The organism is Azospirillum brasilense (genome assembly GCF_007827815.1).
Taxonomy (GTDB): Bacteria; Pseudomonadota; Alphaproteobacteria; order Azospirillales; family Azospirillaceae; genus Azospirillum; species Azospirillum brasilense_C.
Genome location: NZ_VITH01000014.1, coordinates 56635 through 170275 on the forward strand (window position 1 = coordinate 56635; position 113641 = coordinate 170275).

General features: G+C 70.0%; 98 protein-coding genes and 1 tRNA gene (2 of these 99 running past the window's edge). 39 read left to right on the top strand and 60 right to left on the bottom strand.

Annotated features, from left to right (window positions below):
• Together fliI and FBZ83_RS24540 are read left to right on the top strand one after the other, a co-directional pair.
• Positions 1-91, top strand: the 3' end of a protein-coding gene (gene fliI, locus FBZ83_RS24535) for a flagellar protein export ATPase FliI (protein WP_145689332.1). It extends 1250 nt beyond the left edge of the window; 91 of the gene's 1341 nt are visible here — the last part of the coding sequence; its start codon lies off the left edge, out of view; it ends in the stop codon at positions 89-91.
• Positions 88-699, top strand: coding sequence for a hypothetical protein (locus FBZ83_RS24540; RefSeq protein ID WP_145689333.1), 612 nt, complete (start codon positions 88-90; stop codon positions 697-699). The genes fliI and FBZ83_RS24540 overlap by 4 nt, the downstream gene beginning before the upstream one ends.
• Before the next feature lie 6 nt (positions 700-705).
• Here FBZ83_RS24540 and FBZ83_RS24545 read toward each other — a convergent pair whose 3' ends face one another.
• Positions 706-1578 carry a LysR family transcriptional regulator gene (locus FBZ83_RS24545; RefSeq protein WP_145689334.1) on the bottom strand — a complete coding sequence of 291 codons (873 nt, stop codon included), beginning with the start codon at positions 1576-1578 and terminating at the stop codon, positions 706-708.
• Between the two features lie 149 nt (positions 1579-1727).
• Here FBZ83_RS24545 and FBZ83_RS24550 point away from each other — a divergent pair, with 149 nt between their 5' ends.
• Positions 1728-2924: an MFS transporter gene (locus FBZ83_RS24550; protein ID WP_211101694.1), complete on the top strand. Its 1197-nt coding sequence runs from the start codon at positions 1728-1730 to the stop codon at positions 2922-2924.
• 131 nt (positions 2925-3055) lie between these two features.
• Here the strand turns inward: FBZ83_RS24550 and FBZ83_RS24555 are convergent, their stop codons facing one another.
• Positions 3056-4687 carry an AraC family transcriptional regulator gene (locus FBZ83_RS24555; protein WP_211101695.1) on the bottom strand — a complete coding sequence of 544 codons (1632 nt, stop codon included), beginning with the start codon at positions 4685-4687 and terminating at the stop codon, positions 3056-3058.
• A 293-nt stretch (positions 4688-4980) separates the two neighbouring features.
• Entirely contained in the window at positions 4981-7641 is a 2661-nt protein-coding gene (gene adhE, locus FBZ83_RS24560) for a bifunctional acetaldehyde-CoA/alcohol dehydrogenase (protein WP_145689335.1), read from the bottom strand.
• Between the two features lie 340 nt (positions 7642-7981).
• Between adhE and FBZ83_RS24565 the strand changes: the two genes are divergently transcribed.
• The 3 genes from FBZ83_RS24565 (at position 7982) to FBZ83_RS31550 (ending at position 10135) form a co-directional block, all read left to right on the top strand.
• Positions 7982-8057: transfer RNA gene (locus tag FBZ83_RS24565), tRNA-Phe, on the top strand.
• Between the two features lie 286 nt (positions 8058-8343).
• Positions 8344-9852, top strand: coding sequence for an FAD-binding oxidoreductase (locus tag FBZ83_RS24570; RefSeq protein ID WP_145689336.1), 1509 nt, complete (start codon positions 8344-8346; stop codon positions 9850-9852).
• A 118-nt stretch (positions 9853-9970) separates the two neighbouring features.
• Complete coding sequence (locus FBZ83_RS31550) at positions 9971-10135, top strand: hypothetical protein (protein ID WP_014199676.1); 165 nt, start codon at positions 9971-9973, stop codon at positions 10133-10135.
• Here the strand turns inward: FBZ83_RS31550 and FBZ83_RS24575 are convergent.
• From FBZ83_RS24575 to FBZ83_RS24595, 5 genes are all read right to left on the bottom strand, one after another.
• Positions 10119-10673 carry a histidine phosphatase family protein gene (locus tag FBZ83_RS24575; RefSeq protein ID WP_145689337.1) on the bottom strand — a complete coding sequence of 185 codons (555 nt, stop codon included), beginning with the start codon at positions 10671-10673 and terminating at the stop codon, positions 10119-10121. The two genes, FBZ83_RS31550 and FBZ83_RS24575, sit on opposite strands and share 17 nt — an antisense overlap.
• The gene (gph, locus tag FBZ83_RS24580; RefSeq protein ID WP_145689338.1) at positions 10667-11362 is read right to left on the bottom strand and encodes a phosphoglycolate phosphatase; all 696 of its coding nucleotides are present in this window, start codon (positions 11360-11362) and stop codon (positions 10667-10669) included. The genes FBZ83_RS24575 and gph overlap by 7 nt, the downstream gene beginning before the upstream one ends.
• 13 nt (positions 11363-11375) lie before the next feature.
• Positions 11376-12506 carry an ABC transporter ATP-binding protein gene (locus tag FBZ83_RS24585; RefSeq protein ID WP_247888458.1) on the bottom strand — a complete coding sequence of 377 codons (1131 nt, stop codon included), beginning with the start codon at positions 12504-12506 and terminating at the stop codon, positions 11376-11378.
• Between the two features lie 14 nt (positions 12507-12520).
• Entirely contained in the window at positions 12521-14233 is a 1713-nt protein-coding gene (locus tag FBZ83_RS24590; RefSeq protein WP_137118134.1) for an ABC transporter permease, read from the bottom strand.
• 75 nt (positions 14234-14308) lie between these two features.
• Entirely contained in the window at positions 14309-15655 is a 1347-nt protein-coding gene (locus FBZ83_RS24595; RefSeq protein WP_145689340.1) for an ABC transporter substrate-binding protein, read from the bottom strand.
• Positions 15656-16205: 550 nt separating this feature from the next.
• Between FBZ83_RS24595 and aspT the strand changes: the two genes are divergently transcribed.
• Together aspT and FBZ83_RS24605 are read left to right on the top strand one after the other, a co-directional pair.
• The gene (gene aspT, locus FBZ83_RS24600) at positions 16206-17894 is read left to right on the top strand and encodes an aspartate-alanine antiporter (RefSeq protein WP_145689341.1); all 1689 of its coding nucleotides are present in this window, start codon (positions 16206-16208) and stop codon (positions 17892-17894) included.
• Between the two features lie 21 nt (positions 17895-17915).
• Positions 17916-19547: a bifunctional aspartate transaminase/aspartate 4-decarboxylase gene (locus tag FBZ83_RS24605; protein ID WP_145689342.1), complete on the top strand. Its 1632-nt coding sequence runs from the start codon at positions 17916-17918 to the stop codon at positions 19545-19547.
• A 12-nt stretch (positions 19548-19559) separates the two neighbouring features.
• On the opposite strand, the gene FBZ83_RS24610 is transcribed toward FBZ83_RS24605, so the two are convergent.
• From FBZ83_RS24610 to FBZ83_RS24630, 5 genes are all read right to left on the bottom strand, one after another.
• Positions 19560-20906: a sigma-54-dependent transcriptional regulator gene (locus tag FBZ83_RS24610; protein WP_145689343.1), complete on the bottom strand. Its 1347-nt coding sequence runs from the start codon at positions 20904-20906 to the stop codon at positions 19560-19562.
• 10 nt (positions 20907-20916) lie between these two features.
• Positions 20917-23331 carry an ATP-binding protein gene (locus FBZ83_RS24615; protein WP_145689344.1) on the bottom strand — a complete coding sequence of 805 codons (2415 nt, stop codon included), beginning with the start codon at positions 23329-23331 and terminating at the stop codon, positions 20917-20919.
• A complete protein-coding gene (locus tag FBZ83_RS24620) occupies positions 23328-24719 on the bottom strand; it encodes an ABC transporter substrate-binding protein (RefSeq protein WP_145689345.1) in 1392 nt (463 codons plus the stop codon). Before FBZ83_RS24620 ends, FBZ83_RS24615 begins: the two co-directional genes overlap by 4 nt.
• Positions 24720-24835: 116 nt before the next feature.
• Positions 24836-27220 (bottom strand): bifunctional diguanylate cyclase/phosphodiesterase, encoded by a 2385-nt coding sequence (locus FBZ83_RS24625; RefSeq protein WP_145689346.1) that lies wholly within the window; start codon positions 27218-27220, stop codon positions 24836-24838.
• Between the two features lie 128 nt (positions 27221-27348).
• The gene (locus FBZ83_RS24630) at positions 27349-28242 is read right to left on the bottom strand and encodes a LysR family transcriptional regulator (protein WP_145689347.1); all 894 of its coding nucleotides are present in this window, start codon (positions 28240-28242) and stop codon (positions 27349-27351) included.
• Positions 28243-28520: 278 nt separating this feature from the next.
• Here FBZ83_RS24630 and FBZ83_RS24635 point away from each other — a divergent pair, with 278 nt between their 5' ends.
• Together FBZ83_RS24635 and FBZ83_RS24640 are read left to right on the top strand one after the other, a co-directional pair.
• Positions 28521-28979, top strand: a complete 459-nt coding sequence (locus FBZ83_RS24635) for a (2Fe-2S)-binding protein (protein WP_145678988.1) — start codon at positions 28521-28523, stop codon at positions 28977-28979.
• A 3-nt stretch (positions 28980-28982) separates the two neighbouring features.
• Positions 28983-31184: a xanthine dehydrogenase family protein molybdopterin-binding subunit gene (locus tag FBZ83_RS24640; protein WP_145689348.1), complete on the top strand. Its 2202-nt coding sequence runs from the start codon at positions 28983-28985 to the stop codon at positions 31182-31184.
• 119 nt (positions 31185-31303) lie between these two features.
• Here FBZ83_RS24640 and FBZ83_RS24645 read toward each other — a convergent pair whose 3' ends face one another.
• Both FBZ83_RS24645 and FBZ83_RS24650 read right to left on the bottom strand, forming a co-directional pair.
• On the bottom strand, positions 31304-31687 hold the full coding sequence (locus FBZ83_RS24645) for a bleomycin resistance protein (protein WP_145689349.1): 384 nt from the start codon (positions 31685-31687) through the stop codon (positions 31304-31306).
• 169 nt (positions 31688-31856) lie between these two features.
• Positions 31857-32285 (bottom strand): Lrp/AsnC family transcriptional regulator, encoded by a 429-nt coding sequence (locus tag FBZ83_RS24650; RefSeq protein WP_145689350.1) that lies wholly within the window; start codon positions 32283-32285, stop codon positions 31857-31859.
• A 146-nt stretch (positions 32286-32431) separates the two neighbouring features.
• Between FBZ83_RS24650 and FBZ83_RS24655 the strand changes: the two genes are divergently transcribed.
• Positions 32432-33571 carry a saccharopine dehydrogenase family protein gene (locus FBZ83_RS24655; protein WP_145689351.1) on the top strand — a complete coding sequence of 380 codons (1140 nt, stop codon included), beginning with the start codon at positions 32432-32434 and terminating at the stop codon, positions 33569-33571.
• 30 nt (positions 33572-33601) lie between these two features.
• Here FBZ83_RS24655 and FBZ83_RS24660 read toward each other — a convergent pair whose 3' ends face one another.
• Positions 33602-35356 (bottom strand): thiamine pyrophosphate-dependent enzyme, encoded by a 1755-nt coding sequence (locus tag FBZ83_RS24660; RefSeq protein WP_145689352.1) that lies wholly within the window; start codon positions 35354-35356, stop codon positions 33602-33604.
• A gap of 291 nt (positions 35357-35647) precedes the next feature.
• Between FBZ83_RS24660 and FBZ83_RS24665 the strand changes: the two genes are divergently transcribed.
• The 4 genes from FBZ83_RS24665 to FBZ83_RS24680 all read left to right on the top strand — a co-directional run bounded on the left by FBZ83_RS24665 (position 35648) and on the right by FBZ83_RS24680 (position 37774).
• A complete protein-coding gene (locus tag FBZ83_RS24665) occupies positions 35648-36574 on the top strand; it encodes a PDR/VanB family oxidoreductase (protein WP_145689353.1) in 927 nt (308 codons plus the stop codon).
• A gap of 28 nt (positions 36575-36602) precedes the next feature.
• Positions 36603-37028, top strand: coding sequence for a PAS domain-containing protein (locus FBZ83_RS24670; protein WP_145689354.1), 426 nt, complete (start codon positions 36603-36605; stop codon positions 37026-37028).
• 99 nt (positions 37029-37127) lie between these two features.
• Entirely contained in the window at positions 37128-37454 is a 327-nt protein-coding gene (locus FBZ83_RS24675) for a hypothetical protein (protein WP_145689355.1), read from the top strand.
• Positions 37455-37600: 146 nt separating this feature from the next.
• Complete coding sequence (locus tag FBZ83_RS24680; RefSeq protein ID WP_014199667.1) at positions 37601-37774, top strand: DUF1328 domain-containing protein; 174 nt, start codon at positions 37601-37603, stop codon at positions 37772-37774.
• A 4-nt stretch (positions 37775-37778) separates the two neighbouring features.
• On the opposite strand, the gene FBZ83_RS24685 is transcribed toward FBZ83_RS24680, so the two are convergent.
• Entirely contained in the window at positions 37779-39020 is a 1242-nt protein-coding gene (locus tag FBZ83_RS24685; RefSeq protein WP_145689356.1) for a S41 family peptidase, read from the bottom strand.
• Positions 39021-39106: 86 nt separating this feature from the next.
• Positions 39107-40039, bottom strand: coding sequence for a LysR family transcriptional regulator (locus tag FBZ83_RS24690; protein ID WP_145689357.1), 933 nt, complete (start codon positions 40037-40039; stop codon positions 39107-39109).
• Between the two features lie 103 nt (positions 40040-40142).
• Here FBZ83_RS24690 and FBZ83_RS24695 point away from each other — a divergent pair, with 103 nt between their 5' ends.
• The gene (locus FBZ83_RS24695) at positions 40143-40907 is read left to right on the top strand and encodes an SDR family NAD(P)-dependent oxidoreductase (protein WP_145689358.1); all 765 of its coding nucleotides are present in this window, start codon (positions 40143-40145) and stop codon (positions 40905-40907) included.
• Between the two features lie 68 nt (positions 40908-40975).
• Here FBZ83_RS24695 and FBZ83_RS24700 read toward each other — a convergent pair whose 3' ends face one another.
• A complete protein-coding gene (locus tag FBZ83_RS24700) occupies positions 40976-41623 on the bottom strand; it encodes a DUF47 domain-containing protein (RefSeq protein WP_145689359.1) in 648 nt (215 codons plus the stop codon).
• 165 nt (positions 41624-41788) lie between these two features.
• Positions 41789-42697, bottom strand: coding sequence for a transcriptional regulator GcvA (gene gcvA, locus FBZ83_RS24705; RefSeq protein ID WP_145689360.1), 909 nt, complete (start codon positions 42695-42697; stop codon positions 41789-41791).
• Positions 42698-42806: 109 nt separating this feature from the next.
• Here gcvA and FBZ83_RS24710 point away from each other — a divergent pair, with 109 nt between their 5' ends.
• Together FBZ83_RS24710 and amaB are read left to right on the top strand one after the other, a co-directional pair.
• A complete protein-coding gene (locus FBZ83_RS24710; protein ID WP_145689361.1) occupies positions 42807-44477 on the top strand; it encodes a thiamine pyrophosphate-binding protein in 1671 nt (556 codons plus the stop codon).
• Positions 44478-44658: 181 nt separating this feature from the next.
• Positions 44659-46161, top strand: a complete 1503-nt coding sequence (gene amaB, locus FBZ83_RS24715) for an L-piperidine-6-carboxylate dehydrogenase (protein ID WP_145689362.1) — start codon at positions 44659-44661, stop codon at positions 46159-46161.
• Positions 46162-46224: 63 nt separating this feature from the next.
• Here the strand turns inward: amaB and FBZ83_RS24720 are convergent, their stop codons facing one another.
• The 9 genes from FBZ83_RS24720 to FBZ83_RS24765 all read right to left on the bottom strand — a co-directional run bounded on the left by FBZ83_RS24720 (position 46225) and on the right by FBZ83_RS24765 (position 57404).
• Positions 46225-46422, bottom strand: a complete 198-nt coding sequence (locus FBZ83_RS24720; RefSeq protein ID WP_145689363.1) for a hypothetical protein — start codon at positions 46420-46422, stop codon at positions 46225-46227.
• Between the two features lie 169 nt (positions 46423-46591).
• Positions 46592-47521 (bottom strand): DMT family transporter, encoded by a 930-nt coding sequence (locus tag FBZ83_RS24725; protein WP_145689364.1) that lies wholly within the window; start codon positions 47519-47521, stop codon positions 46592-46594.
• Positions 47522-47702: 181 nt separating this feature from the next.
• Positions 47703-48647 carry a copper chaperone PCu(A)C gene (locus FBZ83_RS32500; protein ID WP_348982519.1) on the bottom strand — a complete coding sequence of 315 codons (945 nt, stop codon included), beginning with the start codon at positions 48645-48647 and terminating at the stop codon, positions 47703-47705.
• A gap of 196 nt (positions 48648-48843) precedes the next feature.
• Positions 48844-50511: an ATP-binding protein gene (locus FBZ83_RS24740; RefSeq protein ID WP_145689365.1), complete on the bottom strand. Its 1668-nt coding sequence runs from the start codon at positions 50509-50511 to the stop codon at positions 48844-48846.
• Between the two features lie 9 nt (positions 50512-50520).
• Positions 50521-52014 carry an ATPase domain-containing protein gene (locus FBZ83_RS24745; protein WP_145689366.1) on the bottom strand — a complete coding sequence of 498 codons (1494 nt, stop codon included), beginning with the start codon at positions 52012-52014 and terminating at the stop codon, positions 50521-50523.
• A gap of 282 nt (positions 52015-52296) precedes the next feature.
• Positions 52297-52893: a hypothetical protein gene (locus FBZ83_RS24750; protein ID WP_145689367.1), complete on the bottom strand. Its 597-nt coding sequence runs from the start codon at positions 52891-52893 to the stop codon at positions 52297-52299.
• Positions 52894-53023: 130 nt separating this feature from the next.
• Positions 53024-55666, bottom strand: coding sequence for a hybrid sensor histidine kinase/response regulator (locus FBZ83_RS24755; protein WP_145689368.1), 2643 nt, complete (start codon positions 55664-55666; stop codon positions 53024-53026).
• Positions 55667-55768: 102 nt separating this feature from the next.
• Complete coding sequence (locus FBZ83_RS32075) at positions 55769-56668, bottom strand: hypothetical protein (protein WP_247888461.1); 900 nt, start codon at positions 56666-56668, stop codon at positions 55769-55771.
• Complete coding sequence (locus FBZ83_RS24765; protein WP_145689370.1) at positions 56562-57404, bottom strand: hypothetical protein; 843 nt, start codon at positions 57402-57404, stop codon at positions 56562-56564. The genes FBZ83_RS32075 and FBZ83_RS24765 overlap by 107 nt, the downstream gene beginning before the upstream one ends.
• A gap of 1049 nt (positions 57405-58453) precedes the next feature.
• On the opposite strand from FBZ83_RS24765, the gene FBZ83_RS24775 reads away from it, so the two are divergent.
• Entirely contained in the window at positions 58454-59416 is a 963-nt protein-coding gene (locus tag FBZ83_RS24775) for a replication initiator protein A (protein WP_145679009.1), read from the top strand.
• A 14-nt stretch (positions 59417-59430) separates the two neighbouring features.
• Here FBZ83_RS24775 and FBZ83_RS24780 read toward each other — a convergent pair whose 3' ends face one another.
• Positions 59431-60357 carry a LysR family transcriptional regulator gene (locus FBZ83_RS24780; RefSeq protein WP_348982520.1) on the bottom strand — a complete coding sequence of 309 codons (927 nt, stop codon included), beginning with the start codon at positions 60355-60357 and terminating at the stop codon, positions 59431-59433.
• A gap of 68 nt (positions 60358-60425) precedes the next feature.
• Between FBZ83_RS24780 and FBZ83_RS24785 the strand changes: the two genes are divergently transcribed.
• Positions 60426-61475 (top strand): YeiH family protein, encoded by a 1050-nt coding sequence (locus FBZ83_RS24785; RefSeq protein WP_145689372.1) that lies wholly within the window; start codon positions 60426-60428, stop codon positions 61473-61475.
• Here the strand turns inward: FBZ83_RS24785 and FBZ83_RS24790 are convergent.
• Together FBZ83_RS24790 and FBZ83_RS24795 are read right to left on the bottom strand one after the other, a co-directional pair.
• A complete protein-coding gene (locus tag FBZ83_RS24790; RefSeq protein WP_200479957.1) occupies positions 61468-61698 on the bottom strand; it encodes an Ada metal-binding domain-containing protein in 231 nt (76 codons plus the stop codon). The genes FBZ83_RS24785 and FBZ83_RS24790 overlap by 8 nt on opposite strands.
• A gap of 161 nt (positions 61699-61859) precedes the next feature.
• Complete coding sequence (locus tag FBZ83_RS24795) at positions 61860-62399, bottom strand: hypothetical protein (RefSeq protein ID WP_145689373.1); 540 nt, start codon at positions 62397-62399, stop codon at positions 61860-61862.
• A 279-nt stretch (positions 62400-62678) separates the two neighbouring features.
• Here FBZ83_RS24795 and FBZ83_RS24800 point away from each other — a divergent pair, with 279 nt between their 5' ends.
• Complete coding sequence (locus FBZ83_RS24800; RefSeq protein ID WP_145689374.1) at positions 62679-63332, top strand: HAD family hydrolase; 654 nt, start codon at positions 62679-62681, stop codon at positions 63330-63332.
• A gap of 110 nt (positions 63333-63442) precedes the next feature.
• Entirely contained in the window at positions 63443-63640 is a 198-nt protein-coding gene (locus tag FBZ83_RS24805) for a hypothetical protein (protein ID WP_014200232.1), read from the top strand.
• 71 nt (positions 63641-63711) lie between these two features.
• On the opposite strand, the gene FBZ83_RS24810 is transcribed toward FBZ83_RS24805, so the two are convergent.
• Entirely contained in the window at positions 63712-64812 is a 1101-nt protein-coding gene (locus FBZ83_RS24810) for a lipid II:glycine glycyltransferase FemX (protein WP_247888459.1), read from the bottom strand.
• Between the two features lie 444 nt (positions 64813-65256).
• The gene (locus FBZ83_RS24815; RefSeq protein WP_014200230.1) at positions 65257-65481 is read right to left on the bottom strand and encodes a hypothetical protein; all 225 of its coding nucleotides are present in this window, start codon (positions 65479-65481) and stop codon (positions 65257-65259) included.
• A gap of 179 nt (positions 65482-65660) precedes the next feature.
• Between FBZ83_RS24815 and FBZ83_RS24820 the strand changes: the two genes are divergently transcribed.
• Both FBZ83_RS24820 and FBZ83_RS24825 read left to right on the top strand, forming a co-directional pair.
• Positions 65661-66683, top strand: a complete 1023-nt coding sequence (locus tag FBZ83_RS24820; RefSeq protein ID WP_145689376.1) for an AAA family ATPase — start codon at positions 65661-65663, stop codon at positions 66681-66683.
• Positions 66673-67530 carry a ParB/RepB/Spo0J family partition protein gene (locus tag FBZ83_RS24825; RefSeq protein WP_114861549.1) on the top strand — a complete coding sequence of 286 codons (858 nt, stop codon included), beginning with the start codon at positions 66673-66675 and terminating at the stop codon, positions 67528-67530. The genes FBZ83_RS24820 and FBZ83_RS24825 overlap by 11 nt, the downstream gene beginning before the upstream one ends.
• 320 nt (positions 67531-67850) lie before the next feature.
• On the opposite strand, the gene xsc is transcribed toward FBZ83_RS24825, so the two are convergent.
• From xsc to FBZ83_RS24900, 15 genes are all read right to left on the bottom strand, one after another.
• Positions 67851-69626 (bottom strand): sulfoacetaldehyde acetyltransferase, encoded by a 1776-nt coding sequence (xsc, locus tag FBZ83_RS24830; RefSeq protein ID WP_145689377.1) that lies wholly within the window; start codon positions 69624-69626, stop codon positions 67851-67853.
• Positions 69627-69675: 49 nt separating this feature from the next.
• Entirely contained in the window at positions 69676-70044 is a 369-nt protein-coding gene (locus tag FBZ83_RS24835) for a hypothetical protein (RefSeq protein WP_145689378.1), read from the bottom strand.
• Positions 70045-70084: 40 nt separating this feature from the next.
• The gene (locus FBZ83_RS24840; RefSeq protein WP_145689379.1) at positions 70085-71050 is read right to left on the bottom strand and encodes a dimethyl sulfoxide reductase anchor subunit family protein; all 966 of its coding nucleotides are present in this window, start codon (positions 71048-71050) and stop codon (positions 70085-70087) included.
• A 12-nt stretch (positions 71051-71062) separates the two neighbouring features.
• Positions 71063-71818 carry a 4Fe-4S dicluster domain-containing protein gene (locus FBZ83_RS24845; RefSeq protein WP_145689380.1) on the bottom strand — a complete coding sequence of 252 codons (756 nt, stop codon included), beginning with the start codon at positions 71816-71818 and terminating at the stop codon, positions 71063-71065.
• Positions 71815-74811 carry a molybdopterin oxidoreductase family protein gene (locus tag FBZ83_RS24850; protein WP_145689381.1) on the bottom strand — a complete coding sequence of 999 codons (2997 nt, stop codon included), beginning with the start codon at positions 74809-74811 and terminating at the stop codon, positions 71815-71817. Before FBZ83_RS24850 ends, FBZ83_RS24845 begins: the two co-directional genes overlap by 4 nt.
• Before the next feature lie 103 nt (positions 74812-74914).
• A complete protein-coding gene (locus FBZ83_RS24855) occupies positions 74915-75823 on the bottom strand; it encodes a succinate--CoA ligase subunit alpha (protein ID WP_145689382.1) in 909 nt (302 codons plus the stop codon).
• Complete coding sequence (gene sucC / locus FBZ83_RS24860; RefSeq protein ID WP_145689383.1) at positions 75820-76944, bottom strand: ADP-forming succinate--CoA ligase subunit beta; 1125 nt, start codon at positions 76942-76944, stop codon at positions 75820-75822. The genes FBZ83_RS24855 and sucC overlap by 4 nt, the downstream gene beginning before the upstream one ends.
• A gap of 11 nt (positions 76945-76955) precedes the next feature.
• Entirely contained in the window at positions 76956-78383 is a 1428-nt protein-coding gene (sauS, locus tag FBZ83_RS24865) for an acylating sulfoacetaldehyde dehydrogenase (protein ID WP_145689384.1), read from the bottom strand.
• Between the two features lie 44 nt (positions 78384-78427).
• Complete coding sequence (locus FBZ83_RS24870; RefSeq protein WP_145689385.1) at positions 78428-79981, bottom strand: tripartite tricarboxylate transporter permease; 1554 nt, start codon at positions 79979-79981, stop codon at positions 78428-78430.
• A gap of 24 nt (positions 79982-80005) precedes the next feature.
• Positions 80006-80542: a tripartite tricarboxylate transporter TctB family protein gene (locus FBZ83_RS24875; protein ID WP_145689386.1), complete on the bottom strand. Its 537-nt coding sequence runs from the start codon at positions 80540-80542 to the stop codon at positions 80006-80008.
• 52 nt (positions 80543-80594) lie between these two features.
• Positions 80595-81584 carry a Bug family tripartite tricarboxylate transporter substrate binding protein gene (locus FBZ83_RS24880; protein ID WP_145689387.1) on the bottom strand — a complete coding sequence of 330 codons (990 nt, stop codon included), beginning with the start codon at positions 81582-81584 and terminating at the stop codon, positions 80595-80597.
• A 54-nt stretch (positions 81585-81638) separates the two neighbouring features.
• Positions 81639-82637, bottom strand: coding sequence for a bifunctional enoyl-CoA hydratase/phosphate acetyltransferase (locus FBZ83_RS24885; protein WP_145689388.1), 999 nt, complete (start codon positions 82635-82637; stop codon positions 81639-81641).
• Between the two features lie 14 nt (positions 82638-82651).
• A complete protein-coding gene (locus FBZ83_RS24890; RefSeq protein ID WP_145689389.1) occupies positions 82652-83539 on the bottom strand; it encodes an IclR family transcriptional regulator in 888 nt (295 codons plus the stop codon).
• 209 nt (positions 83540-83748) lie between these two features.
• Positions 83749-84558, bottom strand: coding sequence for an IclR family transcriptional regulator (locus FBZ83_RS24895; protein ID WP_145689390.1), 810 nt, complete (start codon positions 84556-84558; stop codon positions 83749-83751).
• 457 nt (positions 84559-85015) lie between these two features.
• Complete coding sequence (locus FBZ83_RS24900) at positions 85016-85495, bottom strand: Lrp/AsnC family transcriptional regulator (protein WP_103040629.1); 480 nt, start codon at positions 85493-85495, stop codon at positions 85016-85018.
• 192 nt (positions 85496-85687) lie between these two features.
• Here FBZ83_RS24900 and FBZ83_RS24905 point away from each other — a divergent pair, with 192 nt between their 5' ends.
• The 11 genes from FBZ83_RS24905 to FBZ83_RS24955 all read left to right on the top strand — a co-directional run bounded on the left by FBZ83_RS24905 (position 85688) and on the right by FBZ83_RS24955 (position 95638).
• A complete protein-coding gene (locus FBZ83_RS24905; protein WP_014200209.1) occupies positions 85688-86068 on the top strand; it encodes a Rid family detoxifying hydrolase in 381 nt (126 codons plus the stop codon).
• A 7-nt stretch (positions 86069-86075) separates the two neighbouring features.
• Positions 86076-87227, top strand: coding sequence for a PLP-dependent cysteine synthase family protein (locus FBZ83_RS24910; protein WP_145689391.1), 1152 nt, complete (start codon positions 86076-86078; stop codon positions 87225-87227).
• Positions 87228-87305: 78 nt separating this feature from the next.
• Positions 87306-87803, top strand: a complete 498-nt coding sequence (locus FBZ83_RS24915) for an L-2-amino-thiazoline-4-carboxylic acid hydrolase (protein ID WP_114861325.1) — start codon at positions 87306-87308, stop codon at positions 87801-87803.
• A 32-nt stretch (positions 87804-87835) separates the two neighbouring features.
• The gene (locus FBZ83_RS24920) at positions 87836-88981 is read left to right on the top strand and encodes an ABC transporter substrate-binding protein (protein ID WP_145689392.1); all 1146 of its coding nucleotides are present in this window, start codon (positions 87836-87838) and stop codon (positions 88979-88981) included.
• Between the two features lie 129 nt (positions 88982-89110).
• A complete protein-coding gene (locus tag FBZ83_RS24925; RefSeq protein WP_059399728.1) occupies positions 89111-90028 on the top strand; it encodes a branched-chain amino acid ABC transporter permease in 918 nt (305 codons plus the stop codon).
• On the top strand, positions 90009-91076 hold the full coding sequence (locus FBZ83_RS24930; RefSeq protein ID WP_145689393.1) for a branched-chain amino acid ABC transporter permease: 1068 nt from the start codon (positions 90009-90011) through the stop codon (positions 91074-91076). The genes FBZ83_RS24925 and FBZ83_RS24930 overlap by 20 nt, the downstream gene beginning before the upstream one ends.
• An 8-nt stretch (positions 91077-91084) precedes the next feature.
• Positions 91085-91852, top strand: a complete 768-nt coding sequence (locus FBZ83_RS24935) for an ABC transporter ATP-binding protein (protein ID WP_145689394.1) — start codon at positions 91085-91087, stop codon at positions 91850-91852.
• Complete coding sequence (locus tag FBZ83_RS24940) at positions 91842-92591, top strand: ABC transporter ATP-binding protein (protein ID WP_145689395.1); 750 nt, start codon at positions 91842-91844, stop codon at positions 92589-92591. Before FBZ83_RS24935 ends, FBZ83_RS24940 begins: the two co-directional genes overlap by 11 nt.
• 19 nt (positions 92592-92610) lie before the next feature.
• Positions 92611-93141, top strand: a complete 531-nt coding sequence (locus FBZ83_RS24945) for an L-2-amino-thiazoline-4-carboxylic acid hydrolase (protein ID WP_051658725.1) — start codon at positions 92611-92613, stop codon at positions 93139-93141.
• Complete coding sequence (locus FBZ83_RS24950; RefSeq protein WP_145689396.1) at positions 93138-94337, top strand: M20 aminoacylase family protein; 1200 nt, start codon at positions 93138-93140, stop codon at positions 94335-94337. The genes FBZ83_RS24945 and FBZ83_RS24950 overlap by 4 nt, the downstream gene beginning before the upstream one ends.
• Positions 94334-95638 carry an NAD(P)/FAD-dependent oxidoreductase gene (locus FBZ83_RS24955; RefSeq protein WP_145689397.1) on the top strand — a complete coding sequence of 435 codons (1305 nt, stop codon included), beginning with the start codon at positions 94334-94336 and terminating at the stop codon, positions 95636-95638. The genes FBZ83_RS24950 and FBZ83_RS24955 overlap by 4 nt, the downstream gene beginning before the upstream one ends.
• A gap of 16 nt (positions 95639-95654) precedes the next feature.
• On the opposite strand, the gene FBZ83_RS24960 is transcribed toward FBZ83_RS24955, so the two are convergent.
• Together FBZ83_RS24960 and FBZ83_RS24965 are read right to left on the bottom strand one after the other, a co-directional pair.
• A complete protein-coding gene (locus FBZ83_RS24960) occupies positions 95655-96857 on the bottom strand; it encodes an MFS transporter (protein WP_145689398.1) in 1203 nt (400 codons plus the stop codon).
• Positions 96854-98047, bottom strand: coding sequence for a serine hydrolase domain-containing protein (locus FBZ83_RS24965; RefSeq protein ID WP_145689399.1), 1194 nt, complete (start codon positions 98045-98047; stop codon positions 96854-96856). Before FBZ83_RS24965 ends, FBZ83_RS24960 begins: the two co-directional genes overlap by 4 nt.
• Positions 98048-98163: 116 nt before the next feature.
• Here FBZ83_RS24965 and FBZ83_RS24970 point away from each other — a divergent pair, with 116 nt between their 5' ends.
• Both FBZ83_RS24970 and FBZ83_RS24975 read left to right on the top strand, forming a co-directional pair.
• A complete protein-coding gene (locus FBZ83_RS24970; protein ID WP_145689400.1) occupies positions 98164-99072 on the top strand; it encodes a LysR family transcriptional regulator in 909 nt (302 codons plus the stop codon).
• A gap of 82 nt (positions 99073-99154) precedes the next feature.
• Entirely contained in the window at positions 99155-101275 is a 2121-nt protein-coding gene (locus FBZ83_RS24975; RefSeq protein WP_145689401.1) for a tetratricopeptide repeat protein, read from the top strand.
• Positions 101276-101281: 6 nt separating this feature from the next.
• Here FBZ83_RS24975 and FBZ83_RS24980 read toward each other — a convergent pair whose 3' ends face one another.
• The 4 genes from FBZ83_RS24980 to FBZ83_RS24995 form a co-directional block, all read right to left on the bottom strand.
• Entirely contained in the window at positions 101282-102319 is a 1038-nt protein-coding gene (locus tag FBZ83_RS24980) for an FkbM family methyltransferase (protein ID WP_247888460.1), read from the bottom strand.
• Between the two features lie 210 nt (positions 102320-102529).
• The gene (locus FBZ83_RS24985; RefSeq protein WP_040137885.1) at positions 102530-102772 is read right to left on the bottom strand and encodes a hypothetical protein; all 243 of its coding nucleotides are present in this window, start codon (positions 102770-102772) and stop codon (positions 102530-102532) included.
• A 109-nt stretch (positions 102773-102881) separates the two neighbouring features.
• A complete protein-coding gene (locus tag FBZ83_RS24990) occupies positions 102882-103310 on the bottom strand; it encodes a VanZ family protein (RefSeq protein ID WP_145689403.1) in 429 nt (142 codons plus the stop codon).
• A gap of 100 nt (positions 103311-103410) precedes the next feature.
• Positions 103411-103611, bottom strand: coding sequence for a hypothetical protein (locus FBZ83_RS24995; RefSeq protein ID WP_145679878.1), 201 nt, complete (start codon positions 103609-103611; stop codon positions 103411-103413).
• A 305-nt stretch (positions 103612-103916) separates the two neighbouring features.
• Here FBZ83_RS24995 and FBZ83_RS25000 point away from each other — a divergent pair, with 305 nt between their 5' ends.
• Positions 103917-104597 carry a LuxR C-terminal-related transcriptional regulator gene (locus tag FBZ83_RS25000; RefSeq protein WP_014200193.1) on the top strand — a complete coding sequence of 227 codons (681 nt, stop codon included), beginning with the start codon at positions 103917-103919 and terminating at the stop codon, positions 104595-104597.
• 61 nt (positions 104598-104658) lie between these two features.
• Here the strand turns inward: FBZ83_RS25000 and FBZ83_RS25005 are convergent, their stop codons facing one another.
• From FBZ83_RS25005 to ptsP, 5 genes are all read right to left on the bottom strand, one after another.
• Positions 104659-106260, bottom strand: a complete 1602-nt coding sequence (locus FBZ83_RS25005; protein WP_145689404.1) for a sensor histidine kinase — start codon at positions 106258-106260, stop codon at positions 104659-104661.
• 143 nt (positions 106261-106403) lie between these two features.
• The gene (locus FBZ83_RS25010) at positions 106404-106991 is read right to left on the bottom strand and encodes a DUF6655 family protein (protein ID WP_145689405.1); all 588 of its coding nucleotides are present in this window, start codon (positions 106989-106991) and stop codon (positions 106404-106406) included.
• Positions 106992-107258: 267 nt separating this feature from the next.
• Positions 107259-108992, bottom strand: a complete 1734-nt coding sequence (locus tag FBZ83_RS25015) for a fructose-specific PTS transporter subunit EIIC (protein WP_145689406.1) — start codon at positions 108990-108992, stop codon at positions 107259-107261.
• Positions 108993-109027: 35 nt separating this feature from the next.
• Positions 109028-109990, bottom strand: coding sequence for a 1-phosphofructokinase (pfkB, locus tag FBZ83_RS25020; RefSeq protein ID WP_145689407.1), 963 nt, complete (start codon positions 109988-109990; stop codon positions 109028-109030).
• The gene (gene ptsP, locus FBZ83_RS25025) at positions 109987-112527 is read right to left on the bottom strand and encodes a phosphoenolpyruvate--protein phosphotransferase (protein WP_145689408.1); all 2541 of its coding nucleotides are present in this window, start codon (positions 112525-112527) and stop codon (positions 109987-109989) included. The genes pfkB and ptsP overlap by 4 nt, the downstream gene beginning before the upstream one ends.
• 221 nt (positions 112528-112748) lie before the next feature.
• On the opposite strand from ptsP, the gene FBZ83_RS25030 reads away from it, so the two are divergent.
• Positions 112749-113641: the 5' portion of a LacI family DNA-binding transcriptional regulator gene (locus FBZ83_RS25030; protein ID WP_145689409.1), read on the top strand. Its footprint extends 136 nt past the window's final position; the window shows 893 of its 1029 coding nt (coding positions 1-893); its start codon is at positions 112749-112751; its stop codon lies beyond the right edge, outside the window.

The following is a 113641-nucleotide window of genomic DNA, read 5'->3' on the forward strand; positions in this document are numbered from 1 at the left end:
GCGCCAGGGCAAGGACGACGCCACGCCGTCCCCCGACTCTTTCCACATCCTCGACCGCATCCTCGCCGTTCCCGCCGGAGCCACGCCATGACCAACGCCACCGCGCTCGCCGCCCGCGCGCTTGCCCCGACCACCGCCGCACGGGACGCCGTGAAGGCCCCGACCAAACAGGAGACGGCGGATCACGGTCTGGATTTCGGGGACCTGCTGGACGCGGTGAATCCGCTGCAGCACCTGCCGGGGGTGTCGCAGGTCTACCGCCACGCCACCGGCGACGAGATCGGCCTGCCGGCGCGGCTGGCCGGCGGCTTCCTGTTCGGCGGCCCCATCGGCCTGCTGGGCAGCGCCGCCATGGCCGCCTTCGAAGCGGTGACCGGCGACGACCCGCTGGGCCACCTCGTCGCGCTGGCGGAGGGCGGCTCGGACGAGACGAAGGCTCCGGCGAAGGACGCGCCGTCCAGCGCCCCGCCCCTGCCCTTCCTCGCCGGTCCGGCGCAAGAGCCGCAAACGGAGCCAACGCCGGACCATCGCCCATCCCCCGCCGTGCTGGCGGAAGCGCTCGCCCGCAAGACGCCGGGCAGCGACGCCACGGCGGACACGCCGGCGCCCAAGGCGGAGCAGCCCGCCCCGCAAATCCTGGCGAAGCTCTACGAACTGCATGCCACCCAGCCGGCGGACCGCCCGGCCGTCCGGCTCTGACCCGGCTCAGCGCAGCGCCTTCGCCAGCGCGTCCATGAACAGCCGCACCTTCGGCGGCACGAAGCGCGCCGAGGGGTGGACGCCCCACACTGCCAGCGGCTCCAACGCCCCGTCGGACAGGGTGAGCGCCACCAGCGCGCCGCGCGCCACCTCGTCGCGCACGTCCCACTCCGACAGGACGGCGATGCCGAGCCCGGCGAGGCAGATGTCGCGCAGCCCCTCGATGGAGTTGGCGGTGAAGCGCCCGCGCACCCGGATGCGCCGCTCCCGCCCGTCCCCCGCGAAGCTCCAATGGGTCGTGCCGGACAGGCACAGGCACTCGTGCTCCGCCAGATCGGCGACGGCGGCGGGCGTACCGCGGGCCGCCAGATAGCCGGGCGTGGCGTAGAGCCCCCGCGGGTTGTCGGCCAGCCGCCGCGCGATCAGCGCGCTGTCTTTCAGACGCGCGATGCGGATGGCAAGGTCGATGCCCTGCCCGACGATGTCCACCACCGTGTCGGTCAGCAGCAGATCGACCGAGACCTGCGGGTTGTCCGTCAGGAACTCCGCGACCACCGGCACCACCACCTTGCGCCCGAAGGCGGCGGAGGCGGTCAGCCGCAGCAGCCCCGACGCCCCGGCGGAGGACGGTCGGACGCTGGCCCGCGCCGCCGCCTCGTTCTCCAGCATCGCCTGGGCGAAGGGCAGCATCGCCTCCCCTTCCGGCGTCAGGGCAAGGGAGCGGGTGGTCCGCTGCATCAGCCGCGCGCCCATGGCCTCCTCCAGCGCGGCCAGCCGCCGCGTCGCCATCAGCGGCGAGATGCCCAGGCGCCTTGCCGCCCCGGCCAGGCTGCCGGCCTGGGCGGCTTCCACCAGAACGGCGAGTCCGGCAAGGTCCATTGCTTCACTTTTTGATGCACAGGCCGTTCATTCTGCATGACTGATGCGGTTTGTGAAAGTGCGATAGGGTCTGTTTCAGAGATCATCGCCTTGGGCTCAGTAGCCCTCTCCCCTCTGGGGAGAGGGGATGTTGCAAAAGGACCCCTGTCATGAGCATCACCGACACAATGCCCCACACATCAACCCACACGCCCGACCACACCCGGCTCGGGCGCGGGCTGACCTTCGCCATGGCGACCGCCGCGGGGCTGGCCGTCGCGAACATCTACTACAACCAGCCCATGCTGGGCCTGATCGAGGGCGACCTGCCCGGCCCGCTGACCGGCATGATCCCGACCGCCACGCAGTTGGGCTACGCCGCCGGCCTGCTCCTGCTGGTGCCGCTGGGCGATCTGGTGGAGCGGCGGCAGCTGATCGTCGGACAGTTCCTCCTGCTCGCCGCGGCGCTGGTCGCGACGGCGCTGGCGCAAGGCCCCGCCCTGATGGTCGCCGCCTCGCTGCTGCTCGGCGTCTCGGCGACGGTGGCGCAGCAGATCGTCCCCTTCGCCGCGCATCTCGCCTCGCCGCAGCGGCGCGGGGCGGCGGTGGGGACAGTCATGTCGGGGGTGCTGACCGGCATCCTGCTCAGCCGCACGCTGGCCGGCTTCGTCGGCACGCACGAGGGCTGGCGCGCCATGTTCTGGCTGGCCGTGCCGCTGGCGCTGGGTGCCGCCGCGCTGATGGCCGTCATGCTGCCGCGCAGCCACCCGAACGCAACCATGCGCTACCCGGCGCTGATGCGCTCGCTGGTCCATCTGTGGCGGGAGTTCCCGGCCCTGCGGCTGGCCGCGGTCACCCAGGGGCTGCTGTTCGCCGCCTTCACCACCTTCTGGACCATCCTGGCGCTGCGTCTGGCCGAGCCGCGCTTCGGCCTGGGCGCCGACGCGGCGGGGCTGTTCGGCATCGTCGGCGCCGTCGGCATCCTGGCCGCCCCGCTGGCCGGGCGGATCGCCGACCGCAGCGGGCCGCACCGGGTGATCCTGCTGGGCACGCTGCTGACGCTGGCGTCCTGGCTGCTGTTCGGGCTGTGGACGTCGCTCGCCGGTCTGGTCGCCGGGGTGATCCTGCTCGACTTCGCGGTCCAGGCGGCGCTGGTGTCGAACCAGCACCTCGTCTACGCCCTGCGCCCCGAGGCCCGCGCCCGGCTGAACACCATCTTCATGGGCGGCATGTTCCTGGGCGGCGCCGTGGGGTCGAGCGCGGCGACGCTGGCCTGGAACGCCGGCGGCTGGACCGCCGTGACCGGGCTGGGCATCGCCGTCGCCGCCCTGGCCACCGCGCTCCAGCTCGCCGCGCGGCGCGGCTAGGCAAGGTCCGACGGACAGGGTCCGCGAGGCGGCTGGCGCGAGCGCAAAAGTGCTCGCGCCAGCCGCCAGCCGTTCTGGAGGGCGCCTATGGTTCATGGACACCAGCGCCCGGCACCCATCGGCCGATTGGCTCACCCGCGGACGGCGGTCAGGTTGCGCCGATACTCGCGCGGGCTTTCCCCGACGAGGCGGCGGAAGCTCTTCTCGAAATGGCTGAGGTCGCCGTAGCCGACGCTCATCGCCACCTCGGTGATCGGCAGCCGGCGCTCGGCGGCCAGCAATTCGCGCGCCTTGTGGATGCGGATGCGGCCGAGCAGACCCTTGAAGGAGGTCTGAAGCTCCGTCCGGAACAGATAGCTGAGGTGGGACGGGCTGACATGCGCCTGCCGGGACAGCTCATCCAGCGTGATCGGGTCGGCGAAGCGCTCGCCCAGGAACAGCAGCGCCTTGCGCAGACCGCCGTGCAGCCGGGCCAGGGCGTCCTGGTCGCGGGTCAGCGCGCAGCGCACCCAGCGGTCGGCGGGTGGCGGAGCCGGAGGAGCCGTCGGCACGGCCTCCGGATGGTCCTCCGGATGAGGGCCGGAGTCCGGCGCCGCCGGCATGGCGCCGCCGACCATCCAGGGGGCGTGGCGGCGCACGTCGCCATGGCGGATCGGCCGGCCACCGGTCATCACCGCCAGCCGGGCGATCACCCGCTCCAGCTCGAACAGGTTCTCCGGCCAGGAATGGGCCTTGCACAGGGCGATCAGCTCGTCGGTCCGCGTCTCGTCGGCACGCCCGCCGTGGCGCTCCAGGGCAGCGAGGACCAGCGGCTCGATGTCCGCCGGGCGGTCGCGTAGCGGCGGCACGGTGGCGCACAGGAAATCCAGCTCGGCGAGCAGCGGGCGGGAGAAGCGCCCCTCCTCCGCCAGCCGCCGCAGATCGGCGGTGGTCGAGGCGATGACCCGCGGGTTCCCCATCCCACTGGCCATACCGGCGGCCGCTCCGCCGGCGGACAGCGTCCAGCCGCCCGGCGCGTCGAGCCATTGGCCGAGTTGGGACGGCATGTGCTGGACGATCTGCCCTTGAAGGGACGGCGTCATCTCGTCGACTCCGCTGAGGAACAGGGTCCCCCCGGCGGCCCGCGCGAACCAGTCGGCGGGCGTTCCCACCGGGTCCGCCCCATTGACCTGGACGAAGGGGCCGTCGCGCCGCGGCCCGCAACCGTGGATCGCCGCGGCGAGCTGCGCCTTCTCCGTTCCGAACTCGCCGGTCAGCAGGACGGGCAGCGCGCTGTGGGCGGCCTGCTCCAGGAAGGCGTCCAGTTCGCGCAGCGCCGGGCTCATGCCGACCATCATCAGGGGACGGCCGAACCGCCGCTCCGCCCAGCGCCGCACCTCGTAGCGCTTGGCGAGATAACCGCACTGGCGGGCAACGTCCTGCAGGATGGGGGCCTCGGGCGCGGCGCCGTCCGGCGCGCGGTCGAGGACCAGCCGCATCTCGCCGACCGGCGCGTCGGCGTAGGTGATAGGCACCACCACCGCCTCCGGGTCGGCCGCGGCCTCGTTGGGATCGCCGTCCGCCGTCCAGCAGAGACGACCGCCCGCCCGGTCCTGGGCGAGCACCAGCGTGCCCATGTCCTGGAGCCACAACGCCCCGCCGCGCAGCGGCGCGCGGTCGACCAGCCGGTCCATCAGCCCGCCGATCAGGTCCGGCAGGCTGCGGAAATCGGCCGAGCCCGGGTGCAGAATCTCGTCCAGCGCGCCACCGACCGACACAGTCATCGCGTCGCCTCCGTGGAAAAACCGTGCCGCGTCTTCCGCGCGCGCCGGACCCTGAAGACGAATGCATGCATCGCGGATCCGCGATGACGGTAATCGGATTGATAGGAGCGAATCATGACCGGAATCTCCTGCCGCCGTTTCAGACAATAGGCTCACAGCCAATCGACGCTTCATGGCGTCAGGGCGTGAAGTCTTCGGCGGACCGGCTTTTTTTCCGGACAAAAGAAAGGGCCGCCCGGCGTCCGGTTCCCCGGAGACGGGCGGCCCGTCAGGCCTCAATCACATTGGGAGACTCAGCGCGACCGGACCAGCGCCACCGGCTTGCGCTCAGCCGCGGGTTCCGGCGCACGCTCCGCCCCCTCGGCGTAGGCGCGGCCGTAGTAGCTGTCGAGCAGGAGCTGCCGGATCTCCGCAACCAGCGGGAAGCGCGGGTTGGCGCCGGTGCACTGGTCATCGAAGGCGGCCTCGGCGATGGCGTCGAGCCGGGCCAGGAACTCCGCCTCCGGCACCCCGGCGGCCTGTATCGAGGCCGGGATGTCCAGCGTCCGCTTCAGCTCCTCCACCCAGGCCACCAGCGTCTCCACCCGCTCATGGTCGCGGCTGCCGCCGAGGCCGAGGTGGCGGGCGATCTCGGCGTAGCGGGCGACGCCCTTGGGCCGGTCGTACTGGCTGAAGGCGGTCTGCTTGGTCGGGATGTCGGCGGCGTTGTAGCGGATGACGTTGGCGATCAGCAGGGCGTTGGCGACGCCGTGCGGCAGGTGGAACTCCGCCCCCAGCTTGTGCGCCATCGAATGGCAGACGCCGAGGAAGGCGTTGGCGAAGGCGATGCCGGCCAGCGTGGCAGCGCTGTGCACCTGCTCGCGCGCCTTGGGGTCCTTGGCGCCGTTGACGTAGGCGGAGGGCAGATGCTCCTTCAGCAGCTTCAGCGCCTGGAGCGCCTGACCGTCGGTGTATTCGTTGGCCAGGACGGAGACGTAGGCCTCCAGCGCGTGGGTCACCGCGTCGATGCCCCCGGCAGCGGTCAGGCCCTTCGGCATGTCCATCACCAGATTGGCGTCGATGATCGCCATGTTGGGCGTCAGTTCATAGTCGGCGATCGGGTACTTGATGCCGGTGCGCTCGTCGGTCACCACGGCGAAGGGCGTGACCTCCGAGCCGGTGCCGGACGTGGTCGGGACGGCGACGAACTGCGCCTTCACGCCCAGCTTGGGGAAGGTGTAGATGCGCTTTCGGATGTCCATGAAGCGCAGGGCCAGATCCTCGAAGGCGACGTCCGGGGCCTCGTACATCACCCACATGATCTTGGCCGCGTCCATCGGCGAGCCGCCGCCCAGCGCCAGGATGACGTCCGGCTGGAAGGCGTTGGCGAGCGCCAGCCCGCGCCGCACCACCGCCAGGGTGGGGTCGGCGGCGACCTCGAAGAAGGTCTCCACCGCAAGGCCCAGACCCTTGAGGATGCGCACGGTCTCGTCGACGTGGCCGTTCTCGAACAGGAAGCGGTCGGTGACGATCAGGCAGCGCTTCTTGCCGCGCATTTCCTCCAGGGCGAAGGGCAGGCAGCCGCGGCGGAAGTAGATCGATTTCGGCAGCTTGTGCCACAGCATGTTCTCGGCCCTCTTCGCCACGGTCTTGCGGTTGATGAGGTGCTGCGGCCCGACATTCTCGGAGATTGAGTTGCCGCCCCAGGAGCCGCAGCCGAGCGTCAGCGACGGCGCCAGACGGAAATTGTAGAGGTCGCCGATGCCGCCCTGCGACGACGGCGTGTTGATCAGGATGCGCGCCGTCTTCATCGCCTGCCCGAAATGGCGGATGCGCTCCGGCTGCTGGTCCTGGTCGGTGTAGAGAGCGGAGGTGTGGCCGATGCCGCCCAGCGCGACCAGCGCCGCCGCCTTGTCGCAGGCGTCCATGAAGTCGCGGGCTCGGTAGAGCGCCAGGGTCGGCGACAGCTTCTCGTGGGCGAAGGGCTCGTCCTCGGTCACCGCCTCGACCTCGGCGATCAGCACCTTGGTGTGATTGGGAACGCTCACCCCGGCCATGGCGGCGATGGCGCCGGCCGACTGGCCGACGATGTCGGCGTTGAGCGCGCCGTTCTTCAGCAGCACCTTGCGCACCGCGTCGGCGTCCGCCGCCGACAGGATGTGGCCGCCATGGTGGGCGAAGCGGTCGCGCACCGCCTCATAGACGGCGTCCACGACGATGGCCGACTGCTCCGACGCGCAGACCACGCCGTTGTCGAAGGTCTTGGACATCAGGATGGAGGCGACGGCCCGCTTGATGTCGGCGAACTCGTCGATCACCGCCGGAGTGTTGCCGGCGCCGACGCCGATCGCCGGCTTGCCCGAGGAATAGGCCGCCTTGACCATGCCCGGCCCGCCGGTCGCCAGGATCAGGTTGATGTCGGGGTGGTGCATCACCGCGTTCGACAGCTCCACCGAGGGCTCGTCGATCCAGCCGATGATGTCCGGCGGTGCGCCGGCCTCCACCGCCGCCTGCAGCACGATCCGCGCGGCCTCGCAGGTCGCCTTGCGGGCGCGGGGGTGCGGCGAGAAGACGATGCCGTTGCGCGTCTTCAGGCTGATCAGCGCCTTGAAGATGGCCGTGGAGGTCGGGTTGGTCGTCGGCACGATGGCGCAGATCAGCCCCACCGGCTCGGCGATCGTCATGATGCCGTATTCCGGATCCTCCTCGAGGATGCCGCAGGTCTTCTCGTCCTTGTACTTGTTGTAGATGTATTCGGAGGCGAAGTGGTTCTTGACGACCTTGTCCTCCATCACGCCCATGCGCGTCTCGGCGACCGCCAGCTTCGCCAGCGGGATGCGCGCGTTGGCCGCGGCCAGGGCGGCGCTGCGGAAGATGCGGTCCACGGTTTCCTGCGGGAAGCCGGCGTAGAGTTTCTGCGCCTCCCGGACGCGGAGGACGAGGTCGTTGAGGTCTGCAAGCGTGGTGACGGGCATATCGTGTCGCCTCTGCGGTTGGCGCGCCGCCGGCCCCTTGAGGCCGGTCCTGGACGACGGGTGCGGGCGGACGGTCACCCTTCAAACACCGGCATCCAGGGCACGCACGGAAAATCGGTCATGCCGGGCGGCTCTCTGGTCCTGTCCGCGCGGCAGGAAAACTATCCCCCAGCCATGGACGAGGGGCCATGACCCAGGTCAAAACTGGTATGACCACTTTCGGGGTAGCGCCACCCCCAACCCGCCCGGCCGGCCCGAAAAAATCTCTTCCCAATGGGTGTCGGATTGCGCTGGACAAGCGCTCCGGTTCTTCATATAAGACGCCCCCGCAAGCAGCGGCGCCCAGGTAGCTCAGTTGGTAGAGCAGGGGACTGAAAATCCCCGTGTCGGCGGTTCGACTCCGTCCCTGGGCACCATTTTCCTCACGATCCTGTTCGAGGAGATGGTGTTCCGGCCATAGTCGCCGCCTCCATACGCTGCGCTCCATTCTCCCATATCTTTGATTCGACCCGGCGCCCTGATGGCGCGCCGCAACCGTCTTTTGCGCAGGCGAAACGCCGGCTCTTCACACCGGCATGCCCAACGGACCACAGCCAGGACGGCGGTCCTTTCGGTCTTGATCGCCGCATGGGAGCGCGCACCTTCCCGGAACTCTCAAAAAGTTGTACATACTCCCATAAGAATCCGTGGGAGGGGTATCCGATGTTCAGCGCCGTTCAGCCGAGTCGCCGCACGTTCCTGGTCGGGGCGGGCCGTTTCGCCGCCGCGTCGGCGCTCACCAGCGTCGCCCCCTTCCCCGCCATCGCAGAGCCGCGCCCCCACCGGATCGCGGCCTCGGCGCTCAAAGACCTGGCCGGGGCCGTCCAGGGCGGCGTCGTGCTGCCCGATGATCCGTTCTTTGGCGACTACGCTCGGCCGAACAACCTGCGTTTCCAGACGCTTCCGACGGCCATCGCGCGCTGTGCGAGCGAAGCGGACGTGCAGGCCTGCGTCGCCTGGGTGAGGAAGCACGGCGCCCGCTTCGCCGTGCGCAGCGGCGGGCACAATTACGCGGGCTTCTCCACCACCCCCGGGCTGCTCATCGACATGACGCCCCTCAGCGCGATCACCGCCCTGCCCGGCGGGGACGGGCTGGTCAAGGTGGAGGGCGGTGCCCTGAACGGGATGGTCTATCAGGCGCTCGAACGGCTGAACCGCACCGTCACCCACGGGCGCTGCACGACCGTGGGGGCGGCGGGGTTCCTGCTGGGCGGCGGCATCGGCTTCAACATGCGCATGTTCGGCATGGGGTCGGATCTGCTGCAGGCCACAAGCATCGTCACGGCGGACGGCGCGCTGCACGCCGACATCCAGAACAGCGGCGAGGGCAGCGACCTGTTCTGGGCCTGCCGCGGCGGTGCCGGCGGGAATTTCGGGATCAACACGTCCTTCACCCTGCGCACCTTCCCGGTGGAGACGGTCACCTTCTTCGACATCACCTGGACCACGGATGTGGGCGAGGTCCTTTACACCCTGCTGACGCGTCTGGCGGACGCGCCGCCGGAGTTCGGCAGCAAGATCAACGTCACCAAACCGGCGCGCGGCAGCGGCGATCCGCGGCTCACCGTCTCCATCCTCGGCCAGTTGCACAAATGCGGCACGACGGTCGAGGCGATCCTCGGCCCGGTCCTTGAAAAAGCGTCGAAGACGCGGATCGACCGCGACATCGCCTACTGGCCGGCGCAGGACCTGCTGAGCGAATTCACCTACCCCTACTTCTATCAGGAGAAGTCCTCCTACATGAGGGCGGTGGACATCACGCCCGAGGCCGTCGCCGCCATGATCCGGCTCGCCGAGCGCATGCCGGGCACCAGCATGGCCAACGCCTTCAAATTCTTCCAGGTCGGGGGCACGATCAACGCCATGGCGGCGGACGCCACCGCCTACGTCCACCGCGGCTACGACTGGCTGTTCTCCTCCGAAGTGAACTGGTGGAACCGGAAGGACCCGAAGTCCCTGGTGGACGAAAATCTGGCGTGGCAGGAGCGGTTCTACGCTACGGCCAACGCGACCACCAGGGCGGTGGGCGCCTTCCAGAACTTCCCCGACCCGTCCCTGAAGGACTGGTCATCGGCCTATTACGGCGGCAATTACGCCCGGCTGCGGCGGGTGAAGAGCGCCTACGACAAGGCCGATCTCTTCACCTACCAGCAGGGCATCAAGCCGTTGTGACGGCGCCGCCGATCGCTCTTTGGCGCCGCCATCCGCCCTTCGGCGGATAATCCGGGCGCCAAAGCCCCCGCTCGCCTGTTATCGTAGCGGGAAGCCTCTCGCGCCACGGGGTCCGGGCATGGAAGAAAAGCTGATCGCCTACATCGGCCGGCTGAAGGAGCAGATCGCCACCCTGCGCTCCGCCGACTTCACCACCCCGGAGGAACGGGTGTCCTGCGAGGCGGTGGCCGACAGCCTGGAGCTGGTCGTGCGCGAGTTGACGGACCTCATCGAGATTCGCTGACCGGCGTCCCGACGCTTTCAAAAAAACCGGCGCGCTCCAGCGTGACGGGCATCGCGTTGGGCGGCCACAGCGTGTCCGGGGCGAGGCCAAGCCAGCGGCACAGGGCATGCCACGTGCCGGCGTGCGCCACCACCAGCGGCGGCCGCCCGTCCGCCGGAACCGGCACGCCGTCCAGCGCGGCGGCGACGCGGGCCTGGAAGGCGGTGAGGCTTTCACCGCCCGGCACCTCCTCGCGCAGGAGATCGCCCGGCACGGCGCCGCCTTCCAGATCGCCCCAGCGCCGCTCCTCCAGACCGGGAACGACGGTTACTGGAAGACCCAGCGCCGCGCCGATGACGCCGGCGGTCTCCAGCGCGCGCCGCTGCGGGCTGGAGTGAATGGCGGCGACCGGAGCCCCCTGGGCGGCCAGCGCCGCGGCGGCGGCGTGGGCCTGCGCCCACCCGCGCTCGGTCAGCGACACGTCCCGCGATCCGGCCAGCCAGCCGCCGACGTTGCTCTCCGTCTCGCCATGACGGCAGAAGACGAGACGGTTCAGCATGGCGAGGCCACCGACAGCGCGCCCGTCAGGTCGCCGAAGCGCTCCAGGATGCCGTCGTGGGGAAGGCTGTCGAGCGGCACCCGCGCGTAGCCGTAGCGCAGCACCAGCACCCGCGCCACCCCGGCGGCGCGGGCGGCGGCCACGTCATGCTCGTTGTCGCCGACGAAGACGGTCTCCTCCGGCCGGACATCCATCAGGGCGAGCAGGCCGAGCACCGGCTCCGGCGAGGGCTTGCGGGTGGGGAAGCTGTCCCCGCCGACCACCGCCGTGAAGCGGTCGGCGATGCCGAGGTCGGCGAGCAGCCGCCGGGTCGCCGCCATCGGCTTGTTGGTGCACACCCCGAGTTTCAGCCCGGCCGCCGACAGCGCCGTCAGCGTCGCCGCGACGCCGGGATAGAGCGCGCTGTGGGCGCTTGGATCGGCCTCGTAGATGGCCAGGAAGCGGCGGGTGTGGGCTGCCGTTTCCTCCGCTCCGGGCAGGCCGCCGGTGGCGATCAGGACCCGCTCCACCAGCTTGGCCACGCCGTCGCCGATGAAGGAGCGCACCGCCGGCAGATCGACCGGCGGGCGGCCCAACTCGGCGAGCAGGGCGTTGGAGGCGTGCATCAGGTCGGCGGCGCTGTCCACCAGCGTGCCGTCGAGATCGAAGGCGACGGCACGCAAGGGGGTGCGGTTGGGAAGGCTGGTCACCGGGGTGCGACTCCTATCGGCGCAGGAAGCGGGCCTTGTCGGCCGCGAGGTCGAGGGTGATCGGGGTGTCGGTCGGCAGCAGCGCGTCGCCGGCCTGGTGCGGGGCGTCAACCTGCACCTGCTGCCCCCCGATGTCCACCGCGTAGCGGATCGAGGCGCCGAGGAACTCGCGGTGCCGCACCACGCCCACCAGCCGGACATGGCCCGCGCGCGGCGCCTCGCCGTCCTGGCGCCCATCCTCTTGGTGGATGAACAGGTTCTGCGGCCGGAACATCAGCTTGCCCTCGGCCCCCGGCTCCACGCCGCGCGGCAGCGGGATCGCCACGCCACCGCCCGTGACGAAGACCGTCCCGCCGTCCACGGCGCGCACCTGCCCTTCCAGCACGTTGGCGGTGCCGAGGAAGCCGGCGACGAACAGGTTGGCCGGGTGGTCGTACAGCTCCTGCGGGGTGCCGACCTGCTGGACGATGCCGTCCTCCATCACCGCGATGCGGTCGCAGATGGTGTTGGCCTCCTCCTGGTCGTGGGTGACGAAGATGGTGGTCAGTCCCAGCTTGCGCTGCAGGCTCAGCAGCTCCTGGCGCATCTGCACGCGCAGCTTGGCGTCGAGGTTCGACAGCGGCTCGTCCAGCAGCAGCACCTTCGGCTCGATCACGATGGTGCGGGCGAGCGCGACGCGTTGCTGCTGGCCACCGGACAGCTGCGACGGCCGGCGGTCGGCCAGATGCTTCAACCCGACGAGGTCGAGCGCCGCGTCCACCCGCCGCTCGATCTCGGCGCGCGGCACGCGCCGCTCCTCCAGCCCGAAGGCGACGTTGCGGCGCACCGTCATGTGCGGCCACAGCGCGTAGCTCTGGAACACCATGCCGACGTCGCGCTTGTGCGCCGGCAGGCCCGAGATGTCGCGCCCGCCGATCGTCACCGCCCCGCGCTGCGCCGTGTTGAAGCCGGCGATCAGCCGCAGCAGCGTGGTCTTGCCGCAGCCCGACGGGCCGAGGAAGGCGAAGAACTCGCCCGGCTTGATGTCGAGATGGATGTCCTTCAGCACGCGGTGGCTGCCGTAGGACAGGTCCACGCCGTCGATGCGGACGCCGACGCTCTCCATCCCGGCGGCCAGGGAGGTGGGGGAGAATTGATGGTTCATGGTGGCGGTTCCCCTCAATGGTCCTGGCCGCGCTCGCGCCGGCCCCGCTCGATGATGACGTGCGACAGGTAGGTGCCCAGCCCGACGATGACGACGGCGAAGACGCCCAGCGCCGCCCCGGGACCGCGCCCGGCCGCCGACTGCATGTAGACGTAGAGGCCATAGGCCAGCGGCGCGTCGCTCTGCGAATGGACCAGCATGATGGTCGCCGACAGCTCGACCGCCGCGGTGGCGAAGCTGGTGACGAAGCCGGCCAGGATGCCGCCGGACATCAGCGGCACGACCACCCGGCTGATGGTGCGCAGCTTGGTGGCGCCCAGATTTTCGGCCGCCTCCTCCAGCGAGTTGCTGACCTGCTGCAGGGCCGCGGTGCAGGCGCGCAGCGCGTAGGGCAGGCGGCGGATCGCCAGCGCGAAGACCAGGATCAGCCAGAAGCCGGATAGCGGCTGCCCGGTGAAGGGCATGGGCACGTCGTAGAAGCTGCGCAGATAGCCGATGCCCAGCACCACGCCCGGCACCGCCAGCGCCGCCATGGCGATGTAGTCCAGCCATTGCCGGCCCGGCAGCTTGCTGCGCAGCACCAGATAGGCGATGGCCGTGCCGATCACCACGTCGAGCAGTGCGGCCAGCGAGGCGTAGAGCAGCGTGTTGGTGATGTACTGGCCGCTCTCCAGGAAGACCGTCCCGTAATGCTTCATGGTGAAGGCGTCGGGGAACGGGCTGAAGGACCAGATCGTCGCGAAGGACAGCAGCGTCAGGCCGATGTGCGGCGCCAGCACCAGCACCAGGATCAGCAGCACGACGGCGTAGGCCGCCACCAGCTCCAGCGGCTTCATGCGCCGTCGCGCCAGACCGCCGCCGCCGCGCTGGACGGTCGCGTAGTCCTTGCCCTTCATCGCCAGCGCCGACACCCAGAGGGCGAGCAGAGAGCAGACGATCAGCACCACCGAGATCACGTAGCCCATCGGGTCGGCGATGCCGATGGAGGAGATGCGCAGGTAGGCCTGCGGCGCCAGCATGTCGTTGACGTTGAGCAGCAGCGGCGTGCCGAGGTCGTCGAACACCTTGATGAAGACCAGCGACGCGCCGGCGACGTAGCCCGGCATGGCCAGCGGGAAGACGATGCGGCGGAACAGCCGGAAGCCGTGGCAACCGAGGTTCTGCGCCGATTCCTCCATCGCCCGGTCGATGTTCTTCAGGCTGGCCGACAGGTTGATGAGGATGAACGGGAAATAGTGGATGCTCTGCACGAAGATGACGCCGTTCAGCCCCTCCATGAACGGGATGGAGATGCCGAAATGGTCGCGCAGCAGCAGGTTGACCGTGCCGTTGCGCCCGAACAGGAGCTGCATCGCCACGGCGCCGATGAAGGGCGGCATGATCAGCGGGATGATGCCCAGGCTCTGGATCAGCACCGCTCCGCGGAACTCGAACCGCGTCGTCAGATAGGCCAGCGGCAGGGCCAGCGCGCTCGCCACCACCACCGACATGGCGGAGACGTAGAAGGAGTTCCAGAAGGACCGCATGAACAGGTCGTTCTGGAAGAAGTCGGCGAAGTTGATCAGGGTGAAGGACCCGGTCGTCTTGTCCTGGAAGGCGACGAAGATGACCTGGACGACCGGCACGACGAGGAACAGCAGCAGGAACAGCGCGATCAGCACAGCCGCCACCGCCGGCCCCGGCCGCACGCGCGCGATGCTTTCGCGCGTGAGCGCAAGAGACGTCATGGTTCAGCCCAATGGTATCGGGGGAGAAGGCGGGGAGGGACGCCCGCGCGGGGCGCCCCTCCCGTCACGCTCGGGTCAGCGGGCCAGCGCCAGGGCCTCTTCGGCCTTCTTGCGGGCGGCGGCGTAGTTGTCCTTGGCGAAGGCGGCCCACTTCTGCTCGACCTGGGCCTGACGCTCCGGCACGGCGTCGGTGGCGCTCTTGCGCTCCACCGTGAAGGCGCCGGCGAGCTGCGGGTCGGCGGCCTCCTGGGCGGTCACCGGCATGGCGGCGACGAGGTCGCGCGCCTCGGCCAGCAGCGCCTTGGCCTTGTCGTTGGGCTTCTTGGCCATCGCGGCGTCGGCCTGATGGATGGCGCGGGTCGCCGCCTTCAGCCCGTCGAGCTGGAAGGTGATGAGCTGGTCGAACAGCGCGTCCACCACGTTGTAGCGGGCCTGCGACACCTCGACGTCGAAGTTCACCTGCGAGCCCAGCGAGGTGTCCTTGAACGGGTTCGGGTAGTCGGCCGGGGCCTTGGCGTAGGTGGCCGGGTTGACCGGCAGGCGGCGGATGGCCGGCTGCAGCAGCACCTCCTGGCCCTGCGGCGACAGGATGAAGTCGACGAAGGTCTCGGCGGCGGCCTTGTTGGGGGCGTTCTTCACGATGCCGATGTTGGCCGGCACGATGGTGGTGACCGTCGGATAGACGAACTCCACCGGGAAACCCGAGGCCTGGGACGACAGCGCGAAGAAGTCGATCACGATGCCGATGCCGAAGCTGCCGGAGTTCACGCCGTCCGGCACGCCGAAGCTGCGCTCGGTGATGGTGCGGTAGTTGCCGGCGATCTCCTTGTTGGTCCGCCAGCCCTTCTCCCAGCCCTCGCCCTGGAGGATGGTCTCGATGGTCAGGTGCGTGGTGCCGGAGCGCGACGGGGCGGAGATGGCGACGTGGTCGTAATAGACCGGCTTGGCGAGGTCCGACCACTCCTTGGGGGCCGGCAGCTCGTTGGCCTTCATGTAGCGGCTGTTCCACATGATGCCGTAGCCCGAGGCGGCGAAGCCGGCGTACATGCCCTCCGGATCGTTGATCGGGTAGGCGCCGACCTTCTCCGGAATGCCCTCGACCTTCGGCTTGTAGGCTTGCAGCAGCTTGGCGCCCTTCAGGACCTCGAAGGCGTCAGGGGCGGAAGCCCAGAACAGGTCGGTGCCGTTGTTCGACGCCGTTTCCTGGAGATACTTCACGCCCGCGTTGGTGTTGCGGTTCAGAACCTCCAGCGTGACCTTCGGGTAAGCCTTCTGGAAGGCCTGCTGGAAGGCGCTGGTCAGGTCCTTCGGGAAGGAGGTGACGACGACCAGCTTGCCCGACGGGTCCTGGGCGAAGGCGGCGGTGCTGGAAGCGAGCAGGACGGCCAGGGCGGCCGCGACGCCGTGCAGCGTGCGAGACATAGGTATGGTTCCTCCCAGTGTTTTTCTGCGCGCTCTTTCAGCAATCCGCGTGCCAGACCGTTCGCAGGCGAATTCACTGGGGTCGCGCCGGAAAGATGGGTAAAGCCGGTAACATCGGGTGCGTGCGATGGGTAACGGCGGGAACAGGGCGGTCCAATTCCAGGGCGTCCCCGGACTCCATCCCGGATCGGAGGTCCTTCCCGCCCGCAAGCGAAGCCTGACGACGAGTCCCAGCGACGAAGAAGGCGACTCTCCGGCCAAAAGCGTTACCGCTTCTCAAAGTACCCAACCTCTCCTTGAATGGGTTGGTCCGGCGCATCGGTAACTGAGAAAAGTATTTAAAACAAAAAAAGCTTGCGAAAACCCCGCAAGCCGCTGATTGAAAACAAAACAACTCGCCAACGCATTTAAAACACGATCGTATTCCTTAAAATATTGTCCCTTATGGAGCAAATTTGAACACCTTGACCACTGATCATGATTGCTATTTCACTTGACGACCTCCCTATCAATCGATGCGCGCACAGAATGAACTTTTGAAGGAATCGCCATGTCATGGCTCCATTCGATCGTCAACCAATCCCCGGAAATCGCGTTATTTCTCTCCCTGGCCGGCGGCTATTGGATCGGCAAATTTCAATTCGGTAAATTTCAGCTTGGCGGCGTCGCCGGATCATTGCTGGTCGCCGTGGTGATCAGCCAGATTGGCGTCTCGGTCGACAACGGCGTCAAAGCGGTTCTGTTTGCTTTGTTCATTTACGCGGTCGGCTTTGAAAGCGGACCGAAGTTCTTTCAATCGCTGGGGCGACAGTCGATCCGCGAAATCGTCCTGGCGGCGGTGCTGGCGGTCAGCGGTCTGGTCACCGTCGTGATCATGGCCCGCCTGACCGGCCTCGACAAAGGTCTGGCGGCGGGCATCGCGTCCGGCGGGCTGACCCAGTCGGCCATCATCGGCACGGCCAGCTCGGCCATCGGCAAACTCGGGCTGCCGGCGGAGGAGGTGCAGCGCCTCCAGGGCAACGTCGCGGTCGGCTACGCCGTCACCTACATCTTCGGGTCGTTCGGTGCCATCCTGGTCTGCGTCAACCTGCTGCCCTGGATCATGAAGCGCGGCATCCGCGACGACGCCATCAAGGCGGAAACCGCGATGCTGGCCGGCGCCCATTTTCTGGCGCGGGGCGAGGAATACGCCATGCCGCCCCTGGTCGGGCGCCTCTACCGCATCGAGCGGGCGGCGGGACGGACGGTGGCGCAGATCGAGGCGGACTCCGCCGACGGTCCGGTCAGCGTGGAGCGGGTGAAGCGCAACAACGCGCTGATCGGGATGCAGCCGGACCTGCGGCTGGAGGCCGGGGACGTCGTGCTGCTGGTCGGGAGGCGGTCCGGGGTCGTCGGTCTTGCCGACACGCTCGGCCCGGAGCTTCAGTCCTCGCAGGGCATGGACCTCATCATGCTGGTGCGCGATGTCGCCATCACCAACCCCGCCTTCGTGCACCGCACCGTCGCCGAAATCCGCAAGCTGTCCTCGGCCAACCTGTACCACGGCGTCTATGTGACCGGCCTCAAGCGGAGCGACCGGCCGCTGCCGCTCGCCCCCGACACGGTGATCGAGGCCGGCGACGTCGTCACGCTCTACGGCACCGCCGAGGACGTGCAGCGCGTCGCCACGTCGGTGGGGACGGAGGTCATCGCGAGCGACAAGACCGACTTCATCTACCACGGGCTGGGCCTGGCGCTGGGCCTGCTCGTCGGCCTCGCCGTCATCCGCATCGGCGACATCCCGCTGACGCTGGGCAGCGGCGGCGGCGCCCTGCTGGCCGGGCTGCTGTTCGGCTGGTACCGCACCCGCAACCTCGCCATCGGCAACATGCCGACACCGGCCTCCACGCTGCTGCGCGACCTGGGTCTGGCCGGCTTCGTCGCCGTGGTCGGCCTGCAATCGGGCCGGCAGGCGGTCAGCACCGTGATCGAGAGCGGGCTGAGCATCTTCCTGGTCGGCGTGGTCGTGACGCTGGTGCCGATGATCATCACCCTGTTCGTCGGCCGCTATCTGCTGCGCTACGACAACGCGGCCATCTTCGCCGGCGCGCTCGCCGGATCGCGGAGCGCCAACCCCGCCTTCGGTGAGGTGCTCGACAAGGCGGGCAACTCGATCCCGACCGTACCCTTCGCCATCACCTACGCGCTGGCGAACGTCTTCCTCACCCTGCTGGGGCCGCTGGTGGTGGCCTTCGTGTAATCCAGACGAGGAGTTCCCCTGATGGACTCGATCGATTACAGCCGATACGCGAAGCTCAGTCCCTTCGAACTGAAGGACGAACTGATCAAGCTCGCCTCCGGCCGCGAGAACCGGCTGATGCTGAACGCGGGGCGCGGCAACCCGAACTTCCTGGCGACCCTGCCGCGCCGCGCCTTCTTCCGGCTGGGCCTGTTCGCCGTCGCCGAGGCCGAGCTGTCCTTCTCCTACATGCCGAACGGCGTCGGCGGCCTGCCGCGGATCGAGGGCATCGAGGGCCGGTTCGAACGCTACGTCTCGGAGCATCGCGACCAGGAGGGGGTCGTCTTTCTCGGCCGCGCGCTGAGCTACGTGCGCGACCAGCTCGGCCTGTCGGGCTCCGGCTTCCTGCACGAGATGGTGGAGGGGGTGCTGGGGGCGAACTACCCGGTGCCGCCGCGCATGCTGGCGATCAGCGAGGACGTGGTCCGGCACTATCTGGTGAAGGAGATGGTCGGCGGCTTCCTGCCGCCCGGCAGCGTCGATCTGTTCGCGGTCGAGGGCGGCACCGCGGCGATGACCTACATCTTCAACACGATGAAGCAGAACGGGCTGGTCGAGCGGGGCGACAAGGTGGCCATCGGCCTGCCCGTCTTCACCCCCTACATCGAGATCCCGGAACTCGACGAGTACGGGCTGACCGAGGTCGCCATCAACGCCGACCCGGCCAGCCATTGGCAGTACCCGGACGCCGAGCTGGACAAGCTGAAGGACCCGGCGGTCAAGGTGTTTTTCTGCGTCAACCCCAGCAACCCGCCCTCGGTCAAGATGGACGACCGCAGCCTCGACCGCATCGCCGCCATCGTGAAGAACGAGCGGAAGGACCTGATCATCCTGACCGACGATGTCTACGGCACCTTCGCCGACGATTTCCGGTCGCTGTTCGCCGTCTGCCCCGAGAACACCATGCTGGTCTATTCCTTCTCGAAGTATTTCGGGGCGACGGGATGGCGGCTGGGTGTCATCGCCACCCACAAGACGAACGTCTGCGACCAGCGGATCGCCGGCCTGCCGGAGGAGCGCAAGGCGGCGCTGGACCGCCGTTACGGCTCGCTGGTCCCGGACGTGCGCGCCCTGCGCTTCATCGACCGGCTGGTCGCCGACAGCCGCACCGTGGCGCTGAACCACACCGCCGGGCTGTCCACGCCGCAGCAGGTGCAGATGGTGCTGTTCTCGCTGTTCGCCCTGATGGACGAGCAGGACGGCTACAAGGCCGAGCTGAAGAAGGTCATCCGCCGGCGCGAGGCCGCCCTGTACCGCGAGCTGGGCCTGCCGACGCTGTCCGACCCGAACGCGGTGGACTACTACACACTCCTCGACCTGGAGGACATCGCGCTGAAGCTCTACGGCCCGGACTACGCGGCCTGGGTGAAGGCGAACTTCGTTCCGAACGATCTGCTGTTCCGCATCGCCGCGGAGACCGGCATCGTCCTGCTGCCCGGCAAAGGCTTCGGCACCCTGCAACCGGCCGCCCGCGTCTCGCTGGCCAATCTGAACGAGTACGAGTACGCGGCGATCGGGCGCTCGCTGCGCGGAATGGCCGACCAGTCCCACGAGGAGTTCAAGAGGCAGCGGCAGGGCGGGAACGCGCCGGACGGCGGGACAAAGCCCAACTGACGCTCTCCGCTCTCATTCCTCGGTGAAGTCGCCGCGCTGAAGGCCGTGGTGGCGCATCTTCAGGTACAGGGTCTTGCGGGTGATGCCCAGCTTGTCCGCCGTCTCGCCGACCCGCCCACCGCAGCGGGCCAGCGCATCCTCGACGAGTTGCTTTTCGATGCGGTCCATCTGCTCGGCCAGGGGCTCGATCCCGCCGCCCCCTGCCCCGGTCACCGGTCCACCCGCCAGACCGTCACCCAGGCCCAGGGCTATGCGCTCGGCGACGTTGCGCAGCTCGCGGACGTTGCCCGGCCAGCCGTGGGCGGCCAGACGGGCCAGCGCCGCCGCATCCACCGGCGGCGCCGGACGGCGGGCACGGGCCGCGGCAGCGTCGAGGAAATGGCGCAGCAGCAGCGGCACGTCCTCGCGCCGCTCGCGCAGGGGTGGCAGCGGCACGGTCACCACGTTCAGGCGGTAGTAGAGATCCTCGCGGAACTTGCCCTCCCCGGCCAGCCGCAGCAGGTCGACCTTGGTGGCGGCAACCACGCGCAGATCGAGCGGGATCGGCCGGTTGCCGCCGACCCGCTCGATCACCCGCTCCTGCAGCACGCGCAGCAGCTTGACTTGGAGATGCATCGGCATGCTCTCGATCTCGTCGAGGAACAACGTGCCGCCGTCGGCGTGCTCCAGCTTGCCGATGCGCCGGCCCTGCGCGCCGGTGAAGGCGCCGGGCTCGTGGCCGAACAGCTCGCTCTCGATGATGGTGTCGGGCAGAGCGCCGCAGTTCAGGGCGACGAAGTTTCCGGCCCGCCGCCGCCCGGCGTCGTGCAGGCTGCGGGCGATCAGCTCCTTGCCGGTTCCGGTCTCGCCGAACAGCAGGACGTCCACCTCGGCGTCGGCCAGCCCGGCCACGGCGGCGCGCAGCCGCTCGATGGCGGCGGACCGGCCGATGATGCGCGCCTCCAGCGAGCCGCCGCCGCCGGCGAGCTGCGCCCGCAGGCTGCGGTTCTCCAGCACCAGCCGCCGGTGCTCCAGCGCGCGGCGCACCACCTCCACGAGGTGGCCGGGCTCGGCCGGCTTCTCAATGAAGTCGTAGGCGCCGCCGCGCACCGCGCGCATCGCCATGGCGATGTCGCCGTGCCCGGTCACCAGCACCACCGGCACCTCCGGGTCGGCGGCGCGCACCCGCTCCAGCAGGGCGAAGCCGTCCATCCCAGGCATGCGCACGTCGGTCACCACCACGCCCGGCCAGGACGGCCCGAGCCGGTCCAGGGCGTCTTCGGGCCGGGTCGTCGCCTCCACCGCGAAGCCTTCCAGCTCCAGCGTCTGGCGGCTGGCGTCCAGCACCTCGTGGTCGTCGTCGATCAGCAGAACGGTCATGCGGTGTCGCTCAGGCACGGGTCAAGGTCAGCAGGAAGGCGGTTCCGCCGGGGCCGCTCTCGGCCACCGACAGGGCACCGCCGAAGTCCCGCACGATGTTGTAGGAGATCGAGAGGCCGAGGCCCAGCCCGGCGCCCACCGGCTTGGTCGTGAAGAAGGGGTCGAACACCTGCCCGGCCACCGCGTCGGGGATCCCGGCGCCGCTGTCGCGCACCGTGATGCGGACGGTGTCGCCCGCCGTCTCCGCGGCGATGGCGATGCGGCGCCGGGGCGCGCCGGCCACGGCGTCCAGCGCGTTGCTCAGCAGGTTGACCAGCACCTGCTCCAGCCGAACCTCCTCGGCGCGCACACGCAGCGGCACACCGTCTTCCGGCAGCTCCACCACCAGCTCCACGGACTCCTCGCGCAGCCGGTCGCCGAACAGGGAAAGCGCGCCCTGCACCACCGGCGCCAGCTCCACCGCGCCCAGCCGGGTGTCGGGACGGCGGGCAAAGCGCTTCAGATGGTTGGTGATGTTGGCCATGCGGGCGGTCAGGTCGGCGATCTTGCCGAGGTTGCCCTCCGCCTCCGCGACCCGTCCGAGCGCGATCAGCTTGCGCCCGTTGTGGGCGTAGGAGCGGATGGCCGACAGCGGCTGGTTCAGCTCGTGCCCCACCCCGGCGGCGAGCTGGCCTAACGCCGCCAGCTTGCCGGCCTGCACCAGCTCCGCCTGGGTGTCGCGCAGGTCGCGCTCGGCGCGCTGGTGCTCGGCGATGGACCGCTCCAGCCGCGCGTTGGTGGTCCGCAGGTCGGCGGTGCGCTCCGCCACCGTGCGTTCCAAAAGCTGCTGCGCCTCCACCCGCTCGGTCATGTCGGTCAGGGTGACGATGAAGCGCTGCTGCTGGCGCCGCCGGAAGGGGCGGATGCCCACCTGGACCGGCACCGGACGGCCGGACGGCCGCCGCCCGGCGGTCAGAATGGACAGGGACGGCGCCGCATCGTCCGGCGCCGCGCGGGCCTCGCGGAAAAAATCTTCCACGCGCCGCGCGCCGGCGGGCTCCAGCCGGTCGGCCAGACGTCCATCCGCCCCGCCCTCCGGCGCGGCGATCAGGGCGGCGGCCAGCGGGTTGACGAATTCGATCACCCCGTCGGCGTCGGTGGTCGCCAGCCCGGCCTGGGCGTTGTCGATGATGGCCTGGGCGTTGGCCTCCTCCACCGCGATGGCGGTGTCGCGGAAGACCAGCAGGGCCGCGGCCATCTGCGACAGCTCGTCGTTGCCGCCCAGCGGAATGTCCGCCTTCAGGTTGCCGGCGGCGATCTCGTGCGCCGCGCTGCCCAGCCGTGTCAGGCGCGAGATGATGCTGCGGTTGACGTACAGCCAGGCCACCAGCACCGCCACCAGCAGGCTGACCAGCGCGCTCGCCAGCAGGGCCGACCGTCCCTCGGCGATGGCCTGGGCCGACCGCGCCGCGGCGGCGCGCGAGGTGGTTTCCACCGACTGCACCTGCTGGGCGATCAGCCCGTTCAGCCGGGCCACCAGCGTCCGGTTCTCGGCCAGCAGGCCCTGCCCCTGGTCGGCCGCGGCCAGCTCTGCGCGGCGCAGCTCCGGGACGCTGCCGTCACCGCGGGCCAGCTCCAGCAGGCGGGCGACCAGCTGCGCCAGCGACACGCCGTCCGCCCAGTCGTCCAGGGTCGCCAGATCGCGTTGCAGCCGGTCGGCCGTCTCCTCCAGGAAGCCCGCGTTGTCGTCCAGCGCCTCGGTGGTGGCGAGAGTCGCGGCCCGCGCGATCAGCCCGACCGCGAGGTTGCCGTTCGCCCCGATCTGCAGCACCGCCTCGCTGCGCCGGCTTTCCGCGCGCAGGGTGCGGACGGCCTCGGCGGAGCGGGTGCCGGCCTCGACGAGGTCGAGCGCGCTCTGGATGTTGAAGCGGGCGTCGGTGACCAGCGGCTCGATCTCGTCGAGAAAGTCGGCGTGCAGCCAGCGCAGCCGCTCGATGCCCTCCTGGTTGCGGCGGGCCAGGGCCAGCCGGTGCCGCACGGTGGCGTCGAGGTCGGTCAGGTTGCGGCCGAGCGCGTCCACCAGCGGCCGCAGCCCAGGGACGCCGCGCTCCCCTTCCGCCGCCAGCGCGCGCAGCGCGGCGAGCCGGCGGCCCAGCGCGTCGCGGATGGCCCCCAGCTCCGGTTCCGTCTGGGCGTTGGCGAGGATCGGTGCGGTGGCGATGATGCTGCCGCCCTCCTCCGCCAGGCGCGCGGCGAGGCCCAGGGCGGGGAGATGGCTCTCGGCGAACTCGTCCAGCGTGCCGCCCAGCCGGTCGTAGGACAGCCAGCCCAGCCCGCAGGCGACCACCGACAACAACGCCACCGCGACGAAGGCCAGCAGCAGCCGTGCCCGGATGCCGAACCGCACGGGACCGGGACCCCGCCCGGCGACGGCCTCCGCGCTCACGGCCAGACCCCTTCGCCGCTGGCCACGCGCAGGATGATCAGCGCGCGCTCGGCCAGGGCCAGCGCCTCGTCCAGCCGCTGCCGGGAGAAGGCCCGCCACGCCGCCTCCAGCTCCGCCTGCCGGCTGGACACGGGAAGCCCGCGCGCCGGGCGGCGCAGCGCCATGGAGAAGGCCGGGTCGGCGGCCTCCACGGCGGAGACCGGGACGGCGGTGGCCGCCGCCCGCGCGGCGCGCAGCAGGTCGGCCGCCACCGGCTCGTGGGCGGCGGCGCCATAGAGGGCGGCCAAGCGCGCCTCCCCCTCGTGGATCAGCTGCCAGACCCGGTTCAGCGTCTTGACCCGGAAGGTCACCAGCTCGTCGAACAGCAGGTTCACCAGCTCGTAGCGGGCGCCGGACAGGGCGCGGTCGAACAGGAACAGGTCGTCCCCGGTCTCCGTCCGGTAGGGGTCGGGATAGCCGGCGGGGGCCGCCGCGTAGGCGTCGGGCCGCACCGGCAGCCGCTGGATGTCCGGGCGCACCAGCAGCGCCTGACCGGCCGGCGACAGCAGGAAGTCGATGAAGGCCCCGGCCCCCTCCGGGTTCGGCGCGCCGCGCAGCAGCGCCACGCTGGCGGGAAGGAACAGGCTGTCGGCGGGATAGGCGAAGCGCAGGTCCTCCTCGTCCGACCCGGCGGTTTGCCCAAGGAAGTCGATGCTCAACCCGACGCCGAAGCGACCCTTGGCGACGCCGTCGACCACGCCGTAGCTGCGCGCCGTCACCGTGGCAAGGTTGCCGGCGATCTCCAGCCACGTCGCCCAACCCCGCTCCCACCCCTGCATCTGCAGCACGGTCTCGACCATCAGATGCATGGTGCCCGACCGCGACGGGGCGGTGATGCCGAGATGCCGGGCGTAGGCGGGGTGGCGCAGGTCCTCCCACCGCTTGGGCGCCGGCAGGCCGTGGCGGTCCAGATAGCGCTGGTTCCACAGCAGCCCGTAGCCCGACAGCGCGAAGCCGAGATAGGCGCCGTCCGGATCGTTGATCGGCTGGTTCCCGACCGTCGGCGGCGCCCCTGTCGGACGCGGGGCGAGCGGCTGCAGACGCTTGGCCGCCTTCAGCACCTCGAAGGCGTCGGGGGCGGACGCCCAGAAGACGTCCACCCCATCGTCGCTCCGCTCCTGCAACTGGCTGATCGCGGCGGTGGTCTTGGTGTTGACGATGCGCAGGCGCCAGTCCGGATGCGTGGCCTCGAACGCCTCGCGCACCGGCTCGTAGAAGCCGGATGGGAAAGAGGTCAGCACCGTGACGGCGGTGCGGGTCTCCCGCCCGGCCGCGCTTTCCGGCGACAGGACGGGAAGCAGCAGAAGAGCGGCAAGGAGACGCTTGGCGAAGGCACGCAATCCGGTCATGGCGGGGGACACTGTGCGGCGGCCTCCGTCCGTTTGTCCAACGGTTCCGTCACATCATCCCGTGCCGTGGGGCGGCCGGCCCGCCCTCACGCCGGCTCCCCTCACGCCGGCTCCCCTCACGCCGGCTCGTAGAAGCGCGCCAGTTCGGAGGCCGGGACCGGGCGCCCGATCAGATAGCCCTGGAGCTGGTTGCAGGACTCGTTCTTCAGCAGGGTCCGCTGCTCCTCCGTCTCCACGCCCTCCGCCGTGACGGCGATGTCCAGGCTCTTGGCGAGCGCCAGGATGGTGCGGATGATCGACAGGGACTCGCGGTTCTCCGCCATCAGCTGGACGAAGGAGCGGTCGATCTTCAGCTTGTCGAACGTGAATTTCTGCAGGTAGCTGAGGCTGGAATAGCCCGTGCCGAAATCGTCGAGCGCGATGCGGACCCCGGCGGTCTTCAGCGCGGTCAGCGCGGCCAGGGCGCGCTCGGTGTCGTCGATCATCACCCCCTCGGTCACCTCGATCTCCAGCCGGTGCGGCGCCATCCCCTCCTCCTCCAGGATGCCGAGGATGGTGGCCGGCAGGTCGGAATGGCGGAACTGGACCGGCGACAGGTTGACCGCCACCTTGACCGGATCGGGCCAGTTCCGGGCGTCCCGGCAGGCGGTGCGCAGAACGAACTCGCCGAGCTGCATGACCAGCCCGCTCTCCTCGGCGAGCGGCACGAACTCCGACGGCGGGATCATGCCGCGATCCGGGTGCTTCCAGCGCACCAGCGCCTCGAACCCCAGGACACTGTGGGTCCGGCAATCCTCCAGCGGCTGGTAATGGACGCTGAGCGCGCCGTCGCTCAGCGCTTGGCGCAGGTCGCGCTCCAGGCCGCGGCGGGCCTGCAGACGCTCGTCCATTTCCGCCTCGAAGAAGCGGAAGGTGTTCCGCCCCTCCGACTTGGCGCGGTAGAGGGCGGTGTCGGCGTGCTGGAGCAGCGCTTCCGCCCCGCCGCCGTCCTGGGGGAACAGGGCGATGCCGACGCTCGCCCCGACCACCATGCGCTGGCCGTCCAGCTCGGCGGGCAGGCCCAGCGTCTTGACCAGCCGGTCGGCCAGGGCCAAAGCCTCGCCCGGCTGGGCGATGCGGTGCAGCACGGCGAACTCGTCGCCGCTCAGCCGCGCCACCGTGTCGTGGCTGGGCACCGCCTCCAGCATGCGGCGCGCCATCTCCTGCAGCAGCCGGTCGCCCGCCGGGTGGCCCAGCAGGTCGTTCACCGCCTTGAAGCGGTCGAGATCCAGATAGAGCACCGCCACCCCGGTGCGCGCCCGCCCCGCGCTGGTCAGCGCGCCGTTCAGCCGGTCGAGGAACAGGGAGCGGTTGGGCAGGCCGGTCAGCAGGTCATGGTTGGCCATGTGGCGGATGCGCTCCTCCGCCCGCTTGCGCTCGCGGATGTCGCGGACGGCGACAACGCGGGCGGGACGGCCCTCGTGCGTGATGTCCTGCCCGTGCGCCTCGACCATCACCAGCGTGCCGTCGTCGTGCAGCAGGTCCAGTTCCACCCGCTCGGAGGTCGGGTGGGTCAGCTTGCGCTCGATGTCGGAGCGGCGGTTCTGCACCACGAAGCGCAGCATGGACCGGCCGATGAAATCCGCCTGCGGCTTGCCCAGCAGCTCCGCCATGGCACGGTTGACGTCGAGGACCACCCCGTCGCGGTGGATCACGATGCCTTCCGTCGTGGCGTCGGCGAGCTGGCGGAACCGTTCCTCGCTGGCGCGCAGACGGGCCGCCTCGTGCGCCGTGCGCGCGGCCAGCCGCTGGTCCACGATGGCCCCGGCGAGGCCCAGAGCCATCACCACCGTGGCCGTGACCGCAATGGCGACCGCCAGCAGGCCCGGTTCCATGATCTGGTCGGACAGGTCGTGCAGCGGGTCGGGGAACAGCGTGACGCCGGCCATGCCGGTGAAATGCAGCCCGCAGATGCCCAGCGCCAGCAGGACGGCGCCGGCCGCCAGTCCCTTCAGCGACCCGATGCGCAGGGCGGCGGTGAAGCCCGCCCCGGCGAGCAGGACGCCCAGCCCCAGCGACACCGCGACGTAGGCCGGGTCGTAATGCAGGTTGGCCGGCACCTGGAGCGCCGCCATGCCGGTGAAATGCATGGCGGTCGCCGCCGCCCCGGCGATGGCGCCGCCCAGCGGGGCGGCCAGCCGCCCGCCGCCGATGGCGTGGCGGATGCCCACCGCGGCGCCGCCGATGGCGATCAGGCTCGACAGGACGGTCAGCCCGACGTCGTAGCCCATGGGCAGGCTTGTCCGGAAGGCCAGCATGGCGATGAAATGGGTCGCCCAGACGCCGCCGCCGGTCGCGGTCGCCGCCCCGGCCAGCCAGCCCCGGCGCGCCCGCCCCACCGCCGCCGCGGCGCGGCGGGCGAGGTTCAGGGACACCCAGGCGCCGAATCCACAGACCGCCCCCGCCAGCAGCACAAGCCACAGATCGTGCTGCTGGGTTATGCAGGCATACACACGCATCATCCGGCGTTCATCCCGTTCCGGCGGCTCGGTGCCGCTTGATCCGAATTACCTTATTCTTTTGGTACGTTAATAATCCTTTTTCGGATCCGCCCGGAACGCGGAATCATCATGTGTAAGTTGCACGGACGCTACAGGCGGTAGCGCAGCGCGTCGACCAGCGCGGCCAGGGCCGGCGGGATCTGCCGGCGGCTGGGGTAGTAGAGGTAATAGCCGGGAAACGGGGTGCACCAGTCGTCCAGCACGCGGACCAGCCGCCCGGCGGCGACATGCTCCGCCACCTCGTCCTCGAAGATGTAGGCCAGCCCCCGCCCGTCCAGCACGGCGGCCATGATGACGTCCATATCGTTGGACACCAGCGATCCCGACACCCGGACGTTCACCGGATGGCCGTCCTCCTCGAACTCCCAGACATAGACGGCGCCGGAGGTGGTGAAGCGGTAGTTGATGCAGTCGTGCGCGGCCAGATCCTGCGGGGCACAGGGCACCGGATGCTTCGCGAAGTAGGCGGGCGCGCCGACGATGGCCGCCCGGATGTCGGGGCCGATGCGCACCGCGATCATGTCCTTCTCGACCTGCTCGCCCAGCCGGACCCCGGCGTCGAAGCGGCTGGCCACAATGTCGGTCAGGCTGCTGTCGATGGACAGCTCCACCTGCACCTCCGGATAGTCGGCCAGGAAGCGCGACAGCACGGGCCACAGCACCCGGACGGCGGCGTGCTTGCCGGTGGTGAGGCGCAGCGTGCCGGCGGGCTTCTCGCGCAGCTCCCCGACCGCGGCCAGCCCGGCGGCGATGTCGTCCAGCGCCGGCCGCAGCGTGCGGAGCAGGCGCTGCCCGGCCTCCGTCGTGGACACGCTGCGGGTCGTGCGGGCCAGCAGGCGCAGGCCCAGCCGGTCCTCCAGCGCCTTCATGGCGTGGCTGAGCGCGGATTGGGACATGCCCAGCCGGGCCGCCGCCCGCGTGAAGCTCCCCTCCTCCGCCACGACGGCGAAGGCCGCCAGATCGCCGAGGTCGTTCCGGTTCATTCATGCACCAAATTCATAAGCTCAAGCGGATTGTACCGGCTATTCGGCTCGCAGCGAAGCGGTTAGGATGATCGTGGTCACGTTTGCGGGCCGAACGAACGGATCGGTCGGGCGCTTCCGCAAAAGCCCGACTCCCACGCTGGGCTGTTCGCCGCACCCGCCGGACGGGATCATACTGCACACGGTCTTTCCGACGCTGGGATTCACGCAAAGGAATGCCCGCCGAAGGCCCGCACCATAATACCCGACAGGCAGAGTCGAGAGACAGGGATCATCCGATGATTCGTTTGAACATCAACGGGCAGGACCGGGACGTCGACGTGCCCGGCGACATGCCGCTTCTGTGGGTCCTGCGGGACGAATTGAACCTGACCGGCACCAAGTTCGGCTGCGGCATCGCCCAGTGCGGCGCCTGCACCGTCCACATGGACGGCACGCCGATCCGCGCCTGCCAGACCCCGGCGGAATCCGCCGCCGGCACCAAGATCACCACGATCGAGGGCGTGTCCGGCAAAGCCGCCGAGGCCGTCCAGGCCGCTTGGCAGAAGCTGGACGTGGTGCAGTGCGGCTATTGCCAGTCCGGCCAGATCATGAGCGCCGTGGCGCTGCTGACCGACAACCGCAACCCCACCGACGACGACATCGACGCGGCGATGGACGGCAACGTCTGCCGCTGTGCCACCTACCCGCGCATCCGCGCGGCCATCAAGGACGCCGCCAAGGCGATGGGGGCCTGAGCCATGCTGAACCAGCTCATCAAGCAGGCGGCGGCGGACGTCGCCGCCCCCTCGCGCCGCGGCTTCCTCAAGGGGGCCGGCGGCGCCCTGGTTCTCGGCGCCATGCTGCCCCGGACGGGGTTCGCCAGCGAGGCCGCCGCCCCCAAGGTGGTCGGCCCGGCGGACCCGCGCCCGCAGGCCTTCATCCGCATCGCCGCCGACGACACGGTCACCGTGCTGGTCAAGCATCTGGACAAGGGCCAGGGCATCATGACCGGCCTGACCACCATCGTCGCGGAGGAGCTTGACGCCGACTGGGCGCAGATGCGCGGCGCCTTCGCCCCGGCGGACGGCGCGCTCTACGCCAACCACTTCTTCGGCATCCAGGGCACCGGCGGCTCCACCGCCGTCGCCAACAGCTGGGACGAGCTGCGCATGGCCGGCGCCGCCGCCCGCGCCATGCTGGTCGCCACCGCCGCGGCGCGCTGGTCGGTTCCGGCCTCCTCCGTCACGGTGGAGAAGGGCGTCGTCCGCCACGCCGCCTCGAACCGCAGCGCCCGCTTCGGCGAGTTGGCGGAGGACGCGGCGAAGCTGCCCGTCCCGCAGAACGTCGCGCTGAAGGACGCCAAGGACTACACGCTGATCGGCAACCCGTCGCTGCACCGGCTGGACCATGTGTCCAAGACCGACGGCACGGCGATCTTCGCCATGGACATCCGCCGCCCCGGCCAGGTGACGGCGGTGATGGCCCGCTCCCCCCGCTTCGGCGGCACGGTGAAGTCGGTGGACGCCGCCGCGGCGAAGCAGGTGCCGGGCGTGCTGGAGGTGCTGACCGTGCCGAGGGGCGTCGCCGTCGTCGCCAAGAACACCTGGGCCGCCATGAAGGGCCGCGAGGCGCTGACGGTGGAGTGGGACGACGCCAAGGCGGAGATGCGCGGCACCGACGAGATGCTCGCCGACTACCGCAAGCTGGCCGACCAGCCGGGCAACGTGGCCACCGACACCGGCGACGCCGCGAAGGCGCTGGCCGGCGCCGCCAAGGTGGTGGAGGCGGAGTTCGTCTTCCCGTACCTCGCCCACGCCCCGATGGAGCCGCTGAACGCGACCGTCGAGCTGACCCCGGACGGCGGCTGCACCATCTGGGCCGGCTCGCAGTTCCAGGGGGTCGAGCAGAAGGTCGTTGCCGCCATGCTGGGCTGCAAGCCGGAGCAGGTGGTCATCAACACCGTCTGGGCGGGCGGCAGCTTCGGCCGCCGCGCCACGACCGACGCCGACTACATCGCCGAGGCGGTGTCCATCGCCAAGGCCTATGGCAAGGCGCCGGTCCATCTGGTGTGGACGCGCGAGGACGACATCCACGGCGGCCGCTACCGCCCGCTGTTCCTGCACAAGGTGAAGGCCGGCCTCGACGCCTCCGGCAAGCTGGTGGCGTGGCGGCAGAAGATCGTCGGGCAGAGCTTCATGGAGGGCACCCCGTTCGAAGCCGTCATGGTCAAGAACGGCGTGGACGCGACCTCGGTCGAGGGGTCCTCGGACATGGCCTACGCCGTGCCGAACCTGTACGTCGATCTGCAGTCGCCGGCGTCCCCGGTCACCACCCTGTGGTGGCGCTCGGTCGGCCACACCCACACCGCCTACGCCAAGGAGGTGATGATCGACGAGCTGGCGGCGGCGGCGGGCAAGGACCCGGTGGCCTTCCGGCTGGAGATGCTGAAGGACCACCCGCGCCTGCTGGGCGTGCTGAAGCTGGCGGCCGAGAAGGCCGGCTGGGGCCAGCCGCTGCCCAAGGGCAAGGGCCGCGGCATCGCCGTGCATGAGAGCTTCAGCAGCTTCGTCGCCCACGTCGCCGAGGTCTCGGTGGACGACAAGGGCCGCATCACCATCGACCGCGTGGTCTGCGCGGTGGATTGCGGGCAGGTCGTGAATCCCAACATCGTCGAGGCGCAGATCTCCGGCGGCACCGGCTGGGCCATCGGCCACGCGCTGCGCGACGAGATCACGCTGACCGGCGGGCTGGTGGACCAGAGCAACTTCGACACCTACCAGCCGCTCCGCAATTCGGAGATGCCGCCGGTCGAGGTGCACATCCTCCCCTCCTCCGCCCGTCCGACCGGCGTTGGCGAGCCCGGCGTGCCGACCGCCGCCCCGGCGGTCGCCAACGCGGTCTTCGCCGCCACCGGCAAGCGCCTGCACCACCTGCCCTTCACCCGCTCGGGCATGGTGTAAGCGCCGTCACTCCGGAAAGAAGCCCCTCTTCCCATCCAGGGAGAGGGGCTTTCTTTTTTCGGCTGTTCGCATGCCGCGGTTGATCCGACCCTCCGCGAAGCAGAGCCCCGGCTGCGACCTTATGTGGGGTTCGGAGTCATGGGCGCGCCGATCCGCAGCAGATTGCCGTCCGGATCGATGTGGGCAAACTCGCGCAGGCCATAGGGCGTGTCGGCAAGGGCGGTCAGACGACCATCAACTTCGGCGGCTTGCCACGCCGCATACAACGCGTCGGCGTCGTTGACGTAGAGATAGCAGGCCGCCGTTGAGCGTGCCGGTTCCAGGTCGGGAACCCGCGCCACGTGAAGGCTCACGTCGCCCCAGGCAAGAAAGCCGTAAATGGGGTCCTCATCCGAATCATTGTAGGTGGACGCCTCGAAGCCAAGACGCCGGTAATGGGCGAGCGCTGCGCGCACGTCGCGGACCGGCAAAATCGGTGTTACCCGTTCGAACTGAACAGCCATCGTGCTCTCATCCCTTGTCTCCAACCGCAACGCACGATGCAGGAGAGGCGCGGCGAAGCACAAGCCTGAGGGGGCCGACCTCGACGGGGCTTGGAAACGGACGAACGCGCCGTGCGGTGTGTTCGCACCCTTTTTGCTTTCCAAACACGAAAGGCGAACAGCCCTTTTCTCACCGCTCGAACTTCGTCGCCATGATGATCGACGAGGTCGTCCGCTCAATGCCGTCGATGGCGCCGATGCGGTCGATCAGCGCGTCCATCTCCTCCATCGTTCCGGTCCGCACCACGGCGATCAGGTCGTGCGCGCCGCTGATGGCGTGGAGCGCCCGCACCTCCGGAATCCGCTTCAGCGCCTGGACCACGGCGGCGGTCAGCTTGGGCGACAGGTTGAGGGAGACGTGGGCGCGGATCATCCGGCGCGCCGTCTCGTCCGACAGCCGCACCGTGTAGCCGGCGATCACCCCGCGCTCCTCCAGCCGCTGGATGCGGCTCTGCACCGTGCTGCGCGACACGCGCAGGCGGCGGGCCAGCGCGGCGGTGGGCTCCCGTGCGTTGTCCTGAAGCGCGTCGAGAAGCCGCTGATCCAGCTCGTCCATCATATCGCCGGCCTTTCCGTCAATCCGCCGAGCATAGTCGGGCGTTTCGGCACCCTGCAGCCTGCACATCGACAGGCCGTCCGGTCAAGATTGCGTCATAACGCCGCGAACCAGAAAGCGGCAAACCAGACAGCAGGGGGTACGGGACGATGCGCGACATTCTTCTGATGGGCGGCGGCAAGATCGGCGAGACCATCGGCGACTTCCTGAAGGCCACGGGCGATTACCGGGTGACCGTCGCCGACCGTTCAGCCGACGCGCTGGAGCGGCTGCCCGCCCACCCGCGCATGGAGACGCGCGTGGTGGACGCCGCCGACCCGGCCGGTCTCGCCGAGGCAATGCACGGCAAGTTCGCGGTGCTGAGCGCGCTGCCCTACCACCTGACCGTCGGCGTGGCGGAGGCGGCGCGGGACGCCGGCACCCACTACCTCGACCTGACCGAGGACGTGGCGAGCACGCGGCGCGTCAAGGAGCTGGCCGACGGCGCGCGCTCGGCCTTCATCCCGCAGTGCGGGCTGGCGCCGGGCTTCATCTCCATCGTCGCCAACGACGTGGCCTCGCGCTTCGACACGCTGGACACGGTGCGGATGCGCGTCGGCGCCCTGCCGAAATACCCGTCCAATGCCCTGAACTACAACCTGACCTGGAGCACCGAGGGCGTCATCAACGAGTATCTGGAGCCCTGCGAGGCCATCGTCGAAGGCCGCCTCGTCTCCGTCCCGCCGCTGGAGGAGCGCGAGGAGTTCTCCCTCGACGGGGTGCTGTACGAGGCGTTCAACACCTCGGGCGGGCTGGGCACGCTGTGCGAGACGCTGGCGGGCAAGGTGCGGACGCTCAACTACCGCTCCGTCCGCTATCCGGGGCACCGCGACCTGATGAAGGCGCTGCTGCACGACCTGCGGCTGGGCAGCCGGCGGGAGCTGCTGAAGGACATCCTGGAGCATTCGATCCCGGCCACGCTCCAGGACGTCGTGCTGATCTTCGTGACGGTGACCGGGACGAAGCGGGGGCGGCTGCTCCAGGAAACCTACGCCAACAAGATCTACGGGCGGGAGATCGGCGGCACCTTCTACAACGGCATCCAGATCACCACCGCGTCGGGCATGTGCGCCGTGCTCGACCTGCTGGCCGACGGCACGCTGCCGCAGCGGGGCTTCGTGAAGCAGGAGGAGGTGCGCTACGCCGACTTCATCGCCAACCGCTTCGGGCGCAACTACGCGATGACCGACGCGGCGCCCCAGCAGGGATCGCAGCAGGGCGTCCAGCCGGGGGCGGGGCGCGCCGCCTGAGCGGGCGCCCCGTTCCAACCGGGTCGTTCCTCAGATCACCTCGCGGGCGCGGCCCTTGAAGACGGTGGCGGCGATCTTCAGGGCGTCGGGGGTGCCGCGGGCCAGCGCCTCGGTGAAGTGCAGGGCTTGCTTGGCCTGCACCTTCGGCGGCATCGGCGGCTCGTTGGTGTCGACGAGGCAATCCACCACCACCGGTCCGGGATGGGCGAGTGCGGCGTCCAGCGTGGCGCCGCAATCCTTCGGGTCGGTGATGGTGAAGCCCCGGCCGCCGCAGGCCTCGGCCACCTTGGCGAAGTCGATGGGCTGGAGGTCGCAGACATACTCGGGATTGCCGAGCATGGCGATCTGCTCCCACTTGATCTGGCCGAGCGAGTTGTTGTTGTTGATGATGACCTTGATCGGCAGCTTGTACTTCACCGCCGTGGCGAAGTCAGCCATAAGCATGGAAAAGCCGCCGTCCCCGACATAGGCGATCACCTGCCGTTCGGGGTGGGCGAGCTGCGCCGCGATGGCGTAGGGGACACCCGGCGCCATGGTGGCGAGGTTGCCGGACAGGGAGTGCATCTGGCCGCGCCGCGCCGGAATCTGCCGCGCCCACCAAGTGGCGATGGTGCCGCTGTCGCAGGCGACGATGGCCGTGTCGGACAGGCGCTTGCCCAGCTCCCACGCGACGACCTGCGGCTTCATCGGCAGGTCGGGGCGGGTGCCGCGCTCCTCCATCAATTTCATCCACTCCGCCTTGCCCGCCTGCGCCGTCTTCAGGAAGGAGCGGTCCTCGTGCCGCCGCACCCGCTCGGTCAGGATGTCCAGGGCCAGCCCGCAATCGCCGACCAGCCCGGCCTCCACCGGATAGCGCAGGCCGATGCGCGCCGCGTCGATGTCGATCTGGATGGCGCGGGCCTGCCCCGGCTTCGGGTAATACTCGATGTAGGGGAAGGTCGAGCCGGCGATCAGCAGCGTGTCGCAGGTCTCGAGCGCCTCCTGCGAGGGGGCGGTGCCGAGCAGCCCGACCTGCCCCGTCGTGAAGGGGCTGTCGTCCGGCACCGCGGCCTTGCCCAGCAGCGCCTTGACGATCACTGCCCCGAGCTTGTCGGCCAGCCGTTCGAGCTGGTCGGTCGCCCTCAGCGCGCCCTGGCCGGCCAGGATCACGACACGCTTGCCGGCGTCGAGGACCTCCACGGCGCGGCGGGTCTGCGCCTCCGACGGGACGGGAAGCTGGGGGGCGAACAGGGCGGTGTTGTGGCCCTTCACGTTGCGCGGCGCCCGCATGTCGGCGCCGATGCCCTGCTCCTGCAAATCGACGGGGATGGTGATGTGCGACACGCCGCGGTGGGCGAGCGCGGTGCGGCAGGCGAGGTTGGCGATGTTGCGGACGTGCGCCGCCCCCATGATGCGCTGGTTGTAGAGCGCGACGTCCTGGAACACCTTGTCCAACTCCACGTCCTGCTGGGTGTAGGTGCCGACGAGGTCGTGGTACTGCAGCCCGGTGATCGCCAGCACCGGCTGGTGGTCGAGCTTGGCGTCGTAGAGGCCGTTCAGCAGATGCAGCCCGCCGGGGCCGGAGGTGGCGATGCACACGCCCAGCCGCCCGGTGAACTTGGCGTAGCCGCAGGCGGCGAAGGCCGCCGCCTCCTCGTGGCGGACCTGGATGAAGCGGATCTCGTCCTGGCGGCGGCGCAATGCCTCGACGATGCCGTTGATGCCGTCGCCGGGCATGCCGAAGATCGTGTCCACACCCCAATCCACCAGAACATCCACCAGGATGTCGGAAGCCGTGCTCGCCATGAGAGGAGTCTCCGTCGCAAACGGTCGTGATGAAGTCGCTCGATCCATCGGCAACCGAGCGGAGCCGGGACGGTTCCCCAAACGGCAGGACGTTCTTAGCCCTTGACCTCAAGTTAAGTTGAGGTTCTAGAGTGGCCATAATGTATCTGGCATGCCAGCGATACCCCGATCAGTCCGGGCGTCCGAAGGCAGGCCGGGGTGCAGGATGGAGCAACCACCCGGACGGGCGAAAGAATGACGACAAGCGGTCAAAGGGAGAATGCGCAGCGGTCGCCGGCAACGACGCGGTCGATGCGCGTCCATCATATGGCGCGCGTCACACCGCAGGTGCTGCTGGTGGAGCTTCGCGACCCGGACGGCGAAGACCTGCCGCCCTACGAGCCGGGCGCGCACATCGACGTGCATCTGCCGGACGGGGCGGTGCGCTCCTACTCGCTGTGCGGCGACCCGGCGGACCGCTCAGCCTACTGGATCGCCGTGCTCAATCAGCCGGGCGGGCGGGGATCGCGCTTCATCCATGGGGAATTGCGGCTCGGCACCGCCGTCACCGTCGCTCCGCCGCGCAACAATTTCCGCTTCGACGCCGCCCCGCGCTATTTGTTCATCGCCGGGGGCATCGGCATCACGCCCCTGCTGCCGATGATCCGCGCGGCGTCGCACCGGGACGCCGACTGGGTCCTGCATTACTGCGTGCGCAGCGCGGCCGAGGCGCCGTTCCTCACAGAGCTTCGCGAACTGGGCAACGGCGACGTGGTGCTCCACGCCGCGGACGAAGGCCGACGGCTGGCCGTGGCCGATCTGCTCGCGGCGACGCCCGACAACACCCTCGTCTACTGCTGCGGCCCGCAGCGCCTGATGGACGCGGTCGCGGACGCGGCGCGGCCGTCGCAGGACGTGCGCTTCGAGTGGTTCACGCCGCGCGCGGATGCCGGGCGTGACTCGGCCCCGGACGATCGCTTCGAGGTCGTCTGCGCCCGCTCCGGCGTGACCGTCGCGGTGAAGGAGGGGGTCAGCGTGCTGGACGCGCTCGACGCCGCGGGTGTTTCCGTCGCCTCGTCGTGCGAGCAGGGCATCTGCGGCACCTGCGAGACGGCGGTGCTGGAGGGGGAGCCCGACCATCGCGACAGCGTCCTGTCCGACGCCGAACGCGCCGCCGGAAAGACGATGATGATCTGCGTGTCGCGCGCACGCAGCGCACGCCTGGTTCTGGACATTTGACCGCAACACAGAAACGAGGGGGGAACCTATGACCGAGAACGATCTGCAACAGTTGGGGCTGGCGCTGCTGAACAGCCCGGCCGAGGCCATCGCCTATTCCGACCGCGCGGGCATCATCCGTTTCTGGAACGCGGGGGCCGAGCGCGTGTTCGGCTTTACCGCCGACGAGGCGCTCGGCCAGTCGCTGGACATCATCATTCCCGACCGCCAGCGCCAACGCCATTGGGACGGCTACGATCAGGTGATGAAGACGGGCGAGAGCCGTTACGGCAACGGCGATCTTCTGTCGGTGCCGGCGACGCGCAAGGACGGAACCCGCATCTCGGTGGAGTTCACCATCGTGCCGCTGAAGGACGCGGACGGCGCGATGCTGGGGATGGCGGCGGTCATGCGCGACGTCACCGCGCGGTTCGACGAACTGAAGGCCCTCCGTCGCCAAGCCGCCGGACGCTGAGTCGCCCACGGGTGTCCGGGCTTTCGAAACCGGAACCCTCCCGGACCGGGTCCGTTGAGAAGGGCTGGACCTTCAAGACATCAGCGTAGGGAGTGCGTCATGCGCAATCTGATGATCGCGGCGTCGGCCGCGATGCTTCTGACCGCCTGTTCGGGCATGGATGGCGGCACGAACAGCAGCGGGATGAACAGCGGCGGCTCCGGCAGCGGCCTGACGGGCGGCGGCACGTCCGGCAGCCAGGGCGTGGACGAGCCCAACGTCAACCCGAACGCCACCAGCTCCAGCTCCGGTCCCTATAACGGCGGTTCTTACGGCGGGTCGGGCGTGAGCGAGCCGCAAAGCCGCACGCGGTCGCCCAACGAGTCCGGCATGGACCAGGGCATGACGCGCCAATCGCTGCCGAACCGCTCCGGCACCGGGTGGTAATCCGCAACGGAACGGCTATCCTGCGGAATTCCGGACCCTGACGAATAGGGAGGGGCGGACCGGCCGCCGCGGGAACCCGCGGCGGTTCGCGAGGTTCCTACCCTGCCGGACGGACCGGCGGGTTTCGGGAAACGCAGGAGCGGTCCATGCTGAAATGGGCGTTGATCTTTTTCGTGGTGTCTCTGGTCGCCGGTGCGCTCGGCTTCACCAACGTGTCGTCGGCCACCGCGGGAGTCGCGAAGATCCTCTTCGGAATCGCGCTGATCATCTTCCTGGTCTTCCTGGTCCTCGCCCTGCTGGCCGGCGAGGTGATCTTCTGATCCGTCAGCGGAGCCCCGCTGACTGGGGATGAAGAGTGGACGGGGGACGAAGAATGGACAGCGCGCGGGCGAAGACCTGATCGTTGGCCGCGTTGGGAATCCCCCCGGATGCCGGGACGGACGACCCGTCCTCCGCGGCGGCCGGCTCGGCGATGGTCTCGTCGGGCTGGATGCCGATCTGGTGGATGGACTGGCCCGACGGCGTGTAATAGCGCGCCGTGGTCAGCTTCAGCGCCCCGCTGTCGAAGGGGATGACGCTCTGGATGATCCCCTTGCCGAAGGTCGTCGTGCCGATCACCGTCGCGCGCCGGTGGTCCTTCAGCGCCCCGGTCAGGATCTCGGCGGCGGAGGCGGAGCGCCCGTTGACCAGCACCACCAGCGGCAGGCCGTCCGTCTCGTCGCCCGGCGTGGCGATGTAGGTCTTGTCCGCCCCGCGCCCGGGGCCGCGGGCGGTCAGGATCGTTCCCTTGTCCAAAAAGGAGTCGGCGACGCGGACGCTCGCCTGCACCAGCCCGCCGGGGTTGTCGCGCAGGTCGATGATGAAACCGCCGATGTCCGGCCCGATCCGGTCGCGCAGCGAGCGGATGGCCGTGCTGACCCCGGTGGCGGTCTGGCGGTCGAAGCGGGCGATGCGGATGTAGCCCACCGTCCCGACGGCGCCCAGCCGGACCGAGGGGACGCGCAGCTTGGCGCGGACCACGCTGACCTCGAAGGGGTCCGGCGTCCCGGCGCGCAGGACGGTCAGCGACACCGCCGCCCCCTCCGGCCCGCTCAGCATCTGTTTGACGGTCGCCAGTTCCGCCCCGCCCACCGGCTGCTGGTCCACCGCCAGGATCAGGTCGCCGGAGCGCAGCCCGGCGGCCTCGGCGGGGGAGTCGGGCACCGTCTCGGCGATGCGGACGCGGGTGCCGTGGGCCTCGTAGCGGATGCCCAGCCCGGCGAAGGCGCCGTCGTTCGACGCCTGCAATTGCCGGTATTCGCCGTCGTCGAGATAGGCGGAGTAGCGGTCCCGCCCGGCCATGGCCTTGATGGCGATGTCCACCAGCTCGTGGTCGGTCAGCGGCTCGACATACTGGCCGCGGATGGTCCGCAGCGCCCGGACGAAGCGGTCGACCTCCTCCGCCTCCGTGCTGTGGCCGTAGGGGGCGGGGTCGCCCGCGGCCTGCGCGGTCCGTCCGGTGGTCATGGCCCCCGGGATCGCGAGGAAGGCGCAAAGGGCGGCGGCGGTGACGAGGCGCAGCTTCACGGCGGCAATCTCTCGGGATCGGAGCGGCGATGCTTCGAAATTAGCCGTGAATTGGTTTATGTACCGTTAACCATAACCGGAACGTGTTAGGCCTTGCCCGCGTCGATGGACCGCCGCCACCCCGGCTCGGACAGGCGCTCGACCAGGAAGTCGGCAAGCGCCCCGACCTTCGCCGGGCGCGTGCGGGCCGACGGGGTGACGAAGTAGAGCCCGCCTTTCGGCAGCGACCAGTCGGTCAGGATGGCGGTCAGCCGCCCGCGCGCCAGATGCTCCGCGGCCATGAATTCCGGCAGTTCGGCGATCGCCAGCCCCTCCAGGAGCATCGGCACCAGGGCGTCGGCGTTGGTGACGCGCAGCGGACCGGACGGCGTCACGCTCTCCTCCTCGCCGGCGCCGTTGGTGAAATGCCAGATGTCCTGGCGCCGCCGGTAGGCGTAGCCCAGGCAATGGTGGTCCTTCAGGTCACGGGGATGCCGGGGCAGGCCATGGCGGGCGATGTAGCCGGGGGCGGCAAGGACGACGGGAGCGATGGCGCACAGCCGCCGGGCGATCAGCGAGCTGTCCGGCAGCACGGCGATCCGCAGCGCGGCGTCGAAGCCCTCCCCCACCAGATCGACGGTCGCGTCGCTCAGATGCAGGTCGATGGAAATCTCCGGATAGAGACGGAAGAAGTCCGGCAGCAGGGGCGCCACCCAGCGCAACCCGAACGACATCGGCACCGCCAGACGGATCAGGCCGCGCGGGCGGCTGGACAGTTCGCGCGCCGCGTTCTCGGCCGCTTCCGCCTCGTCATAGAGGCGCATCGCGCGCTCGGCCAGGGAATGGCCGAAATCGGTCAAGGCCAGCCGGCGGGAGCTGCGGTTGAACAGCCGCCCGCCCAACCGTTCCTCCAGCCGGCCGACCGCGCGCGACACCGTGGCGACCGACACGCCCATGGCGCGGGCCGCACCGGCGAAGGAACGCTCCTCCACCACCTTGGCGAACATCGCCAGCCCTTCGAAATCCGGCAGCTTCGACATCGCCAATCCTGCAACGATGGTTTTCAGTCGTTTCTATTTCGATGTGTGCCCGCCGTCGATAGCTTTGTCTTCAGCGAACAACCCAGTCCCAAGGAGACTTCCGATGTCACGCAAGCTCGACGGCAAGATCGCCCTCGTCACCGGCGCCACCAGCGGCATCGGCCTCGCCGCGGCCAAGCGCTTTGCCGCCGAAGGTGCGACCGTCTATCTCACCGGCCGCCGCCCGTCCGAACTGGAGGCCGCGGTCGCGGCGATCCGCGCCGCCGGCGGAACGGCGACGGGGGTGCAGGCTGACTCCTCCAATCTGGCCGATCTCGACCGGCTCTATGCGCAGATCCAAAGCGAGGCGGGCCGTCTCGACGTGCTGTACGCCAACGCCGGCGGTGGCGGCATGCTGCCGCTGGGCGCCATCACCGAGGAGCAGTACGAGGACACCTTCAACCGCAATGTGAAGGGCGTGCTGTTCACCGTGCAGAAGGCGCTGCCCCTGCTCGGCCGGGGCGCGTCGGTGATCCTCGCCGGGTCCACCGCCGGCAGCATGGGCACGGCGGCCTTCAGCGTCTACAGCGCCAGCAAGGCGGCGGTGCGCAACTTCGCCCGCAGCTGGATCCTCGATCTGAAGGACCGCGGCATCCGCGTCAACACGCTCAGCCCCGGCCCGATCCGCACGCCGGGTCTGGTCGAGCTGGCCGGTCCGGACGCGGCGCAGCAGCAGGGCTTGGTGGATTATCTGGCGGCGCAGGTGCCGCTGGGCCGCGTCGGCGATCCCGACGAAATCGCCAAGGCCGCCGTCTTCCTGGCGTCCGACGACAGCAGCTTCGTCAACGGCGTGGAACTGTTCGCCGATGGCGGCATGGCCCAGGTTTGAGTCGAGATCTGAGCCGGTATGTGAGCGGGGAGCGGTTGTCGCTCCCCGTCCGTGAACGAGAACCGCCCTTACGCCTGATCCAGGGTGATGCCTTCGATCAGGTCGCCCACGTCGTCGCAGCGGTCGGTGACGGCCTCCAGCAGTTCGTAGACCTCGCGGCGGCCCAGGAAGTCGATCATCTCCGGGCGCTCGGCGATCAGCGACTTCATGGCGTCGCGCAGGATCTCGTCGGCTTCGTCCTCCAGGTCGGAGATCTGGCCGCAGATGTGCAGGATGCGGTCGGCGTGGACGGAGATCTTGGTCAAGAGCGGCATGACCTCGGACAGCAGGGCCGCCTGTTTGCGGCCGATCGCCGCCATGCGCATCATCCGGTCGTCGAAGGTCTCGATGCCGTAGAGCGCGGCGAGGCCCGGCACCTCGTCCATCAGGTCGATGCAGTCGTCGAGCGCGTTGATGAGCGCCTGGATCTCCGACCGGTCGAAGGGGGTGATGAAGGCGCGGTGCAGCCCACGCCCGGCGTCCTTGGCGACGCGGTCGGCGTCCTTCTCGATCCGCTTCAGCGTGGCGGTGCGGTCGGCGCGCTCCTCCGGACCGGCCTGCATGACGGCTTCCAGGGCGGCGGCGGCGTCAACGATGTGCCGGGCCTGCTCGATGAATTGCTCAATGACCCGCTCTTCCTTGGGCATCATGGAGCGGATGGCGCGCAGCAGCAGCATGGAAACGGTTCTCTCGGTCGGTTCTGCCGTTTCCTCTTAACGCCGGGCGTCATGAATTTGCAGCAAAAACGTCATACGGAGAGGGCCTGTCTGCCCTGACGAGGACGCCCCGCCCCGGCCCATTCCCCCGCCCCGCTCGCGGACGAGTGGATTTTCGCTGTCTTCTCAAGCGCTTCGGGTGTTGCTCACGGACTGCCCAAGCAGCCATTCCCGGAACGCCACCAGCGGCGGGTGACGCGCCCGTGACGGCGGGTGGACGAGGTGATAGGCGCGGTCCGGGTTGCGGTAGGGCCGGTCGAACGCCGGGACCAGCGCCCCGTCCCGCAATTCCGCCTGCACCAGCAGGGTCGGCAGCAGCGCCACCCCCAGCCCGGTGATCGCCGCCTGGGCGGTGGTGGAGAACTGCTCGAAGAACATGCCGGCGCCTTCGTGCCGCTCGATGCCCTGGGCGGCGAACCAGTCCCGCCACGCCTCCGGGCGGCTGGTCGTGTGCAGCAGGGGCAGCGCCACGAGGTCCGCCGCCGCTCGGATCGGGTGGGCGGCCAGGAAGGACGGGGCGCAGAGCGGCAGGACCTCCTCCTCCATCAGCCGCTCGCAGACGGCGCCGGGCCAGTCGGCGGCGCCGAAATGGATGGCGGCGTCCAGATCCTCCGACCGGAAGTCGAAGGGCTCCATCTTCGTCATGAAATGGATGATGACCTGCGGGTGCGCCGCCTGGAAAGCGGGCAGGCGCGGCACCAGCCAGCGCGTGCCGAAGGTCGGCAGAACGGCCAGCTTCAGCACGCCGCCCTGCGGCGCGGTCATGACCCTGAGCGTCGCTGCGCCCACCCGGTGCAGCGCCTCGCGCACCTCAGCCGCGTAGGATTCGCCGGCCGGGGTCAGGGTCACGCGCTGGTCGCGGCGCACGAACAGCGGAACGCCGAGCTGGTCCTCCAGCGCCTTGATCTGGCGGCTGACGGCGCCCTGGGTCAGCGCCAGCTCCTGCGCCGCGGCGGTGAAGCTGCCGGTGCGCGCCGCCGCCTCGAAGGCGGAGAGCGCGCTCATGGAGGGGAGAAGGCGGCGTTGCAGACCCATGGGTCATGACTATAGCTCATGACCTGGGGAAAGAAAGTCGGTTGCGCGGGGCGGGGCCTGCCGCCAGATTGAGGAGGATTTGAACGCCCAGCCGAGGAACGAGCGCGCCATGCAGACCAATGGCAAGACCGGAGGCCAGTTGATCGTCGAGGCGCTGGAGGCGCAGGGCGTCGAGCGCGTGTTCTGCGTGCCGGGCGAAAGCTACCTCGCCGTGCTGGACGCGCTGCACGATTCCCCGATCCGCACGATCAACGCCCGCCACGAGAGCGGTGCGGCCATGATGGCGGAGGCCGAGGGCAAGCTGACCGGCCGGCCGGGCATCTGCTTCGTCACCCGCGGCCCCGGCGCCACCAACGCCGCGCCGGGCGTCCATGTGGCGCAGCAGGACTCCACCCCGATGATCCTGTTCATCGGCCAGATCGAGCGCGGCATGCGCGGGCGCGACGCCTTCCAGGAGGTCGACTACACGCTCATGTTCGGCGGCATGGCCAAGTGGGTCGCCGAGATCGACAGCGCCGACCGCGTGCCGGAGATGGTCAGCCGCGCCTTCCACACGGCACTCGCCGGCCGCCCCGGCCCGGTCGTCCTGGTGCTGCCGGAGGACATGCTGGTGGAGACGGCGGATGTTGCCGTCGCCCGCCCGGCCCAGCCGGTGGACAGCGCCCCGACTCCCGCCCAGGTCGCCGAGGTCGGACGTCTGCTCGCCGGGGCGAAGCGCCCGCTGGTCATCGCCGGCGGCTCCCGCTGGACCGAGGACGCGGTGGCCTCGCTGCACGTCTTCGCCGAGACCTTCGCGCTGCCGGTGGCCGTCACCTTCCGCCGCCAGATGCTGTTCGACCACACGCATCCGAACTACGCGGGCGACATCGGGCTGGGCATCAACCCGAAGCTGGTCGCCCTGGTGAAGGACGCCGACGTGATCCTGCTGCTTGGCGGCCGCTTCTCGGAGGTGCCGTCGCAGAGCTACGGGCTGCTCGGGATCCCGGAGACCGGCAAGACGCTGATCCACGTCCATCCCGGGCCGGAGGAGCTGGGCCGCGTATACAACCCCGACCTCGCCATCAACGCCACGCCGGGAGGCTTCCTCGACGCCGTGGCCGGGCTGGAGGCGCCGGCCTCCCCCGCCTGGGCCGGTCGGGCCGAGGCCGCGCACGCCGCCTACACCGCCTGGAGCGAGCCGCCGGCCACCATCCCCGGCGATGTCCAGATGGGCGCCGTCATGTCCTGGCTGCGCGACACCCTGCCCGACGACGCCATCCTGACCAACGGCGCCGGCAACTACGCCACCTGGATCCACCGCTTCTGGCGCTTCCGCCGCTTCGCCACCCAGGCGGCGCCGGTCTGCGGGTCGATGGGCTACGGCCTGCCCGCCGCCGTCGCGGCCAAGCTGCTCCACCCGGAGCGGGACGTGGTCTGCTTCGCCGGCGACGGCTGCTTCCAGATGACCGGTCTGGAGTTCGGCACCGCCGTGCAGGAGGGCGCCAACCTCATCGTGCTGGTCATCGACAACGGCATGTACGGCACCATCCGCATGCACCAGGAGCGCGATTATCCAGGCCGCGTGTCCGGCACCGCCCTGACCAACCCGGACTTCGCGGCCCTCGCCCGCGCCTATGGCGGCCATGGCGAAACGGTGGAGCGGACGGAGGAGTTCGCCCCGGCCTTCGAGCGCGCCCGCGCCGCCGGCCGGCCGGCCCTCCTGCACGTCAAACTCGACCCCGAGGCCCTGACGCCGAACCGCAGCCTGTCCGACATCCGCGCCGCCGGGCGCCAGCGCTGACCACTTTAAGTACCCTCTCCCCTCCGGGGAGAGGGTTAGGGTGAGGGGGTTGCCCTTGTGCCGGACATTCCGTTACGCACATCCCCCTCACCGGCCCTCCGGGCCACCCTCTCCCCAGAGGGGAGAGGGTTACAGTGCGCGCCACACCTCCACCGGTTGCCTTACACCGAGGACCTTTTCCATGCAGCACCGCGACCTTCTCTCCCGCCTCGGCCTTGAGCTTCCCGCCGACGGGGCCGGCCTGTCCGTCCGCTCGCCCATCGACGGCGCCGCGCTGGGCGTGGCGCCGGTCACCCCGGCGTCGGAGATTCCGGAGGTGGCCGCCCGCGCCCAGCGCGCCTTCGAGGCGTGGCGCTCCGTCCCGGCGCCGCGCCGCGGCGAGCTGGTCCGCCTGCTGGGCGAGGAGCTGCGCGACGCCAAGGAGGATCTTGGCCGTCTCGTCACGCTGGAGATGGGCAAGATCGTCCAGGAGGGGCTGGGCGAGGTCCAGGAGATGATCGACATCTGCGACTTCGCGGTCGGCCTGTCCCGCCAGCTCTACGGCCTGACCATCGCGTCGGAGCGTCCGGGCCACGCGATGCGCGAGACCTGGCACCCGATGGGCCCCTGCGCGGTGATCTCCGCCTTCAACTTCCCGGTCGCGGTCTGGGCCTGGAACGCCGCCCTGGCGCTGGTCTGCGGCGACCCGGTGATCTGGAAGCCGTCGGAGAAGACCCCGCTGACCGCGCTCGCCTGCCAGCGCATCTTCGAGCGCGCGGTGGCCCGCTTCGGCGACGCCCCGGCGGACCTGCTGCAGGTCGTCAACGGCGGCCGCGACGTCGGCGAGGCGCTGGTCGCCAGCCCGCTGGTCCCCATCGTGTCGGCCACCGGCTCGACCCGCATGGGCCGCGAGGTCGCCCTGAAGGTGGCGGAGCGCTTCGCCCGCCCGATCCTGGAGCTGGGCGGCAACAACGCCATGATCGTGGCGCCGTCGGCCGACCTCGACATGGCGGTGCGCGCCATCGTCTTCTCGGCGGTGGGCACCTGCGGCCAGCGCTGCACCACGCTGCGCCGCCTGATCGTCCACAAGGACGTGCGCGACACGCTGCTGCCGCGCCTGAAGGCCGCCTACGCCTCCGTTCCCATCGGCAACCCGCTGGAGTCCGGCGTGCTGGTCGGCCCGCTGAACGACAAGGGCGCCTATGAGGGCATGCAGCGCGCGCTGGAGCAGGCCAAGGCCGACGGCGGCGTGGTGAGCGGCGGTAGCCGGGCGCTCGCCGACCAGTATCCGGACGCCTGGTACGTGCAGCCGGCCATCGTCGAGATGCCGGGCCAGACCGACATCGTCCGCCACGAGACCTTCGCCCCGATCCTCTACGTCCTGACCTACGAGACGTTGGAGGAGGCCATCGCGCTGCAGAACGCGGTGCCGCAGGGCCTGTCCTCCTGCATCTTCACCACCGACATCCGCGAGGCCGAGAGCTTCCTGTCGGCGTCGGGCAGCGACTGCGGCATCGCCAACGTCAACATCGGCCCGTCGGGTGCCGAAATCGGCGGCGCCTTCGGCGGCGAGAAGGAGACGGGCGGCGGGCGCGAGTCCGGGTCCGACGCCTGGAAGGCCTACATGCGCCGCCAGACGGCCACGGTGAACTACTCCCGCTCGCTGCCGCTGGCCCAGGGGATCAAGTTCGAGATCGCCGGCTGATCCTGCCGGGACTCAAGAAGAAGGCCGCCCGTTCCACCGGGCGGCCTTTTCTCTTTGGAAAGGTCAGTAGGCTTCGCGCGGAAGCCGTCTTGCGGGTCGTTCGGGGGAGGTGTTGCGGCGCAGGTGCTCGGCAATGGGGGTGAGCTGTGCCAGAACCTGCTCGTGGGTCAGGCGGTCCCGGCGCAACACGGCCTGGACCACGGGATCGTTCAACAGTTCGGCAACGCGGCAGCGCCACGTCTGCTTGGGCAGTCCGTTCATTGCTGTTCTCGTTGCTTGTGGGTTGAAAAAACGCCGGCCCTCACCGACCGGCGTACGGTACGCGGAGCATGTTACAGTTCGACGCGTGCGGCCCGTGATATTTCGGGTACCTGAACGTCCTGTGTACGTGCCTCAGGCATAGGGAATTCATAAGGAAAAAGGAGACAGCTCAGGGTCCCTCCGCCGCGCTTTTCGCCGCCTCTTTGATCGCGGCCTCGCGCGCCCGCACCTGCTCGCGATGGAAAATGTAGATGCCGGCGGCGACGATCACCAGACCACCGGCGAGGGTCGAGGCGCTGGGCGGCTCCCCGAAGACCAGAAGGCCGTAGAGCACCGCCCAGATCAGCGTCGTGTAGCCGAAGGGCGCCACCGTCGCCGCGTCCGCCACCGAATAGGCGCGGATCAGGCAGTAATGGCTGCACGCCCCCAGCGCGCCGAGCATGATCATCAGCGCCGCGCCCGTCAGATCCGGCGTCGTCCAGCCGAAGGGCAGCAGCAGCCCGCAGAGCACCGTCCCGGCCATGCTGGTGTAGAAGAAGGTCGTCAGCGTGGAATCGCCGCCGCGCAGCAGCCGCGTGACGATCTGGTAGAGCGCGTTGCACAGCGCGGCGGCCAGCGGCAGCAGGATCGCCCACTGGAAGACGAGGCTGGCCGGGCCGATGATGATCATCGCCCCGATGAAGCCGCCGAGCACCCCAAGGGAACGCCGCCAGCCGACCTTCTCCTTCAGGAGCGGGACCGACAGGACGGCGACCAGGACCGGCGCCACGTTGGCGATGGCCGCCACGTCGACGAAGGGCAGGATCTTGTACGACACCGCCGCCAGCAGCGTCAGAACGGCCAGCAGCGTGGAGCGGAGGATCTGCATCCCAGGGCGCTTGGCGATCAGATGGCTGGGGGAGTTCACCGCCACCACGACGAAGGCGATGGCCAGATGCACCGCGAAGCGCGCCCAGGCAACCTCCGCGAAGGGATAGGTCTGCACGAGGACGCGCAGGGTCGCGTCCTGCGTCACGAACAGAAGCGTGGTGAGCAGCATCCAGGCGATGCCCGTCCGCCCGGAGGAGCTGGCGGCCAGAGCCTTTTCGGTGGCGGTCATCGGGCGGGGCGTTCCTTCCTGTGGCGCGCCGGCCTTCTGCCGGACCGGCGCGCCACACCCTGCGCCCAAGGGGCCGGACGGTCAAATGCGATGCTGGTATATCAGTACCGACCACCACCAGCACCGCCCCTCGGTTGCGCCGCGCCAGCCCTGAACAACAGGCCGGCACGGCGCAACGCCATCAATGCTTGTGCTGCGTGCCGCCGGCCTGCGGCCCGCCGGCACCGCCGTGGGACGGGGCGGCGGAGCCGGCGCTCTGCACGTCCACCTGGACGGTGACCGGCCCGGCCTTCTCGAAGGTCAGGGTCAGCGGGAACGCCTTGCCCGGAGCGAGCGGCTGCTTCAGGCCGAACAGCATGACGTGCAGGCCGCCGGGCTGCAGCGCGGTCGGCGAGCCGGGCGACACCTCGATGGCGTCGACCTGACGCATCTTCATGACGCCGTTGTCCATCAGGTGGGTGTGCAGCTCCGCCTTGTCGGCGACGGGCGTGCTGGCCGACAGCAGGCGGTCGCTGTCCGGGCCGTGGGTGCTCAGCACCATGTAGGCCGAGCCGTTCGGGGCCGAGGGCGCCGTGGCGCGCGCCCAGGGATGCTCGATGTCGACCGGCCCGGCCTTGAAGCCATGGGCCAGGACGGGACCGGCGGTCAGGGCGACCAGCGCGGCGAGGAGGAGGGCGTGCTTCTTCATGATGACGAAGTCCTGCAAAAGCGAATGCATTGGAGATCGGGTGGACAGGGCAGGACGCGTCATCGGCGGGGCACGGGCGTTCGGGCGGAACACGCTGCTGCGGCGGAGCTTGCGGGTGCGGAGCGGAAACGCGCCCAGCGCCCCGGACAGGCGCGGCGGCGGAACGCCGACGTCCACCGGGGAGAGCATCGCCGGAGGCGCGCAGCCGAGCTGGCAGCCCAGGCAATGCTCCAGATCGTGCTTGGGCTGGTCGGGCGCTCCGGGCATCCGGTCCGAGGCCCCGTCCGGGCCGCACATCGACGCCGCCCAGAAGGACTGCGCCAGACCGGCGGACAGCATGGCAACCGCCTGCCCCGGCACCTGGACCAGGATCAGCAGAAGGACGGCGGCCATCGCCGCGGCCAGCCTGGACCGCCAGCGGAACGGACGCGGACGCATCGCAGGCGCGGCGCCGCCTTCCTCGCGATGCCCGCTCGCCCCGTCCCGCTCCCCGAAACGGAGAGGGGAGGCCGATGGCCGTGCTGACGTTGCCCCGTTCAAACCGGTTCCCATTCCACCCACAGGACGGATGACCGGTTGTAGGCGATGTGCGTGGAGCTTGTCGAGTTGCCGCCGTTCCCTCGACACCGCAACGTCAGGCCGAATCCCCATCCAGCAGACCACGCACCGTGATCTGCAGCGTGTCCACGCCGACCGGCTTGCTGAGCATCCGCGTGCCCGTTCCCAGGCTGTCCGGTTCGAGAGCCGCGTAATGCGCGTAGCCGGTCACGAACAGCACCCTCAACCCCGGGCGCAGGCCCCGCGCCAGGGCCGCCAGATCGCGGCCGGTCATGCCGGGCAAGCCGACGTCGGTGACCAGGAGGTCGATCGCCGCGTCGGACTTCAGGATCGCGACCGCCGCTTCGGGTTCGGCGGCCTGCAGGACGTGGTAGCCCTGCCCTTCCAGCGCCTCGACCCACAGCATCAGGACGAGGGCCTCGTCCTCGACCACCAGGATCGTTTCATCGTTGCGGGACGGGTCCTGCGGCTCTGCCTCCGCGGCATCGGACGGCGTGTCGGCGCCCTCCACCCCGTCGTGCTGCGGCAGGTACAGACTGACGGTGGTGCCTTGGCCGGGCTGCGACCGGATGGCCGCGTGCCCGCCCGATTGGCGGGCGAAGCCGTAGAGCTGGCTCAGCCCGAGGCCGGTGCCCTGGCCGATCGGCTTCGTCGTGAAGAAGGGTTCGAACGCCCGCTCCAGCACGTCCGGCGGCATGCCGCTTCCGCTGTCGGTGATGCGGAGCAGGACATAGCGGCCGGGAAGGATGTCGCCCTGCGCGTCGGAGACGGTCTCGTCCAGAACGGTGTTGCTGGTCTCGACACGGAGACGCCCGCCGTCCGGCATGGCGTCGCGGGCGTTGATGGCGAGGTTGAGCAGAGCGCTTTCGACCTGGTTGGCATCCGCCCAGGTCCGCCAGAGCCCGTCGGCCAGCACCGTCTCCACCCGGATCGACTCGCCGACGGATTGCTGGATCAGGCCGATCATCGCGGTGGCCAGAGCGTTCAGGTCCAGGCTGCGCGGCGCCAGCGGCTGACGCCGGGCGAAGGCCAGAAGATGCCGGGTGAGCGCCGCGGCGCGGTCGCCCGCCGTGATGGCCATGGCGACGTGCCGCAGCAGCGGTTCGTCGGCGGACAGCGCGCCCCGCAGCAGGTGCAGGTTGCCGAGCATGACCTGCAGCAGGTTGTTGAAGTCGTGGGCGATGCCGCCGGTGAGCTGGCCGACCGCCTCCATCTTCTGCGCCTGCTGCAACGCCTCCTCGGCCTTCCGGCGCTCCCGCATCTCAGTCTGCAGGGACCGGGTACGCTCCGCCACCCGGCCTTCCAGCTCGTCGTTGGCCTGCTCGATGTCGGCCAGCAGCGCGCGGGTTCGGTATTGGCGCAGGCGGGCGCGCAGCGCGGACTGCGCCGCGCTCTGCAAGGCCTCGGCGTGCAAGGGCGGGTCCAGCAGCGTGACGTTGCCGAGCCGCAGGAGTTGCGCCCACCGCGCCTTGCTGGCCGACCGGTTGCCGCGCGCCGTGATCACCAGGACCGGAAGGTCCGACCAGGGCGGCTGGGCGTCCAGGCAGGCGACCAACGGCTCCATCCCCGACCGCAGCAGCGCGCCTTCGGAGAGGATCAGGGCCGTGATGTCCTTCGTCAGGCCGTCGCACAGGGCCGGCAGATCGGCGCAGGTCTCGGTGATCAGGCCGACCTCGTCCAGCACGAGGCGGATGACCTCCGCGTCCCGGCCGTGCGGGGCGAACAGGAGGAACGGGGCGTCCATGCGCCGCAGTCAGCCCGTCTCGCTCCGCCCGCGCAACAACGGGTCCGCCGACCCGCTGTAGCTGGGCACGCCGGTCAGCACCCCCTGGAATTCCAGAAGCTGCGGGCCGACCTGCATGCCGTCGGGGAACAGCCGGAACTCGCGGATCGCCAGCTCATGGACGCCGGTGCGCTTCTTGACCACCGAGATCGCCTTGCGCACCTCCCCCGCCGCCTCGAAGAAGCGCAGCAGGACCACCGTGTCGCTCATGAAGGACAGGTCCACGGGGTTCTGGATGTCGCCGACGATCCCCTGCTGGGCCAGGATCAGGATGGTCACGATGCCCTGGTTGTTCAGATAGGTCAGCAGCTCGTGCATCTGCAGGATGAGCGCCTGTTCCTCCGGCATCGTGCTGAGATACGAGTTCAGGCTGTCGATCACCACGACGCGCGCCTTCTGGTCCTCCACCTGGCGGCGGACCTGCCAGACGAACTGGCCCGGCGACAGGCGCGACGGGTTCGCGCGCTCCCAACCCAGCTCGCCCTTGCGCACCGCCTCCTCGATGTCGATGCCGAGCGCGGTGCTGCGCAAGGCCAGGGTCTCGAAGGATTCGTCGAAGGAGAAATAGGCGGCATGCTCGCCACGGCGCACCGCCGCCGCGACATATTGCAGGGCGATGGACGACTTGCCGACGCCCGAGGGGCCGACGAGCATCGTCGTCGTGCCGCGTGTCAGACCACCGCCCATCAGCTCGTCCAGCCCGCTCAGGCTGCTCGACACGGCGGTCGGCTCGAACTCCGCCTTGTGCTCGTCGGCGATCAGGCTCGGGAAGATCAGCACGTTGCCCGGCGTGATGGCGAAATCGTGCCAGCCGCTCTGATATTCGGACCCGCGCATCTTGGCGATCCGCAGCCGCCGCCGCGCCGCGCCGTAGGAGCGCTCGATCTGCTCCAGGCTGACCACGCCGTGCATCAGGCTGTGCAGCTCCATGGAGCCGGTCTGGCTGGTCAGGTCGTCCAGCGCCAGCGTGGTGCAGTGGCGCCCTTGCAGGAACTGCTTCAGCGCCAGGATCTGCCGCCGGTAGCGGAGCTGGTCCTGGGCGAGCAGGCGCAGCTCCGACAGGGAGTCGATCACCACGAGATCCGGCTTCTCGGCCTCGATCCGCTCGGTGATCAGGCGCATGGTTTCGCCCAGCTCCACCTCGGACGGGTAGAGCACGCTCTGCTGGCGGTCGAGCTGCGCCTCCAGAGGGACGAGTTCGAAGATGCCGATGCCGTCGAGCGACCAGCCGTGGCTCTTGGCCGAGGCGCGCAGCTCCGTCTCGGTTTCCGACAGGGTCACGTACAGGCCGCGCTTGCCGTCGCGCAGACCCTTGAGCAGGAATTGAAGCGCTATGGTCGTCTTGCCGGTTCCCGGAGCGCCTTCCAGAAGATGAAGCCGCGCGCGCGGCAGGCCCCCCCTCAGGACCAGGTCGAATTCTGGAATTCCGGTCAGGATCTTGTCCGTCTTGGTCGGCTTCGACACCCAGGTCTCCTCTTGGTCTGGCACGCTGGCGGCGCTTTGCGCCACACGCCGCCGTGATGTGGTGAACGGCCCGAACGCCTGGACGGACGGACAAACGCGCAGCCTCGGAGAGCATCCACGCCCCGTGGGCGCGGCTCCGCCACCATCAACCCAATGCCAGGGCTCCTGTTCCTTTGCGCCTTCGGGATGCCGACCGTCAGGGATGCTTGCCCGTCACCGCGGGTTACCGCGATGTTGGACGATGGACACGCGAACGAAGCGGGAGCTTGTCTTGCGCCGCCTTCACCGCCCCGCCCCCAGCACGCGGCGGCGCTTGGGGTCCGGACCGAGCGAGCGGATGAAGGGCGGCAGCCCGCCGGCCGATCGCGTGTTGAAGGCCGCCTTCGGTGCGTCCTCGCCGGCCGCCGTTTCCGGCACCGCCTTCTCTTGCCGCTCCGTCTCCGCAGGCGCGGCCGGCTTGCGGAAACCGCGGGCGATCCACAGGGCGAGCGCGCCGGACAGCAGAAGCAGCAGCGGCGGAACGGCGGCGCTCAGGCCCCAGGGCCACAGAACCTCCGCCCGGCGAGTCCAGCGCTCCGCCCAGAAGCGCTCGGCGATCCGCCGCACGCGCTCCTCGCCGAGGCCCGGCGGGGCGGCGAGGCTGGTGCCGTCGGGGAAGTCCGTCCGCGCCACGACGCCCCGCCTCACCCCATCCTCCACCACCGCCTCGTCGGCGGCGTAGTGCTGCGGCAGGAAGGCGTCCCGCGTCTCCGAATAGGCGTAGAGACCGGCGAAAGGATGGCGCCCGTGCAGATCGGCGGCGGCGAAGGCGGCGACCACCGCCACCCACAGCAGGGCGGCGGCCAGCCAGCCCCGCCACAGGCCCTTGCTCCAATTCATGTCCCGTCTCCCTCTTGCCCAAGGAGGCACTTCCCCAAGGAGGCGGAAAAACTAAAGACCCGGCCGGGGGGCGGCCAGGGTCAAAAACCGGCCTTTCGCGATCAGGCCCCCGGGATCAAGCCGTCCAGGCTCAGGCCGCGGGCTTCAGCAATTCGCGCAGGATGTGCGGGGTGATCGGCTTGTGGACGAGGCGGAAGCCGGCGCCGCGGATTTCGGTGATTCGCTCGGGCGCGGTGTCGCCGGTGAGCACCACGGCGGGGATGCGCACGCCGCAGACGCCGTGGATGTCGCGGATCGCCTCCACCCCCGTCCGCCCCTCGCGCAGCCGGTAGTCGGCGATGATGAGGTCCGGCAGACGGCCCAGCCCGTGCAGCAGGTCCACCGCCTCCTCCGCCGACACGGCGGCCACCACCTCGTAGCCCCATTGCTCCAGCAGGGTGCGCAGGCTGAGCAGCACGATGGCCTCGTCGTCGATGACCACCACCAGCCCCTGCCCGTCGTCGTTGGCGCGGTCCGGCCCGTTGCGGCGCAGGATGGCGCGGGCGCGCACGGCGGGAAGCTCCACCGAGAAGACGCTGCCCCGTCCGGGCCGCGAGCGCAAAGCCACCGTGTGGCCGAGCAGCCCGGCCAGCCGCTTCACGATGGCGAGGCCGAGGCCCAGCCCCTTGGCCCGGTCGCGCTCCTGGTTGCCGATCTGGAAGAACTCCTCGAAGACGGCCTGCTGCAGATCCTCCGGCACGCCGATGCCGCTGTCGGCCACCGCGATGCGCAGCGCGCCGTTGCGGCGCCGGCAGCCGACCACGACACCGCCCCGCTCGGTGTAGCGCAGCGCGTTCTCGATCAGGTTGCGCAGGATGCGCTCCAGCAGCATCGGGTCGGTGCGCGCCCACAGCGAGGTCGGCACGACCCGCAGCCGCAGCCCCTGCCCGTCGGCCTGCGGCCCGTATTCCGCGGCCAGCCGGTCGAGCAGCGGCCCGACCGCGCATTCGGTGACGCTGGGCTCCACCGCCCCGGCGTCGAGCCGCGACACGTCGAGCATCCCGTCGAGCAGGAGCTTCAGCGCGTCCAGCGAATGGCCCATGCTGGCCACCAGCTCATGGCCGGGATGGCCGTGCAGCTTGTCGCCCAGCACCTGCGCGAAGAAATAGAGCGACTGCACGGGCTGGCGCAGGTCGTGGCTGGCCGCCGCCAGGAACTGGGTCTTCGCCCGCTCCGCCTTCTCGGCGCGGGTCTTCTCCCGCCGGGCCTCGTCCGCCGCGGTCAGGGCGCGCTCCATCGCCTGCTCCGCCGCCTCCTTGGCGGCGAGCAGGGCCTCCGCCGCCGTCCGGCGGGCGGTGATGTCGCGCACGATGCCGGTGAAGCGTGCCTCGCCGTCGGCCTTCCACTCGGCGACCGACAGCTCCAGCGGGAACACCGACCCGTCCTTGCGCTGGCCGGTCACCTCGCGCCCGATGCCGATGATGCGCCGCTCCCCGGTGCGGTGGTAGCGCTGCAGATAGCCGTCATGGGCGCTGCGGTCGGGATCGGGCATCAGCATGCTGACGTTGCGGCCGATCACCTCCTCCGCGGCGTAGCCGAAGATGCGTTCGGCGGCGCCGTTGAAGCTGTGCAGGGTGCCGGCCCGGTCGATGACCACGATGGCGTCGACCGCCGTGTCGACGATGGCGCGGTAACGGGCCTCCGCATGGGTCACGGATTCGCTGGCGCCGACCAGCGCGGCGCTGGCCTCGGCAAGGATGCGGTGCAGGTCGTCGATCTCGCGCACCGGAACGCCACCGTCGTAGCGGATGGCCCGCCCCTCCATCAGGCTGCCGCCGTGGGCGGCCAATTCGCGGACGGGGTGGGCGAGCCGCCGCGCGAAGATCCCCGCCGACGCCAGAGACACGGCCAGCAGGACCAGTCCGAGCCCCAACGCCAGCACCACCGTGCGGTTCAGCGGGTTGAGCACGGCCTCCGTCGGCGTCGCAGCCGCGAGGGTCCAGTCGGCGCGCTGCGTGCGGTGAAAGGCGCCGATGATCTCCACCCCGTCCAGCGTGGCTCCGCGGTAGTTGCCGGTGTCAGCCGTCCCGCGCACCGCCAGGAACCAGTCGGGCACCGACCGACCCAGATACTCCGCATGCTCGCGCGAGCGGGCGGCGATGCGGTCCTGGCCGTCGATGATCACGGCGATCAGGCCGGACCGCGTCTCGAAGCCCTCCAGCAGGGTGCTCCAGGTCTGCGGATCGACCACCGCCGACAGGACGTAGCGCAGGCCGCCGTCGCGCAGCACCGGCACCATCACGGCGATCGTCGGCCGCTCGGCCGCCGTCGCGGTCACCAGATCGGACACCGCCGGCTGGCGGGTCGCGGTCACCCGGCGCAGCGCGTCGCGCTGGGGCACGTCCGGCAGCGGGACGCCGAGCGGGACCGCGGTGTTGACGAACTGCCGCCCCGACGGGTCGACCAGAGCGATGTTGGTCCAGGACGGATGCTGGGTCAGCGCCAGCGTCGCCCGTTCGTAGAAGCCGGCGGTATCGTCGGCGGCCAGGGCGTCCGTCCGCGACAGCGCCCGCAGCGCCGCGATGGTCGCCTCCAACTCCCGGTCCACGATCAGGGCCAGCGCCTCCGCCGTGTCGGACATGTTGTTCTCGACAGCCTCCCGCTGCTGCTGCACCAGCCAGCCGATGAGCATGCCGCCGAGCAGGAGCATCGGCACCAGAGTCACGAGCACAAGCCTCAGCAGGTACCCGCGCAGAGTCATCGGTTGCTGACGGGACACCGTCTTCAGCGGCATGGACGGACCATTCGAAAGATTGGGGACACGAACGGATTATCGCATCTTGCTCCGCTCTTTCGTGGTTCGCCACCGGAATCTGAAACGATGGGGTGATCCTGATTATATAGGCGCTGCTCTGTTGGAATAATGAAGGGACTGCCAAGCCTCAGATCGGCGGCTGGGACCAACCCCACAGTCTTGGGAGCGTCTGGTTTCTCGGATTGAACTTTTCGTACGCGAATACTTATTGAAAATGATCGATCCCTTGCCTTCACATACCCTGGTATGAAGTGCTTCGGGCACTCGATCCTTTGCGAAGCTCTTCGGCGTGGTCGGTGGTGTCTGGTCTGCCGAACGAACGGGGGGCCGTTCCATTTGCGCATCGTCCGACAGGATGGGGGTTTCTGCGGAAACCGGGGCCGGGCGCGGCGGCACGGGCGGCGCGACCAGGGCGGCGGCCTCTTGGCGGCGGGCGGTTTCGGCTTCCATCTCCTTCTGCCACCGGCGATGGGCGATCTCGCGGGCGCGGAGCTGCTGCTCCTGGCGCAGGGCCATGGCCAGCCGGCGCAGGGCGGCCGCTCCATCGGTCCGCGCCGCCTGACCAGCGGCGGCGCGGAAATCGCCGACCGTGGGGAAGCGCCGGTAGCCCGAGCGGAAGGAGGACCAGACGCCGCGGAACCCGGCGATCCATTCCTCGGCGGGCCAGCCGGCCATTTCGAGGATGTCGGCCTCCAGCATGTCGGCGTCCGGAAGCTCCAGGCCGAAACGGGCCGCCAGCTTCTCGATGCCGGTCAGCACATTTTCCACGCCGATGGCCGGGCAGGCGGTTTCGAGGGCGGCCTCAACCCGCTCGGCCAGCGCCCCGATCTCGTCGGGCGCGCGGTCCGCGATCTCGAAACGGAGGTCGGCGCGCTCAAGCCGGGCGAGCGAGGCGATCGCGCAGGGCAGAGAGGACACCGGCGTTGCGGGCAGCCACGCCATGTCCGGCGTCTGCGGGGCGGCGCTGACGGGAAGGCTCACGGGAAAGCTCGGCAGGCTGGCGGTCATTCTGGTCGCTCCGGTTGGTGGGGCGGCGGGATGCGGGGGCGAAGGGGACGACGGTGCTTTCTGGCGTTTCACTGACAGGGGCCGCGGCGGGGGCGACCAGTTCGCGGGCCACCCATTTGCGCCAGGCGCCGGACGGGTCGGCCGGGCTGTAGCCGTTGCGGACGTTGGCTTTGCGGCACCAGGACACGAACTTGCGGGTCACCGTGGCGGGATCGACCTCCGGCCGGGTTTCCACGGCCCAAGCGAGATCGGCGGAGTCCGGCTGCCAGTCCTCGGCCAGAGCGTCCCGGGTCTTGATGCTCGAAGAGCCAACCGATCCCCCCGCCCGGAAGGAGGAGGAGTTTTGAGAATCAGGATTCAGGGGATTCCCAGTGCTTAGGAGTCCGTCAGCCGGCTGACCGGTGGTGTCGACGGGCCGACCGGAAGAGTCGGTGTCCTGCGCGCCCACCAGGGCATAGACCATCCCGCGGAAACCGCGTTCGCGGCGGGCTTCCACCAGGGACAGGTCCGGGGCCTGCAGCTTCGTCAGCACGGCGGACAGCCAGGGACGGCTCTTCCCCAGTTCGGCGGCCAGTTCATCCTGGACCAGCCCGGTGCAGACGCCGGCGGCGTCCGCACGCGCGTAAAGGCCGGAGAGCACCGCGATCTCCGCGGTCCCGACGCCGGGCGCAGCGATCCATCGCCGGTACAAGGTCGTGTACGGGGTCATTGTCTTCCCATGATCCAGCGCTTCGATTCCGGCGGAAGACAAAGCGGGAGCGTCGGCGGAATCCGCGATTCCACTTGGTTTTCCGGAACCACCCTGGCATCATGAAGTCGCCAAACCGCTGATGCGGGGGTCCGGTTCTCCCGGTCTTCCATCGGCTACCGACACTTCGGTGTGCACGAGGGCACAGGTCGCCAAACCTGTGCCCTTTGTGTTTCCGGAGGTCGTGTCCTCCCTTACCTCATCGTCGCCCCCTTCGGCGTTTCGCGGCGGTTCGACGCCGCCAGCCACAATTCCTGGCCACAGATCCCGGCCACAAACTCCGGCCGAAAATCCTGGTCCAAAAGCTATCGGTTCGGGCTGCGGTGAGCCCGTTACGCAAGATGTTGTCGTGGCCCCGACAGGCTGTCCACGATTCAAATGCGTGCGTCGGAATCGCTCCGGTTGCGCCGATGCGAGGGCCAGGAATCAGTGGAATCAAGGTGTTGAGCCCCTTGGAGCGGCGGCCGACCCCGTCCGGGTGTCGCCGTTCTGCCGAGAAACCGGGCGGAAAACGTCGCCGTTCTGCCGAAAGATTCCGGCGCACGGGGGACGGGGGCGGAGCGTCGGAGTCCGCCGGATGTCGCCGTTCTGCCGAATAATCTGGTCTGTGGCCCATCGGTGACTCCGGGAATCGCCCGAGAATCGGACTCCGACTCGCGCAACCGAGTGTCGCCGTTCTGCCAATGTGCTCCCCCCATGGCGGCCTCCGGACCCTGCGGAGCCCGGAAAGAGTCAGGGAATCCAAGCCTTTCAGCGCCGTTTCGCGGCTTGTCGGGAGTCCGGACCGTCAGAACGCGGACGCTTTCGGCAGGGAGACCCTCCAGCGGGGCACAGCGTCCGGGGGAACTGGCAGAACGACGACATTCGTCTGTACGGTCACAGCGTCGTTTCCGGCAGGTGAGGAATCTTTCGGCAGAATGGCGACGTTGGCGCCTGCGCTGTGGAACATGCGGGGCGTATCGGGAATCAATACCGGAACCGCCAGCGGCGGGGCCGGGGAGATTGGGTGCATGGACGACCACAAGACCGACCAGGAGAACGCCGAACTGCTGGACCGCCCGGTCCAGCTGGCGCTGCGGCTGGATTCGCCGCTGCGCGGCGACGTGAACAACGACCGGGCCCTGATGGCCTATTCGCTGTTCGGCCTGTCGAAGGACAAGGTGGAAAGCCTTCCCACCTACGACGACGGCAAGGTGAAGATCGAGGTGCGCGCGCCGCGCGACGTCGGCGTTGCGACGATCTGGGACAAGTCGGTGCTGATCTACGCCGTCTCGCTGCTGCGCGAGAAGATGGCCGAGGGCAAGATGGGGCCGGAGGTCGGGAAGCTCCATTTCACCACCAGCGATCTCCAGCGCATCGTCGGCAAGACTGCCGGCGGCAGTGCCTACGACAAGATCGAAGGGGCGCTGGAACGGCTGCAGGGTACCCAGATCAAGACCAACCTGGAGGCCGGGGGCGAGGGCGAGAGCGGCGCCTTCTCCTGGATTTCCGACTACAAGCTGCTCTACCGCCGCGGCAAGAAGGACGGGGAGCGGCAGGTGCGCGGCCTGACCCTGGTGCTGTCGAACTGGGTGGTGCGCGCGGCGCTGGGCAACAACCTGCTGACCTATTCGGAAGACTACTTCGCGCTGAAGCCCATCGAGAAGCGGCTCTACGAGATCGCCCGCGCCCATCTGGGCCACGGCACCGCCTTCTGGATGGCGCTGGAGCCGCTGCGCAAGCGGGTCGGCTCCGACAACGACCTGCGCAAGTTCAAGAACGCGCTCGGCCCCGTGCTCCAGGCCGACCGCATCCCCGGCTACGGCGTGCGCATCGTCGAGGCCGCGGAGTACAAGGAGTTGATGACGGCGCGCGGCGCCTCGATCGCCCGCGTGCTGAACGCCGACCTGCCGGTGATCTTCTGGCGCAAGGACGCCGGCGAGCCGGAGAGCTGGATCGACATTCCCAGGGTCGAGTTCGACGAGGTGGTCTGACCCCCTCCCCTGCCCTATTCATTCAGCAAAAGATCGCGGAAGGTCCGGGCGGCGTGGCTCAGCCCGCGCTCGCGGTGGCGCAGCAGGCGGAAGGGCCGTTCGGGCAGCGGGAAGGGCACGCGGTGCAGATGCCCGGCCAACAGCGCGCCGCGCGCCACCAGATCGGACAGGGCGGTGGCCCCCGCCCCGGCCATGACCGCCGACAGCACCGCCTCGTTCGACGGCAGCTCCAGCGCCACCGGCAAATCCTCCGGCGCCCTCCCCTGCCCGCGCAGCGCCTCCTCGAACTCGGATCGGGTGCCCGACCCGGCTTCCCGCAGGACCCAGGGGGAGCGGTGCAACTCCGCCATCGGCAGATCGCTCCGCCCGCGCCAGGGATGCCCGTCGCCCACCAGCAGCAGCAGACGGTCGCCGGGCAGACGGTCCTGGTCGAGCAGCGGGTCCGTCACCTCCCCTTCCACCAACCCCAGATCGGCGGCGCCGTCCAGCACGGCCTTGGCGACCTGGGCGGTGTTGGCGGCCTTCACCGCGACGTCGACGTCCGGATGGCGCCGGTGGAATGCCACGAGCCGTTCGGGCAGCCAGTAGCCGGTGATGGTCTGGCTGGCGTGGATGGCGATGCGCCCGCGCTTCAGCGCCGACAGGTCGGCCAGCATGCGCTCCGCCGCCTCGGCGCGGGCAAGCACGGCGACGGCCTCGTTCAGGAACAGGCGCCCGGCCTCGGTCAGCTCGATGCGGCGGCCGACCCGGTCGAACAGGCGGACGGCGTGCCGCGCCTCCAGGCTGGAGACGGCGGCGCTGACCGCCGACTGCGTCAGGTTCAGGGCGGCGGCGGCCCGCGTCACATGCTGCTGCGTCGCGACCGCCACGAAGATGCGGAGCTGTTCGAGGGTCATGCGGTTCCCGCCGTTGCAATCGTTCGATTTAATCGAACGGTTCATCCACTATAATCCGTTGGAACGAACGGTCCAGAGGGGGCAGCTTCCCGGCATCGGAATTCGAGGACACCATGCCGACCCCTGCACTTTCATCGCCCCGCCAGACCCTGCGCACCCTGTTGCCGGGAGTTCTGCTCTGCTCCGGCGTGAGCGGCGCGGCGCTGGCCCTGCAAAGCCTGGAACTGCGGGTCTTCGGGCAGGCCTGGCTGGAGGCGCTGGTCCTGGCGATCCTGCTCGGGGTGGCCTTGCGCAGCGTCTGGGCGCCGGGGCGGCGCTGGAAGGCGGGGACGGACTTCAGCGCCAAGACGCTGCTGGAGGTCGCGGTGATGCTGTTGGGCGCCTCCATCGATCCGCAGACCATCCTGGCCGCCGGGCCGGGGTTGGTGGCGGGGATCGCCGGGGTGGTCGCCCTGGCTCTGGCGGTCAGCTACGGCATCGGCCGCCTGCTGGGATTGCCGCCGCGCATGGCGGTGCTGGTCGCCTGCGGCAACTCGATCTGCGGCAATTCGGCCATCGCGGCGACGGCGCCGGTGATCGGGGCGCACGGCGACGACGTGGCGGCGGCCATCGCCTTCACGGCGGTGCTGGGTGTTCTGGTGGTGCTCGGCCTGCCGCTGCTGGTGCCGTTGCTTGGGCTCAGCCCCATGCAGTACGGCGTGTTCGCCGGGCTGACCGTTTACGCGGTGCCGCAGATCCTGGCGGCGACGGCGCCGGTCGGCGCGCTGAGCGTCCAGGTCGGGACGCTGGTGAAGCTGCTGCGCGTGCTGATGCTGGGGCCGGTGGTGGTGGTGCTGGCCTTGATGGCGAAGCCGGAAGAAGCTGCCCGGGAAGGGGGCGCCAAGACCCGGCTCCCGCTGCGCCGGCTGGTGCCCTGGTTCATCCTGGGCTTCCTGGCGCTGGCCGGGCTGCGGGCTGTGGGGCTGATCCCGGACGCCGCCCTGGCGGCCAGCCAGACCGCGGCGGGCGTCCTGACGGTGCTGTCGATGGCCGCGCTGGGGCTCGGGGTGGATGTGCGGATGCTGTCGCGGGCGGGGCTTCGTGTCACCGCGGCGGTGGTGCTGTCGCTGGCGGCGCTCGGCGCCATCGGGCTGGGGCTGATCCGGCTGCTCGGAATCATGTGAGCGTCGCCGGCGGCGCGTTGGGGCGGCAGCGCTTGCAGGGGCGGAAGCCCGCCGCCTCCGCCGCCGCGGCATCGGGGTGGAAGGCGACGTTTTCCCGCTTGGCTCGGCGGGACGGGCAGGAGGGCCGGCAATAGATTCCGGTGCTGCGCACCGCGTAGACGAAGCGCCCGTCACCGTCGCGGTCCCGGCGCGTCACCGCGCTCCACATCGCGTCCTCGTCCATGATGCCCTCCCGATCCTGCCGCTGGGATCGTCGCCGATGCCGCGAAGGTGGGCCACCCGTTTCCTGCGCCGCGCAAAAAGACGGCTGGCAAAAAAGACGGCCGGCAGAGGTCTGCCGGCCGCGAGGTTCGGGGAGGGAGGGACGCGAGGCGGGGGATAGCCTTACTTCTGGATGCCGATGACCTGCTGCTGGGCCTTGTTGCCGATGCCGGCGGAGAGGTTGGAGACGGTGCCGAGGTTCTGGTTGAACAGGGCGCCCGGCGCGCCGAACTGCATGGCCTTGACCTGCTGCTGGGCGGTGTTGCCGATGCCGACCGCGCTGTTGCTGACGGTGCCGGCGTTGCTGTTGAAGCCGCCCAGAGCGAAGGGCGCCTTCACCCCGCCACCCATCCCGCCGCCCGTCTGCAGGCCGAAGACCTGCTGCTTGGCGGTGTTGCCGACGCCGGCGGCGAGGTTGGAGACGTTGCCCAGGTTGGAGGCGGTGCCGAAGGGCCCGGCCAGCCCGCTGCCCGCCTGCACACCCATCACCTGCTGCTGCGCCTTGTTCTGGATGCCCGCGGCGGTGTTGGAGATGACGCCCAGGTTGCTGGCGTTGCCGAGCGGGATGCCGCCGGTCATCAGGTCGCCGGCGAAGGCCGGGCCAAAGGAGGCGGCGGAGCACAGGACGGCGACGGCGGCGGCGATCAGGGTGGTGCGGCGCATGGTGTGGTTTCCTTCCGGTGTCTGAGGAGTTGGTGTCTGGGGGAGTTGGCTGCCGGTTCCGTCTGCGTCGGGGCCCGGCCTGTCCGATGACCAGACCCTACGCCCCGCCGCCCTCCCCCGCTGTGGCCTGCGCCACACTGTGGGACAGCTTTTCCAAAAGGCCGTTTTTCCCGCCCATACCGTTGAGGTGCGGGGGATTTCCTGTACGATCCCCCGACGCCTTTTCCGGCACCCGCCCCTGTTCCGCGCGGGGCCACCACAACGATGCGAGACGGCGCAATGCTTCAGACACCCGACCGGTTGGACCCGGAGGTCGTGATCTTCGATTTCGACGGCGTCATCATCGACTCCGTGCCCACCAAGAACGGCGGCTTCGCCATCCTCTACGGCATCGACGATGCGGAGACGGAGGAGCGGATGCGGCAGACGATCTGGCGCAACGGCGGCCTCAGCCGGTTCAAGATGCTGGGGATCCTGGAGCGGGAGATGTTCGGGCGCGATCCCGGCCCGGCGGAGATCGACGACCTGGCCCGCCGCTACGCCGAGATCGTCGACCCGCGCGTTCCCGACTGCGCGCTGATCGCCGGTGCGGAGACGGTGCTGGACCGGCTGGACGGCACGCCCTGCCACCTCGTCTCGGGCACGCCGCATGAGGTGCTGATGGGCACGGTGCGCACCAAGGGGCTGGAGCGGCATTTCCGCAGCATCACCGGCTCCCCCAACGTGAAGGCGGAGGTCTTCGCGCGCATCGTCGCCGAGGGCGGCCATGACCCGGCACGGTCGCTCGCCATCGGCGATTCCCTGACCGAACTGGAGGCCGCCCGCAAGGCCGGCACGGGTTTCGTCGGCGTGGTGTCGGAGGGGCTGCCGAACCCCTTCCCGCCCGACGTGACGGTGGTCGGCGACCTGCACGGGCTCGCCCGGCTGCTCTGAGCGGCGGTGCTGAGCAGAAGCGTTGCGGAAAACGGTCGCATCGGGGTATTGTTTATGAGCCCAACAATCCATAAATGATTAGGGCATCCTATGACGAAAGGGAGGTCAGTATGCCCGTGCCGAAAGAGGCTGCCGAAGCCGCCCGTGACCGTTATCTGGCGATCCTCAGCGGGTTTCCCGGTATGACCCGCGCCGAAGTCACGAAGCTGTCCGACGACTACGCCATCGCGGTCAATTTCGCGTCGGGCATTCCCGACGATCTTCCCAAGGATCTCGACGGCGTGCCGGTGATCGCACGCACCCAGTGACGCTCAACTATTGACGCGAAAACGCGACGCCCGGTCCAGACCATGGACCGGGCGTTTCGCATTTTTGGGACTTAAGCCGGGTTGGATGGGGTGGTGGCGTCGGCGCGCTCGGCCGGTCCCTTGTTCATCGCCATGGCCATCATCTGACTCGCCTGCGCGGTGCAGGTCGCGGCCAGCGTGCGCACCGTCTGGCCGCCTTCGACGAGCAGCCGGCTGAGCATCGGTCCGGGCGCCTCGAAGGTGCCGATGAAGACCCGCTCCTCCTCCCCCTTGCCGGCGAAGCCGCGCTTGAACAGATGCACGCCGGGATTGGCCTGGGCGTTGACGCCGTGCAGGTCGTAGCGCTTCCCGCCGTTGGCCTTCACCCACTGCATCGCCTTCCAATGGACGAGGAAGGCCGCGTTCAGCGGCAGTCCGGCCTCCGCGGTGGCCGAATTCTGCATCAGCGCGGTGTCGCCGAGCAGCGACACCACCACGCCGGCCACCGGCTCGCCGTTGTGGGAGGCCATCACCGCGTGCATCTTCATGCCGTCGGGCAGGGCGCGGTGGACCTTCGTCAGGGTGCGGCTGTCGAAGGCGCGGAAGCCCTTGCGGCGCTGCGTCTGGATGAACAGATCGTCGATGGCGTCGAGGATCTCCGGCGAGGAACCCTCGACGACCTCCAGCCCGGCCCCCTCGGCTTTGGCGAGGCCACGCCGCCAGTGGCGGGACAGGTCCTTGTGGATCGTCGCCTCGTCGCGGGTCAGGTCCATGATGAAGGTGCGGTAGGGCGCCTTGGCGTCGCTGTGCCGCATCCCCAGCGCCTCCATGGCGGACAGCGCGCGGGCGCCCTCCCCTGCCCCGTCCTCGATGCGCGGCAGGACGCGCAGGAACAGGCCGCGCCGGACGCTGTACTCGGCCTTCATCGCGTCCATGATCGCCAGGAAGTCGGCCGGATCGGCTGGACGGCCCTTGGGACGCCACAGCGGCCCCCACATGACCAGCGCGATGCCGCCGATGCCCGGCACCCGGCGGACCAGCAACTGCGCCGCGGCGACCGGCTGGCCGTCCCGGCGCAGCACGATGTGGCTGAGGTCGCGGCCGGGATGGGCGATGCGCCCGAAATCCCAGGTCTGGAAGATGTTGGCGTCGTCGAAGCCGTTCATGACGGCGTACCAGCCGCCGCGGTCCATACGGTCGATTTCGACAGCCGGTGAAGCGTCCAGGCAATCGCCCCCAAATGCGTCGGTGTGAATCTGGCGTTTCCCCAGCGAAGTCACGTCGAGCCTCTCGCGTGGTTGGTCGAATGGGCGCAATCGGGGCGGACGTGGAACCTCGCCCGTCCCGCTTCCCTGGCCGGAGGCCAGAGCCGTCGCATCGTCGAAGGTCGAAGCTCCGCGGAAAGTTTTAGACAATTCACGCGCGGCCTACGGTCTTTGCGATCGTCCACAAACAATAGGAGACGCACAGGAAAATCACACAAACCCTGATGGGTTCGCGCAAAATCCCACTGGATTATTCTCTGTGGCTAAGCGCTTTTTCTGGGGATTGTATGGGCTACGCCCGTATCGACAGTTGCACCGCGGCGCAATACGCCCAATTCGGCGCTGATTGAGTGGGAATCCGTACTTCGGCGTTCAGAACATCGTCAATTGGATGATGCCGTCGGCGCGGGCGTGGCGTTCCGCCGCGTTGGCGGCGGCGTCCTGGGCGCCTTCCTGCGATTGGGCGATCCCGACGGCGATGCGCTCCCCGGCCACCGAGACGGTCCAGGTCCAGCGCCCATCGGTCCGCCACGACACGGCCAACTCGCAGCCATGCGCCTGACACACCAGTTGCCGCACCGACCAGTTCGCCGCCATTCGCGCAACCCCACAGCCCCGGCGCCGCCTCCGGCCCCGCATGCCTCAGTTATGCACCGGAGAGGCCATGCTCCGCCAGTGCCGGCTGCTCCGCACCGCGGGTAGACACCCATTGCGGGGGTTGGGACGACTTGATAGCTTCCCAGACGACTCCGGCACAATGGGGCGACGAGGGGGCAATGACCGGCGACGATTTGAAGCTGCTGCGCGAGAGGCGCGGCCTCACCCAGACGCAGATGGCCGCGTTCGTGAACGAACTGACCGGCCGCCGCTACGACAAGCAGCGACTCAGCAAGTGGGAGACGGGGCGCGAGCCCCTGCCCCGCGACGTGCTGGGCCGTCTGCTGCTGCTGTCGCTGGAACAGCCGGCGACCGAGGAGCCGCGCGCCGGCACGACCATCGCCATCGGCCTGCAGAAAGGTGGTACGGCCAAGACGGCGACCTCGATCAACGTCGCCTTCATGCTGGCCCGGTCCGGCAACCGCGTGTTGCTGGTGGACGCCGATCCGCAGGGCAACGCCACGGTCCATGTCGGCGTTCCGCAGACCGACGTGGTGGCGCTGACGGAGCAGGGCAGGGTGCTCTACCACGCGCTGATGGGCAAGGCGAAGCTGGCCGACGTCATCCGCCCGACCAGCGTGGAGGGGTTGGACGTCGTGCCGTCGAGCATCGCGCTCGCCAGCGCCGACACCGAGCTGCCGGGCAACCTGACCAACGCCCAGACCGCCATGGCGGAGATGCTGGACGCGGTGCGGGGCGACTATGACTTCATCCTGATCGACTGCGCGCCGAACCTGGGGGCGGTCACCATCAACGCGCTGACCGCGGCGGACTATGTGCTGATCCCCTGCCAGGCGGAGCCGCACGCCATTCTGGGCGTCAACGCCTTCCTGGACACCGTGACGAAGATCCAGCGGCGGCTGAACCCGAACCTGCGGATTCTGGGCGTGCTGCCGACCATGTTGAATCCCCGCCAGACCCAAGACCGCTCCTCGCTGGACGACATCGGCCGGCTGTGGGGCGAGGATTACCGGGTCTTCCCGCCGGTGCCGCGCGCGACGATCTACGCGCAGGCCGCCGGTGCCAACGTCATCACGCTGGACGCCGACATCGGCGCGCCCGGCGTGGAAAGCTACGCCGCCATCGCCGGTGCCCTTCTGAAGGCCACCGGACGCATCCGGGAGTCGTCCGATGCCGCCTAAGAAGCTGACCCGCCAGACCGCCGCCACGGTTCTGCAAGCCAAGAACACCGCCCCGGCCCTGGAGACCGACCGGCTGTTCGGACTGACCGGCGCCCTGCCCCGGCTGATCGAGGCCGACGTCGCCGCCATCCGCACCGACCCCAACCAGCCGCGCACAGTCTTCGACGAGACCGCCCTCGCCTCGCTGGCCGCCTCCATCGAGCGGCACGGGCTTCAGCAGCCGGTGCTGGTGCAGGAGACGGCGGAGAAGGGCGTCTACCGCCTCGTGGCCGGCGAACGCCGCCTGCGCGCCCATCAGATGCTCGGCCGCCCGACCATCGCCGCCATCATCACTAAGGGCAAGGCGGAGGAGATTGCGCTGATCGAGAACGTCCAGCGCGTGGATCTGGACGCCATCGATCTGGCCCGCGGCCTGACCCAGCTCATCGACAGCCACGGCTACGCCCAGGCGGAGGTTGCCGCGGTGCTCGGCTGCTCGGAGGCCGAGGTGTCGAAGCGGCTGAAGGTGCTGGACCTGCCGACCGACATCCTCCGCGAGTACCGGGAGAACCCCGACGCGGTGTCCCGTTCCGCCCTGGTCGAACTGGCCTTCGTCGGAGATGAAGGGGAGGTGCGGCGGCTGTGGCAGTCGGCGCGCACCGGCGGGCTGACGGTGCAGTCGGTGCGCGCGGCGCGGGCGTCCAAGGCGCCGGGTTCCGTGGAACCGATGCGCGTGCTCGGCCGCTCGATCAACCGCATCGAGAAGGAGCTGAAGGCCATCGACGCGGTCAGCACCGCGATGCAGAAGGAGCATCGGGAACTGCTGCGGGACCTGCGGATGCGCATCGACGATCTGCTGGGGGAGTGAAGGGTTTCGAAATCGAAAGCGTCTTTTGGTTGCAAGATAATGGCTTTATGTACAACTTATAAGAGCTTTCGAAGTCGAAACGCGCAACGCCATTGGGGGCCATTTTCGCAGAGTTTTGCCCCCTCCCCAACCCTCCCCCGCTTCGCGGGAGAGGGGGCCCTCCGCGAAGCGGCGGCAGTCCCCTCCACCTCATAGAGGGGGAGGGTTAGGGAGGGGGCAAAACTCTTACTCCCTGCACAACGAAGAAGGGGGAGCCGGTGCAGGCCGGCTCCCCCTTCTTCCATTCTGGAAGCACCGCGTCAGCGGCGCGGCGATCCGCCTTACACGGCCTGCTGCGGGCGCATGTCCGACGGGTCGATGCCGGCGACCGCGACCGGCTTCTTCATGGCGTCGCGGCGGAACGGCTCGCCCAGCTCCTGGTTCAGGACCACCTCGACGAAGGTGGTGATGCCGCGGCCCTGGTCCTCGATGGCCTGGCGCAGGGCGGCGGTCACCTCGTCCTGGGTGCGCGCGGTGACGCCCTTCAGGCCGCAACCCTCGGCCACCTTGGCGTAGCTGAGCTTGGGGTTCAGCTCCGTGCCGACGAAGTTGTTGTCGTACCACAGCGTCGTGTTGCGCTTCTCCGCCCCCCATTGGAAGTTCCGGAAGATCACCATGGTGACCGCCGGCCATCCCTCGCGCCCGATGGAGGACATCTCGTTCATCGAGATGCCGAAGGCGCCGTCACCGGCGAAGCCGACCACCGGCGTGCTGGGGCAGCCGATCTTCGCGCCGACGATCGACGGGAAGCCGTAGCCGCAGGGGCCGAACATGCCCGGTGCCAGATACTTCCGCCCCTCCTCGAAGGTGGGGTAGGCGTTGCCGATGGCGCAGTTGTTGCCGATGTCGGTGGAGAGGATGGCGTCGGCGGGGAGGGCGGCCTGGATGGCCCGCCACGCCTGACGCGGCGACATGCGATCGGACTCGCGCTCACGCGCCTCGGCGTTCCAGCTCGTTCCGGGATCGTCCTCCTCATGGTCGAGCGAGGACAGGAGCTGAAGCCACGCCGACTTGGTCTGGTGGATCAAGGCGCGGCGCTCCAGCCGGCCCGTGTCCCCGGCGCCGGGGGCGAGCTGCGCCAGAATCTGTTGGGCCACTTGGCGGGCGTCGCCGCAGATGCCGACCGAGACCTTCTTGGTCAGGCCGATGCGGTCCGGGTTGATGTCCACCTGGATGATCTGCGCGCCCTTCGGCCAATAGTCGATGCCGTAGCCGGGCAGGGTGGAGAAGGGGTTGAGCCGGGTGCCGAGCGCCAGCACGACGTCGGCCTTGGCGATCAGCTCCATCGCCGCCTTGGACCCGTTGTAGCCGAGCGGCCCGACCGACAGCGGGTGGCTGCCGGGGAAGGCGTCGTTGTGCTGGTAGCCGCAGCAGACCGGCGCGTCCAGCCGTTCCGCAAGCGCGATGCTGTCCGGAATGGCCCCGCCGATCACCACCCCGGCGCCGTTCAGGATGACCGGGAATTTCGCCTCCGACAGCAGGCGGGCCGCCTCGGCGATGGCCTGCCGCCCGCCCGCCGGGCGCTCCAGCCGGACGATCTGCGGCAGCTCGACGTCGATGACCTGGGTCCAGAAATCGCGCGGCACGTTGATCTGCGCCGGGGCGCAGCCGCGCCACGCCTTTTCGATGACGCGGTTCAGCACCTCAGCCATGCGGCTGGGGTCGCGCACCTCCTCCTGGTAGCAGACCATCTCCCGGAACATGGCCATCTGCTCGACCTCCTGGAAACCACCCTGGCCGATGGTCTTGTTGGCGGCCTGCGGCGTCACCAGCAGCATCGGCGTGTGGTTCCAGTAGGCGGTCTTGATGGAGGTGACGAAGCCGGTCACGCCGGGTCCGTTCTGGGCGATGGCCATGGCCATCTCGCCGGTGACGCGGCTGTAGCCGTCGCAGATCAGGGCGGCGTTGGTCTCGTGCGCGCAGTCCCAGAACCGGATGCCGGCCTTGGGGAAAAGGTCGGAGACCGGCATCATGGCCGAACCGATGATCCCAAAGGCGTGCCGGATGCCGTGCATCTGAAGGACCTTCACGAACGCTTCCTCGGTGGTCATTTTCATGGTGCGCATCCTCGTTTCATGGATGGGATGAAGGGGAAGGGCGGGGCGGTCAGCCGGCGATCACGCGCGGCATGGTCCGCTCGCCGGGGCCGGGGCAAATGGCGGGCCGGTGCACGGCGATCAGGGGGGCGTAGCCATCGTCCCCCTCCGGCATCGGCATGGCGAACCAGCGGTAATGGCGCCCGCTCCAGACGAGCAGCCCCTGGCTGAGACCGTGGCCGTCCACCGCGAAACGGTCGACAAGGCGTCCGGCGAGGCCGGCGGACAGCGGCTCGTAGACGATGCTCGGACCGGAGCGGAAGCCCACGCGGGGGCAGGAGGGCGAGCCGCAGATGTAGAGGCTCCGGGCGTCCATCGCCTTGGCGCGGGTCATCAGGAAGGCCAGGGCGGAGCCGTGATCGGCGTGGTCCTGCGGCATGTCTGCTCCTTTCCTGTGGTGGGTGGGTTAAGAGGCGGACTCAGACTTCCCCGGCGCCGTAGAAGAGGGTCACGGTGTGCTTCGCCTCGGCGAAGAAGAGCCAGCGTTCGGCGATCACCCCCAGGGCGGCGGCGGCAACGGCCAGCAGCGCCAGCGTGCCGGACAGGGCGCCGGGGCCGGCGACCAGCGCGCCGAAGCTCAGCGCCGCCGGCAGGGCGAAGGCGGCGAGGCGGGTGATGAGGCGCAGGCGGACGGCGTGGCGGCGCCCGACGCGGAAGCCCATTTCCTTGAGCAGGTAGTTGTCCTCGCTGTGCGGGGCGTCGAGCAGGCGGACCCGTCCGATGTGGCCGAGGCCGGTCGCCGTCTCCGCCGTGCTGACGGGGCGGGCGGTGGCGCAGTGCCGCCAATGCCCTTCCTTCGCCACCCAGGCCAGCCCCACCGACGCCAGAGCCAGCAGGGAGGACCAGCCTGCCGCCTGTCCTGCCACGCCCAGCAGCGCGTTCAGCAGCAGCGCCCCGGTCATCAGCGACAGCGCCAAGTACGTACGCGGCACCCAGGGGTTGGCCCATTGGCGGATCGGCTTCAGCGAGGCGTAGATCATCGCCGTGCAGTAGACGGTGACCGCCGCCATCGCCGCGGTGATCCAGCCGGCCACGCCCGCCACGCCGCTCCCGCCGCCGCCACTGCCGGCCGTCAGGACGATCCAGGCGATGGCGAAGACGCCCGCCGGCAGGAAGGTGGCGACCGCCGCCACCCCTTCGCGCGACAGCCAGGAACTGCGCCACTGCGACAGCGCCCGCCACGCCCGCTCCGGCCGGCCGAGATGGGCCAGTGAGGACAGCAGCCCGGCCACCACCAGCCCGAGGGCGAGGGCGAGGGCGGCGAGGCCGAACAGCGGGCTCGACGGCAGCAGGCCAAACGGCGCCAGCAGGCCGAGCAGGGCGAGCAGGCCGTAGCCGGCGCCCGCCGCGCTGGTGAAGAAGATGATGGAGAAGGCTGGATGCATGGAAACCCTCCCTCAGCGCGCCAGGATGCGGTCGGCCCATTTCAGCAGGCCGTGGAGCGGCAGATCGTCGTTGGCGCTGTCCCTGGTGACACGTTCGTCGAGCGCCAGGGTGGGGCGGGGTCGGGGCGGCAGGTACTTGTTGGTCGGCTCGAAGCCAAGCTCCGGCATCAGGTCGTAGCCGCCGCGCTCCGCCACCAGCTTCGAGACGGCGGACGTAGGATCGGCGAGGTCGCCGAAATGCCGGGCCGAGGTCGGGCAGACCATGACGCAGGCCGGTACCCGCTCCGTCTCCGCCAACGTCTCGTTGTGGATGCGGTCGATGCACAGGGTGCATTTCTTCATCACGCCGACGTCCTGGTCGAACTCCCGCGCGCCGTAGGGGCAGGCCCAGGAGCACAGCTTGCAGCCGATGCACAAATCCTCGTTGACCAGCACGATGCCGTCCTCGGCCCGCTTGTAGGAGGCGCCGGTCGGGCAGACGGTCACGCAGGCCGGCTGTTCGCAATGCAGGCAGGAGCGCGGGAAGTTGGTGGTGCGCGACCCGCAGCCGCTCTCCCCGGTTCCCGCCTCGAAGCTGTGGATGCGGTTGAACCACACCCCGTCCGGACCGGAGCCGTAGGCGTCGGTGTCGGTCAGCGGCGCCATGTGGCCGCCGTCGTTCCACTGCTTGCAAGCCACCGCGCAGGCGTGGCAGCCGACGCAGGTGTCGAGGTCGATGACCAGCCCCAGCCGGGGGGCGTTGGGCTCGCGGTTGGGAAGGCTCGTCATGGCCGGACTCCCCGAGACGTGGGCCGGAAGGCGGCGCCGGTGCGCAGGATGGCGGGCGGCGGTTCGACGCCCGGCGGCATGGCCTGGGCGGGGAAGCGCGGCATCGTCTCGGCCCGTTCCTTCGGCGACGCCTTCTCGACGCGGACGCGCAGGTCGTACCAAGCGGCCTGACCGGTCACCGGGTCGGCGTTGGAATGGCGGTAGCCGTTGCGCTCCGGCAGCAGTTCCGAGATCAGGTGGTTGAGCAGGAAGCCCTTGGTCCCCTCCGGCGCGTCGGTGGACAGGTTCCAGGCGCCGGAGCGCTTGCCGATGGCGTTCCAGGTCCAGACCGTCCCGGCCTCCACCCCGTCCATCAACTGGACCGGCACCCGGATGCGCCCGGTCGGGCTGGTCACCCAGGCCCAGTCGCCGTCGGCGAGGCCAAGTTGCTCCGCGGTGGAGCGCGCGATGTAGAGGCTGTTGCGCGCCAGGATCTGCCGCAGCCAGGCGTTCTGCGAGCCCCAGGAATGGTACATGGGCATCGGGCGCTGGGTGACCGCGTGCAGCGGGAAGGCACCCTCGTCCAGCCCCCCCTCCTCCAGCGGCGGGTACCAGAAGGGCAGGGGGTCGAAGTAGGTCTCCACCCGCTGCCGCTTGTCCACGGGAGGCACCACCGCGCCGTGCCCGCGCGCGGCGAGGCGGAATTTCTGGAGCGGCTCGACGTAGAGCTGGAGGATCACCGGCTCCGGCTTGTCGAGGAAGCCCATGCGGGTGGCGATCTCCAGATAGGCCTGGTTGGCGTGCTTGAAATAGTGCTGCTCCGGCGGCAGTTCGAAATGCCAGAAGCAGCCATTGCGGACGTAGCGGTCGAGCTGGTCCGGGTTGGGCGCGCCCTTGCCGGCGTCCTTGCCGTCGGCGCCGCGCCAGCCGGCCAGCGGGCCGATGCCGGGCTTGCGCTCGTGGTTGGTCATGTAGTCGGGGTAGCCGCCGGGGTAGCGCGGGCTGCCGTCCTCCCGCACAAAGGCCGGCAGGCCGAGCCGCGCGCCCAGCTCAATCAGCACGTCCTGGAAGGGCCGCACGTCGCGGTCGGGGGTCAGCACCGGCTGGCGGATGGAATCGCCGGGGCCGTGCGCGCTGCCGATCGGACGGTCGAGCAGCGAGATGCAGTCCCACCGTTCCAGGTAGGTGGTGTCGGCCAGAACGAGGTCGGCGTAGGCCACCATCTCCGAGGCGTAGGCGTCGCAATAGACGATGAAGGGGATGCGGTACTCGCCGCTGTCGGGGGCCTTGTCGGACAGCATCCGCATCGTCTCGGACGTGTTCATCGACGAGTTCCAGGCCATGTTGGCCATGTACATGAACAGCGTGTCGACGCGGTACGGGTCGCCCTCCCAGGCGTTGGCGACCACCATATGCATCAGCCCGTGCACCGACAGCGGCGCGTCCCAGCTGAAGGCCTTGTCGATGCGCAGCGGCTGCCCATCCTCGCCGACCAGCAGGTCCTCCGGCCCCATGGGGTAGCCGAGCGGCATCCCGTGGATGGCCTTGCCGGGACCGGTCTCGCCGCGCTTGCCGGCGGGCTTGGGGCCCGGCGGGGCGGGGCGGGGGTAGGGCGACTTGTAGCGCCAGCCGCCCGGCACATCGATGGTGCCCAGCAGGATTTGCAGGATGTGGATGGCCCGGCAGGTGTGGAAGCCGTTGGAATGGGCGGAGATGCCGCGCATGGCGTGCATGGCGATGGGCCGCCCGACCATCCGCTCGTGGCGCCGCCCCGCCCAGTCGGTCCAGGGCTGCTCGATGGTCAGCGTCTCCTGGAAGGCGAGGTGAGCCATCTCGGCGGCGATGCGGCGGATGGTGTCGGCGGGAACGCCGCAGCGCTCGGCCACCGCCTCCGGGGCGTGTTGCGGGTCGAGGTAACGCTCGGCCAGCAGATGGAAGGAGGGCACGGCCCGCCGCCCGTCCGGCAGGGTGACGGCGCCGACCAGCGCCGGGCGGATGCCGGCGGCTGTGGCCGGAACGGCGCGCTGCTCCACCGCGTCCCAGGCCAGCGGGGCGCCGTCGGCGTCGCGGGCGAACAGGCCGTCGTCGGGGGCGCCGGGGTCCTGGATGACCAGCCAGGGGGCGTTGGTGTAGCGGACCAGATACTCGGCGTCGATGCGGTCGGCGCGCAGCAGTTCGTGGATCAGGGCGAAGACGAACAGCCCGTCGCTGCCCGGACGGATGCCGACCCATTCGTCGGCGATGGCGGAATAGCCGGTCTTGATCGGGTTGACGGAGACGATCTTGGCGCCGCGCGCCTTCATCTTCGACAGACCGATCTTGATCGGGTTGCTGTCATGGTCCTCAGCCACGCCGAACAGCAGCAGGTAGCGGGTGTGGTCCCAGTCCGGCTCCCCGAACTCCCAGAAGCTGCCGCCCAGCGTGTACATGCCCGCCGCCGCCATGTTGACGGAGCAGAAGCCGCCGTGCGCCGCGAAGTTGGGCGTGCCGAACTGCGCCGCCCAGAAGCCGGTCAGCGACTGGCTCTGGTCGCGCCCGGTGAAGAAGGCGAGCTTGCTGGGGTCGCTGTCGCGGATCTTGGACAGGCGCTCGGTCAGGATGGTCAGCGCCTCGTCCCACTCGATCTCGCGGAATTGGCCGGTGCCGCGCTCCCCGGTGCGCAGCAGGGGCTTGCGCAGCTTGGCCGGGGAGTTCTGGGTCATGATGCCGGCGGACCCTTTGGCGCAGATCACGCCGTGGTTCACCGGATGGTCCTTGTTGCCCTCGATGAAGCGGAGCTGGCCGTCCTTGATGTGCACTTTGATGCCGCAGCGGCAGGCGCACATGTAGCAGGTGGTGTATTTGACCGTGTCGGAGACGGTCGGCGAGGGGTCGATGTCCTCGCGCGGCGACTGGTAGCGGTCGAGCCAGCCGCGCGCGTCCTCGGGCGCCGCCGGCCCGCTCCTTCGCTGGAAGCCCTGGGTGAAGGCGAACCCGCGCGCACGCTGGCCGCCGACGTCGTCGATCTTCGCCATCCTGATCCGTTCCCTTCCGGAATGCCTCCCCCGTTCCCTCCCGGCGGGGGCCGGGAGAGGGGGCGGTGCAGCCGTGTCGTTCTTCAAAAAGGCGGTTGTTCGCTCAGTCCGCGAGCCGCTGCGCGCCCGACCGTTTCGCGGCCTCGGCCATCAGCGCGTCGAGGGCCGCCGGCAGGTCGCCGGGCACGTCCACCACGACGGCCCCGGCGCGTTCCAGAGCGCCGCGCTTGGAGGCGTAGCTGCCGCGGTCGCCGGTCACGATGGCGCCGGCGTGGCCCATCTTCTTGCCCGGCGGGGAGGCGCGGCCGGCGATGAAGGAGACGACGGGCTTGTCCGTCTTCGCCACCAGCTCCGCCGCTTCCTCCTCCATGCTGCCGCCGATCTCGCCGACGAGCGCGATGGCGTCGGTGCCCGGATCGTCGATCAGGGCGGCCAGCGCGTCCTTGGTCGTCGTGCCGATCATCGGGTCGCCGCCGATGCCGAGGAAGGCCGACTGCCCATGGCCGCCGCGCACGAGATTCAGGCAGACCAGCGTGCCCAGGCTGCCGCTGCGCGAGATGACGCCGACCCGGCCCGGCTGGAAGACGCGCGGGTTGAAGGCGGGCATGATGCCGACAAAGCCCTCGCCCGGAGTCACGATGCCGGCGGTGTTCGGCCCGATGATGCGGGTGCCGTGCTCCGCCGCCGCGGCGTGCATCTCCATCACGTCGTGGGACGGGATGTGCTCGGTCAAGCAGACGACCGTCTTCGCCCCCGCCTCGATGGCGTCGATGGCGGCGGCCTTGGCGGCGGCGGGCGGGATGAACATCACCGACACGTCGAAGCCGCCGTTCGCCATGGCCTCCTTCGCGGTGGCGAAGATGGGCACGCCGCAATGGCTCTGCCCGGCCTTCTTCGGATTCACGCCGCCGACCACGGTGGTGCCGTAGGCCTGCATCTGCTCGGTCCAGAAGGTGCCCTGCTTGCCGGTGATGCCCTGCACCAGGACCCGGTCGCTCTTGCGTACGATCATCGCGCGGCCTCCACGGCTGCCGAAATGGCGTCTTCCATCCGGTCGTAGGGTTCGATCCCCAGCTCCTCCCGCACCATGCGCACGGCCTCGTCCTCGCCGGTGCCGTGAATGGAGAAGAAGACGGGGATGGTGGGGTTCAGCGTCTTCCAGGCCTGGATCACGCCGCCGGCCATCACGTCGGTGCGGGCGAAGGCGCCGCAGAAGTTGACGACGAGGCTTTTGACGCCGGGGTTGGACAGCACGAGGTCCAGCGCCTCCGTCCCCTTGGTGTAGGCCTCGCCGCCGATCTCCAGGAAGTTGGACGGACGCCCGCCGGCGTGGCTGACCACGTCCATGGTCGTCATGGTCAGCCCGGCGCCGTTCGCCAGGACGCCGACGTTGCCCTCCAGCTCGATGTATTTGAGGTCGAGCGCCCGCCCGCGCTCCTCCAGCGCCGACAGAGGCTCCTTGGCGCCCAGTTCGGCGATGTCCGTTTGCCGATAGAGCGCGGCATCGTCCACTGTCAGTTTGCAGTCCAGCGGCACGACGCGGCCGTCGGCGAGCAAGGCCAGCGGGTTGATCTCCAGCAACTCGGCGTCGTGCTGGCGGTAGACGCGGTAGAGATCGACCAGCATCGCCGCCACCGGCACCGCGGCCTCGCCGAGGTCCAGCCCCAGCAGCAGGCGGCGCGCGTCCGCCGGGCCGAAGCCCTTGCGGATGTCCACCGCCATGCGGCGCAGGGATTCGGGGCGGGTCGCCGCGACCTCCTCGATGTCCATGCCGCCCTCGGTGGAGAACAGCACCAGCGGGCTGCGGCTGGCCGGGTCGTTCAGCACCGCGGCGTAGAATTCGCGGGCGATGGCCGCCTGCTCCTCGACCAGCACGCGGGCGACCGGGAAGCCGCCGATCTCCATGCCCAGGATGGCCTGCGCGGATGCTGCGGCCGCCTCCGGCGTGGCGGCCAGCTTGACGCCGCCCGACTTGCCGCGCTTGCCCGTGGGCACCTGCGCCTTGACCACCACCGGCCCAATGGCGCGGGCGGCGGCTTCGGCCTCCTGCGCGCTGGCGCAGAGGCGGCCCTGCGGGACGCTCACCCCGGCGCGGGAGAGCACGGATTTTCCGGCATGTTCCTCGAAGTTCATCGTCGCCTCCGTCAGCGTCCGTGGCGGGACCAGAAGGGGCCGAACAGGGCCTCTTCGCTCGGCTTGTCCTCCGGGATCGGGCGGACGAGGTGGGTGATGTTGACGAAGTGCTTCCAGCTCAGGTTCTCGGAGATGGAGTTCTTCTGCCAGCTCCCGCAGCCCATGGAGAGGGTGAAGTTCAGCCCGCTGTCGAAGCCCCCGCCGTTGCCGAAGGTGTGAGCGAAGTTAACCAGCACGCGCACCACGTCCAACTCGTCGGCCAGCCGCTTCGCGTGCGCCTCGTCCCGCGTGTGGATGCCGCAGGAATGGCCGCGCCCCTGGTGGTCGAGGATTCGGCGGACCTGATCGACCGCCGCGTCGAAGTCCGGCACCCGGTAGACGGCCAGCACCAGCGACAGCTTCTCGCCGGAGAAGGGATGCGCCTTGCCGACGCCCGTCTCCTCCACCAGAAAGAAGCGGGCCTCGCGCGCCTTGGGCGCCAGTTCGAACGCTTCGGCGAGGATGGCGGCGTCCTTGGCGATCAGCTTGCGGTTCAGCTTTCCGTTCTCCCACAGGCGGGACTGCACGCGCTCCCGCTCCTCCGCGGTGCAGAGATAGGCGCCGGCCTCCTCCAGCGCCGCGATGGTCGCGTCGTAGACGGAGTCGAGGACGACGAGCGCGTTTTCCGAGGAGCAGGAGGTGGAGTTGTCGAAGGTCTTGGAGGCGCAGATCTTGCGCGCCGCCTCGGCCAGATCGGCGCTCTCGTCCACGATGACCGGGACGTTGCCGGCCCCGACGCCGATGGCCGGGGTGCCGCTGGAATAGGCGCGGCGCACGTTGTCCTGCGAGCCGGTGACGACGACGAGGTCGACCGCCTCCATCAGCGCCTGGGTCAGGCCCTTGGTGATGGGGGTGGGGATCATCTGCACCAGATCCTCCGGCGCGCCGATGCGCGCCAGCTCGGCCCGCATCAACTCGACCGTGCGGCCGGTGGCGGCGGAGCCCATGGGGGAGGGGGCGATGATGATGGCGTTGCGGCCCTTGACGGCCATCATCGCCTTGTTGACCGGGGTGGCCGCCGGGTTGGTGGAGGGGGTGACGGCGCCGACGACGCCCAGCGGCTTGGCGATCTTGACGATGCCCTTGGCGGTGTCCTCCTCGATCACGCCGACGGTGCGCACCCGCATCAGGTCGCGCAGCGTGCCGAAGGTCTTGCGCTGGTTCTTGACGATCTTGTCCGCGACGTTGCCGAGACCGGTGTCGGCCACCGCCAGCTCCGCCAGGGCGCGGGCGCGGCCCGGCTCGTAGATGGCCCAGGCGAGGGCGGCGACGGCGTCGTCCACCCGCTCCTGCGTGGCGTCGGCGAAGGCGCGCTGGGCGGCGCGGGCGCGGGCGACGAGGGCGGCGATGGCCTCCTGGTCGGCGCTGGCCGGCGTTCGGTCGAGCATGATGTTGTCCATTTGCTTGTCTCTCTCCCTGAAGGTTCGTTCGTTGGTTCGGACGGTCAGGCTTTGAGCACCCGCTGCGGCGGCTCCTTGTGGGGCGGGTTGCCGTGGGTCGGATCGTTGGGGGGGCGGCGGAGCAGGGGTTTGACCACCGGCCACATCGACCAGGCGAGGAAGATCGCGGACAGCGCCAGGATGGTGCCGCTGATCGGGCGGGTGAAGAACACCGCCATGTTGCCTTCGTAGTTGGCAAGCGAGGTGAGGAAGTAGCGCTCGCACAGCGGCCCCAGGATCACGCCCACCACCAGCGGGGCCGGCGGGAAGTTGGTGCGCTTCATGAAATAGCCGACGACGCCGAAGGCGAGGCAGACATAGACGTCGAAGAGATTGTTGCGCACGCCGTAGGCGCCGACGACGCTCAGCACGATGATGAAGGCGCCGAGAATGGCCGGCGGCACGCGCATCAGCGTCGAGAAGACCCGCGCCACGCCCATCGCCGCGACGATCATCAGCAGGTTGGCGATCAGCATGCTGGCGAAGATCGTGTAGACCAGCGTGGTGTTCGAGGTGAAGAGGAGCGGGCCGGGGTTCAGCCCGTGGATCAGCATGGCGGCCAGCATGATGGCCGTGGCGGCGCTGCCGGGGATGCCCAGCGTCAGCAGCGGGATCATGGCGGTGCCGGTGGTGGCGTTCTTGGCCGCCTCCGGGGCCGCCAGCCCTTCCTCCATGCCAGTGCCGAAGCGGTCGCCCTTGCCGCAGGCCTGCTTCTCCACGCTGTAGGCGATGACCGCCCCCACCGTGGCCCCGGCGCCGGGGATGACGCCGATGGTGCAGCCGACGCCGGTGCCGCGCAGCACGGAGGACTTCACCCGCCACAGGTCCGACAGGCCGACCTGCTTGCCGGGCTTCGTGGCGACGGAGCGGGCGCCGCCGGCCCGCTTGCAGATCAGGTCCACCACCTCGCCGATGGCGAAGAGGCCGATCATCACGACCGTGAAGTTGATGCCGCTCTCCAGGTCGGGGACGCCCAGCGTCAGCCGGGGCATGCCGTACATCGGATCGACGCCGACCGTCCCGATCAGCAGGCCGAGGAACATCGAGAGCGCGCTCATCAGCGGCGCGTCCTTGGCGATGGCGATGACGCTGACGAGGCCCAGGATGGTGGCGGCGAAGAATTCCGGCTGGTCGAACTTCAGCGCGAAGCTGGCGAAGGGCGGGGCGCCGAAGGTCAGCAGAAGCGCGCTGACCAGCCCGCCGAAGGCCGACGCGGTGATGGCGATGCTCAAGGCCCGCGAGGACAGGCCCTTGCGCGTCATCGGGTAGCCGTCCCAGCAACTCGGCAGCGAGGCCGGCGTGCCGGGGATGTTGATGAGGATCGAGGAGATCGAGCCGCCGAACACGCCACCCACATAAATGCCGCCGAGGAAGGACATCGCCGTGACCGGCGGCAGCAGGTAGGTGAAGGGCAGGGCGATGGCCATGGCGTTGACGAAGGAGATGCCCGGCAAAGCGCCGGCCACCACCCCGAGCATCAGGCCCGACACCAGGAAGACGAAGTTGTACGGATCGAGGGCGCCGGCAAAGCCACCGGCCAGATTGGCGAGGATATCCATGGGACGATCCCTCCGGTGGCCGGCTCAGTAGATGCCGAGCAGGCGGTAAAGCGCGACGGTGAAGTCGTCGAAGACGCCATGGCCGCGGTTCAGCGGCATCTGGGCGAGGAGGACGAAGACGTAGAGCAGCACCACGCAGCCGATGCCGGTGACCAGAGCCAGCGTCAGCGGGCGCCGGATGCCGCCGATGACGCACCAGAGGGCGACGAAGGCGAGGGTGGCGACCGGAAAGCCGAGCTGCGGCAGGGCGATGCCGTACAGGATCACCAGCCCCAGCCCGATCATGGCCCGGCCATGGGCGTAGCCTTCGTACTCCTCGTCGACCGGCTTCTGCCGGTGGACCGCGCGCCGCAGCGCCAGGAGTTCCTTGGCGATCCAGATCAGGGCGCACAGCCCGACCGCGCCCAGCATCAGCCGGGGCCAGCCCGTCGGTCCCACCGGGTCCGGCAGGCCGGCGATCATGGTGCTGTCGCGCACGATGTGTTGCGAGAGAAGAAGCGACCCGAAGAGCAGGGCCGCGGGTGTCGCCAGCCGGCGAAGACCGTGGGACAGGGGAGTCACGGTTCCCTCCCTGAAGAGCGATGAAGCGGGTGGGGCGGATGTGGAACCGGACTCAGCCCGGTGTCTGGCCGACGGTCTTCGTCGCGAAGCGGTCCAGATAGCCCTTCACGGTTTCATAAAAGGCCTTGACCTCCTCCTTGGCCTGGTCCGGCGTCACCAGCGTGTCGACGCAGGTGAAGGTGTCGGCGCAGAAGGTCTTCCATTCCGGGCTCGCCAGCACCTTGGCGGCGGCCTCGTGCAGCTTCTGCACGCGCTCGGGCGGCGTGTTGGCGGGCACCGCCAGCGTGCGGAAGTTCGGCAGGTCGCCGATGTCCAGCCCCAGCTCCGCCGAAGCCGGCACGTCGGGGAAGGAGGGGTGGCGCTGCTTGTCGAACACGACGATGGGCCGCAGGTCGCCGGATTTCAGGAACTGGGCGACGTCGCCGGGCTCCTCGTAGATCGCGTCGGTGTGGCCGCCGATGGGCGAGGCGTAGCGTTCCGACGGGCGGGCGAAGGGGACGTTGGTCACCGGCACGCCCTGGCTTCCCAGATACTTCAGCGTGATGTCGTCCTGCGTGCCGTAGCCGGAGGTGGCGACGCGCAGCTTGCCGGGGTTGGCCTTGGCGTGGGCGGCAAAGTCCTCGTAGGTCTTGAAGGGGCTGTTCTTCGAGACGTAGAGCATCGACGGCGAGTTCTGCATCATCGCCACATAGACGAAATTGTCCGGCTTCGCGGTGCCCAGGCCCGACGCCCAGGAGGAGACGGACAGCGCGATCAGCGTGCCGATCGTGTAGCCGTCGGCCGGGTTGGTCAGGACCCGCGTCAGGCCGGCGTTGCCCGACGCCCCGGACACGTTGACGACGGGCATGGCGACGCGGAGATGCGGTTCGGCGAGGCGGGCGAACTGGCGCGCCATCAGGTCGGCGCCGCCGCCGGCCCCGAAGGTCGCGATGACCTCGATGGGGCGCGACGGGTAGTCGTCGGCGCGCGCAGGGCCGGATGACAGGACGGGTGACATCAGCGCGGCCACCGCCGCGGTGAGCGTCAAGGCGTTGCGGAGCATTTGCATTCCCTCCCAGGGTTTGATTTTTTTTGGCGGGGTTCGTCTTTCTGGCCGTCAGGCGTGCAGGCCGGGTGCGGCGCCTCCCTTGGCTGCGGTGGTAGGGTAGGGCGCGCCCGGCGTGGCGGAGCGGCGGCGCCCGGCGACGATCTGGGCGATGGCGGCGGCGGCGATGCGGGCCGCCGGCGGGTCGGCGCGCGAGGTGAGGACGATCGGCACCGAGGCGCCGAGCACGATGCCCGCGGCGACGGCGTCCAGGAAATGCACCAGCGCCTTGAACAGGGCGTTGCCGGTCTCGATGTTCGGCACCACCAGGATGTCGGCGGCCCCGGCGCAGGGGTGGGTCAGGTTCTTGATCCGCGCCGCCTCGGCGGACACCGCGAGGTCGAGCGCCAGCGGTCCGAACACCGTCGCCCCCGGCACCTCCTGCTGGCACAGGCGGGTCAGCCGGTCGGCGTCCATGCTGGAGGGGACCCGTTCGGTCACCTCCTCGGTGCAGGAGAGCAGTGCCACGCGCGGGTCGCTGCCGCCGACCAGCCGCCACAGCTCCACGGCGTTGCGGATGATGTCCAATTGGGTGTTCAGCGACGGCGCCACGTTGATCGCCGCGTCGGTGATGACCAGCTCGCGGCCCGAACCGGGAAGCGTCATGTGGAAGGCGTGGGTGAAGCGGCGCCCGGTGCGCAGCCCGTTTTTCGGGTCGAGGGCCGCGAGCATCAGCGTGTCGGTGTGGATGTGCCCCTTCATCAGCGCGCCGACGTCGCCGGAGCGGGCGAGCGCCACCGCGATCCGCGCTGCCGCCGCGTCGTCGCGGGCCGGAACCACGCAGGCGCCGTGGAGCGTCCAGCCGATCCGGCGGGCGCTGTCGGCGATGGCCGCCGGATCGCCGACCAGCACCGGCTCGATGAGGCCAAGGGCGGTGGCGCGCCGCGCGCTTTCCAGCGCGACCGGCGACCCCGCGGCGACCACCGCCGTGGGAACCGGTTCCAGGGCGGCGCTGCGCGCCATCAGCCGGGCCGGGCAATCGGCGGCGGTCGTCTCTAGCGTCCTTGCCATGGCGTCCGTCGTCCTTAGGGTGTGAGGGCCGGCTCGGCCGGGGCGGCGTCGATGCCCAGCGCACGGGCCATGTCGCTTGCGGCGCGGTGCAGGACCGGCAGGCGCTCGGCCACCGATTCCCGCGACAGCCGGACCTTCGGCGCCTGCACCGCCAGGGCGGCGACCATCCGTCCCGCGCCGTCGCGGATCGGCACCGCCGCGCAGAAGACGCCCGGCATGTACTCCTCGTCGTCGAAGGAATGGCCGCAGGCGGCGATGCTGTCCAATTCCGCACGGAACAGCGCCGGGTCGCACAGCGTCGCCGCCGCCATGCGGGGCAGCGGCAGGCAATCCAGCAGGCGCCGCCGCGGCAGCTCCGGCAGGAAGGCCAGGAACAGCTTGCCCATCGCCGTGCAGTGCAGCGGAACTCGCGAGCCGACGCCGAACTCCAGCCGCAGCGGCCAGTTTTCCACCTCGACGCGGTCGAGATAGACGACGTCGCCGCCCTCCAGCACGCCGATGTTGCAGGTCTCCCCCAGCTCCAGGCTGAGCGCCCGCAGCCGGGCGTGCGACGGCGCCTGGCCCAGGGAGCTGCGCAGCGTGTTGAGCGCCAGGGTGCGCAGCTTCGGGCCGACGGTCACCAGCCGGCCGTCGATCGGGCGGGCGAGAAAGCCGCGCTCCTCCAGCATGGCGATCAGCCGGTGCGCGGTCGGCTTCGGCAGGGTCAGCTTCTCGGCGATGTCCTTGACGGCCATCGGCTGCCCCGCCGCGGCCACCACGTCCAGCACCGCCAGGACCCGGTCGGCGAGGGGCCGGCGGTCGGTGGCGTTGCCGTCGGTGGCGTTGCTGTCGGCGGCATCATCAATGGTCGGTTCGGGGGGCTCCCGCAACGGAGCGGAGCCCACGGCGATCTTCCGCGTCATCGTTCCTCCCGTGACTGGAAGCGTATCGCTCGGCCTCTTGGTCTCATTCAGCGATACGATTTGTATCATTAACTCACAGGACCCTGGGTCGCGCAAGCCCAAAAAGTTCGTGTACCCAATTATCCATGCATACGCGGGCATGCCCAGCCGGCATCCCGCGGCTCGGGTGATGAAACGTCCGGTTTCAAGGAGCGATGGGGGTAGGAGGGCTATCCGAACTGCGCGGACAGGGCCTCGGCGCCGCGGCGGAGGATGGGGAGGACCTGCTCGACGCGGTCGTGCGACAGCCGGACCTTGGGGGCCTGCACGGCGATGGCCGCCACCGTCCGGCCCGTCGAGGACAAAATCGGCACCGCCACGCAGAACACGCCGACCACATACTCCTCGTCGTCGAGCGAGTAGCCGCGCGCGGCGATGGACTCCAGCTCGGCGGCCAGCGCCGCCGGATCGGTGAGGGTGTGGGCGGTCTGCGCGGAGAAGGGGCCGGAGGCGAGAAGGCGGCTGCGCATGGCGTCCGGCAGGGTGGCGAGGAACAGCTTGCCCATGGCCGTGCAGTGCATCGGCACCCGCGATCCCACGCCGAACTGGAGGCGCAAGGGCCAGTGCTCGACCTCGACGCGGTCGAGATAGACGACGTCGCCGCCGTCGAGGACGCCGACGTTGCAGGTTTCCCCCAGATCGGCGCTGACCGCGCGCAGCACCGAGCGCACCGGCGCGCGGGACAGCGAGGCGCGCAGGATGCCGACCGCCAGCCGCGCCGCCTCGACGCCGATGATGACGTCGCGCGTTTCCAGGTCCCGCGCCAGAAGCCCCTTCTCGATCAGGCCGTTGACGAGACGGTGGGCGGTCGGCTTGGGCAGGCCGAGCGTCGCCCCGATGGTCTTGACGGCCAGCGGGCCGGACGCCGATGCGACCAGCTCCAGGATCGCGAAGGTCCGGTCGGTCGCGGCGGCCTTTGGCTTGGCCGCGTCGTCGGGGACGTTGGCGGTGGCGGAAGTCTGCGTGCTGCGCGTTTTCAAGGTTCGCCTGCCCTGGCGGTTTCAGCGTCTCATTGAGTGAGACGTGACGCATATAGACCGCCCGCTTTGCGCAGGCAATAGGCAACGGGGGCGGAGCGCAGGGTGATTGCATTGAAGTCCCCTCTCCCCTCCGGGGAGAGGGTTAGGGTGAGGGGGTTGTGCTTTTGCCGGACCTGCCGCCAAGCACATCCCCCTCACCGGCCCTCCGGGCCACCCTCTCCCCAGGGGGAGAGGGTTATAGAGGCCAAACGCCCGATCCATTCACACACCGGCAGCCACGAGAAATCAATTTTTCATAGGTTGTTTTAAGCGTGGAAATATTTTCTACGGTGAAGCGCCTTCCTGGCCAAAAAAGTAAAAAATTCTCATACGAACCATGCGATATTGAGAATCACTACAGGGGCTTCGCAAAAAACGCCGAAGCGTGAGTCTAAAAAGAAAACCAACAAGTAAAATCCTAGCTGGTCTGGGTTTTTACGTAAGAAAGAGGGACTTCCGTTGTCGACTTCATTTCCTCCATGGCGAACATTGACGAGACATCCTGAAGCTCGATGCGTTCGATGAGCTTTCGGTAGAAGGCGTCGTAGGCCTTGATGTCCGGAATGACCACCCGCAGCAGATAATCGATTTCGCCGCTCAGGCGGTAGAGATCGACAACCTCCGGTATGTCGGCCACCACGCGGCGGAACTCCTCCAGCCATTCCGCCGAATGTTTGCTGGTTCGGACAGCCACGAAGACGGTCACGTCGACGTTCAGCTTGGCCCGGTCCAGCAACGCCACGCGGCGGCGGACATAACCTTCCTGTTCAAGGCGTTGCACGCGGCGCCAGCAGGGGGTGGCGGACAGGCCGACCTGCTTGCCGAGGTCGGCGAGCGACAGGGTCGCGTCGGCCTGGAGGGCGGCCAGGATCTTCCGGTCGGTGGCGTCGATGGTCATCGGGGTTGCTCGGGGCCTTCACGGTTGGGACGGATGATTTTGCTCGTTTGGCCCGCCGGGAGAAAAGCTTTTTCGTTTTGAGGATTTTGCATGCACCCGCATGCCGCCATCGCGGGCAGACCGCCCGGCCTTTGAGCAGGCCAGCCTTTAGCAGGCGGCCGCCACCACAGGGCCAGAACAGGAAAGATCAGGATGATGACCGACACCATCGCCACGGACAAAGCCCCGGCTGCCATCGGCCCCTACGCCCAGGCCCGCGTCGCCGGGGGGCTGCTGTTCGTCTCCGGCCAGCTGCCGATCGACCCGGCCACCGGGGCCTTCGCCGGTCCGGACGCGCCCACCCAGGCGGCGCGCAGCCTGACCAACATCGCGGCGATCGCCGAGGCCGCGGGAACCAGCCTGGCGAAGGCGGTGAAGATGACCGTCTACGTGACCGACCTCACCCAGTTCAAGGCGGTGAACGAGGTCTATGCCGGCTTCTTCCAGGCGCCGTTCCCCGCCCGCTCGACCGTCGAGGTGTCGGCGCTGCCGCTCGGCGCGTCGGTCGAGATCGACGCCGTCATCGCGCTTTGAGGGTGACATGACCGCTTCCGCGCAGACCGTGCCGTTTTCTCCCGGCGCCGGTTCGATCCGTCAGCCGATCCGCCTCGATTACACCCCGCTGCCCGAGGTTGCCTGCCGCGACTGGACCCGGCGCGCGATCGAGCTGCTGGAGACCGAGGCGGCGCGGTCGCCCGACACGCCGCTGCTGAAGCTCGACGTTCCGGAGCTGTCCGGGATCGACGTCTACCTGAAGGACGAATCGACCCACCCCACCGGCAGCCTGAAGCACCGCGTCGCCCGGTCGCTGCTGCTGTTCGCCATCTGCAACGGGCGGATCGGCGAGGGCACGCCGGTGATCGAGGCGTCGTCGGGCTCCACCGCGGTGTCGGAAGCCTATTTCGCCCGTCTGCTCGGCCTTCCCTTCCACGCGGTGATGCCGCGCGGCACCTCCGACGAGAAGGTCGCCGCCATCGAATTGCACGGCGGGCGCTGCCACTTCGTCGAATCCTCCAAGGCGATCTACGCCGAGGCGGCGGCGCTGGCGGCGCGGCTGGGCGGCGTCTATCTCGACCAGTTCACCTACGCCGAGCGCGCCACCGACTGGCGCACCGACAACATCGCCCAGTCGATCTTCGGCCAGATGCGCAGCGAGCGCCACCCGGTGCCCGACTGGATCGTGATGAGCGCCGGCACCGGCGGCACCGCCGCCACCATCGGGCGCCACATCCGCTACCGCCATCTGCCGACCCGGCTGTGCGTTCCCGACGCCGAGCATTCGGTTTTCTACGAGAGCTTCGTCAACCGCGACGCAGCACTCACCTGCGAGCGCGGGTCGCGCATCGAGGGCATCGGGCGGCCCCGCGTCGAGCCCTCCTTCATCCCCGAGGTCGTCGACCAGATGATCAAGGTGCCCGACGTGGCCTCGCTGGCGGCGATGCGGGTGCTGTCGCGGCGGCTGGGCCGGATGGTCGGCGGGTCCACCGGGACCAACTTCTTCGGGCTGTGCTGGATCGCCGGACGGATGCGCGACGCCGGGCGGGCCGGGTCGCTGGTGACGCTGATCTGCGATTCCGGCGAGCGCTACCGCAACACCTACCACGACGACGCCTGGATGGGGCGGGCCGGTTTCGACACCGCCGCCGACGAGGCGCGGATCGAGGCCTTCCTTCAGGGCGGCCCGTCCCTCTGACGCAAAAAGAACAAGCGCTTTCAAAAAACAAAAATCGCCACCGCAAGACACTTGGCAGAAAAACAGGAGCATTCACCGATGGACGAGTTTCGCACACTTCTGCGCAACGCGATGAAGAGCCGCGCGATGGTCTATGAGGCGGCCTTCGACGAGATGCGCAAGGAGATCGGCGAGGAGAAGGCCCGGGAGATCATGGCGCGCACCATCTATCGCCGGGGTGCGGCCATCGCCCACAATTTCGCGCCGCACGCCCCGGCCGATCTGGCCGGCCTGCGCGACTCCTTCCTGAAGTTCATCCCCGACGCCGAGGCCCAGTTCGGCCCGGAGGTCGTGCGCTGCACCGACGAGGTGCTGGAGATCCGCTTCCACACCTGTCCGCTGAAGGAAGCCTGGCTGGAGGCCAACCTGCCGGCTGAGACGGTGGAGACGCTCTGCGAACTCGCCGGCGCGGTCGACAAGGGCACCTTCGAGACCGCCGGCTTCGAGATCGAGGTCGACACCTGGAAGCCGGGCCGCAGCACCTGCTGCCACCTGACGATCACGCCGGGCGCCGCCGCGCCCGCCGCCGCGAACTGACCGTCCAGCCTCGCCGACAGGGGAACCGAACCATGAAAAAGCATGCTGTTTTCGGCGCCGCACTGGGTGCCGTTGTGGGCGCCATGCTGGCCGCCACCGCCGGTGCCACCACTGCCCAGGCCGCCGACCGCGAGATCGTCATCGGCTATCAGGCGCCGCTCAGCGGCGACCGCAGCCAGTATGGCGAGATGTTCCGCAACGCCGCCCAGATCAAGCTGGAGGAGTTCAACGCCTCGGGCAAGCTGGCCGGCGCCAAGGTCGCCATCACCTTCGAGGACAGCAAGGACGATCCCAAGGAGGCGCGCAACATCGCGCACAAGTTCCTCGACAATTCCAAGATCGTCGGGGTGATCGGCGACTTCTCCTCCACCGTGTCGATGGCGGCGGGCGAGATCTACGCGGCGGAGAAGATGCCGCAGCTCTCCCAGACCGCCTCGCATCCGGATTTCACCAAGCTCAGCCCCTGGCAGTTCCGCAACATCACCACCCAGGCCTTCGAAGGCCCGTACAACGCCGACTGGATCATCGCGGCGGGCAAGAAGACGGCGGCGGTGATCTACATCCAGAACGACTGGGGCATCTCGGCGCTCGACGGCTTCGTCAGCGGCTTCAAGGCCAAGGGCGGCAAGATCACCGCCACCGAGGCGTTCAACCCCGGCAACCGCGACTTCCGCTCCATCCTGACCAAGGTCGCCCGGCAGAAGCCCGACGTGATCTACCTCGCCATGTTCTACGAAGAGGGGGCCGCCTTCGCCCAGCAGCGCGAGCAACTCGGCATCAAGATCCCGCTCTACGGCACCAGCTCCCTCTACTCGCCCAAGCTGATCGAGCTGGGGCGCGAGTCGGTGGAGGGGCTGCATCTCGCCACGACCTTCACGCCCGACAACCCCGACCCGGCGGTGCAGACCTTCGTGAAGGAATACGCCGCGCGCTTCAAGTCGGAGCCCGGCATGTTCGCCGCCCAGGCCTACGACGCGGTCGGCATCATGCTGGACGCCGTCGCCAAGGCCGGCCCGTCGGTGACGCGTGAGAGCCTGCGCGACGCGCTGGCCGCCACCACCGGCTATCCCGGCGTGACCGGCGCCACCAGCTTCGACCCCGTCACCCGCGAGCCGGCGAAGGCGCTGGCCAAGATGATGGTGAAGGACGGCCGCTTCCAGGTCGTGACCGGTCCCTGACCGGTACCGTCTAAGGACGCCCCCAGGGACGCCCCAGGGCTATCCACACGATCCGCTTTTCGGGACACACGCCGTGGTGCGCGCTCCGCCGGGACCGGCGGGCGCGCTCCCCGAAGCCTGGAGCACGCCATGGTCTTCGATGTCTTCTTCCTTCAGCAGGTCATCAACGGCCTGTCCATTGGGTGCGTCTATGCCCTGATGGCGATCGGCTTCACGCTGATCTTCGGCGTCCTGAACGTCGTCAACTTCGCCCACGGCGAGGTCTACACCATCGGCGCCTTCGTCGGGCTGATGGTCATCACCGCGATGGCCCCGCCGCTGCTGGCGGTGGTGCCGCTGGTTCTGGCGGTGGGCGCGGTGTCCGGCGTCGGGCTGGAGCGCATCGCCTTCCGCCCCTTCCGCCGCTTCACCGACGAGGCCAGCCAGAAGTCCCGCGCCATGCGCGAGGCGACGCTGCTCTCCTCGCTCGCCGTGTCGATCGTGACGCGCGAGATCATGATGCACATCTTCGGCGGCGACATGCAGGGCATCCCGTCCGGCTACCTGCTGCAGCAGCCGGTCGCCATCGGGCCGGTCATGGTCGCCAGCGGCAGCCTGGTCATCTTCGCCACCTCCGCCGTCATGCTGGGCGCGCTGCAGTTCCTGCTCTACCGCACCCAGACCGGCCTCGGCATCCGTGCGGTGTCCAACAACCAGCTCGGCGCCCGCTACGTCGGCATCAACACCGACCGCACCATCGTCACCACCTTCGCGGTCGGCTCGATGCTGGGCGCCACGGCGGGAATCCTGGTCGGGCTCTACGACGGCGCCATCTCGCCGCACATGGGCTTCGCGCCGGGCGTCAAGGCCTTCGTCGCCATGGTCATGGGCGGCCTGTCGAGCATCCCGGGGGCGGTCGCCTGCGCCCTGCTGCTCGGCGTGTCGGAGAGCATCGCGACCGAGTTCCTGTCCAGCGGCTGGAAGGACCTGATCACCTACAGCCTTCTGGTCATCACGCTGGTCTTCTTCCCGCAAGGATTGTTCGGACATGGACGTGAACGTGCCTGACGCCCGGCTGATGCCGGACACCCTCGCGCCGCCCGCCGCGTTTTCCGGGCGAGGCCGGCGGTTCGCCTGGACCCTGCTCCTGCTGGCGGTCGCCTTCGGCGCCGTGCCCGCCGCGATCGTCGGCACCGGGTCCAGCTATCTCGCCCAGATCGCCATCACGACGATGATCTTCGTGATCCTGTCGGCCAGCCTGAACCATGTGACGGGCACCGCCGGGCTGCTGTCGATCGGCCACGCCGCCTTCTACGGCATCGGCGCCTACGCGGCGGCCCTGCTGTCGACCCGGCTCGGCCTGCCCTTCATCGTCACGCTGCCGGCGGCGGGGCTGATCGCCGCGCTGTTCGGCTTCCTGGTGGCGCTGCCGACCATGCGGCTGGTCAGCATCTACTTCGCCGTCGCCACGCTCGGCATCGGCGAGATGATCTACGTGGTCCTGCTGAACTGGGTGGACGTGACCCGCGGCCCGATGGGCATCCGCGGCATCCCGCCGATCGAGCTGTTCGGCTGGCAGGCCGACACGCTGCTCAGCCGTTATCTGGCGGTCGCGGTCATCGCCGTCGCCTGCGTCTGGGTGCTGCACCGGCTGACCCACTCCTACTACGGCAACGCGCTGCGGGCTCTGCGCGAGGACGACCAGTGCGCCGACAGCATGGGCATCAACGTGGAGCGGCTGAAGATCGAGTCCTTCGTCGTCGCCACCTTCTTCGCCGGCATCGCCGGGGCGCTGCTCGCCCACACCTCCGCCTACATCGCGCCGGACAACTTCCGCTTCATGGAATCGATCCTGATCCTGGCGATGGTGGTGGTCGGCGGTCTCGGCAGCCTTCCCGGCGCGGTCGTCGGCGCCCTGTTCATGATCGTCCTGCCGGAGGCGCTGCGCGACATCGGCGATTACCGCATGATCGCCGTCGGGGCGACCATGTTCCTGTCCATCCTGCTGCTGCCCAAGGGCATGCTGGCCGAAGGCACCGCGCTGGGCTTCGTCCGCCGCTCCTTCTCCCGCGGCTGGGCCACCATCGCCGGCGGCACGCCCGTCGGCTGGAAGTGAGGCGGATCATGAGCAACACGCTTCTCTCCATCCAGGGGCTGACCCGGCGCTTCGGCGGCCTGCTGGCGGTCAGCGACGTCAGCGCCACCATCGCCAAGGGTGAGCTGGTCGGGCTGATCGGCCCCAACGGCGCCGGCAAGACCACCCTGTTCAACCTGATCACCGGCTTCACCCCGCCGTCGGACGGCACGGTGACCTTCGACGGGCAGGACGTCACGGGCCGCAAGCCCTGGCAGATCGCCCGCATGGGCATGGGCCGCACCTTCCAGAACCTGCGCGTCTTCCCCAACATGACGGTGTTCGACAACGTGTCCGTCGGGGCGGTCGGCGCCTTCGGCCAGTCGCCCTGGCGGGCGCTGGTCAACGGCGGCGCCCGCAGCCGCGCGGTCAGCGAGCGGAGCTGGGAGGCGCTGGAGCGCGTCGGCCTGACCGCCCAGGCCGGGGACATCGCCGCCAACCTGTCCTACGGCAAGCGCAAGTATCTGGAGATCGCCCGCGCCCTGGCGACGGCTCCCCGGCTGCTGATCCTCGACGAGCCGGCGGCGGGCCTGAACGACACCGAGACGGCGGAGCTGGCCGACTTCATCCGCCGCCTGCACGCCGGCGGCGTCACCGTTCTGCTGGTCGAGCACGACATGGGGCTGGTGATGGGAAGCTGCAGCCGCGTCATCGTCCTGGCGTCCGGCCGCAAGATCGCCGACGGCACGCCGGAGGCGGTGCAGCGCGACCCCGCCGTCCTCGAAGCCTATCTGGGAGTGGAAGACGATGCCGCTTGACGGAGCACAGGCCAGCAACACCACCGTCGCCACCCGCCGCATCCTGGAGGTCCGCGACCTAACGGTGCGCATGGGGCCGCAGGAGATCCTGCGCGGCGTCTCGCTCGACGTGGCGGAGGGGGCCATCGTCGCCGTGCTGGGCGCCAACGGCGTCGGCAAGACCACGCTGATGCGCGCCCTGTCGGGCATCTACCGCACCACGGGCGGCGCCACCGTCTTCGACGGCGAGGACATGACCGACAGCCCCAGCCACGAGGTGGTGCGCCGCGGCCTCGCCCAAGCGCCGGAGGGGCGGCAGATCTTCGGCACCATGACGGTGCGGGAGAATTTGCTGCTCGGCGGGCGGACGTTGCGCCACGACCGCGCCGCCCGCATGGAGCGGATGCTGGAGCTGTTTCCCCGCCTGCGCGAGCGGCTGACCCAGAAGGCGGGGTCGCTGTCGGGCGGCGAGCAGCAGATGCTGTGCATCGCCCGCGCCTTGATGTCGAAGCCGCGCCTGCTGCTGCTCGACGAGCCGTCGCTCGGCCTCGCGCCGATGGTGGTGAAGCAGATCTTCGACCTGCTGGTCCAGATCCGCGGCGAGGGCACCTCGATCCTGCTGGTGGAGCAGAACGCCCGCGCCGCGTTGCGCGTCGCCGATCACGCCTATGTCATGGAGGCGGGAAGGGTGACACTCTCGGGCAGCGCCGCCGATCTGGCCGCCGACCCGCGCGTGCGGGCGGCCTATCTCGGCGGCTGACGGAAAAAGGATCGCAGCGATGACCACCGACACCGAAAACGCCGCCCCCGCGTCCGCCCCCCTGCCCATCCTGGAGCGGCGGCGCATCGAGGCGGCCTTCGCCAAGGCGCTGTACGACCAGCTCCTGCCCGAGATCGGACGGGAGCGGGCGCGCGCCGTGCTCGCCCGCGCCATCGAGGTGATGGCCCGCGAGGCCGGCGCCGCCATGGCGGCGGAGGACCGCGCCACCCGCGGCACCGCCGACCTCGCCACCTTCCACGAGCGGCTGGCCCTGTGGACCGCCGGGGACGCCCTGCGGCTGGAGGTGATCGAGAGCGCGCCCGACCGGCTGGGCTTCAACGTCACCCGCTGCCGCTACGCCGAAAGCTACCGCGCCATGGGCGTTGAGGAGATCGGCGACATCCTGTCCTGCAACCGGGACGGCGAGTTCATGTGCGGCTACCGCCCCGACGTCCGCTTCACCCGCACCCAGACCATCATGCAGGGCGCCAGCCATTGCGACTTCCGCTACAGCCTGCCGGCGGGCGGACCCCAGGAGTCCCCGGAATGACCATCCCCGCGAACGTCCGCCTGCACCCCGCCGCCGAGGCCCTGGCCCCGGAGATGCGGCAGTGGCGGCACCATCTGCACGCCCATCCCGAAACCGCCTTCGAGGAGCACGAGACCGCCGCCTTCGTCGCCGACAAGCTGCGCGCCTTCGGGCTGGAGGTGGCGACGGGGCTGGGGCGCACCGGCGTGGTCGGCACGCTGAAGGGCCGCCGCCCCGGCGGCCGCGCCATCGCGCTGCGCGCCGACATGGACGCGCTGCACATCCACGAGACCAACGACTTCGCCCACCGCTCGGTCAATCCCGGCCGGATGCACGCCTGCGGCCACGACGGCCACACCACGATGCTGCTGGGGGCGACCAAGGTCCTGGCCGACGATCCGGACTTCGCCGGGACGCTGCACGTCATCTTCCAGCCGGCCGAGGAGAACGAGGGCGGCGCCCGCGAGATGGTCGCGGAGGGGCTGTTCGAGCGGTTCCCGGTCGACGGCGTCTACGGCATGCACAACTGGCCGGGCCTGCCGCTCGGGCAGATCGCGCTGCGGCCGGGGCCGATGATGGGCAGCTACGACATCTTCGAAGTGACCGTCCACGGCAAGGGCAGCCACGCCGCCATGCCGCACCTCGGCCACGACCCGATGACCGCCGCCGGCCATCTGCTGACCACCCTGCAGACCATTCCGGGGCGCAGCCTGCACCCGCTGGACAGCGCCGTGGTCTCGACCACCTGGATCACCGGCGGCGACACCTGGAACGTCATCCCGGCGGAGGTCACGCTGCGCGGCACCGTCCGCGCCTTCAAGGAGGGGGTGCAGGACGTGGTCGAGGCGCGGCTGCGCGCGCTGGCCGAGCACACCGCCGCCGCCTTCGGCTGCACCGCCGGCGTGCGCTACGAGCGGCGCTACCCGGCGACGGTCAACAGCGCCGCCGAGACCGCGCTGTGCGCCCGCGTCGCCGCCACGCTGGTCGGCGAGGCGAACATCGACCACGACCCGATGCCCTCCATGGGTGCGGAGGATTTCGCCTTCATGCTGAAGGAGCGGCCGGGCTGCTACGTCTGGCTGGGCAACGGGCCGACCGACGGCGGCTGCCTGCTGCACAACCCCGGCTACGACTTCAACGACGCCAACCTGGCCATCGGCGCCAGCTACTGGGTGGCGCTGGCCAAGACGCTGCTGGTGGAGGAGGGGACGCGATGAGCGCGCTTCTCAAACCGCTGCTGGACGCGCCGCTGCCGGACTCCCATTGGGCGGCGAGCGCCGTCGCCGGTCCGGAGACCGGTCCGCTGGACGGAGCGGTCCGGGTGGACGTGGCGGTGGTCGGGGCGGGAGTCACCGGCCTGTCCACGGCGATCCATCTGGCCGAGCGGGGCGTGCGCGTGGCGGTGCTGGAGGCGCGCGAGCCGGGCTTCGGCGGGTCGGGCCGCAACAACGGCCAGATCATCCCGACGCTGTCGCGCCTCGACCCCGCCAACCTGACGGCGGCCTACGGCGAGGCGAAGGGAGCGGCGCTGGCCCGCATGGTCGGCGGCTCGGCGGCGCTGGTCTTCGACCTGATCGAGCGCTACCAGATGCGCTGCGACGGCGTGCAGAAGGGCTGGGTCCAGCCGGCCCACCGGCCCGGCCGCATGAAGGCGGCCGAGCAGCGGGTCGCGCAATGGCGGGCGCTGGGGGCGGAGGTCGCACTCCTCGACGCGGCGCAAACGGAGCAAGCGCTGGGCACGCGCTTCTGGCACGGCGCCATGGTCGCCCCGACCGGCGGGCATGTGAACCCGCTGTCGCTGGCCCGCGAGATGGCGCGGGCCGCCCTCGGGCTGGGCGTCGCCATCCACAGCGACACGCCGGTCGTGTCCATCGCGCGCGCCGGCACCGGCTGGACCCTGACCACGCCGCGGGGCCGCGTGACCGCCGACCGCGTCGTGCTGGCGACCAACGCCTACACCGACGATCTGTGGCCGGGGCTGCGCCGCTCCGTCGTGCCGGTGCTGAACTTCCAGATGGTGACGGAGCCGCTGCCCGCCGCGCTGCGTGCCAGCGTGCTGCCCTCCGACATGGCGTGCAGCGACACCCGCGGCGACCTGCATTTCTTCCGCTGGACCGCCGACAACCGGCTGGTCTCCGGCTGCACGCTGGTGCGGTCGGCGGACGCCGAGCGGCGGGCGCGGGAGCGCACGCGCGAGCGCATCCGCCGCGTCTTCCCCCAGATCGGCAACCCGGCCATCGCACGGAGCTGGAGCGGGCATCTGGCGATGACCGCCGATTTCCGGCCCCACTTCCACGAGCTGGCGCCCGGCGTGACCGGGGCGGTCGGCTACAACGGGCGCGGCATGGCGCTGGGCACCGCCGTGGGCCGCGAACTGGCGCGCCACGCCACGGGGACGGGCGCGCCGGAACTGGCCTTGCCCTTCACCCCGGTGAAGCCGCTGCCGTTCCACGATCTGGTGACGCGCTTCTCCCGGCTCTACATGCTGCATCTGCGCCGGCTGGATCGCACGGACTGACGGCGGCGGCGCCCTTTCACGCTCCGGCCGCGTCGGCCGGGGCGGGAAAGCCGTGCCGCCTCGCCCCCCACACCGCCAGCAGCGTCGCCGCCAGCAGCACCAGGACGGCCGGCGCGAAGGCGCCGACGCCCAGCCGTTCGAGCAGCACGCCGCCGAGGAGGCCACCGCCGGCGATGGCCGTGTTCCAGGCGGTGACCAGCATGGACTGGGCGACGTCCGCCGCGTCGCCCGCCGTCCTGGCCAGGGCCGTCTGGAACAGCGTCCCCGCACCGCCGAACGCCAGGCCCCAGGCGGCCACCGCCGCAAGGATCACGGCCGGGGCATCGCCCGCCACGCCGAGCACCAGAGCGGACAGACCGAACAGGACGGTGCTGGCCAGCGTCAGCGCCCGCAGATGGCCGTCGATCAGCGCGCCGACGATCCAGATGCCCAGCAGAGACGCGGCGCCGAACAGCAGCAGCGCCAGATCCGTCCGCCCTTCCATGCCCGCCGCCGCCAGGAACGGCGCGATGTAGGTGTAGAGGATGTTGTGCGCCAGCACGAAGGCCAGCACCACGAACAGCACCGGGCGCACGCCGGCCAGGGTGAACACGCGCCCCGGAGACAGCCGACTGCCCGCCGCCTGCCCGGCGAAGTCCGGCACCACGACGCGCACCCACAGCATGAGCGCCAGCGCCAGCGCGCTCATGAGTCCGAAGCACACCCTCCAGTCCACCAGATTGCCCAGGAAGGTGCCGGTCGGCACGCCGAGCGACAGCGCCAACGGCGCGCCGACCATCGCGACGGCGATGGCCCGGCCCTTCTGGTGGTCGGGCACCATGCGCGCGGCATAGCCCGCCAGCAGCGCCCACATCAGGCCGGCCGACACGCCCGCCAGGAAGCGCGCCACCATGGTCAGGGCGAAGCTGCCGGACAGGGTCGTGACGGTGTTGGCGACAACGAAGCCGGCGATGGCCGCCAGCAGCAGCGGGCGGCGGGGCACCCCCTGCGTGGCGGCGGTCAGCGGGATGGCCGCCGCCAGCGAACCGGCGGCGTAGATCGTCACGGTCTGGCCGACCCAGGCCTCAGTCACACCCAGCCCTTGGGCCATCTGCGGCAGCAGTCCGGCGGGCAGCGCTTCGGTGAGGATGGTGATGAAGGCCGCCATGGCCAGCGCCAGCAGCGAGGCCAGGGGCAAAGGGTCCGACGCGGCGGCGTTCGTGCGCGGGGGCGTCCTCATGGCCGCGCCTCCAAACCGCCATAGACCGCGTCGCGCAGATCGATAACGAAGCGGCCGCACATGCCCTCGTAGAGCGTGTTGGTGAAGGCGACGACGCTGAGGCCGCGCGCCCGGTCCACGAACCAGGAATGGCCATAGGCGCCGCCCCAGCGCCAGGTGCCTTCCGATTCGGGCGAGGCGGCCGAGGCCGGGTCGCGCAGGACCGAGAAGCCCAGCCCAAAACCGAAGCCGGGCGCGTTGGGCAACTCCCGGCCGTCCGTCTGGTCCCGGGCCATCTCCGCGATCAACTCGCCGGGCAGGAGCGCGCCGCCGCCCTGGCGCAGGGTCTCCAGCAGCCGCAAAAGATCCTCCGCCGTCCCCGCCATGCCCGCGCCGCCCGACGGAAAGGCCTGTGGATCGAAGATGCGTTCAGGGCTGTAGGCGATGCCGACGGCGCCCTCGAAGGGGGAGACCGTCTCGCCCTCGGCCAGCCGATGCGGCTGTGGTGCATCGCTCACATAGGCGGTCGCGACGCGCCGGGGATCGCGGGCGGTGAAGCCGGTGTCCGCCATGCCCAACGGGCCGGTCACCAGACGGCGCACCGCCTCGTCCAACGGCGTGCCGTGGACCCGCGCGACCAGCGCGCCCAGCACGTCGGTCGCCAGTGAGTAGCCCCAACCCATCCCCGGTTCGTAAAGAAGCGGCACGCCGGCGAGGCGGCGCAGGTTCTCGTCCAGGGTGATGCCGGAGGCGTCCATGCCGTCCGACACGCCGGCCCGCGCATAGGGGCCGTCCGCGTCGGCTTCGAAGAAGCGGTAGCCGAGACCGGCGGTGTGGCTGAGCAACTGCCGCGCCGTGATGCGCGCCGGTCGGCCGTCGGCCAGCCGGGGCTGGAACTGGGGCAGCCAGCGCGTGATGTCCGCGTCGAGATCGAGCCGGCCTTGCGCCACCAGAGCCAGCGCCGCGGTGGAGACGATGGGCTTGCTGACCGACGCCAGACGGAAGACCGTCTCCACGGCCATCGGCCGCGCGCTTTCGCGGTCGGCGAAGCCGGCGGCCTGCCGGTGGAGCAGCGCGCCGTCCCGCGCCACCAGGACGACGGCGCCGACAAGCCGCTGCTCGTCGAGCGCCCGCTGGACGGCGTCGTGGACGCGCTCACGGAGGGTCGCCGGCGGAACGCCTTGGCGGAGGGCAAGGGGTGGATGGGTCATGGCACGCGGCTCGTTTCAATGGGCGATGACCTGACGATAAAAATCCTGCTATTAAAGAAAAAGCCGGGTGCAGTTCCTGATTGTGCGGAGCTGGATGTCCGCAATGGAGGCGCCGGATGGACAGCCTGAACGGCTTCGTGGTGTTCGTGCAGGTTGCCGAGACGCGCAGCTTCGTCGCCGCCGGCCGGCTGCTCGGCGTGTCGGCCTCGGCCGTCGGCAAGAGCGTGGCGCGGCTGGAGGAGAAGCTGGGCGTGCGCCTGTTCCACCGCAGCACGCGCAGCGTCACGCTGACCGCCGAGGGCACGCTGTTCCTGGAGCGCAGCCGCCGCATCCTGGCCGAGATCGAGGCGGCGGAGCTGGAGCTGTCCCAGGCCGCCGCCGTGCCGCGCGGGCGCCTGCGCGTCAGCCTGCCGCTGGTCAGCTCGCTGGTCCTGCCGGCGCTCGGCGAATTCATGCGCGCCTACCCCGAGATCGAGCTGGACCTGGACTTCACCGACCGCATGGTCGACGTGATCGAGGAGGGCTTCGACGCCGTGGTGCGCACGGGCGAGCCGGCCGATTCACGGCTGTCGGCGCGCCGGCTGGGGAACTTCCGTTTGTTGCTGGTCGCCTCGCCGGATTATCTGGCGCGGCGGGGCACGCCGCGGACACCGGCCGATCTGCGGCGGCACGACTGCCTGCACTACCGCTTTCCCAGCAGCGGCAAGCTGGAAAGTTGGGCGCTTCGGCAGGCGCCCGGCGAGCCTGACCTGCAACTGCCGACCTCGATGATCTGCAACAACATCGAAACGCGCGTGTGCTTCGCGCTGCAGGGGCTGGGGATCGCCTACCTTCCGGACTTCGCCATCCGCGATCTGTTGGCCGATGGCCGGCTGGAGCCGGTCCTGGCCGATCACGTGGGGCGCACCAGCGTTTTCCATGTGCTGTGGCCGGCGAGCAAGCACCCCTCGCCGAAGGTGCGGGCGCTGGTGGACTTCCTGCGCGCGCGGGTGTTCCCGGCCGCGAAGGCCAAGCCGGGCGTTTGACAGTCCGGCGGTTGACAGTCCGGGTGTGGCCCAGCCACTGTGGCGCCATCCCGAAGCGGCCCCACGCGGATTGCCCCGGCTCATGGCCACCGTCTCCGAAGCCCTGTCCATCGCGCTCGACCATCACATCGCCGGGCGCGTGGCGGAGGCGGAGACCCTTTATGGGCGGATCCTGGAGGCGGTGCCCGGTCATCCCGACGCCAGCCATCTGATGGGGCTGTTGCTCGCCCAGACCGGGCGGGTCGCGGCGGCGCTGCCCCATCTCGACGCCGCCGTGGCCGGCGATCCGGCATCGCCGACCTATCACCTCAACCGCGGCAAGGTTCAGGACGCGCTCGGGCAGACCGCGGCGGCAGCGGCAAGCTGGCTCGCCACGCTGCGTTTGCAGTCGGATCATGGGGAGGCGGCGGAGCGGCTGGCCCCGGCGCTCCGTGCGTTGGCCGAGACCGCGTTCGATTCCGGCGCCCTGGCCGCCGCCGCGGCGCTTTACGAACGGGTGCTGGCGCTCGATCCGCAAAACCTCTCCGCCGCCTTCGACGCGGCGATGGCGGCCAAGGGGCTCGGACGGTTGCAGGGGGCCGCCCGGCTGGCCGGGCTCGCGGCCCGGCTCGACCCGGCGTTGTTGCGCGCCCACATGGCGGAGGCAGAGGCATGCCAGGCGCTCGGCCAGACGGAACGGGCCATCGCGGCGCTTCGTCCGGCGCTGGCCCTGGACCCCGCGCAGGGCGGGTGTTGGGCGAGCCTGTGCCTGCTGCGCAACGAGCTGGGGAGGCGCGGCGCGGCGGTCACGGCGGGCCGGCGCGCGGCGCTGGCCGCACCCGCCGACACCGGGCTGCTGGTCCGGCTTGCCGCCGCCCAGCAGATCGCCGAGAAACCGCGCGCGGCGGTGGCGGCGGCGCGGCGCGGCTTGTCGCTCGACCCCGCCTCGCCGGAACTGCACCTCGCCCTCGGCGCGGCGCTCGACGCGGTGCACGCCCTGGAGGCGGCCGGGCGGGCGCTGGACCGGGCCGGCCGGCTGTGTCCCGGCGATGCGGCGGTGCTGGCCGAACATGGCCGGCTGTGCGAGCGCGCCGGATTGGCGGAGCGGGCGGCGGCGCTGCTGCAACGGGCGCTGGCCGCGCGCCCGGACGACGGGGACTCCTGGGTGGCGCTCGGCCGCGCCGTGCTGCGGCGGGGTGATGCGGCGTGGGCCGGCCGCTGCGCGCGTCGGGCGCTGTGGCTCGCCCCCGGCCTGCCCCCCGGCCTGCTGCTGGCCGGCGCGGTTCGCGAGGCGCAGGGGGCCGATGGCGAGGCGCTGGCCCTCTACGACCGGGCGATTGTGGCGGCGCCGGGCCTCGGCACCGGCTTCTCCCGCCGGGCGATGCTGCTGCTGCGCCGGGCCGTGGGCGAAGGCCCGCCGCCGCGCCAACCGTCGGGCAAGCGGCGGCTGTCGGTGTCCACGCTCGGTCATGCGGGACGCTTCGGCAACCAGCTTCTCCAGTACGGTTGCCTGCGCGTCTGCGCGGAGCGGAACGGGATGGAGCTGGAAACGCCGGAATGGATCGGGCGTTCTCTCTACGGTCTGGACGACCCGCTTCCCGGTCCGCCGCTGCCCAGCCTGCACGAGGAGGATTGCGGCGTTCCGGCGCTGCTGGACGGGCGGGCGTTGGCGGGTCCGGACGGTCACGACGTGGTCGGCTATTTCTGCGGCGACACCGCGCCGCTGGCGCCGCACCGCGCGCGGTTCCGCGCCCTCTTCACGCCGGTCGGCGCGGTGGCGGAGCGGGCCGCGGCGGCGCTGGACGGGGTGCGGGTGCGCGGCCGGACCCTGGTGGCGATCCATCTGCGCCGCGGCGATTTCGGCCTCAACGACCGCTTCTGGATCGCCCCAGAGGCTTGGTATCTCGACTGGCTGGCCGGGGTGTGGCCCAGCCTGGACCGGCCGGTGCTCTATCTCGCCACCGACGCGCCGGAGCTGGCGGAGCGCTTCGCCCGCTACCGCCCCGTCCTCGCCGGCGATCTGGGGGCGCCGCTGCCTGGGGCGGAATTCTTCACCGACCACTGGATCCTGTCGCGGGCCGACGTGGTCGCCGTGTCCAACAGCTCCTTCTCGGTGACGGCGGCGATGCTGAACCCGGCGCTGCGCGCCTCCCTGCGGCCCGACCGCGAACGGGCGCGGCTGGTGCCCTTCGATCCCTGGAGCGCGCCGGTCCTGCTGCCCTGACGGGTATCAGCCGGGACGGCGGACGTAGAGCGCGTCGCCCCAGCTTCGATGGTAGGGGCTGGTCTCGGCGACTCGGTCGAAGCCGTGGGCGAACAGGATGTCGTCCACATCGGCGGCGAGGCCCGAGCCTTCATACAGCTCGGCGTAGCTCACCTCGGTCACCACCGCGTCGAACCCGGCCAGCAGATCGCCGCAGCCGTTGAGAATGCGGCACTCCGACCCCTGCGCGTCGATCGCCAGCACGTTGAACTCCTCGGGCGCGAGGCCGTTGGACGCCAGCAGATCCGGCAGGGTCCGGGTCTCCACCTCGATGACCTCGTCGACGGTGATGTGGGGATAGACGCTCAGATGGCCGGTCGGCTCCAGCAGGGAGCTGGACTGGCGGCTCGACATGCGGGAAAAGCGCGCCCGCCCGGCCCGGTCGGACACCGCGGCGTTCAGACAGATAACATCGCCGTTGCCGACGAAACGGGCCTGAAGCGTGGCGAAGGTCGCCGGGTCCGCCTCGACGAAGAGGACGCGGTCGGCGCCGGCCTCCCGGTAGTTGGCGTACTCCTCGCCCTCATGGGCGCCGACATGGATGATGCCGCGCGGCGCGACGCCGTGGCGGGGAAACAGGTCTTTGTAGCGGAACATGCCCTGGCTGCGCGTGAACAGCCGATTCCAGTGGCGGGGGGCGACCGCCATGTGCGTGCCGCCGCGCCCGTCTTCCGGCGGCGTGGCGCGGAACTCCAGATTGCGGTCGGCGAAGCGGAACAGGGAATAGCCGTTGGCTTGCAGGCGCGCGTACAGCGCGGCCAGTTGCCCACCGGCCTCAGACTCGTCGAACTGAAGGAAGTCGATGCGGCGCAGGCGCAGCAGATCTGTGGCACCGTCCAGCACCGCCAAAGCGTCGCCGCAACCGTCCAGAACCAGCCAGTCGATCTGGCGTGGCCCGACCGGACCGCACCACGCGTCGAGTCCCGATAGGGAGGACGGCAGGGCGAAGCATCTCCTGCCGGAGGCGGCGTCGGTCCAACGCCCGGCACCGGTTCCGACCGCCACCAGAATGGCTTCGGGTGGCAGGAAGGCTTTCTGAAGCGAAAGGCCAGGAAGGGAAGATGTCTCGTGCTGCATCTCGTCACCGCAATGGGGCTGATGAACAGTCCCAAGGGATGATCGCAGCCGCTTCCCGTCGCCTTGGCACGGTGGCCATTGTGGAAGCGGACGCGGGGCGGGTCAACGGCACCGCCCCGATCGCATCGCTTAACGGCGTCAGGCCGCGCGGTGAAGGAAGCCCAGATGCTGCGGCGCCAGGGTGGAGGCCCACTCCTCCGCCGCGTCCTGCGCCTCGCGGCGGGTGGCGAACCAGCGGGCGTCGGGGGTCCAGCTCAGCCCCTCATGCTCCGCGTGCCAGTTCCACCAGCCGTCGGTGGCCTCGCAGACCGTCAGCATCACGCCGAACGCGGATTCCAAGGCGCGGGCGCCGGTCTTAGCCTTTTCGTTATGCCAGTCCATAAGCGTTACTCCAGATGTCCTGCCTTTCGGCATAGCATAGTTCGGTAGACGAACAAAACCAAAAACGGAGGAGGGTGCTCGGGATTGTCGATCCGGACGCTGCGTCCCCTCACTCCGGTAAGGACGCAAACGCCGCGGGCTGCGTGACTATTCCATGGCGCGCGCGGCGCGCGCGTTGGATGGCGCGATGTCCCAGCCGGACGGTCATGATTCCCAGGGCGATTCCCACGGCGTCCCCGGCCAGATCGGACAGGCTGGCCTCGCGTCCCGGAACGAAGGATTGCGCCACCTCGATGGCGGCGCCGAGCGCGAAGACCGCCAGCACCGCCAGGACGGCGGCGCGCCGGCTGGCGCTGGCCAGGATGCCGAGCAGGGTGAGGAGCCCGAAGGCCCCGGCGTGCACCAGCTTGTCGAAGCCGTAAAGGCCGCTGGGCGCCAACTGCGGTTGCAGCGCGGCCCAGAAGGCGATCCCCATGAGGCCGAGAAGGGCGCAGAGCGCGAGCCGGCGCCAGAGAAGGGGAAGTGGGCGGAACGTCATGACGGCCTCCTGCGACGAAGGCCATCCTGCGCGGAACAGTCTCAAGGGCCGGTTAACCGCCCGATGTCCGCGCTGTGACATCCGGCGGGCAAGGCCCGTTTCAGGCTCCGGTCGCCAGCCCCATGGCGATGCCGCGCGCTTCGGTGAAGGCGGCGCGCTGCTGCACCAGCGTCCCGTCGGCGTAGACGCCCCAACCGCTCTGCGAGCCGGTGGCGTGGTAACGGATTTCGATCCGGCGGTGACAGTCCTGCATCACGAAGTGACAGGGACTGATCTTCTTCCACATGGACACCATCGGCATGTCGGGCACCCATCCAAGCGATGAATTACGATGACTGTACCAATGGCCGATTATGGTTGCCGTGATATTAACGAGACGGCCCCAGATTCCCGCGCAAAATGGGTAGTGGCCTGTTCAGGCGTGGTTTTTCGGAGTTTCCGGGCATCCGGGAGCGTCCTGGACCGGCTTTCCGGGGTGGGCATATGCCCGATGGGAGGACGTGCCTCGGACTTCATTGGTTAATATTCTACTAACGGACGGGTGGTCGGCCCGCCAACGATAGGGTAGGGTGGCTCATCTCAATCACCTTCGAGAGTGACTGGACGATGCAATCGGTCTCCATCTTTCTGATCGACGCCAACAAACTGTTCCGCGAAGGCATGAAGGCCCTCTTCTCGGAAGGGGAGTTCCGCATCACGAAAGAGGCCGCCAGTTTCAGCGACGTACCGCCGCCGGGCATGATGGAGGGCGACACGCCCGAGCTGATCATGATGGACCCGGCTTCCGCCAACGGCACGGTCCAGGCCGTCACCGTCCTGCGGGAGCAGTATCCGACCGCGCGGCTCGTCCTTCTGGCCAGCCACCTCGACGCCCAGGAAATGGCCAACGCCATCCAGGCCGGCGCCGACGCTTTCCTGATGAAGGACATTTCCCCGGCCGCGCTGGCGCAGTCGCTGCGTCTGGTGATGATCGGCGAAAAGGTCTTCCCGACCCACCTCGCCGCCCTCCTCATCACCGGCAAGGCCGGCGCCAACACCAGCGCCAACGGCCCGACCGCGGCCAAGGGCTTGTCGCAGCGCGAGACGCAGATCCTGGAGCGCCTGCTGCAGGGTGACAGCAACAAGATGATCGCCAATCATCTGAACATCACCGAAGCGACGGTGAAGGTTCACCTGAAGAGCCTGCTGCGCAAGATCAACGCCTCCAACCGCACCCAGGCCGCCATCTGGGCGCTGGAGAACGGGTTCGGCGGCAAGGTCGAAAAGCCGATGGAAGCCGTCGCCTAAGGATCAGGACGCCGCGCCATCCCGGAACCCCGTGGCTTCGACGCCTGACGCGCTGGACGGGTCAGGCTGGAAAAGTCAGGACGAAGCGGGTTCCGGGGCGGCCGCCCTGATCGGGGCGGTCGATTTCCAGCCTTCCGCCGAGCTGGCGCACCAGACCGTGCACCAGCGTCATGCCCATTCCCTGCCCCGACCCGGCGGGCTTCACCATGCCGGCGCCGTCCGGCAGGCCAGCCCCGTCGTCGGTCACCGTCAGCCGGCGGTCGTCGCCGCAGGCTTCGAAGCGGACCGTTACCGTCCCCTGCTGGTGCGCGCCGAAGGCGTGCTTCAGGGCGTTCAGCACCAGCTCCGTCACGATCAGCCCCATGGACGAGGCCTGCGCGGCGGGCATCGGGATTCCGTGCGCGGCGTCGATGACCAGGGTGCAGCGGCCCGAATCGATGAAGGCGCCGGTCAGGCTTTCCCCCAGCCGTTGCAGGTAGTCGGCCGCGTCGAGCGTGGCGAGGTCGTTGCGCGTCGCCTCGAACAGGCGGCGCTGCACCAGCGCCATCGCCTGGATTCGCGAGAAGGCCTGCTCCACCGCCTTGCGCGCCGCCGGGTCGGTGACCGTGGCGGTCTGCATCGACACCAGCCCGTGCAGAAGCTGGAAGCTGTTCATGATGCGGTGGCTCATCTCATGGGCCACCAGCTCGCTGCGCCGGGCCTCGTCCAGCGCCGCGGCCAAGCCCTGCGCCGCCCGCTTTTCCGCGTCGATGTCGCTGACCACGGCGACCACGCCGGTGATTTGTCCCGCGCCGTCGCGCAGCGGGGCCGCCGACACGCGCGTCCAGTGCTCCGTCCCGTCGGCGGCGCGGTGCAGGAAATCCATGCCGGGCGCCACGATCTCGCCGCGCAGGGCGCGCGCGCCCGGAAACGCGCTGCGGTCGACCGGGCTTCCGTCGGGCTGGAAGGCGCGCCAACGCTGCGCCTCCCGGTCGTCGGCGGAGGGCAGCGAGCCGTTGGTGTAGTCGCGCATCAGCCGGTTGTTGCGGGTGGTGCGGCCCTGCGTGTCGTAGACGGCGACGCCGACCGGCAGATGCTCCAGCACGGAGGACAGCAGCGCTTCGCTGGACTGGCGCTCCCGTTCCGTCCGGTCCCGCTCGATCAGCAGGGCGGCGGTGCGGGTCAGCCGATCCATCGCGTCCAAATCCTGCGGGCCGGGCGCGCAGGGGGTGGCGTGGTAAATGGTGAAGGCGCCCAGCACCGTTCCGGTGGCGGTGCGGATCGGGGTGGACCAGCAGGCGGCGATGCCATGGTCAAGCAACGGCGCTCGGCCGGATGCCCAGCGCGGGTCCTGCGCCACATTTGCGATGACCACCCGCTCTCCGCTGTGGGCGGCCAGAGCGCAGGGAAAGTCTTGCGGACCGATGGCGGTCCCATCCACCGCCCGCCGGTAGGACTCCGGCAGGCCGGCCGCGACGCCGAAGCGCAGGGTGCGACCGTCGTCGCTCATCAGGATGATGGCGGCGCGCCCGCCGAACCGCTCGGCCGCCGCTTGCGCCAGAAGGTCCAGCGCCTCGTCAAGCCCGGCGCCGCCGATGGCTTGCTCCAGGGCGGTCGTCTGGGCCAGCAGCAGCCGTTCCGATTGCCGGACGCCACTGTCCTGTTCCGCCCCATGATCGTCCACTGTGCCGTCGCCTTTGCGCTTGATGCCGCGCCCCGCGGGGCCACGGCATGGTACGCGTCCACCCCCCGCCGCGCCAGAGAATGCGGCTATGGCTTTGGGCGAACGCAAAATCCGTGCGGACAGGTCCGCGTCGGTCGGTGTCGTCAGTTGGTGTCTTCGGGGTAGGGGGGCGAGGTGCGCCAGGAGAACAGCGTCATCGCCCGGTAGCTCTGCTCCCCCGACAGGCCGTAGGCCGGCTCCGTCGAGGCGACCAGGGCGCCGCTCTGGTTGTCGTAGGCGAAGGCGGAGAATTTCGCGACCGCCTGGTTCTCGGTGGAGCTGTAGACCGACGCCTCCGGCAGGGTGATCGCGCCGGGCAGGGTGATCGGGGGAATGCCCAGCACCGTCTTGCTCTGGTTCACCGACAGGGCGCCCAGCCGGATCTCGATGATCGTGTCGGCGGCGGCCCGGTCGGGGACAAGGCGGACGCCCTGGCGCAGCAGCGATTCCTTGATCGCGCTCGCGGCGTATTTGGCGTCGGTGCCGTCGAAGTTGCCGGTGTCGAGGAAGGCGCGCTTGTCCGCCGGCAGATCCAGCCGCAGGCGGTTGGCGGCGTTGTCCGCGGCGCTGGAGATCAGAAGCTGTTCGGTGGCGGTCCGGGACGGAAGGCTTTCCTTCACATCGGTGCATCCGGCGGCCAGGGCCGCGGTGGCCGCCAGCGCTGCAAGGATCATCGGTCTGTTGCGGGGCATTCGGGTCCTCGTGCTTTTCGTCTCCGGCTTCTCAGGTTCGCCCGGTCCGGGCAAGGGAGAGATTTGGGACCGGCCCCGCACGCCGAACAGACGAAACGCGCCGGACAAAAAAAAGCCACGCACGGGAACCGCACGTGGCCTGAGTCTAGGGAGGAAACGCCCTATAGAGCGTGCTGCCGAGGCAGCAATAGAAAGATAGGGCTGACGAGGCGTTCTGTCCAGGGGTTATGTAAACGTTTTCATCTCATCGACGCTTTCGCAGCGCTGTTACGCGGTCACCACGCTACTGACCGGACGCTTCAGGAACCGCAATGCGACCGCGGTGGTGACCGTCCCGGCGACCAGCGCCACGACGTAGCCAGCCAGATGGGTTACGGCGTTGGGGATGGGCAGGACGAAGATTCCGCCGTGCGGAACCTTCAGCTCCGCCCCGATGCCCATGGAGATGGCGCCGGTCAGCGCCGCGCCGAGCACCAGCGCCGGGATGACGCGCAGCGGGTCGCGGGCGGCGAAGGGGATGGCGCCCTCGGTGATGAAGGCGATGCCCAGGATGCCCGCGGCGTTGCCGGCCTCCCGTTCCTCCCGGGTGAAGCGGTTGGCGAACAGCTTGGTGGCGAGCGCGATGCCGAGCGGCGGCACCATGCCGGCGGCCATGGCGGCGGCCATCGGCGTGTAGACCTGGGACGCGATCAGGCCAGTGGAGAAGGCGTAGGCTGCCTTGTTGACCGGCCCGCCCATGTCGAAGGCCATCATCGCGCCGATCAGCAGGCCGAGCAGGATGGCGCTGCTGCCCTGCATTCCCTTGAGCCAGGCGCTCAGCACCGCCAGGGCCTCGGCCACCGGGGCGCCGACCACGTAGATCATGGCGAGGCCGGTGATCAGCGAGCCGAGCAACGGCAGGATCAGCACCGGCTTCAACCCCTCCAGATTCTTGTGCAGCCGGATGTTGCGGTTGAGGAAGCTGGTGGCGTAGCCGGCGATGAAGCCCGCAACGATGCCGCCGAGGAAGCCGGCGCCGAGGTTGGCGGCGAGGATGCCGCCGACCATGCCCGGCGTGATGCCCGGACGGTCGGCGATGGAGAAGGCGATGTAGCCGGCCAGCGCCGGGACCATCAGCGCGAAGGCGCCCTTGGCCCCGATCTGGAACAGCGCGTTGCCCAGCGTGCCCTGCTGGCTGTCCTCGAACACATAGATGCCGCCGAGCGCGAAGGCGATGGCGATCAGCAGGCCGCCGGTCACCACGAAGGGCAGCATGAAGGACACGCCGGTCATCAGATGCTTGTAGGGGCCGCTGCGCTGCGCCGCCGCCCGCTCCGCCTTGCCTACCGCCACGCCGTCGGCCGGTGCCGGGGCGGCGCCGTGGGGCTGCGCCTCGGCCAGGGCGCGTTCGACCAGGGCGCGGCCGTCGTTGATGGCGGGCTTGGTGCCGCTCTTGAAGACGCGCTTGCCGGCGAAGCGGGCGAGGTCGACCTGCGTGTCGGCGGCGATCAGCACGACGTCGGCCTCGCGGATTTCCTGCTCGGTCAGCGTGTCGCGGGCGCCGACCGAGCCCTGGGTTTCCACCCGCACGGCGTGGCCCAGCGCCTGGGCGGCCTGCTGGATCCCCTCCGCCGCCATGAAGGTGTGGGCGATGCCGGTGGGGCAGGAGGTGATGGCGACGATCTTCTTCGTCCCCGTTCGCGCCGGCGCTTGGGCCGGGGCGGTCGCCAAGGCCTGCTCCAGCACGGCCCGCGCGTCGCGCAGCACGGCGTCGAGCGCCGCGGCGCTGCGCTTCAGCCCGGCGAAGCGCTCCTCGCCCAGATCGCCGGAGCCGACGAGAATGACCCCTTGCGCGCCCTGCGCCGCCCCGGCGGGCAGCGTGTTGCGCACGCCGAGGCTGGAGCGCACCTCCACCTGGATGGTGTGGCCGAGCGCCGCCGCGGCCTTGCGCAGCGCTTCGGCGGCCAGGACGGCCTGGGTGCTGAGATCGCCCGCCGCGATCACGGCCAGCATGTTCGCCATGGTTTCCTCCCGAGCGGTCACCCGCTCCCCGTTCATTAAAGCGTTGAGAGTTCGACCTGTCCGGCCAGCGCGCGGACCGCGTCCGCCCCCGGCAGGTTGGGTCCGAAGCAGCCGAGCTTCGCCGTGGCGAAGGCCACCGACAGGCGGGCGACGCCGTCCAGCGGCGCGTCCGCGCCGAAGGCGGCGATCAGCCCCGCCACCATGGCGTCGCCGGCCCCCACCGTGCTCAGCGCGTTGACCGCCGGCAACCGGGCGTGCAGAGCCGGACCGTCGGCCACGAACAGCGCACCGTCCGCCCCCAGCGAGACCACCACGACCGCCACGCCGCTGCGGTGCAGGCCGCGCGCCGCCTCCAGCAGGTCGGCGGGGGCGGGCAGGGGGGCGCCGGCCCAGGCTTCCAGCTCGTGCCGGTTCGGCTTGATGCAGAAGGGCAGGTCCGGGGCGGCCAGCGCCGCCGCCAGCGGCGGGCCGCTGCTGTCCAGCACGACGCGGGCGCCCTGGGCGCGCAGGTCCGCCGTCAGCGTCGCGTAGCTGTCCGCCGGCAGCCCGTCCGGCAGGCTTCCCGCCAGCAGGACCGGCGTGCCCGGCAGCACCAGCTCGCGCAGGGTGCGGCGGACGCGGTCGAGCGCGTCGGTGTCGGCGGTCAGGCCGGGCAGGTTGAGGTCGGTGGTGTCGGCGGCTGCGAGGTCGGCGATCTTCACGTTGACGCGCGTCTCGCCGGGCAGCCGGACGAAGCGGTCGGCGATGCCCTTGGCGGCGAACAGCGCCTCGAAGGCCGCGGCGTTGCCGCTGCCCAGCAGGCCGGTGGCGACCACCGGCGTGCCCCAGTCGGCGAGGCAGCTCGCCACGTTCACGCCCTTGCCGCCGGCGTTGCGCCGCACGGCGCTGGCCCGGTGCACATGGCCGGGGCGCAGCGCCTCGACCGTGATGGTCTGGTCGATGGCCGGGTTCAGCGTGACGGTGACGACGGGCCGGATGTCCTCTTCGGGCGTGCTCATGCAGCACCCCCGTCGAGCGCGCGCACCGCGTCGGCGGTCTCGCACTCCAGCGCCCGTTGCGCGGCGTCCTTCAGGGCGGACAGGTCGCTGCCGCGCAGCCGGTCCTTCACCGCGGGGATGTCGCGCGGCGTCATCGACAGCTCGCGCACGCCGAGCCCGGTCAGCAGGGCGGCGCCGAACGGGTCGCCGGCGATGCCGCCGCAGACGCCGACCCAGCGGCCGTGCCGCTCCGCCCCCTCCACCGTCATACGGATCAGCCGCAGGACGGCGGGGTGCAGGCTGTCGGCCTCCGCCGCCAGTTCGGGGTGCTGGCGGTCGATGGCCAGCGCGTATTGGGTCAGGTCGTTGGTGCCGATGGAGAAGAAATCGACATGGCGGGCCAGGACGTCGGCCTGGATGGCCGCCGCCGGAACCTCGACCATGATGCCCAGCGGCACGGCCGGTGCGTCCAGCTCCCCCCGGATGCGCTCGCAGGCGGCGCGCAGGGCCTGGACCTCGCCCAGCGCCGTGATCATCGGGAACATGATCGACAGGGCGCCGCCGTCCTTGGCCCCACCATCCTTGGCAGCGCGGTAGAGGGCGCGGAGCTGGGTCTCCAGAAGCTCGGGCCTGCGCAGCAGCAGGCGGGCGCCGCGCACGCCGAGGAAGGGGTTCTCCTCGTGGGGAAGCTGAAGGTGCGGCACCTGCTTGTCGCCGCCGATGTCCAGCGCACGGACGATCAGCGGACGGCCCTCCAGGGCGGTCAGCATGCCGCGGTAGGTCTCGTACTGCTCGTCCTCGCTCGGGGCGTCGCCGCGCTCCAGGAACAGGAACTCGGTGCGCATCAGCCCGACGCTCTCCGCGCCTTGCGCCAGAGCGACCGCCACCTGATCGGGCCGGTTGACGTTGGCGCCGATCTCCACCTCGTGGCCGTCGCGGGTGCGGGCGGGCAGGCCGCGCCGGGCCTCCTCCTCGGCCTTGCGGGCCTCCTCCCGCGCGATCCAGGCGCGGGCGTCGGCGGTGTCGGCCTCGGCGGGGGATAGGTGCAGGCGCCCGGTCTGGCCGTCGAGGATGACCGGGGTGCCGTTCGCCAGCTCCATCAGCGCCGCGCCGCTCGCCACCATCGCCGGCAGCCCCAGCGTGCGCGCCAGGATGGCGGTGTGGGAGGTCGGGCCGCCCTGCGCCGTCGCCAGCCCGATCACCCGCGCCATGTCCAGCGCCGCCGTGTCGGAGGGCGACAGGTCCTCGGCGATCAGGATGCAGGGGCTGTCCGGCAGGTCCGGCGCGCCGCCGGTGCGCAGCGCCGGGTCGATCCGCGCCAGCACGCGCTGGCCGACGTCGCGCAGGTCGGCGGCGCGCCCGGCCAGCACGGGGTTGTCGAGCGCGGCCAGCCCGGCGGCGGTGCGTTCCACCGCCTGATGCCAGGACCAGGCGACGCCGTGCCCCTCGACCATGAGCTGGCAGGCCAGCGTCACGAGGTCGGTGTCGTTCAGGATTTCCGCCTGGGCGGTGAAGATCGCCGCTTCGGAAGGCCCGAGGCGCCGGGCGGTGTCGTCGGCCAGCGCCTTCAGATTTTGGCGGGTCAGGCTCAGCGCTTCGTGCAGGCGGTCGCCGCCCTCGATCAGCGGGACCGGCTCGTCGGGCACGGACACCGCGGCGCGCGGCAGCACATGCACCGGGCCGATGGCGAGGCCGGGGCTGGCGGCGATTCCCGGAACGGCGGGCAGCGGGTTCGGCGGCGTCCAGCCGCGCACGGGGGCGCGGGACTTCTGCGCCGCGGCGGCGGCATCCGCCTTCTCCCGTGCGGTCAGCCGGGTGATGGTCGCCTTCATACGGGCCAGCGCCGCCACGGCGTCCTCGCCCTCCGCCGAGACGACCACGCTGTCGCCGGCCCGCAGGCCGAGCTGGAGCAGCGCCACCAGCGCCTTGGCGTCGGCCACCAGATCGCCGTGGCGGACCTGGATGCGGGCAGCCGAGGCGCGCGCCGCCTCCACCCAGGCGGTGGCCGGGCGGGCGTGCAGGCCGGTCGGGTAATCGACCACCCAGTCGAACCGCTCCGCCAGATCGCCGCCCGGCGTGGCCGGGGCGGCAACGGGCGCGTCCTCGCCGAGGGCGGCGGCGAGGGTGGCGGGGTCGGTGACGGTGAACAGGGCGGCCAGCCGCGCCTCGTCCTGCATCAGCCGGGTCAGGCGGCGCAGCACGGCGATGTGGGCGTCGGACTGGGCTGCGATGGCGACCACCAGATGGGCCGTCTGGCCGGGATTCCATTCGATGCCGCCCGGCACCTGGAGGACGGCGATGCCGCTGCGGCGGACCATGCCGCGGTCCTCGACCATGCCGTGGGGGATGGCGACGCCATGGCCGAGGAAGGTATTCGCCACCGCTTCCCGGCGCAGCATGCTGGCGGCGTAGGCCGGATCGATGCAGCCGGCGGCGATCAGGAGCTGGGCGGCCTCGCGGATCGCCTCCTCCTTGCCGGCGGGACTGGCGTTCAGCCGCAGCAGATCGGGCCGCAGCAGATCGGCGGGCATGATGGCGGTGTTGGCGTCGGGGGCCATGGCGGGTCCGTCTCCTCCGTTCGGTGTGGCGCCGGGCGGTCTTGGGTGTCGTCCTTGCAGCGCTGTTATTGAAAACGATTACATCAGCCCGTGTCAACGGAGTTTGCATTGAATCAGCCTACTCCTTCGGGCAGACTGTGCCGTGTAGGACGGGCCTATGGCCCTAAAGAATGGAAACGATTTCAAAAACAGTTTCACGACGGATCGGTGACCGCATCATCATGAGCGACAGCGTCAAAGCCACCAGCATCAAGGCCGTCGGTATCAAGGATGTCGCCCGCGAGGCCGGGGTCTCGGTCGCCACGGTGTCGCGGGTGCTGAGCAACGGCCCGGTCAGCGACGCGCTGCGCGCGCGGGTGGAGGACGCGGTGCGGGCCACCGGCTACCGCCCGAACCTGTCGGCGCGGCGGCTGCGCTCGCAGCATTCCCAGACCGTTGGGCTGATCGTCTCGGACATCCGAAACCCCTTCTTCACCGCGGTCAGCCGCGCGGTGGAGGACGCCGCCTTCCAGGCCGGCATGCGGGTGATCCTGTGCAACACCGACGAGAACCCGGAGCGGGAGGCCATGTACCTGCGGCTGATGCAGGAGGAGCGGGTGACCGGCCTGATCTTCGCGCCGACCCGCGCGACTCTTGCCCAGCTCGACCGGGCCGACCTCGATTTTCCGGTGGTGCTGATCGACCGCAGCGCGCCGGCCGGGCGGTTCGATTCGGTGGTGCTGGACAACCCGCAGGCCGCCGCCCTGCTGGTCGACCACCTGCACGGTCAGGGCTACCGCCGCATCGCCGGCCTGTTCGGCAACACCAGCACCACGGCGGTGGAGCGCCACGCCGGCTATCAGGCGGCGCTGGCCGCCCACGGGCTGCACGCGGAGGCGCGCTTCGTCCCGCCGACCGCCGAGGCGGCGGAGGCGGAGATCGCCCGCTGGCTGGCGGAGGCGCGGCGCTCCGGCGCCATGCCGGACGCGGTGATGGTCAGCAACAGCCTGCTGCTGATGGGGGTGGTGAAGGCGACGCGGACGCTGGGGCTGACGATTCCCGGCGATCTGGCGGTGGCCGGCTTCGACAACGAGCCCTGGACGGAGCTGGTCGGCCCCGGCCTGACGGTGATCGA

Bases quoted from the DNA above. Each gene is read 5' to 3' on its own strand.
- FBZ83_RS24590 (WP_137118134.1), bottom strand. From the start codon at position 14,233: ATGACGTCTCTTGCGCTCACGCGCGAAAGCATCGCGCGCGTGCGGCCG.
- FBZ83_RS24950 (WP_145689396.1), top strand. From the start codon at position 93,138: ATGACCATCCCCGCGAACGTCCGCCTGCACCCCGCCGCCGAGGCCCTG.
- FBZ83_RS24695 (WP_145689358.1), top strand. From the start codon at position 40,143: ATGTCACGCAAGCTCGACGGCAAGATCGCCCTCGTCACCGGCGCCACC.
- FBZ83_RS24675 (WP_145689355.1), top strand. From the start codon at position 37,128: ATGCGCAATCTGATGATCGCGGCGTCGGCCGCGATGCTTCTGACCGCC.
- FBZ83_RS24620 (WP_145689345.1), bottom strand. From the start codon at position 24,719: ATGACCGGATTGCGTGCCTTCGCCAAGCGTCTCCTTGCCGCTCTTCTG.
- FBZ83_RS24720 (WP_145689363.1), bottom strand. From the start codon at position 46,422: ATGAACGGACTGCCCAAGCAGACGTGGCGCTGCCGCGTTGCCGAACTG.
- FBZ83_RS24840 (WP_145689379.1), bottom strand. From the start codon at position 71,050: ATGCATCCAGCCTTCTCCATCATCTTCTTCACCAGCGCGGCGGGCGCC.
- FBZ83_RS24765 (WP_145689370.1), bottom strand. From the start codon at position 57,404: ATGACCCCGTACACGACCTTGTACCGGCGATGGATCGCTGCGCCCGGC.
- pfkB (WP_145689407.1), bottom strand. From the start codon at position 109,990: ATGAGCACGCCCGAAGAGGACATCCGGCCCGTCGTCACCGTCACGCTG.
- FBZ83_RS24645 (WP_145689349.1), bottom strand. From the start codon at position 31,687: ATGGCTGTTCAGTTCGAACGGGTAACACCGATTTTGCCGGTCCGCGAC.
- FBZ83_RS24555 (WP_211101695.1), bottom strand. From the start codon at position 4,687: ATGACTGTGTCGGTCGGTGGCGCGCTGGACGAGATTCTGCACCCGGGC.
- FBZ83_RS24945 (WP_051658725.1), top strand. From the start codon at position 92,611: ATGACCACCGACACCGAAAACGCCGCCCCCGCGTCCGCCCCCCTGCCC.
- FBZ83_RS24650 (WP_145689350.1), bottom strand. From the start codon at position 32,285: ATGATGGACGAGCTGGATCAGCGGCTTCTCGACGCGCTTCAGGACAAC.
- FBZ83_RS24845 (WP_145689380.1), bottom strand. From the start codon at position 71,818: ATGACGAGCCTTCCCAACCGCGAGCCCAACGCCCCCCGGCTGGGGCTG.
- sauS (WP_145689384.1), bottom strand. From the start codon at position 78,383: ATGGACAACATCATGCTCGACCGAACGCCGGCCAGCGCCGACCAGGAG.
- FBZ83_RS24935 (WP_145689394.1), top strand. From the start codon at position 91,085: ATGAGCAACACGCTTCTCTCCATCCAGGGGCTGACCCGGCGCTTCGGC.
- FBZ83_RS24940 (WP_145689395.1), top strand. From the start codon at position 91,842: ATGCCGCTTGACGGAGCACAGGCCAGCAACACCACCGTCGCCACCCGC.
- FBZ83_RS24700 (WP_145689359.1), bottom strand. From the start codon at position 41,623: ATGCTGCTGCTGCGCGCCATCCGCTCCATGATGCCCAAGGAAGAGCGG.
- FBZ83_RS24665 (WP_145689353.1), top strand. From the start codon at position 35,648: ATGCGCGTCCATCATATGGCGCGCGTCACACCGCAGGTGCTGCTGGTG.
- FBZ83_RS24790 (WP_200479957.1), bottom strand. From the start codon at position 61,698: ATGGACGAGGACGCGATGTGGAGCGCGGTGACGCGCCGGGACCGCGAC.
- FBZ83_RS24825 (WP_114861549.1), top strand. From the start codon at position 66,673: ATGCCGCCTAAGAAGCTGACCCGCCAGACCGCCGCCACGGTTCTGCAA.
- FBZ83_RS25000 (WP_014200193.1), top strand. From the start codon at position 103,917: ATGCAATCGGTCTCCATCTTTCTGATCGACGCCAACAAACTGTTCCGC.
- FBZ83_RS24690 (WP_145689357.1), bottom strand. From the start codon at position 40,039: ATGTCGAAGCTGCCGGATTTCGAAGGGCTGGCGATGTTCGCCAAGGTG.
- FBZ83_RS24835 (WP_145689378.1), bottom strand. From the start codon at position 70,044: ATGCCGCAGGACCACGCCGATCACGGCTCCGCCCTGGCCTTCCTGATG.
- FBZ83_RS24670 (WP_145689354.1), top strand. From the start codon at position 36,603: ATGACCGAGAACGATCTGCAACAGTTGGGGCTGGCGCTGCTGAACAGC.
- FBZ83_RS24605 (WP_145689342.1), top strand. From the start codon at position 17,916: ATGGACTCGATCGATTACAGCCGATACGCGAAGCTCAGTCCCTTCGAA.
- FBZ83_RS24815 (WP_014200230.1), bottom strand. From the start codon at position 65,481: ATGGCGGCGAACTGGTCGGTGCGGCAACTGGTGTGTCAGGCGCATGGC.
- FBZ83_RS24870 (WP_145689385.1), bottom strand. From the start codon at position 79,981: ATGGATATCCTCGCCAATCTGGCCGGTGGCTTTGCCGGCGCCCTCGAT.
- FBZ83_RS24585 (WP_247888458.1), bottom strand. From the start codon at position 12,506: ATGAACCATCAATTCTCCCCCACCTCCCTGGCCGCCGGGATGGAGAGC.
- FBZ83_RS24550 (WP_211101694.1), top strand. From the start codon at position 1,728: ATGAGCATCACCGACACAATGCCCCACACATCAACCCACACGCCCGAC.
- FBZ83_RS24900 (WP_103040629.1), bottom strand. From the start codon at position 85,495: ATGACCATCGACGCCACCGACCGGAAGATCCTGGCCGCCCTCCAGGCC.
- FBZ83_RS24710 (WP_145689361.1), top strand. From the start codon at position 42,807: ATGCAGACCAATGGCAAGACCGGAGGCCAGTTGATCGTCGAGGCGCTG.
- FBZ83_RS24925 (WP_059399728.1), top strand. From the start codon at position 89,111: ATGGTCTTCGATGTCTTCTTCCTTCAGCAGGTCATCAACGGCCTGTCC.
- FBZ83_RS24655 (WP_145689351.1), top strand. From the start codon at position 32,432: ATGCGCGACATTCTTCTGATGGGCGGCGGCAAGATCGGCGAGACCATC.
- FBZ83_RS24570 (WP_145689336.1), top strand. From the start codon at position 8,344: ATGTTCAGCGCCGTTCAGCCGAGTCGCCGCACGTTCCTGGTCGGGGCG.
- xsc (WP_145689377.1), bottom strand. From the start codon at position 69,626: ATGAAAATGACCACCGAGGAAGCGTTCGTGAAGGTCCTTCAGATGCAC.
- FBZ83_RS24630 (WP_145689347.1), bottom strand. From the start codon at position 28,242: ATGAACCGGAACGACCTCGGCGATCTGGCGGCCTTCGCCGTCGTGGCG.
- FBZ83_RS24680 (WP_014199667.1), top strand. From the start codon at position 37,601: ATGCTGAAATGGGCGTTGATCTTTTTCGTGGTGTCTCTGGTCGCCGGT.
- aspT (WP_145689341.1), top strand. From the start codon at position 16,206: ATGTCATGGCTCCATTCGATCGTCAACCAATCCCCGGAAATCGCGTTA.
- FBZ83_RS24640 (WP_145689348.1), top strand. From the start codon at position 28,983: ATGCTGAACCAGCTCATCAAGCAGGCGGCGGCGGACGTCGCCGCCCCC.
- FBZ83_RS24635 (WP_145678988.1), top strand. From the start codon at position 28,521: ATGATTCGTTTGAACATCAACGGGCAGGACCGGGACGTCGACGTGCCC.
- FBZ83_RS24785 (WP_145689372.1), top strand. From the start codon at position 60,426: ATGCCGACCCCTGCACTTTCATCGCCCCGCCAGACCCTGCGCACCCTG.
- FBZ83_RS24985 (WP_040137885.1), bottom strand. From the start codon at position 102,772: ATGGACTGGCATAACGAAAAGGCTAAGACCGGCGCCCGCGCCTTGGAA.
- FBZ83_RS24915 (WP_114861325.1), top strand. From the start codon at position 87,306: ATGGACGAGTTTCGCACACTTCTGCGCAACGCGATGAAGAGCCGCGCG.
- FBZ83_RS24625 (WP_145689346.1), bottom strand. From the start codon at position 27,220: ATGATGCGTGTGTATGCCTGCATAACCCAGCAGCACGATCTGTGGCTT.
- FBZ83_RS24775 (WP_145679009.1), top strand. From the start codon at position 58,454: ATGGACGACCACAAGACCGACCAGGAGAACGCCGAACTGCTGGACCGC.
- FBZ83_RS24960 (WP_145689398.1), bottom strand. From the start codon at position 96,857: ATGAGGACGCCCCCGCGCACGAACGCCGCCGCGTCGGACCCTTTGCCC.
- FBZ83_RS31550 (WP_014199676.1), top strand. From the start codon at position 9,971: ATGGAAGAAAAGCTGATCGCCTACATCGGCCGGCTGAAGGAGCAGATC.
- ptsP (WP_145689408.1), bottom strand. From the start codon at position 112,527: ATGGCCCCCGACGCCAACACCGCCATCATGCCCGCCGATCTGCTGCGG.
- FBZ83_RS24880 (WP_145689387.1), bottom strand. From the start codon at position 81,584: ATGCTCCGCAACGCCTTGACGCTCACCGCGGCGGTGGCCGCGCTGATG.
- FBZ83_RS24990 (WP_145689403.1), bottom strand. From the start codon at position 103,310: ATGACGTTCCGCCCACTTCCCCTTCTCTGGCGCCGGCTCGCGCTCTGC.
- FBZ83_RS24920 (WP_145689392.1), top strand. From the start codon at position 87,836: ATGAAAAAGCATGCTGTTTTCGGCGCCGCACTGGGTGCCGTTGTGGGC.
- FBZ83_RS24995 (WP_145679878.1), bottom strand. From the start codon at position 103,611: ATGCCGATGGTGTCCATGTGGAAGAAGATCAGTCCCTGTCACTTCGTG.
- adhE (WP_145689335.1), bottom strand. From the start codon at position 7,641: ATGCCCGTCACCACGCTTGCAGACCTCAACGACCTCGTCCTCCGCGTC.
- FBZ83_RS24540 (WP_145689333.1), top strand. From the start codon at position 88: ATGACCAACGCCACCGCGCTCGCCGCCCGCGCGCTTGCCCCGACCACC.
- FBZ83_RS24905 (WP_014200209.1), top strand. From the start codon at position 85,688: ATGATGACCGACACCATCGCCACGGACAAAGCCCCGGCTGCCATCGGC.
- FBZ83_RS24545 (WP_145689334.1), bottom strand. From the start codon at position 1,578: ATGGACCTTGCCGGACTCGCCGTTCTGGTGGAAGCCGCCCAGGCCGGC.
- FBZ83_RS25015 (WP_145689406.1), bottom strand. From the start codon at position 108,992: ATGGCGAACATGCTGGCCGTGATCGCGGCGGGCGATCTCAGCACCCAG.
- FBZ83_RS24725 (WP_145689364.1), bottom strand. From the start codon at position 47,521: ATGACCGCCACCGAAAAGGCTCTGGCCGCCAGCTCCTCCGGGCGGACG.
- FBZ83_RS24855 (WP_145689382.1), bottom strand. From the start codon at position 75,823: ATGATCGTACGCAAGAGCGACCGGGTCCTGGTGCAGGGCATCACCGGC.
- FBZ83_RS24910 (WP_145689391.1), top strand. From the start codon at position 86,076: ATGACCGCTTCCGCGCAGACCGTGCCGTTTTCTCCCGGCGCCGGTTCG.
- FBZ83_RS24660 (WP_145689352.1), bottom strand. From the start codon at position 35,356: ATGGCGAGCACGGCTTCCGACATCCTGGTGGATGTTCTGGTGGATTGG.
- FBZ83_RS24930 (WP_145689393.1), top strand. From the start codon at position 90,009: ATGGACGTGAACGTGCCTGACGCCCGGCTGATGCCGGACACCCTCGCG.
- FBZ83_RS24805 (WP_014200232.1), top strand. From the start codon at position 63,443: ATGCCCGTGCCGAAAGAGGCTGCCGAAGCCGCCCGTGACCGTTATCTG.
- FBZ83_RS24820 (WP_145689376.1), top strand. From the start codon at position 65,661: ATGACCGGCGACGATTTGAAGCTGCTGCGCGAGAGGCGCGGCCTCACC.
- FBZ83_RS24610 (WP_145689343.1), bottom strand. From the start codon at position 20,906: ATGACCGTTCTGCTGATCGACGACGACCACGAGGTGCTGGACGCCAGC.
- FBZ83_RS24955 (WP_145689397.1), top strand. From the start codon at position 94,334: ATGAGCGCGCTTCTCAAACCGCTGCTGGACGCGCCGCTGCCGGACTCC.
- FBZ83_RS24740 (WP_145689365.1), bottom strand. From the start codon at position 50,511: ATGGACGCCCCGTTCCTCCTGTTCGCCCCGCACGGCCGGGACGCGGAG.
- FBZ83_RS24970 (WP_145689400.1), top strand. From the start codon at position 98,164: ATGGACAGCCTGAACGGCTTCGTGGTGTTCGTGCAGGTTGCCGAGACG.
- FBZ83_RS24795 (WP_145689373.1), bottom strand. From the start codon at position 62,399: ATGCGCCGCACCACCCTGATCGCCGCCGCCGTCGCCGTCCTGTGCTCC.
- FBZ83_RS24595 (WP_145689340.1), bottom strand. From the start codon at position 15,655: ATGTCTCGCACGCTGCACGGCGTCGCGGCCGCCCTGGCCGTCCTGCTC.
- gcvA (WP_145689360.1), bottom strand. From the start codon at position 42,697: ATGGGTCTGCAACGCCGCCTTCTCCCCTCCATGAGCGCGCTCTCCGCC.
- FBZ83_RS24810 (WP_247888459.1), bottom strand. From the start codon at position 64,812: ATGGACCGCGGCGGCTGGTACGCCGTCATGAACGGCTTCGACGACGCC.
- FBZ83_RS24965 (WP_145689399.1), bottom strand. From the start codon at position 98,047: ATGACCCATCCACCCCTTGCCCTCCGCCAAGGCGTTCCGCCGGCGACC.
- FBZ83_RS24755 (WP_145689368.1), bottom strand. From the start codon at position 55,666: ATGCCGCTGAAGACGGTGTCCCGTCAGCAACCGATGACTCTGCGCGGG.
- FBZ83_RS24800 (WP_145689374.1), top strand. From the start codon at position 62,679: ATGCTTCAGACACCCGACCGGTTGGACCCGGAGGTCGTGATCTTCGAT.
- FBZ83_RS24780 (WP_348982520.1), bottom strand. From the start codon at position 60,357: ATGAACCGTTCGATTAAATCGAACGATTGCAACGGCGGGAACCGCATG.
- FBZ83_RS32500 (WP_348982519.1), bottom strand. From the start codon at position 48,647: ATGCGTCCGCGTCCGTTCCGCTGGCGGTCCAGGCTGGCCGCGGCGATG.
- FBZ83_RS24975 (WP_145689401.1), top strand. From the start codon at position 99,155: ATGGCCACCGTCTCCGAAGCCCTGTCCATCGCGCTCGACCATCACATC.
- FBZ83_RS24750 (WP_145689367.1), bottom strand. From the start codon at position 52,893: ATGAATTGGAGCAAGGGCCTGTGGCGGGGCTGGCTGGCCGCCGCCCTG.
- sucC (WP_145689383.1), bottom strand. From the start codon at position 76,944: ATGAACTTCGAGGAACATGCCGGAAAATCCGTGCTCTCCCGCGCCGGG.
- FBZ83_RS25010 (WP_145689405.1), bottom strand. From the start codon at position 106,991: ATGCCCCGCAACAGACCGATGATCCTTGCAGCGCTGGCGGCCACCGCG.
- amaB (WP_145689362.1), top strand. From the start codon at position 44,659: ATGCAGCACCGCGACCTTCTCTCCCGCCTCGGCCTTGAGCTTCCCGCC.
- FBZ83_RS24885 (WP_145689388.1), bottom strand. From the start codon at position 82,637: ATGGCAAGGACGCTAGAGACGACCGCCGCCGATTGCCCGGCCCGGCTG.
- FBZ83_RS24850 (WP_145689381.1), bottom strand. From the start codon at position 74,811: ATGGCGAAGATCGACGACGTCGGCGGCCAGCGTGCGCGCGGGTTCGCC.
- FBZ83_RS24575 (WP_145689337.1), bottom strand. From the start codon at position 10,673: ATGCTGAACCGTCTCGTCTTCTGCCGTCATGGCGAGACGGAGAGCAAC.
- FBZ83_RS24890 (WP_145689389.1), bottom strand. From the start codon at position 83,539: ATGACGCGGAAGATCGCCGTGGGCTCCGCTCCGTTGCGGGAGCCCCCC.